General features: G+C 67.1%; 113 protein-coding genes, 2 tRNA genes, 1 pseudogene and 1 riboswitch (2 of these 117 running past the window's edge). Of the genes and pseudogenes, 56 read left to right on the plus strand and 60 right to left on the minus strand.

Going from position 1 to position 108,799, the window contains the following annotated elements:
- Together ACSFA0_RS21480 and ACSFA0_RS21485 are read right to left on the minus strand one after the other, a co-directional pair.
- Nucleotides 1–466: the 5' portion of an SDR family NAD(P)-dependent oxidoreductase gene (locus ACSFA0_RS21480; protein ID WP_435452319.1), read on the minus strand. Its footprint begins 311 nt before the window's first position; 466 of the gene's 777 nt are visible here — the first part of the coding sequence; its start codon is at nt 464–466; the stop codon falls past the left edge of the window.
- Nucleotides 463–1,236, minus strand: a complete 774-nt coding sequence (locus ACSFA0_RS21485) for a Crp/Fnr family transcriptional regulator (RefSeq protein ID WP_435452320.1) — start codon at nt 1,234–1,236, stop codon at nt 463–465. Before ACSFA0_RS21485 ends, ACSFA0_RS21480 begins: the two co-directional genes overlap by 4 nt.
- Nucleotides 1,237–1,321: 85 nt before the next feature.
- On the opposite strand from ACSFA0_RS21485, the gene ACSFA0_RS21490 reads away from it, so the two are divergent.
- From ACSFA0_RS21490 to ACSFA0_RS21520, 7 genes are all read left to right on the plus strand, one after another.
- Complete coding sequence (locus ACSFA0_RS21490; RefSeq protein WP_435452321.1) at nt 1,322–3,301, plus strand: AMP-dependent synthetase/ligase; 1,980 nt, start codon at nt 1,322–1,324, stop codon at nt 3,299–3,301.
- Nucleotides 3,298–4,167 carry an ABC transporter ATP-binding protein gene (locus tag ACSFA0_RS21495; protein WP_435452322.1) on the plus strand — a complete coding sequence of 290 codons (870 nt, stop codon included), beginning with the start codon at nt 3,298–3,300 and terminating at the stop codon, nt 4,165–4,167. The genes ACSFA0_RS21490 and ACSFA0_RS21495 overlap by 4 nt, the downstream gene beginning before the upstream one ends.
- Nucleotides 4,167–5,096: a branched-chain amino acid ABC transporter permease gene (locus ACSFA0_RS21500; RefSeq protein ID WP_435452323.1), complete on the plus strand. Its 930-nt coding sequence runs from the start codon at nt 4,167–4,169 to the stop codon at nt 5,094–5,096. Before ACSFA0_RS21495 ends, ACSFA0_RS21500 begins: the two co-directional genes overlap by 1 nt.
- A 12-nt stretch (nt 5,097–5,108) precedes the next feature.
- On the plus strand, nt 5,109–6,173 hold the full coding sequence (locus ACSFA0_RS21505; RefSeq protein WP_286646943.1) for a branched-chain amino acid ABC transporter permease: 1,065 nt from the start codon (nt 5,109–5,111) through the stop codon (nt 6,171–6,173).
- A gap of 43 nt (nt 6,174–6,216) precedes the next feature.
- A complete protein-coding gene (locus tag ACSFA0_RS21510) occupies nt 6,217–7,533 on the plus strand; it encodes an ABC transporter substrate-binding protein (protein WP_435452324.1) in 1,317 nt (438 codons plus the stop codon).
- Between the two features lie 84 nt (nt 7,534–7,617).
- Nucleotides 7,618–8,430 (plus strand): ABC transporter ATP-binding protein, encoded by an 813-nt coding sequence (locus ACSFA0_RS21515; protein ID WP_435452325.1) that lies wholly within the window; start codon nt 7,618–7,620, stop codon nt 8,428–8,430.
- Nucleotides 8,427–9,671, plus strand: a complete 1,245-nt coding sequence (locus ACSFA0_RS21520) for a phenylacetate--CoA ligase family protein (RefSeq protein ID WP_435452326.1) — start codon at nt 8,427–8,429, stop codon at nt 9,669–9,671. Before ACSFA0_RS21515 ends, ACSFA0_RS21520 begins: the two co-directional genes overlap by 4 nt.
- 42 nt (nt 9,672–9,713) lie before the next feature.
- Here the strand turns inward: ACSFA0_RS21520 and ACSFA0_RS21525 are convergent.
- A pseudogene (locus ACSFA0_RS21525) lies at nt 9,714–10,739 on the minus strand (integron integrase).
- A 282-nt stretch (nt 10,740–11,021) separates the two neighbouring features.
- Here ACSFA0_RS21525 and ACSFA0_RS21530 point away from each other — a divergent pair.
- The 4 genes from ACSFA0_RS21530 to ACSFA0_RS21545 all read left to right on the plus strand — a co-directional run bounded on the left by ACSFA0_RS21530 (nt 11,022) and on the right by ACSFA0_RS21545 (nt 13,217).
- On the plus strand, nt 11,022–11,459 hold the full coding sequence (locus tag ACSFA0_RS21530; RefSeq protein WP_435452327.1) for a hypothetical protein: 438 nt from the start codon (nt 11,022–11,024) through the stop codon (nt 11,457–11,459).
- An 18-nt stretch (nt 11,460–11,477) separates the two neighbouring features.
- Nucleotides 11,478–11,825, plus strand: coding sequence for a hypothetical protein (locus ACSFA0_RS21535; protein ID WP_435452328.1), 348 nt, complete (start codon nt 11,478–11,480; stop codon nt 11,823–11,825).
- A 96-nt stretch (nt 11,826–11,921) separates the two neighbouring features.
- Nucleotides 11,922–12,371, plus strand: a complete 450-nt coding sequence (locus ACSFA0_RS21540; RefSeq protein WP_435452329.1) for a hypothetical protein — start codon at nt 11,922–11,924, stop codon at nt 12,369–12,371.
- Nucleotides 12,372–12,503: 132 nt separating this feature from the next.
- Complete coding sequence (locus tag ACSFA0_RS21545) at nt 12,504–13,217, plus strand: hypothetical protein (protein ID WP_435452330.1); 714 nt, start codon at nt 12,504–12,506, stop codon at nt 13,215–13,217.
- Between the two features lie 131 nt (nt 13,218–13,348).
- Here the strand turns inward: ACSFA0_RS21545 and ACSFA0_RS21550 are convergent, their stop codons facing one another.
- Nucleotides 13,349–13,546, minus strand: a complete 198-nt coding sequence (locus tag ACSFA0_RS21550) for a hypothetical protein (RefSeq protein WP_435452331.1) — start codon at nt 13,544–13,546, stop codon at nt 13,349–13,351.
- Nucleotides 13,547–13,813: 267 nt separating this feature from the next.
- Complete coding sequence (locus ACSFA0_RS21555) at nt 13,814–14,425, minus strand: pyridoxamine 5'-phosphate oxidase family protein (RefSeq protein WP_435452332.1); 612 nt, start codon at nt 14,423–14,425, stop codon at nt 13,814–13,816.
- Between the two features lie 102 nt (nt 14,426–14,527).
- On the opposite strand from ACSFA0_RS21555, the gene ACSFA0_RS21560 reads away from it, so the two are divergent.
- Nucleotides 14,528–15,448: a LysR family transcriptional regulator gene (locus ACSFA0_RS21560; protein WP_435452333.1), complete on the plus strand. Its 921-nt coding sequence runs from the start codon at nt 14,528–14,530 to the stop codon at nt 15,446–15,448.
- Here ACSFA0_RS21560 and ACSFA0_RS21565 read toward each other — a convergent pair.
- Nucleotides 15,440–16,651 carry a glycosyltransferase gene (locus ACSFA0_RS21565; RefSeq protein ID WP_435452334.1) on the minus strand — a complete coding sequence of 404 codons (1,212 nt, stop codon included), beginning with the start codon at nt 16,649–16,651 and terminating at the stop codon, nt 15,440–15,442. The genes ACSFA0_RS21560 and ACSFA0_RS21565 overlap by 9 nt on opposite strands.
- Before the next feature lie 10 nt (nt 16,652–16,661).
- On the minus strand, nt 16,662–17,093 hold the full coding sequence (locus ACSFA0_RS21570) for a MarR family winged helix-turn-helix transcriptional regulator (protein ID WP_435452335.1): 432 nt from the start codon (nt 17,091–17,093) through the stop codon (nt 16,662–16,664).
- Between the two features lie 130 nt (nt 17,094–17,223).
- Here ACSFA0_RS21570 and ACSFA0_RS21575 point away from each other — a divergent pair, with 130 nt between their 5' ends.
- The 3 genes from ACSFA0_RS21575 to ACSFA0_RS21585 are packed head-to-tail and all read left to right on the plus strand — an operon-like array spanning nt 17,224 to nt 21,056.
- A complete protein-coding gene (locus ACSFA0_RS21575) occupies nt 17,224–18,651 on the plus strand; it encodes an FAD-binding oxidoreductase (RefSeq protein ID WP_435452336.1) in 1,428 nt (475 codons plus the stop codon).
- Nucleotides 18,652–18,668: 17 nt separating this feature from the next.
- The gene (locus ACSFA0_RS21580) at nt 18,669–19,688 is read left to right on the plus strand and encodes an ABC transporter substrate-binding protein (protein WP_435452337.1); all 1,020 of its coding nucleotides are present in this window, start codon (nt 18,669–18,671) and stop codon (nt 19,686–19,688) included.
- A 24-nt stretch (nt 19,689–19,712) separates the two neighbouring features.
- On the plus strand, nt 19,713–21,056 hold the full coding sequence (locus ACSFA0_RS21585; protein WP_435452338.1) for a cytosine deaminase: 1,344 nt from the start codon (nt 19,713–19,715) through the stop codon (nt 21,054–21,056).
- Here the strand turns inward: ACSFA0_RS21585 and ACSFA0_RS21590 are convergent.
- On the minus strand, nt 21,053–22,048 hold the full coding sequence (locus ACSFA0_RS21590; RefSeq protein WP_435452339.1) for an SDR family oxidoreductase: 996 nt from the start codon (nt 22,046–22,048) through the stop codon (nt 21,053–21,055). The two genes, ACSFA0_RS21585 and ACSFA0_RS21590, sit on opposite strands and share 4 nt — an antisense overlap.
- A 188-nt stretch (nt 22,049–22,236) precedes the next feature.
- Between ACSFA0_RS21590 and ACSFA0_RS21595 the strand changes: the two genes are divergently transcribed.
- From ACSFA0_RS21595 to ACSFA0_RS21610, 4 genes are all read left to right on the plus strand, one after another.
- Nucleotides 22,237–23,220, plus strand: coding sequence for a tripartite tricarboxylate transporter substrate-binding protein (locus ACSFA0_RS21595; RefSeq protein WP_435452340.1), 984 nt, complete (start codon nt 22,237–22,239; stop codon nt 23,218–23,220).
- 150 nt (nt 23,221–23,370) lie between these two features.
- The gene (locus ACSFA0_RS21600) at nt 23,371–24,393 is read left to right on the plus strand and encodes a thiamine pyrophosphate-dependent dehydrogenase E1 component subunit alpha (protein ID WP_435452341.1); all 1,023 of its coding nucleotides are present in this window, start codon (nt 23,371–23,373) and stop codon (nt 24,391–24,393) included.
- Complete coding sequence (locus ACSFA0_RS21605) at nt 24,384–25,367, plus strand: alpha-ketoacid dehydrogenase subunit beta (RefSeq protein ID WP_435452342.1); 984 nt, start codon at nt 24,384–24,386, stop codon at nt 25,365–25,367. The genes ACSFA0_RS21600 and ACSFA0_RS21605 overlap by 10 nt, the downstream gene beginning before the upstream one ends.
- 75 nt (nt 25,368–25,442) lie before the next feature.
- Nucleotides 25,443–26,459, plus strand: a complete 1,017-nt coding sequence (locus ACSFA0_RS21610; protein WP_435452343.1) for a Bug family tripartite tricarboxylate transporter substrate binding protein — start codon at nt 25,443–25,445, stop codon at nt 26,457–26,459.
- Nucleotides 26,460–26,533: 74 nt separating this feature from the next.
- On the opposite strand, the gene ACSFA0_RS21615 is transcribed toward ACSFA0_RS21610, so the two are convergent.
- Nucleotides 26,534–26,860: a DUF1840 domain-containing protein gene (locus tag ACSFA0_RS21615; RefSeq protein ID WP_435452344.1), complete on the minus strand. Its 327-nt coding sequence runs from the start codon at nt 26,858–26,860 to the stop codon at nt 26,534–26,536.
- A gap of 5 nt (nt 26,861–26,865) precedes the next feature.
- Entirely contained in the window at nt 26,866–28,131 is a 1,266-nt protein-coding gene (locus ACSFA0_RS21620; protein ID WP_435452345.1) for a class I SAM-dependent methyltransferase, read from the minus strand.
- A gap of 99 nt (nt 28,132–28,230) precedes the next feature.
- On the opposite strand from ACSFA0_RS21620, the gene ACSFA0_RS21625 reads away from it, so the two are divergent.
- The 6 genes from ACSFA0_RS21625 (at nt 28,231) to ACSFA0_RS21650 (ending at nt 35,294) form a co-directional block, all read left to right on the plus strand.
- The gene (locus ACSFA0_RS21625) at nt 28,231–30,582 is read left to right on the plus strand and encodes a bifunctional salicylyl-CoA 5-hydroxylase/oxidoreductase (RefSeq protein ID WP_435452346.1); all 2,352 of its coding nucleotides are present in this window, start codon (nt 28,231–28,233) and stop codon (nt 30,580–30,582) included.
- The gene (locus ACSFA0_RS21630; RefSeq protein ID WP_435452347.1) at nt 30,583–31,065 is read left to right on the plus strand and encodes a MarR family winged helix-turn-helix transcriptional regulator; all 483 of its coding nucleotides are present in this window, start codon (nt 30,583–30,585) and stop codon (nt 31,063–31,065) included.
- Nucleotides 31,062–31,916 carry an enoyl-CoA hydratase family protein gene (locus ACSFA0_RS21635; RefSeq protein WP_435452348.1) on the plus strand — a complete coding sequence of 285 codons (855 nt, stop codon included), beginning with the start codon at nt 31,062–31,064 and terminating at the stop codon, nt 31,914–31,916. The genes ACSFA0_RS21630 and ACSFA0_RS21635 overlap by 4 nt, the downstream gene beginning before the upstream one ends.
- Before the next feature lie 90 nt (nt 31,917–32,006).
- The gene (locus ACSFA0_RS21640; protein WP_435452349.1) at nt 32,007–33,194 is read left to right on the plus strand and encodes an acyl-CoA dehydrogenase family protein; all 1,188 of its coding nucleotides are present in this window, start codon (nt 32,007–32,009) and stop codon (nt 33,192–33,194) included.
- A 94-nt stretch (nt 33,195–33,288) separates the two neighbouring features.
- Entirely contained in the window at nt 33,289–34,899 is a 1,611-nt protein-coding gene (locus ACSFA0_RS21645) for an AMP-binding protein (RefSeq protein WP_435452350.1), read from the plus strand.
- Entirely contained in the window at nt 34,896–35,294 is a 399-nt protein-coding gene (locus tag ACSFA0_RS21650; RefSeq protein ID WP_140840873.1) for a RidA family protein, read from the plus strand. The genes ACSFA0_RS21645 and ACSFA0_RS21650 overlap by 4 nt, the downstream gene beginning before the upstream one ends.
- Nucleotides 35,295–35,422: 128 nt before the next feature.
- On the opposite strand, the gene ACSFA0_RS21655 is transcribed toward ACSFA0_RS21650, so the two are convergent.
- The 18 genes from ACSFA0_RS21655 to rplN form a co-directional block, all read right to left on the minus strand.
- A tRNA-Met gene (locus ACSFA0_RS21655) sits at nt 35,423–35,499 on the minus strand.
- 18 nt (nt 35,500–35,517) lie between these two features.
- Nucleotides 35,518–35,919: a 50S ribosomal protein L17 gene (gene rplQ, locus ACSFA0_RS21660; RefSeq protein WP_286646968.1), complete on the minus strand. Its 402-nt coding sequence runs from the start codon at nt 35,917–35,919 to the stop codon at nt 35,518–35,520.
- Nucleotides 35,920–35,989: 70 nt separating this feature from the next.
- Nucleotides 35,990–36,979 carry a DNA-directed RNA polymerase subunit alpha gene (locus ACSFA0_RS21665; RefSeq protein WP_262073266.1) on the minus strand — a complete coding sequence of 330 codons (990 nt, stop codon included), beginning with the start codon at nt 36,977–36,979 and terminating at the stop codon, nt 35,990–35,992.
- 128 nt (nt 36,980–37,107) lie between these two features.
- A complete protein-coding gene (gene rpsD, locus ACSFA0_RS21670; RefSeq protein ID WP_219211260.1) occupies nt 37,108–37,731 on the minus strand; it encodes a 30S ribosomal protein S4 in 624 nt (207 codons plus the stop codon).
- Nucleotides 37,732–37,893: 162 nt separating this feature from the next.
- A complete protein-coding gene (gene rpsK, locus ACSFA0_RS21675) occupies nt 37,894–38,298 on the minus strand; it encodes a 30S ribosomal protein S11 (protein WP_162565645.1) in 405 nt (134 codons plus the stop codon).
- 13 nt (nt 38,299–38,311) lie between these two features.
- Entirely contained in the window at nt 38,312–38,677 is a 366-nt protein-coding gene (gene rpsM / locus ACSFA0_RS21680; protein WP_013544105.1) for a 30S ribosomal protein S13, read from the minus strand.
- A 23-nt stretch (nt 38,678–38,700) separates the two neighbouring features.
- Nucleotides 38,701–38,814, minus strand: coding sequence for a 50S ribosomal protein L36 (rpmJ, locus tag ACSFA0_RS21685; protein ID WP_038201958.1), 114 nt, complete (start codon nt 38,812–38,814; stop codon nt 38,701–38,703).
- A gap of 37 nt (nt 38,815–38,851) precedes the next feature.
- The gene (gene secY, locus ACSFA0_RS21690; RefSeq protein ID WP_435452351.1) at nt 38,852–40,174 is read right to left on the minus strand and encodes a preprotein translocase subunit SecY; all 1,323 of its coding nucleotides are present in this window, start codon (nt 40,172–40,174) and stop codon (nt 38,852–38,854) included.
- A 22-nt stretch (nt 40,175–40,196) separates the two neighbouring features.
- Nucleotides 40,197–40,628: a 50S ribosomal protein L15 gene (gene rplO, locus ACSFA0_RS21695; protein WP_286646970.1), complete on the minus strand. Its 432-nt coding sequence runs from the start codon at nt 40,626–40,628 to the stop codon at nt 40,197–40,199.
- An 11-nt stretch (nt 40,629–40,639) separates the two neighbouring features.
- Complete coding sequence (gene rpmD / locus ACSFA0_RS21700) at nt 40,640–40,828, minus strand: 50S ribosomal protein L30 (RefSeq protein WP_435452352.1); 189 nt, start codon at nt 40,826–40,828, stop codon at nt 40,640–40,642.
- A gap of 14 nt (nt 40,829–40,842) precedes the next feature.
- Nucleotides 40,843–41,361, minus strand: coding sequence for a 30S ribosomal protein S5 (gene rpsE / locus ACSFA0_RS21705; RefSeq protein WP_183028316.1), 519 nt, complete (start codon nt 41,359–41,361; stop codon nt 40,843–40,845).
- 18 nt (nt 41,362–41,379) lie between these two features.
- Nucleotides 41,380–41,745, minus strand: coding sequence for a 50S ribosomal protein L18 (gene rplR / locus ACSFA0_RS21710; RefSeq protein WP_435452472.1), 366 nt, complete (start codon nt 41,743–41,745; stop codon nt 41,380–41,382).
- Between the two features lie 14 nt (nt 41,746–41,759).
- Nucleotides 41,760–42,293 carry a 50S ribosomal protein L6 gene (rplF, locus tag ACSFA0_RS21715; protein WP_262073259.1) on the minus strand — a complete coding sequence of 178 codons (534 nt, stop codon included), beginning with the start codon at nt 42,291–42,293 and terminating at the stop codon, nt 41,760–41,762.
- A 24-nt stretch (nt 42,294–42,317) separates the two neighbouring features.
- Nucleotides 42,318–42,713: a 30S ribosomal protein S8 gene (gene rpsH / locus ACSFA0_RS21720; RefSeq protein WP_192194037.1), complete on the minus strand. Its 396-nt coding sequence runs from the start codon at nt 42,711–42,713 to the stop codon at nt 42,318–42,320.
- Nucleotides 42,714–42,733: 20 nt separating this feature from the next.
- Complete coding sequence (gene rpsN, locus ACSFA0_RS21725; protein WP_093436359.1) at nt 42,734–43,039, minus strand: 30S ribosomal protein S14; 306 nt, start codon at nt 43,037–43,039, stop codon at nt 42,734–42,736.
- Between the two features lie 8 nt (nt 43,040–43,047).
- The gene (gene rplE / locus ACSFA0_RS21730) at nt 43,048–43,587 is read right to left on the minus strand and encodes a 50S ribosomal protein L5 (protein ID WP_262073258.1); all 540 of its coding nucleotides are present in this window, start codon (nt 43,585–43,587) and stop codon (nt 43,048–43,050) included.
- 11 nt (nt 43,588–43,598) lie between these two features.
- The gene (gene rplX, locus ACSFA0_RS21735; RefSeq protein WP_435452353.1) at nt 43,599–43,916 is read right to left on the minus strand and encodes a 50S ribosomal protein L24; all 318 of its coding nucleotides are present in this window, start codon (nt 43,914–43,916) and stop codon (nt 43,599–43,601) included.
- A gap of 13 nt (nt 43,917–43,929) precedes the next feature.
- Nucleotides 43,930–44,298, minus strand: coding sequence for a 50S ribosomal protein L14 (gene rplN / locus ACSFA0_RS21740; RefSeq protein ID WP_068674584.1), 369 nt, complete (start codon nt 44,296–44,298; stop codon nt 43,930–43,932).
- A 275-nt stretch (nt 44,299–44,573) separates the two neighbouring features.
- On the opposite strand from rplN, the gene proC reads away from it, so the two are divergent.
- Nucleotides 44,574–45,410, plus strand: coding sequence for a pyrroline-5-carboxylate reductase (gene proC, locus ACSFA0_RS21745; RefSeq protein ID WP_435452354.1), 837 nt, complete (start codon nt 44,574–44,576; stop codon nt 45,408–45,410).
- Between the two features lie 10 nt (nt 45,411–45,420).
- On the opposite strand, the gene ubiA is transcribed toward proC, so the two are convergent.
- The 5 genes from ubiA to ACSFA0_RS21770 form a co-directional block, all read right to left on the minus strand.
- Entirely contained in the window at nt 45,421–46,314 is an 894-nt protein-coding gene (ubiA, locus tag ACSFA0_RS21750) for a 4-hydroxybenzoate octaprenyltransferase (protein WP_435452355.1), read from the minus strand.
- 70 nt (nt 46,315–46,384) lie between these two features.
- Nucleotides 46,385–46,990, minus strand: a complete 606-nt coding sequence (locus tag ACSFA0_RS21755; RefSeq protein WP_435452356.1) for a Dps family protein — start codon at nt 46,988–46,990, stop codon at nt 46,385–46,387.
- A gap of 135 nt (nt 46,991–47,125) precedes the next feature.
- Nucleotides 47,126–48,091, minus strand: a complete 966-nt coding sequence (locus ACSFA0_RS21760; RefSeq protein WP_435452357.1) for a LysR substrate-binding domain-containing protein — start codon at nt 48,089–48,091, stop codon at nt 47,126–47,128.
- A 45-nt stretch (nt 48,092–48,136) separates the two neighbouring features.
- Nucleotides 48,137–50,251, minus strand: coding sequence for an ATP-dependent DNA helicase RecG (gene recG, locus ACSFA0_RS21765; protein WP_435452358.1), 2,115 nt, complete (start codon nt 50,249–50,251; stop codon nt 48,137–48,139).
- Between the two features lie 2 nt (nt 50,252–50,253).
- Nucleotides 50,254–51,240: a TIGR01777 family oxidoreductase gene (locus ACSFA0_RS21770; RefSeq protein WP_435452359.1), complete on the minus strand. Its 987-nt coding sequence runs from the start codon at nt 51,238–51,240 to the stop codon at nt 50,254–50,256.
- A gap of 121 nt (nt 51,241–51,361) precedes the next feature.
- On the opposite strand from ACSFA0_RS21770, the gene queA reads away from it, so the two are divergent.
- Together queA and tgt are read left to right on the plus strand one after the other, a co-directional pair.
- Nucleotides 51,362–52,402, plus strand: coding sequence for a tRNA preQ1(34) S-adenosylmethionine ribosyltransferase-isomerase QueA (gene queA / locus ACSFA0_RS21775; protein ID WP_435452360.1), 1,041 nt, complete (start codon nt 51,362–51,364; stop codon nt 52,400–52,402).
- Nucleotides 52,403–52,406: 4 nt separating this feature from the next.
- The gene (gene tgt / locus ACSFA0_RS21780) at nt 52,407–53,579 is read left to right on the plus strand and encodes a tRNA guanosine(34) transglycosylase Tgt (RefSeq protein ID WP_435452361.1); all 1,173 of its coding nucleotides are present in this window, start codon (nt 52,407–52,409) and stop codon (nt 53,577–53,579) included.
- Nucleotides 53,580–53,716: 137 nt separating this feature from the next.
- On the opposite strand, the gene ACSFA0_RS21785 is transcribed toward tgt, so the two are convergent.
- From ACSFA0_RS21785 to ACSFA0_RS21820, 8 genes are all read right to left on the minus strand, one after another.
- Nucleotides 53,717–54,097, minus strand: coding sequence for a DUF3597 domain-containing protein (locus ACSFA0_RS21785; RefSeq protein WP_435452362.1), 381 nt, complete (start codon nt 54,095–54,097; stop codon nt 53,717–53,719).
- A gap of 64 nt (nt 54,098–54,161) precedes the next feature.
- On the minus strand, nt 54,162–55,244 hold the full coding sequence (locus ACSFA0_RS21790; protein WP_435452363.1) for a serine endopeptidase: 1,083 nt from the start codon (nt 55,242–55,244) through the stop codon (nt 54,162–54,164).
- A 17-nt stretch (nt 55,245–55,261) separates the two neighbouring features.
- Nucleotides 55,262–56,050: a DUF2145 domain-containing protein gene (locus ACSFA0_RS21795; protein WP_435452473.1), complete on the minus strand. Its 789-nt coding sequence runs from the start codon at nt 56,048–56,050 to the stop codon at nt 55,262–55,264.
- Between the two features lie 101 nt (nt 56,051–56,151).
- Nucleotides 56,152–56,589, minus strand: a complete 438-nt coding sequence (locus tag ACSFA0_RS21800; protein ID WP_435452364.1) for a hypothetical protein — start codon at nt 56,587–56,589, stop codon at nt 56,152–56,154.
- 34 nt (nt 56,590–56,623) lie between these two features.
- On the minus strand, nt 56,624–57,109 hold the full coding sequence (locus ACSFA0_RS21805) for a YiaA/YiaB family inner membrane protein (RefSeq protein ID WP_435452365.1): 486 nt from the start codon (nt 57,107–57,109) through the stop codon (nt 56,624–56,626).
- Between the two features lie 104 nt (nt 57,110–57,213).
- Nucleotides 57,214–57,903 (minus strand): phosphatase PAP2 family protein, encoded by a 690-nt coding sequence (locus tag ACSFA0_RS21810; protein WP_435452366.1) that lies wholly within the window; start codon nt 57,901–57,903, stop codon nt 57,214–57,216.
- A complete protein-coding gene (locus ACSFA0_RS21815; protein WP_435452367.1) occupies nt 57,903–59,840 on the minus strand; it encodes an MFS transporter in 1,938 nt (645 codons plus the stop codon). The genes ACSFA0_RS21810 and ACSFA0_RS21815 overlap by 1 nt, the downstream gene beginning before the upstream one ends.
- Nucleotides 59,837–60,724, minus strand: a complete 888-nt coding sequence (locus tag ACSFA0_RS21820; protein WP_435452368.1) for a hypothetical protein — start codon at nt 60,722–60,724, stop codon at nt 59,837–59,839. Before ACSFA0_RS21820 ends, ACSFA0_RS21815 begins: the two co-directional genes overlap by 4 nt.
- A 128-nt stretch (nt 60,725–60,852) precedes the next feature.
- Between ACSFA0_RS21820 and ACSFA0_RS21825 the strand changes: the two genes are divergently transcribed.
- Nucleotides 60,853–61,620: a helix-turn-helix domain-containing protein gene (locus tag ACSFA0_RS21825; protein WP_435452369.1), complete on the plus strand. Its 768-nt coding sequence runs from the start codon at nt 60,853–60,855 to the stop codon at nt 61,618–61,620.
- 159 nt (nt 61,621–61,779) lie between these two features.
- Nucleotides 61,780–61,886, plus strand: a riboswitch (glycine riboswitch).
- Nucleotides 61,887–61,966: 80 nt separating this feature from the next.
- Nucleotides 61,967–63,193 carry an FAD-dependent oxidoreductase gene (locus ACSFA0_RS21830; protein ID WP_435452370.1) on the plus strand — a complete coding sequence of 409 codons (1,227 nt, stop codon included), beginning with the start codon at nt 61,967–61,969 and terminating at the stop codon, nt 63,191–63,193.
- Here ACSFA0_RS21830 and ACSFA0_RS21835 read toward each other — a convergent pair.
- From ACSFA0_RS21835 to ACSFA0_RS21845, 3 genes are read right to left on the minus strand one after another with little or no spacing between them, the layout of a single operon-like run.
- The gene (locus ACSFA0_RS21835; protein WP_435452371.1) at nt 63,190–64,452 is read right to left on the minus strand and encodes an FIST signal transduction protein; all 1,263 of its coding nucleotides are present in this window, start codon (nt 64,450–64,452) and stop codon (nt 63,190–63,192) included. The genes ACSFA0_RS21830 and ACSFA0_RS21835 overlap by 4 nt on opposite strands.
- Before the next feature lie 40 nt (nt 64,453–64,492).
- Nucleotides 64,493–65,197 carry a PhaM family polyhydroxyalkanoate granule multifunctional regulatory protein gene (locus ACSFA0_RS21840; RefSeq protein ID WP_435452372.1) on the minus strand — a complete coding sequence of 235 codons (705 nt, stop codon included), beginning with the start codon at nt 65,195–65,197 and terminating at the stop codon, nt 64,493–64,495.
- Nucleotides 65,198–65,257: 60 nt separating this feature from the next.
- Entirely contained in the window at nt 65,258–65,749 is a 492-nt protein-coding gene (locus tag ACSFA0_RS21845) for a copper chaperone PCu(A)C (RefSeq protein ID WP_435452373.1), read from the minus strand.
- Nucleotides 65,750–65,886: 137 nt separating this feature from the next.
- Here ACSFA0_RS21845 and ACSFA0_RS21850 point away from each other — a divergent pair, with 137 nt between their 5' ends.
- Together ACSFA0_RS21850 and ACSFA0_RS21855 are read left to right on the plus strand one after the other, a co-directional pair.
- Nucleotides 65,887–66,486, plus strand: a complete 600-nt coding sequence (locus tag ACSFA0_RS21850) for a MarC family protein (protein WP_286646995.1) — start codon at nt 65,887–65,889, stop codon at nt 66,484–66,486.
- Nucleotides 66,483–67,643, plus strand: a complete 1,161-nt coding sequence (locus ACSFA0_RS21855) for a toxin-antitoxin system YwqK family antitoxin (RefSeq protein ID WP_435452374.1) — start codon at nt 66,483–66,485, stop codon at nt 67,641–67,643. Before ACSFA0_RS21850 ends, ACSFA0_RS21855 begins: the two co-directional genes overlap by 4 nt.
- A 30-nt stretch (nt 67,644–67,673) precedes the next feature.
- On the opposite strand, the gene ACSFA0_RS21860 is transcribed toward ACSFA0_RS21855, so the two are convergent.
- Nucleotides 67,674–68,762, minus strand: a complete 1,089-nt coding sequence (locus ACSFA0_RS21860; RefSeq protein ID WP_435452375.1) for a fumarylacetoacetate hydrolase family protein — start codon at nt 68,760–68,762, stop codon at nt 67,674–67,676.
- A 101-nt stretch (nt 68,763–68,863) separates the two neighbouring features.
- Between ACSFA0_RS21860 and ACSFA0_RS21865 the strand changes: the two genes are divergently transcribed.
- The 3 genes from ACSFA0_RS21865 (at nt 68,864) to ACSFA0_RS21875 (ending at nt 71,226) form a co-directional block, all read left to right on the plus strand.
- Nucleotides 68,864–70,000 carry a DUF3108 domain-containing protein gene (locus ACSFA0_RS21865; RefSeq protein ID WP_435452376.1) on the plus strand — a complete coding sequence of 379 codons (1,137 nt, stop codon included), beginning with the start codon at nt 68,864–68,866 and terminating at the stop codon, nt 69,998–70,000.
- A 75-nt stretch (nt 70,001–70,075) separates the two neighbouring features.
- Nucleotides 70,076–70,387: a BTH_I0359 family protein gene (locus tag ACSFA0_RS21870; protein WP_435452377.1), complete on the plus strand. Its 312-nt coding sequence runs from the start codon at nt 70,076–70,078 to the stop codon at nt 70,385–70,387.
- 14 nt (nt 70,388–70,401) lie between these two features.
- Complete coding sequence (locus ACSFA0_RS21875; protein ID WP_435452378.1) at nt 70,402–71,226, plus strand: ChaN family lipoprotein; 825 nt, start codon at nt 70,402–70,404, stop codon at nt 71,224–71,226.
- Here ACSFA0_RS21875 and aptA read toward each other — a convergent pair.
- Nucleotides 71,223–72,557, minus strand: a complete 1,335-nt coding sequence (gene aptA, locus ACSFA0_RS21880; RefSeq protein ID WP_435452379.1) for an omega-aminotransferase AptA — start codon at nt 72,555–72,557, stop codon at nt 71,223–71,225. The two genes, ACSFA0_RS21875 and aptA, sit on opposite strands and share 4 nt — an antisense overlap.
- Before the next feature lie 96 nt (nt 72,558–72,653).
- Between aptA and purU the strand changes: the two genes are divergently transcribed.
- Genes purU through ACSFA0_RS21900 form a run of 4 tightly spaced genes read left to right on the plus strand, consistent with a single transcriptional unit; the run spans nt 72,654 to nt 76,135 of the window.
- On the plus strand, nt 72,654–73,499 hold the full coding sequence (purU, locus tag ACSFA0_RS21885; protein WP_435452380.1) for a formyltetrahydrofolate deformylase: 846 nt from the start codon (nt 72,654–72,656) through the stop codon (nt 73,497–73,499).
- A gap of 44 nt (nt 73,500–73,543) precedes the next feature.
- Nucleotides 73,544–75,046 (plus strand): FAD-linked oxidase C-terminal domain-containing protein, encoded by a 1,503-nt coding sequence (locus ACSFA0_RS21890; RefSeq protein ID WP_435452381.1) that lies wholly within the window; start codon nt 73,544–73,546, stop codon nt 75,044–75,046.
- A 12-nt stretch (nt 75,047–75,058) separates the two neighbouring features.
- The gene (locus ACSFA0_RS21895; protein ID WP_435452382.1) at nt 75,059–75,403 is read left to right on the plus strand and encodes a CidA/LrgA family protein; all 345 of its coding nucleotides are present in this window, start codon (nt 75,059–75,061) and stop codon (nt 75,401–75,403) included.
- A gap of 6 nt (nt 75,404–75,409) precedes the next feature.
- A complete protein-coding gene (locus tag ACSFA0_RS21900; protein WP_435452383.1) occupies nt 75,410–76,135 on the plus strand; it encodes an LrgB family protein in 726 nt (241 codons plus the stop codon).
- A 106-nt stretch (nt 76,136–76,241) separates the two neighbouring features.
- Here the strand turns inward: ACSFA0_RS21900 and ACSFA0_RS21905 are convergent, their stop codons facing one another.
- Nucleotides 76,242–76,616, minus strand: a complete 375-nt coding sequence (locus ACSFA0_RS21905) for a YXWGXW repeat-containing protein (protein WP_435452384.1) — start codon at nt 76,614–76,616, stop codon at nt 76,242–76,244.
- A 195-nt stretch (nt 76,617–76,811) separates the two neighbouring features.
- On the opposite strand from ACSFA0_RS21905, the gene ACSFA0_RS21910 reads away from it, so the two are divergent.
- The 3 genes from ACSFA0_RS21910 (at nt 76,812) to ACSFA0_RS21920 (ending at nt 79,086) form a co-directional block, all read left to right on the plus strand.
- Complete coding sequence (locus tag ACSFA0_RS21910; protein ID WP_435452385.1) at nt 76,812–77,447, plus strand: TetR/AcrR family transcriptional regulator; 636 nt, start codon at nt 76,812–76,814, stop codon at nt 77,445–77,447.
- A gap of 222 nt (nt 77,448–77,669) precedes the next feature.
- Complete coding sequence (gene rocF / locus ACSFA0_RS21915; protein WP_435452386.1) at nt 77,670–78,581, plus strand: arginase; 912 nt, start codon at nt 77,670–77,672, stop codon at nt 78,579–78,581.
- A gap of 103 nt (nt 78,582–78,684) precedes the next feature.
- Nucleotides 78,685–79,086 (plus strand): response regulator, encoded by a 402-nt coding sequence (locus tag ACSFA0_RS21920; RefSeq protein WP_435452387.1) that lies wholly within the window; start codon nt 78,685–78,687, stop codon nt 79,084–79,086.
- Nucleotides 79,087–79,089: 3 nt separating this feature from the next.
- Here the strand turns inward: ACSFA0_RS21920 and ACSFA0_RS21925 are convergent, their stop codons facing one another.
- The 3 genes from ACSFA0_RS21925 to ACSFA0_RS21935 all read right to left on the minus strand — a co-directional run bounded on the left by ACSFA0_RS21925 (nt 79,090) and on the right by ACSFA0_RS21935 (nt 84,280).
- Nucleotides 79,090–79,794, minus strand: coding sequence for a DUF2242 domain-containing protein (locus ACSFA0_RS21925; RefSeq protein WP_435452388.1), 705 nt, complete (start codon nt 79,792–79,794; stop codon nt 79,090–79,092).
- An 88-nt stretch (nt 79,795–79,882) separates the two neighbouring features.
- On the minus strand, nt 79,883–81,157 hold the full coding sequence (locus ACSFA0_RS21930; protein WP_435452389.1) for a Glu/Leu/Phe/Val family dehydrogenase: 1,275 nt from the start codon (nt 81,155–81,157) through the stop codon (nt 79,883–79,885).
- 84 nt (nt 81,158–81,241) lie between these two features.
- On the minus strand, nt 81,242–84,280 hold the full coding sequence (locus tag ACSFA0_RS21935) for an L-glutamate gamma-semialdehyde dehydrogenase (RefSeq protein ID WP_435452390.1): 3,039 nt from the start codon (nt 84,278–84,280) through the stop codon (nt 81,242–81,244).
- 95 nt (nt 84,281–84,375) lie between these two features.
- Between ACSFA0_RS21935 and ACSFA0_RS21940 the strand changes: the two genes are divergently transcribed.
- From ACSFA0_RS21940 to ACSFA0_RS21950, 3 genes are all read left to right on the plus strand, one after another.
- Nucleotides 84,376–84,855, plus strand: a complete 480-nt coding sequence (locus ACSFA0_RS21940) for an Lrp/AsnC ligand binding domain-containing protein (RefSeq protein ID WP_435452391.1) — start codon at nt 84,376–84,378, stop codon at nt 84,853–84,855.
- A 491-nt stretch (nt 84,856–85,346) separates the two neighbouring features.
- Nucleotides 85,347–87,038 carry a methyl-accepting chemotaxis protein gene (locus ACSFA0_RS21945; RefSeq protein ID WP_435452392.1) on the plus strand — a complete coding sequence of 564 codons (1,692 nt, stop codon included), beginning with the start codon at nt 85,347–85,349 and terminating at the stop codon, nt 87,036–87,038.
- A gap of 83 nt (nt 87,039–87,121) precedes the next feature.
- A complete protein-coding gene (locus ACSFA0_RS21950) occupies nt 87,122–88,087 on the plus strand; it encodes a chemotaxis protein (RefSeq protein ID WP_435452393.1) in 966 nt (321 codons plus the stop codon).
- Between the two features lie 146 nt (nt 88,088–88,233).
- Here ACSFA0_RS21950 and ACSFA0_RS21955 read toward each other — a convergent pair whose 3' ends face one another.
- A complete protein-coding gene (locus tag ACSFA0_RS21955) occupies nt 88,234–88,926 on the minus strand; it encodes a YggS family pyridoxal phosphate-dependent enzyme (RefSeq protein ID WP_435452394.1) in 693 nt (230 codons plus the stop codon).
- Nucleotides 88,927–88,965: 39 nt separating this feature from the next.
- On the opposite strand from ACSFA0_RS21955, the gene ACSFA0_RS21960 reads away from it, so the two are divergent.
- Genes ACSFA0_RS21960 through ACSFA0_RS21975 form a run of 4 tightly spaced genes read left to right on the plus strand, consistent with a single transcriptional unit; the run spans nt 88,966 to nt 92,597 of the window.
- Complete coding sequence (locus ACSFA0_RS21960; protein ID WP_286647022.1) at nt 88,966–90,009, plus strand: type IV pilus twitching motility protein PilT; 1,044 nt, start codon at nt 88,966–88,968, stop codon at nt 90,007–90,009.
- A 32-nt stretch (nt 90,010–90,041) separates the two neighbouring features.
- Entirely contained in the window at nt 90,042–91,178 is a 1,137-nt protein-coding gene (locus ACSFA0_RS21965; protein WP_435452395.1) for a PilT/PilU family type 4a pilus ATPase, read from the plus strand.
- Nucleotides 91,179–91,218: 40 nt separating this feature from the next.
- Nucleotides 91,219–91,917: a ligase-associated DNA damage response endonuclease PdeM gene (pdeM, locus tag ACSFA0_RS21970; protein ID WP_435452396.1), complete on the plus strand. Its 699-nt coding sequence runs from the start codon at nt 91,219–91,221 to the stop codon at nt 91,915–91,917.
- Entirely contained in the window at nt 91,914–92,597 is a 684-nt protein-coding gene (locus ACSFA0_RS21975; RefSeq protein ID WP_435452397.1) for a cyclic nucleotide-binding domain-containing protein, read from the plus strand. Before pdeM ends, ACSFA0_RS21975 begins: the two co-directional genes overlap by 4 nt.
- On the opposite strand, the gene ACSFA0_RS21980 is transcribed toward ACSFA0_RS21975, so the two are convergent.
- From ACSFA0_RS21980 to ACSFA0_RS21990, 3 genes are read right to left on the minus strand one after another with little or no spacing between them, the layout of a single operon-like run.
- Nucleotides 92,594–93,112, minus strand: a complete 519-nt coding sequence (locus ACSFA0_RS21980; protein ID WP_435452398.1) for a TPM domain-containing protein — start codon at nt 93,110–93,112, stop codon at nt 92,594–92,596. The genes ACSFA0_RS21975 and ACSFA0_RS21980 overlap by 4 nt on opposite strands.
- 2 nt (nt 93,113–93,114) lie before the next feature.
- A complete protein-coding gene (locus ACSFA0_RS21985; RefSeq protein ID WP_435452399.1) occupies nt 93,115–94,035 on the minus strand; it encodes a TPM domain-containing protein in 921 nt (306 codons plus the stop codon).
- 10 nt (nt 94,036–94,045) lie between these two features.
- Complete coding sequence (locus tag ACSFA0_RS21990; protein WP_435452400.1) at nt 94,046–94,648, minus strand: LemA family protein; 603 nt, start codon at nt 94,646–94,648, stop codon at nt 94,046–94,048.
- Nucleotides 94,649–94,776: 128 nt separating this feature from the next.
- Between ACSFA0_RS21990 and ACSFA0_RS21995 the strand changes: the two genes are divergently transcribed.
- Genes ACSFA0_RS21995 through ACSFA0_RS22005 form a run of 3 tightly spaced genes read left to right on the plus strand, consistent with a single transcriptional unit; the run spans nt 94,777 to nt 96,764 of the window.
- On the plus strand, nt 94,777–95,229 hold the full coding sequence (locus ACSFA0_RS21995) for a YybH family protein (RefSeq protein ID WP_435452401.1): 453 nt from the start codon (nt 94,777–94,779) through the stop codon (nt 95,227–95,229).
- 17 nt (nt 95,230–95,246) lie between these two features.
- The gene (locus ACSFA0_RS22000; protein ID WP_435452402.1) at nt 95,247–96,212 is read left to right on the plus strand and encodes a YheT family hydrolase; all 966 of its coding nucleotides are present in this window, start codon (nt 95,247–95,249) and stop codon (nt 96,210–96,212) included.
- A 21-nt stretch (nt 96,213–96,233) separates the two neighbouring features.
- Complete coding sequence (locus tag ACSFA0_RS22005; RefSeq protein WP_435452403.1) at nt 96,234–96,764, plus strand: DUF2946 family protein; 531 nt, start codon at nt 96,234–96,236, stop codon at nt 96,762–96,764.
- A gap of 62 nt (nt 96,765–96,826) precedes the next feature.
- Here the strand turns inward: ACSFA0_RS22005 and ACSFA0_RS22010 are convergent, their stop codons facing one another.
- From ACSFA0_RS22010 to ACSFA0_RS22025, 4 genes are all read right to left on the minus strand, one after another.
- Nucleotides 96,827–97,462, minus strand: a complete 636-nt coding sequence (locus ACSFA0_RS22010; protein ID WP_435452404.1) for a c-type cytochrome — start codon at nt 97,460–97,462, stop codon at nt 96,827–96,829.
- Nucleotides 97,463–97,572: 110 nt separating this feature from the next.
- Complete coding sequence (locus ACSFA0_RS22015; RefSeq protein WP_435452405.1) at nt 97,573–98,994, minus strand: efflux transporter outer membrane subunit; 1,422 nt, start codon at nt 98,992–98,994, stop codon at nt 97,573–97,575.
- Nucleotides 98,987–102,145 (minus strand): efflux RND transporter permease subunit, encoded by a 3,159-nt coding sequence (locus ACSFA0_RS22020; protein WP_435452406.1) that lies wholly within the window; start codon nt 102,143–102,145, stop codon nt 98,987–98,989. Before ACSFA0_RS22020 ends, ACSFA0_RS22015 begins: the two co-directional genes overlap by 8 nt.
- A gap of 13 nt (nt 102,146–102,158) precedes the next feature.
- Nucleotides 102,159–103,430 carry an efflux RND transporter periplasmic adaptor subunit gene (locus ACSFA0_RS22025; RefSeq protein ID WP_435452407.1) on the minus strand — a complete coding sequence of 424 codons (1,272 nt, stop codon included), beginning with the start codon at nt 103,428–103,430 and terminating at the stop codon, nt 102,159–102,161.
- Nucleotides 103,431–103,589: 159 nt separating this feature from the next.
- Here ACSFA0_RS22025 and ACSFA0_RS22030 point away from each other — a divergent pair, with 159 nt between their 5' ends.
- A complete protein-coding gene (locus ACSFA0_RS22030; protein WP_435452408.1) occupies nt 103,590–104,255 on the plus strand; it encodes a TetR family transcriptional regulator in 666 nt (221 codons plus the stop codon).
- 42 nt (nt 104,256–104,297) lie between these two features.
- A tRNA-Arg gene (locus ACSFA0_RS22035) sits at nt 104,298–104,372 on the plus strand.
- A gap of 64 nt (nt 104,373–104,436) precedes the next feature.
- Here the strand turns inward: ACSFA0_RS22035 and ACSFA0_RS22040 are convergent.
- Together ACSFA0_RS22040 and rsmI are read right to left on the minus strand one after the other, a co-directional pair.
- Nucleotides 104,437–106,611 (minus strand): di-heme oxidoreductase family protein, encoded by a 2,175-nt coding sequence (locus ACSFA0_RS22040; RefSeq protein WP_435452409.1) that lies wholly within the window; start codon nt 106,609–106,611, stop codon nt 104,437–104,439.
- A gap of 196 nt (nt 106,612–106,807) precedes the next feature.
- The gene (gene rsmI / locus ACSFA0_RS22045) at nt 106,808–107,743 is read right to left on the minus strand and encodes a 16S rRNA (cytidine(1402)-2'-O)-methyltransferase (RefSeq protein ID WP_435452410.1); all 936 of its coding nucleotides are present in this window, start codon (nt 107,741–107,743) and stop codon (nt 106,808–106,810) included.
- Between rsmI and ACSFA0_RS22050 the strand changes: the two genes are divergently transcribed.
- Together ACSFA0_RS22050 and ACSFA0_RS22055 are read left to right on the plus strand one after the other, a co-directional pair.
- Complete coding sequence (locus tag ACSFA0_RS22050) at nt 107,743–108,147, plus strand: YraN family protein (protein ID WP_435452411.1); 405 nt, start codon at nt 107,743–107,745, stop codon at nt 108,145–108,147. The two genes, rsmI and ACSFA0_RS22050, sit on opposite strands and share 1 nt — an antisense overlap.
- Nucleotides 108,148–108,209: 62 nt before the next feature.
- Nucleotides 108,210–108,799, plus strand: the 5' portion of a protein-coding gene (locus ACSFA0_RS22055; RefSeq protein WP_435452412.1) for an SIS domain-containing protein. 10 nt of this gene lie beyond the right edge of the window; 590 of the gene's 600 nt are visible here — the first part of the coding sequence; the start codon lies at nt 108,210–108,212; its stop codon lies beyond the right edge, outside the window.

The following is a 108,799-nucleotide window of genomic DNA, read 5'->3' on the forward strand; positions in this document are numbered from 1 at the left end:
CCATCGCGTTGCGGCCCAGGCCCGACGAAATGTTGAGCACCTTGCGCACGCCGCGCCATTGCGCCGTGGCGCGCAGGAAGGCGGCCGTGAGCAGCAGCGGCGCCTCGAGGCCGATGCGCAGCGACTGCACGAGGTCGGCGGCCTCGGCCTTCTCCAGCGGGCCGAGTCGCCCCACGGTGCCCGCGTTGTTGATCAGCGTGACACTGTCGAAGGCTTGGGCGTCCTGCTCGGCGAGCCAACCCGCGATGCGCTCGGCGGCGGCCTCGGGTGCGGCCAGGTCGAAGGACCATTGCAGCAGCGTGGCGCCGCTGGCCTTCGCCTTCGCGGCCAGCGCGTCGTCGGTCTTGCGCGAGATGCACACGAGCGTGTGGCCGGCGTCGAGCAGTTGCTCTGCCATGGCGCGGCCCATGCCACGGGAGGCGCCGGTGAGGAGGGTAAGGTGCGTGGTGCGTTGCTGGATGCTCATGGTGTTGATTTCCGGTGCAGGGAAGACAGGGGAATGGACGTCGAATTCGGTGCGATGGCGCTGCATCGCAGCGCCGCGAGGTCGAGTACACGGAGACCGCCGTACTCGACCTGGATCATGCCCTGTGCCTCGAGCGTGCGCAGCGCCTCGTTCACGCGCTGGCGCGACAGGCCGATCAGGTAGGCCAGCTCCTGTTGCGTGATGCGCAGCAGCTCGCCCACGCCCGGGAACAGCACCGGGTTGAACAAGGCGGCCAGATTGCGCGCCACGCGCACGTCGGGGTTGTTCTGCCGGTCGGCTTCGCGTGCCGCAATGAACTGGCCGAGCCGCTCGTTGAGCTGGTTCATCACGAAGCGGTTGAAGCCGATGGAATGGTCGAGCAGCCAGTGGAAGTCGTCGATCGGCAGGCCGGCCACTACGCTGCGGCGCAGCGCCTGGATGTTGTAGCGGTAGGGCTCGCGCTTCATCGCCGTGCCCTCGCCGAACCAGCCGCCGGGCGGCAGGCCGCTGTAGGTCATCGAGGTGCCGTCGGCGTTGTCGTTGCTCATCTTGAGCAGGCCTTCGACCACGCCGAACCAGTAGGTCGGCGAACCGCCGATGCGGCAGACCAGGTCGCCCGGCTCCGCCTCGCCGACCACCAGCGCGGCCTCGGTACGGCGGCGCTCGGTGGCACTCAGGGCGTCGAGCCAGGGGATGTTGCGCAGTTCGTCCGGCCGCGCGGCACGCGCGCGGTCACGGATGGCATTGCGCCCGCGGTCGGCATGAACCATCGGGAAAGTCCGGGGGAGTGGTGACCCTAGGATTGTCGTTGGAACGACAACTTGGCGTCAAAGCGAGGCCTACAGTCCGCCCATCGTGAACACTCGCACACCGGTCCCCCCTGCCGCCGACACCTTCCCTCGCCTGCTGCTCGCCCACGCGACGCAGCAGCCCGACGCGCCGGCGGTGCGCGAAAAAGACCTCGGCATCTGGCAGACCTGGACCTGGGCCGACACGGCACAGGCCGTGCGCGAGATGGCCTGTGGCCTGGCGAGCCTGGGCTTCAAGCCCTTCGACAACCTGGCCATCGTCGGTGCCAACCGGCCGCACCTGTACATGGCGGTGATCGCGGCGCAGAGCCTGCGCGGCGTGCCGGTGCCGCTGTATCAGGACGCGGTCGCGGCCGAGATGGTCTTCATGCTGAATGACGCATCGATCGAATTCGTGATCGCCGAAGACCAGGAACAGGTCGACAAGCTGCTCGAATGCCGCGAGTTGCAGCAGGCACAGGGCGAGGCGCACGCCATCCGCCACATCATCTACGACGACCCGCGCGGCCTGCGCCACTACACGCAGCCGGGGCTGATGAGCTTCGAGCAACTGCGCGAACGCGGTCGCGCCTTCGAGGTCGAGAACCGTGGCTTTTACGACGCCGCCGTGGCCAGCGGCGTGAGCACCGATGTCGGCGTGATCCTCTACACCTCGGGCACCACCGGCCGGCCCAAGGGCGTGTGCCAGACGCATGCGAGCTTCATCGCGGCAGGCCATGGCGGCGTGGTCACCGACAAGCTCGGGCCGGGCGACAACATCATGAGCTACCTGCCGATGGCGTGGGTGGGCGACCATCTGTTCTCGGTGGCGCAGTGGCTGGTCGGCGGCTTCACGCTCAACTGCCCCGAGTCGGCCGCGACGGTGATGAACGACATGCGCGAGATCGGCCCGAGCTACTACTTCGGCCCGCCCCGCACCTTCGAAGGCTTGCTGACGGCCGTGTCGATCCGCATGGAAGACGCCGCTGCGCCCAAGCGCTGGCTGTATGCGAAGTGCATGGCGCTGGCCCAACGCGTCGGTGCCGACATCCTCAACGGCGCGCCGGTGAGCGCCCTCGACCGCTTCAAGTACGCGCTGGGCAACCTGTTCATCTACGGGCCGCTGCGCAACGTGCTGGGCATGAGCCGCATCCGCGTGGCCTACACGGCGGGCGCGGCCATCGGGCCGGACCTGTTCCGCTTCTACCGCTCGATCGGCGTCAACCTCAAGCAGTTCTATGGCCAGACCGAGACCTGCGCCTATGTCTGCCTGCAGCAGGACGGCAAGGTCAAGCTGCAGACCGTCGGCACCGCGGCGCCGGGCATGGAACTGCGCATCGCCGACAACGGCGAGGTGCTGGTGCGCGGCGTGTCGGTGCTCAAGGAGTACTACAAGCGCCCCGACGCCACGGCCGAGGTGCTCGATGCCGACGGCTACTTCCACACCGGCGACGCCGGCGTGCTCGACAGCGAAGGGCACCTGCGCATCATCGACCGCGCGAAGGACGTGGGCCGCCTGCACGGCGGCGCGATGTTCGCGCCCAACTACATCGAGAACAAGCTGAAGTTCTTCCCGCAGATCAAGGAAGCCGTGTGCTTCGGCGATGCGCGCGACCAGGTCTGCGCCTTCATCAACATCGACTACGAAGCGGTCGGCAACTGGGCCGAGCGGCGCGGGCTGGCCTACGGCGGCTACGTCGACCTGGCCAGCAAGCCCGAAGTGCTGACGCTGATCGCCGACTGCGTGCAGAAAGTGAACGCCGACCTGGCCGCCGAAGTCGGCATGGCCGACACGCAGATCGCGCGCTTCCTGGTGCTGCACAAGGAGCTCGACCCCGACGACGACGAGATGACCCGCACGCGCAAGGTGCGGCGTGGCTTCGTCGCCCAGAAGTACGCAGTGCTGGTCGATGCGCTGTACGACGGCCGTGCCGAGCAGTTCATCGAGACGCAGGTGAAGTTCGAGGACGGCCGCACCGGCTCGGTCAGCGCGACGCTGCCGATCGTCGATGCGAAGCGCTACCCGGCAGTGAAGGCGGCGGCATGAGCGCAGAAAAAATCAGGGCGATGACGGATGGCCAGAGGCCATCCTTCGACAGGCCGTCCAAGCCTGCACAAGCAGGCTCGGAGCCGCGGCCTATCGTCCTCGACATCCAGAACATCAGCTTGAGCTTCGGCGGCGTGAAGGCACTGACGGACATCAGCTTCGACGTGCGCGAGCACGAGGTGCGCGCCATCATCGGCCCCAACGGCGCGGGCAAGAGCTCGATGCTCAACTGCATCAACGGCGTGTACCAGCCGCAGCAGGGCTCCATCACCTTCCGCGGCCAGGTCTTCAAGCACATGAACTCGCGGCAGGTCGCGCAGATGGGCGTGGCGCGCACCTTCCAGAACCTGGCGCTCTTCAAGGGCATGAGCGCGCTCGACAACATCATGACGGGCCGCAACCTGCAGATGAAGAGCGGCCTGCTCGCGCAGGCTTTCCGTAACCCCTTCGGCTGGGGCTCGGCCGAGCGCGAGGAGCTGCAGCAGCGCGAGTTCGTCGAACGCATCATCGACTTCCTCGAGATCCAGGCCTTTCGCAAGACGCCGGTCGGCCAGTTGCCCTACGGCCTGCAGAAGCGCGTCGACCTCGGCCGCGCACTGGCGATGGAGCCGCAGGTGCTGCTGCTCGACGAGCCGATGGCCGGCATGAACGTCGAAGAGAAGCAGGACATGAGCCGCTTCATCCTCGATGTGAACGACGAGTTCGGCACGACCATCGTGCTGATCGAGCACGACATGGGCGTGGTGATGGACATCTCCGACCGCGTGGTGGTGCTCGACTACGGCAAGAAGATCGGCGACGGCACGCCCGACGAAGTGCGCAACAACGAAGACGTGATCAAGGCCTATCTGGGCGTGGAGCATTGATGGGCTTTTTCCTTGAAACCCTCTTCGGCGGCCTGATGGTTGGCATGCTGTACGCGCTGGTCGCGCTCGGCTTCGTGCTGATCTTCAAGGCCTCCGGCGTCTTCAACTTCGCGCAGGGCGCGATGGTGCTGTTCGCGGCGCTGGCGATGGCGCGCTTCTCGGAATGGTTCCCGCAGTGGTTCCATTTCGACAACAAGCTGTTGGCGAACGTGCTCGGCTTCGTCGCCGCCGCGCTGTGCATGGTGGCGGTGGCCTGGGCGGTCGAGCGCTTCGCGCTGCGGCGGCTGGTCAACCAGGAAGGCATCACGCTGCTGATGGCGACGCTGGGCATTGCCAACGTGCTCGACGGCGGCGGCCAGCTGATCTTCGGCAGTGCCACCTACAAGATCGACATCGGCATGCCGAAGGACCCGATGCTGGTGCTGGAGAACGTCTTCGAGGGCGGCCTGCTGCTCAACAAGGAAGACCTCTACGCGGCGGTGGCGGCGGCGGCACTGGTCGCGTTGCTCACCCTCTTCTTCCAGAAGACGCGCACCGGCCGGGCACTGCGGGCGGTGGCCGACGATCACCAAGCGGCGCAATCGATCGGCATTCCGCTTGGGCGCATCTGGGTCATCGTGTGGTCGGTGGGCGGGCTCGTCGCACTGGTCGCCGGGATCATCTGGGGCAGCAAGCTGGGTGTGCAGTACTCGATCTCGCTGGTGGCGCTCAAAGCCTTTCCAGTCGTGATCCTCGGCGGGCTCACCTCGGTGCCGGGCGCGATCCTGGGCGGTTTGATCATCGGCGTGGGCGAGAAGCTGTCGGAGATCTACCTCGGCCCGTACGTGGGCGGCGGCATCGAGAACTGGTTCGCCTATGTGCTCGCCCTCGCCGTGCTGCTGATTCGGCCCCAGGGCCTGTTCGGCGACAAGATCATCGACCGCGTCTGAAGAAGCGACACCATGTTCTACAGAGAAAACGGTCAATTCAAGAGCAGCTACCGCGCGGACCTGGCGCTGTTCCCGATCGCGCAGGATCGCTGGGCGATGCTCGCGCTGATGGCGATCTGCTTCGTCGCGGTACCGATGCTGGTGAGCGACTACGCCTTCCGCGCGGTGCTCATCCCCTTCCTCATCCTGTCGCTGGCGGCCATCGGCCTGAACATCCTGGTGGGCTACTGCGGGCAGATCTCGCTGGGCACCGGCGCCTTCATGGCGGTGGGCGCCTACGCGGCCTACAACCTGCAGGTGCGCATCGACGGCATGCCGCTGGTGCTGTCGATCCTCGGCGGCGGGGTGGCGGCGATGGCGCTGGGCGTGGTCTTCGGCATCCCGAGCCTGCGCATCCGCGGGCTGTACCTGGCGGTGGCGACGCTGGCCGCGCAGTTCTTCATCGACTGGTTCACCAACCGCGTGAAGTGGGTGACCAACGATTCGCCCTCGGGCTCGGTGGGCGTGCGTTCGCTGGAGATGCTCGGCTACGAGTTCAGCACGCCGGTGCAAAAATACCTGCTGTGCCTGTGCTTCGTGGTGGTGTTCGGCATGCTGGCGAAGAACCTGGTGCGCGGCGCCATCGGCCGCGAGTGGATGGCGATGCGTGACATGGACGTGGCGGCCGCCGTGATCGGCATCCGCCCGGTGTACGCCAAGCTCACGGCCTTCGCGGTCAGCAGCTTCATCGTCGGCGTGGCCGGCGCGCTGTGGGGCTTCGTGCACCTGGGTGCGTGGGAGCCGGCGGCCTTCGGCATCGAGAAGTCGTTCCAGCTGCTGTTCATGATCATCATCGGCGGGCTGGGCTCCATCGCTGGCTGTTTCTTCGGCGCGGCCTTCATCGTGCTGCTGCCGCTCTTGCTGAACTACGTGCCGCACTGGCTGGGCCTGCCAATCTCGACGGCCACCGCATCGCACCTGGAACACATGATCTTCGGCGCACTGATCGTGTTCTTCCTCATCGTCGAGCCGCACGGCCTGGCACGGCTGTGGTCGACGGCGCGGCAGAAGCTGCGGCTGTGGCCCTTCCCTCACTGATTTAGTTCCCGCACACACCGTGCTCATTACAAGGAGACAAGCCATGCAATTCAGGAAACTCGCACGCACCGCGGCACTCGCCGCCGCGGGGCTTTCGATCGTCGTCGCGGGCACGCTCGCGCAGGCCCAGCCGGCCGAGCAGTTCGTGCCGCTGCTGGTCTATCGCACCGGCCAGTTCGCCCCGCTGGGCATCCCATGGGCCGACGGCAAGCAGGACTACCTGAAGCTGGTGAACGCACGCGACGGCGGCGTCAACGGCGTCAAGCTGACCTTCGAGGAATGCGAATTCGCCTACGACGCAGCCAAGGGCGTGGAGTGCTATGAGCGGCTGAAAGCCAAGGGCACGGGCGCTTCGGGCTTCGACACGCAATCGACCGGCGTTACCTTCGCGGTGAGCGACAAGGCCATCGTCGACAAGATCCCGGTGGAGACGCCCGGCTACGGCCTGTCGCAGTCGGCCGACGGCACGGTATTCGAGTGGAACTTCCCGCTGCTGGGCACTTACTGGACCGCCGCCGACGTGATGATGCAGGACATCGCCAAGAAGGAAAAAGGCAACCTCAAGGGCAAGAAGATCGCGCTGGTCTACCACGACTCGCCGTACGGCAAGGAGCCCATCGCGCTGCTGCAGAAGCGTGCCGCCGCGCAGGGCTTCGAGCTGTCGATGTTCCCGGTCACGCCGCCCGGCGTGGAACAGAAGTCGGTGTGGCTGCAGATCCGCCAGCAGAAGCCCGACTACGTGCTGTTCTGGTCAGCCGGCGTGATGACGCCCGCCGGCATCCGCGAGGCGCAGGCCAGCGGCTATCCGCGCGAGAAGATCTACGCGATCTGGTGGGCCGGCTCGGACCACGACGTGAAAGACATCGGCGCCGGCGCCAAGGGCTACAACGCCATCACCATCCACAACAGCGCGGCCAAGGACAAGGTCCACGACGAGCTCAAGAAGGCGGTGTACGACAAGGGCCAGGGGACAGGGCCGGCGGACAGCATCGGCTCGCTGGCCCACACCCGCGGGATGATGATCTCGATGCTGCAGGTGGAAGCGATCCGCGCTGCGCAGGAGAAGTACGGCAAGGGCAAGGCGCTCACGCCCGAGCAGGTGCGCTGGGGCTTCGAGAACCTGAACCTCACGGTCGACAAGCTCAAGGCGCTGGGCTTCGGCGAAATCATGCGGCCGGTGAAGACCTCGTGCGCCAACCACATGGGTGACGACTGGGCGCGCATCGTCCAGTGGGACGGCGGCAAGTGGGAGATCAAGTCCGACTGGTACCAGTCTGACAAGAGCTTCATCGACCCGCTGGTGAAGGAGTACGCCGCGAAGTACGCGAAGGACAAGAACATCAAGCCGCGCACCTGCTGATCGGCCTCTTCCGTGCCGGCTCGCGAGAGCCGGCATGCGAAAGGCTCGCCGCATCGGCGCCTTTCGCATGCTTCGGACACCACCATGAGCGAACCCAACATCCTCCTCAACGTCAACGGCATCGAGGTCATCTACAACCACGTGATCCTGGTGCTCAAGGGCGTGTCGCTCACGGTGCCCGAAGGCGGCATCGTGGCGCTGCTCGGCGGCAACGGCGCGGGCAAGACGACCACGCTGCGCGCCGTGAGCAACCTGCTCGCGGGCGAGCGCGGCGCGGTGACCAAGGGCACGATCGAGCTGCGCGGCGAACGCATCGAGGCACTCACGCCCTCGGCGCTGGTGCAGCGCGGCCTGGTGCAGGTGATGGAGGGCCGCCACTGCTTCGCGCACCTGAGCATCGAGGACAACCTGATGACCGGCGCCTACACGCGCAAGGACGGGAAGGCGGCCATCGCCGAGACGCTGGAGAAGGTGTATGCCTATTTCCCGCGCCTCAAGACGCGTCGCACCTCGCAGGCGGCGTACACCTCGGGCGGCGAGCAGCAGATGTGCGCCATCGGTCGCGCGCTGATGGCCAACCCGACGATGGTGCTGCTCGACGAGCCATCGATGGGCCTGGCGCCGCAGATCGTCGAGGAGGTCTTCGCCATCGTGAAGGACCTGAACGAGAAGGAGCGCGTGACCTTTCTGCTCGCCGAACAGAACACCAACATGGCGCTGCGCTTCGCCGACTACGGCTACATCCTCGAGAACGGCCGCGTCGTGATGGACGGCGAGGCGAAGGGCCTGCGCGAGAACGAGGACGTCAAGGAGTTCTACCTCGGCGTCGGCGGTGCCGACCGCAAGAGCTTCCGCGACGTGAAGAGCTACAAGCGCAGGAAGCGGTGGCTGGCATGAACGACTTCTACGACAAGCTCGAAGTGCGCGACCCGGCCGAGCGCGAGGCCGATCTGTTCGCGGCGCTGCCCAAGCAGTTGGTGCATGCGCAGACGGCGGCACCGGCCTTCGCGGAGATCCTCTCGGGCATCGACTGCGCCGCCGTCACCAGCCGCGAAGCGCTGGCCCGCCTGCCGGTCACGCGCAAATCCGAACTGCTGGAGCGCCAGAAGCAGCAGCGCGCGAGCGACCCCTTCGGCGGCTTCAGCGCCACGGTGCGCGGCCCGGCCATGCTGCGCGTGTTCGCCAGCCCCGGCACCATCTACGAGCCCGAGGGCGCGTCGCGTGACTACTGGCGCACCGCGCGCGCATTGCATGCCGCGGGCTTTCGCGCCGGCGACCTGCTGCACAACAGCTTCAGCTACCACCTGACCCCCGCAGGCTCGATCCTGGAGAGCGGCGCGCATGCCCTGGGCTGCACCGTCTTCCCCGGCGGCACCGGGCAGACCGAGCAGCAGCTCGAGGCCATGGTCGAACTCAAGCCGGACGGCTACGTCGGCACGCCGAGCTTCCTGCGCATCCTGCTGGAGAAGGCCGCGGCCACGAACGTGGCGCTGCCCAGCCTGACCCGCGCGCTGCTCTCGGGCGAGGCCTTTCCGCCGAGCCTGCGCGACTGGTTGGCCGAGCGCGGCATCGACGGCAAACAGTGCTATGCGACGGCCGACCTGGGCCTGATCGCCTACGAAACCAGCGCGCGCGAAGGTCTGGTGCTCGACGAAGGCATGCTGCTGGAGATCGTGCGCCCCGGCACCGGCGACCCTGTGCCCGACGGCGAGGTCGGCGAGGTCGTCGTGACCACCTTCAACCGCGACTACCCGCTGGTGCGCTTCGGCACCGGCGACCTCTCCGCCGTGCTGCCGGGCCCCTGCCCGACCGGCCGCACCAACACCCGCATCAAGGGCTGGCTGGGCCGTGCCGACCAGACGACGAAGGTGCGCGGCATGTTCGTGCACCCGGGCCAGGTCGCCGCAGTGATCAAGCGCTTCCCGGCCGTGCTGCGCGCTCGCCTGGTGGTCGAAGGCGAGATGGCCGACGACCGCATGACGTTGCACGTCGAGACGCCGGCCGACGAGACCCTCGAACCCCGCATCGCCGAAGCCATGCGCGAGGCCACCAAGCTGCGCTGCCACGTGGTGCGCGTGGCCCCCGGCGCGCTGCCGAACGATGGCAAGGTGATCGAGGACGCGCGCAGCTACAAGTAGGTTCGATGCGCACGCGCGGACGGCTGCGGCGCGCGTGCAGCCTCAACGCCCGACAACCATCGCATCCAGCGGGCTGCGCACCGCGCCCCCGCCCATCTTGAGCACATGGTCGTCGACACATCCGCATGTCCGAGCAGATCCTGCACCGTGCGGATGTCGTAGCCGGCCTGCAGCAGATGCGTGGCGAAGGCATGGCGCAGCGTGTGCGGCGTCGCTGGCTTGGCGATGCCGGCGGCGGCCACGGCACGCTTGAAGGCGCGCTGGAAGGTCTGGTCTTACAGGTGGTGCCGCCGCACCACGCCGCTGCGGGGATCGACCGAGTGCACCGATTGCGGAAACACCCAGAACCACGCCCAGGCACTGCCGGCGCGCGGGTACTTGCGCTCGAGCGCGTGTGGCAGTTCCACGCCGCCCCGGTGCGCGCGCTGGTCCGCCGACCACAGTGCATGCGACCTGGCCAATTGCTCATGCAACTGGGGTTCCAGGCTTTGCGGCAACATCAGCACGCGGTCCTTGCCACCCTTTGCCCTCTCGGACGATCACCGCGCGGTGGGCGAAGTCGATGTCCTTGACCCGTAACTGCAAGCCTTCGGAAATGCGCATCCCGGTGCCGTAAAGGAGCTGTGCGAACAACCGGTGCTCGCCATCGAGCGCACGAAACACCGGTGCCAGCTCTTCCTTCGTCAGCACCACGGGCAACCGGCGTTGCACCCGCGGCTTGCCGATCTCCTGAAGCCAGGGCAGGCGATGCTGCAGCACCTTCGCATAGAGAAACACCAGCGCCGACAGCGCCTGCCGGTGCGTCGAGGCAGACACCTTGCGCTCCGTAGCAAGCCAACCGAGGAAGGCCTCTACCTCAGCGCCACCCATTTCCGCCGGGTGCCGGATGCCATGAAAGCGGACGAAGGCACGCACCCAGTGGACGTAGGCCTCCTCGGTGCGGCGGCTGTAGTGCAAGAGCCGGATACGTTCGCGCACCTGATCGAGCAGCCGCGGCGATTGCAGCGGTGGCAGCGCCTGCACCGCATGTCGCTCCGGCCGCAACGCTGCAAGGCTTGGGGAATCCATCACGTTTATCACACACCCTCCCTGCAACGCCCTCGTTCCCGGCTTGCCATGCGGCCATTCGCAAGGCAAATTTGAACCAACAAGGAGGCGCCGCTTTTGCCGGCAGATTAGTACTGTATGAATGAACAGTCAAGACGGCGTGACGCCAGATTCCATGCGGGTTCCGATCGGTCGACGGGCTCGGTGTTACGGAGACACCCTGCGGGGTTATGCAGCAATTCTGTCTCCCTATAACCAAGTTAGGCAGACCCTGCGGGCGCGGACAAATATGGAAGAAAAAATATGAATGAAACAGTGGAAACCGAAATAATGATGCCTTTTGTTGAAGGCACGGAAGTCTACATACCTGTCAAGTGTCATATGATTGGCGAGGGAGTGATTCGGGTTCTGGAGAACGACGAATTTGACTATGAAGATCAATCAGTAATATTTGAATTTGGTCCGCATGATACGGTTAGAACCGCGAGCAGGGAATTTTCCGATGGAACTGTCAAGGAAACCGCGTTTGAACTTGTCTCGTCTGGCGACAATAGAAATGATGAAAAGAGGATGCTTCTGGCAATCTTGCGAGAAAACGTCGGTTTGTCGGTACTGATCGAAAGGTTTGGAAAGGAAAAGGTTTGGGCGTTCGTTGAAAACCACCGTACTCTGAAAAGTCCATACCCCGGAATCCAAAACTGGTTTCTTAGGAACACAAACGCAATTGGTCGAATTGACTGAAAGATAGGATGTGAGTTTGTGAAGGACACCTTTGAGTTCTTTAAAACCTCAATGCCGCCAACTCGCCCAGCTGACTTCTATTTGGGATGTCTCGATGGATCAGTGTTCCTCGACTTCAACCATTCGGCCACTGGAGTGAGTCTAGTACGAATCTCCTTTGACGGATATGGCTGTTGCGACGTAGGCGACAAAGCAATTTCGATGAACAAGTCCGACTCAAACGATTTTTTGAAAGTCATCGCTTTAGAGCAAATTGATCAGAAAAAAATGGCAGACATTGTTTGCCGTTCGCTTCAGATTAACCAACACTTGCTATGGGTTGATGCGTTGCAGGAGTACGGATTTCTGGAAGGAAAAAATGCCTAACAAAGTTTTCAACCTGACTTATTTGGGCGTCACGACCCTTGCAAAGCAAGGCTCGCGCCACCCAAAACGCAGGTTAAAACAGCGTTAGGCTCCTCCATGGAAAAACCGCAAATCAAGTGGCGCCCGTCTACGCTCGTGTCCTCTAATGCGCTCATTGATGCCATGCTGTTCTATGCCAGCAGTAGAGGCAATTTCCGCATCTATGAGAACGGCACCGTATTGTTCATCAAGACGGAGAATGACAACGAAGCCAATGCGCATCGCTGCCTCGATGAACTTGCCTTCATTCCAGACTTTCGCGTCGTTCCGATGAAAAACGGAAACTACATGGTTAGCCCGCATTCAATCGGTGCAGCGCTGATCTTGGCAGATGAACTTAGCCAACAACTGAACGACCTCACACAAAATCAAACGGAAGCGCTTTACCCAGGCGAATCATTTCTCCAAGCAGACGGAAATCTGGCTATAGGCTTGGTCGGGCGCGCAAAAATCTATCGCGACGCGCTCGAAAAGAAGCTGGTGTACCACCATCAAGTTGATGCATAGCGCGAGACGCACAGTAATCACATCGTTCCTACGTTCACCAGCCTAACTGTTTGGTCAAGCCGACACCAACAAGCTTCGCTTGCCTTGGTGCTTCGCGCTCCGGTGCGGCTTACCGCGGGCGTTAGGCCTCAAGTGGACGACTCTGAACGACTTGCAGATCAATACCTGCGATCCATTAGGATCGGCGATGTCGTATACGAACCCGACGGCAATATCCCGCCCGACTTTGCTATCGATGGAAGGATCGCTGTTGAGGTGCGCCGGCTGAACCAGAACTTTGAGTTTGCGGACGGATCTTCTCAGGGGCTTGAACAACTCGCCATACCTCTGTGGAAGAGGTTCAAGACCTATCTGCCTTCCCTGGGGCCATCACTCAGCGGTGAGTGCTGGTACGTTGGACTCGACTTCCGGCGGCCGCTCGAAGAGTGGAAGAAGCTGCGCCCACTGGTGGAAACGCACCTTCGAAGATTCCAGGCTCAGCCCGTGCGTGAACGAACAAGCATCCGCGTGACACCGAATCTGAGCCTTGATCTTCTTCGATCCGGTAAAGACCATGGCTCGTTCTTCCTGCTTGGTGCTAGCAGCGATGATGACTCGGGCGGTTGGGTCATGGGCGAGATTGAAAGAAACCTTCGCCTCTGCATCGCGGAGAAGGAAAGAAAGATTGAGCCCTATCGCTCGAAGTATCTTGAGTGGTGGCTCGTCTTGGCCGATCACATTGACTACTCAATGGATCCAGAGGATCGACCCACGTTCAGGGCCGAAGTCATGCCCAGACTTCCCAACCGGTTCAGCAAGATCTTGCTGATTGATCCAAGGGACTATCGCCGTGCATTTGAGGCCTAACCTTTCGCTCGAGCCGACTCGCGTCGGCAGGCCGCCGCTCGCGGCTCAGCTTCAACGTTAGGCATCATGAAAACCAGCATCAACTTGTACTGTGGTACCTACTAGCATGCTTTGCGACGATGCTTCTCTCGCTAATGTTTGATCCCCCACATGCGCACGTTCCAGTTCTCGTTCTGCTGGCGTTGTCTCCGCTGCTTCCGATTCTCCTCACGCAATCGATGATCGAGCATGGAGTGAAGTTTGGAGATCTGTCGCGGCTTGTCGTTCTCTTCGCCTTGTTCGGCGGCCTCGCATATCGAACTTTTTGTCAGCTGCGGGAGGTCAAGCATGAAGCAAGTGCCTATTAGGTTGCCCCATCGGACCGCCTGCGGCGTCCGCTGACCACGGCGCTTCCCCCCTTGGATTTGCGGGGTCGGTACGTGTAGCTCGGCCGCCTCGATTCGGCGACCTTGAATTTCTTCTTGAGTGCTGAGGTTGCGCCCGGTTCATCGAAGCGTCGGCCTTCGCCGGTTGGGTCCGTCGACCGCGCGTCGAGGGCCCGCGCGGGACCATCGATGCGGCGAGCCAGCCTGAACTCGATCTGGCCGGATTTCTCCTCACGGCCGCGCACGCAGCGCATCAACCTCCGCCTGCAGCGCCTCCACCCTGTCGCGAAGGGGGCGAACCGCCTCGGTCACCTCGTCCTCCGTAAAGCGCGGCGTGATGTGCTGCGGGCAGTTCCAGTCAAAGGCCTCCAGCCGCACGCGGAAGATGCGCTCGAGCTTGGCCTTGTAGCCGGGCACCGTGACCAACGCGGTGAGGGCCGGGTCGGCATCCAGCGCGACGGTGTCGATGTGCGCGTAGATCTTCAGGCGCGCGCGGTGCGCGTAGTCCATCAGGAACAGGCTCGCACGCTGGTTCACCGCGAGGTTGCCCGTGCTGATGTACTGGCGATTGCCGCGGTAGTCGGCGAAGGCCAGCGTCCGGTCGTCGACCACCTTGAGAAAGCCGCGTGGGCCACCGCGGTGTTGAACGTAGGGCCATCCCGTTTCCGACACCGTGGCCAGGTAGAAGCTGTCGCGCTCGGCGATGAAGGCGGCCTCGTTGTCGGTGAAGCGGTCGAAGTCGCGGTGCCCCTTGAAGTCCTGCCACAGGTGATCGGCGCCCATCGACGCCTGCGCCGCCCGCACGCTGGGTGTCGATGCGATGTCCATGAAACCGTAAGCCATGTGAGCCTCCAATCGGTGATGGACCGATCTTGGACTGTTCCATTCGATTCGATAATCCGTCGATTCAGGGAATCTCTCTACCGAAATACGGAAGGATGATCGATGGACCGCCTGGAAGCCATGTCGATGCTGGTGTCGGTCACCGATACGGGCAGCCTGTCGGGCGCCGCGCGTGCGCGGAAGGTCCCGCTGGCCACGCTCAGCCGCAAGCTCTCGGAGTTGGAGAAGCAGTTGGGCGCGCGGCCGCTGATCCGCACCACGCGCAAGCTCACGCTGACCGACGCCGGTGTGGCCTACGTGGCTGCGGCCCGCCGCATCCTCGAACAGGTCGAGGAGGCCGAGCACGCCGCCGCGGGCGAATTCACCGAGCCCAAGGGCGAACTGGTCGTGACTGCGCCGATCATGTTCGGTCGCCTGCACGTGCTGCCCGTCGTGGCCGATTTCCTGGCGGCCTTTCCCGCGATCGACGTCCGGCTCGTGCTGTCGGACCGCCATGTGAATCTGGTCGACGACCATGTCGACATGGCCGTGCGCATCGGCCAGCTTCCGGACAGTTCGATGGTGGCGACCGCCGTCGGCACGATGCGGATGGTGACCTGCGCCAGCCCGGCGCTGCTCGCGGCGCAGGGCATGCCGCAGGCGCCGGCAGATCTGCTGCGCTTCGCGTGCGTGGCGGTCGACACGCCCCTGCCCTCGCCGACTTGGCGCTTCCGGAACCCACGCTCGGGTGCGGCCATCGACGTGCCCATCCGGCCGCGCCTGTCCGTGACGACAACGGAGGCAGCGGCCGACGCAGCGAGCCTGTCCGTCGGCGTGACACGCCTGCTGCATTACCAGGCCGTCGACGCCATCAAAAAAAACGCGCTTCGGATCATCCTGGAGGCCTACGAACCAGAACCGGCCCCCGTCCATCGCGTGCATGTCTCGCGCGGGCACATGCCGCTCAAAATGCGCCGGTTTCTCGATGTCGCGGCGCCTCGGTTGCGGCAGACGATCGAGGCGGGTCAGTCGCCTTCAGCGTGAGGCGTCGGCCACCGCGCGCAGCAGCCGCGCCGCGTGGTCGGTGTCGGCATCGGCCCAGGAGAAATTGGCGTCGGGGTAGTGACCCATCCAGTCGCGGTAGCGCACCAGGCCGGCGCGCACGCCGCGGTAGTGCGCGAAATCGGGGCCGTACTCGGTGTTGGCCGACCAGTGCGTCGCGACCACGGGTATGCCCATCTCCAGAAACTCGCGGATGTTCAGGCCATAGGCCTCGGCGCGGTGCAGCGACAGGTAGACGTCGGCCATGCGCTGGAACGCGACCTGCTCGGCATCGGAGAAATCCTGCCGCACCAACCGGATGTTGCCGGCCGCGCCGATCATCTCGCGCAACTCGCACTCGACCACGCGGGTCGCCGACGAACAGCGTATCTTGATGAGCAGTACATGCGCAGGGCTGTCGCCGAACGCCTTCTGCCAGGCTTCGACATGCGCCCAGGGGTTCTTGCGCTCCGGGCACATCTTGATGTCCATGATCGCGATGCCGAGGAAGGCGTCGGCGGGCACCTCGAAGGACGCGCGGTCTGCTGGCGGGATCGTGGGGTCGACGGTGACGTGATGCGGCACCACGGCCACCGGCAACGTCGAGGCGCTGCGGATCGCGGCCTGCGAAAAGGCGGAGGGAGTCCAGATCTCGTCGACGATGCGCAGCGCAAAGCGCCAGGCGCGCGGGAAGACATCGTTCTCCCAGGCCCAGAGACCGGTGCGGTGGGCCGCGGCAAGCTGCTCGGGACGGAACAGTCGCAACGCGCGCCGGTAGCGGTTCGGCTGGCACAGCAAATAAAGGCGCGACACCGCGCCCAAATCACGGCCGCTGACAGCCGGCGCGCCCGCATGCTGGGCCGACAGGCTGAGTAGCACTAGGCCGGGATGGTGAAGGCGCAACCGGGTTGCCTCGTAGTGCGCGGCCCGGCACAGCCCCGTCTTGCCGTCGAAGTCCCCGACGGCCACCACGCAGCCCTGCGCCTCGGCCAACAAGGGCACCGCCGGATCGCGTCGGTAGGGCTTCGATGCGCGCCAGTTGGCCAGCGCCAGACGCCAGCGCTTCAACGGCTGGCCGAGCCGGTGCAGTAGCACAGCGCCATTCCAGCGGCGCAGCACGCGCGGCAGTCGATGGAACTGTCTAGGGGAGATCGGGACCGGACACAGCGGCGCTTGCTCTTGGTCGCGGTCTTGGTGAGTCGGCACGACCATCCTCTCAGTACGCCATGGCGATCAGCTTGCGTCGCATCGCCTGCAGCGAGTGCCGCACCCGCTCGATGTCCGCGTCCGAGCACACCCCCATGATCTCGGAGGTCAGCGGGTCCACTGCACGTTCGGCACGGCGGTAGAGCTTCTCCCCTTTTGGGGTGATGCGCACCACGACCGAGCGACCGTCATGCGCCGAGTCGACGCGTTCGACCAGTTCGCGCGCCTCCAGGCCATGGAGGATGCGCGTGAGCCGGGTGCGCTCGTAAGCGGTCCACTGGGCCAGCTCCAGCATCGGGAGCGGGCCGCGCTGCAGCAACGTGCCGATGGTGCGCCACTCGGTGGGCAGCAGGCCGAAGGGCTTGAGCGCGTCGCCGAGTGCCCGGTCGCGTCGATAGACGACCTGTGTGCAGAGAAAAAAGAGGTGGTCTTCGAGTTCCATGGCGGCCCTGTGGATGCGCACGAAAGCGCGGCACGAATGTACTGCAGCGCTTCCGGGATTTATGTGCAAATTCACATAGGCACACTCCTTGCGTTGCTCCGCCAGCGAAGCTTCACGCCACGGAACCATGATGAAAGACACCGCCTCCTTCCTCGCCGCACTCGGCGACGTCCCCGTCATTGCCGACCCCGACATCGTGCGCCGGCGCAGCCGCGACATGACGGCCGCGTTCAGTCCTCTGATGAAGGAGGATGCGATGGCTCACGTGGCCGACGTGATCGTTCGCCCGCGCAACAAGGCCGATGTGCTGCGCGTGGCGTCCGCCGCGGCGCGCAGCCGCATGCCGCTGGTGATGCGCGGGGGCGCTTCCGCCAACTTCGGCCAGGGCATTCCGCTGCAGGGCGGCGCGATGGTCGACATGACCGCGCTCGACCAGGTGCTATGGACACACGACCAGCGCGTGCGTGCCGAGGCCGGTGCGCGGCTGATGGCCATCGACGACGCCACCCGCCCCACCGGCTGGGAGCTGCGCATTCATTCGTCCACCAAGAAAGTCGCCACCATCGGCGGCTTCGTGGGCGGCGGGCATGCGGGCGTGGGCAGCTGCACCTACGGCATCCTCCGCGACCGCGGCAACATCCTCGGCATGGAGGTGGTGAGCGTGGAGGAAGCGCCCCGCGTGGTGCAGCTCACGGGCGACGACGTGAACCTGGTGCATCACGCCTACGGCAGCAACGGCATCATCACCGAGGTCGAGATGCCGCTGGCCCCCGCCTGGCCGTGGCGCGAGCAGATCGTGCTGTTCCCGGCGTTCATGACGGCGGTGAAATGTGCGCACGCACTGGCCACGTCCGACGGCATCGTGAAGAAGCTGATCTCGGTGATCGGCGAGCCGATCTGGCAGAAGATGAAGGCGCTGCGGCCCTACGGGGTGGGCGGCCAGCACATGGTGATCGCGATGATCGCCGCGCCTTTCGTCGAGAGCTTCCAGGCGCTGGTGAAGGACTTCGGCGGCACCATCACCTCCGACGCGGCGGAGGGCCAGGGGCCCTACCGGATTCCGGTCTACGAGTTCGCCTGGGGCCACACGCGCATGCACGTGAACCGCGAGCATCCGGACATCGTGAGCAATGTCGGCCTCTACCTCGACCCCGACCTGGTGGGCGCGATCGAGCGCAGCTACCACCGCTTCAAGGATCTGTGCGGCATGCACTTCGAGGTGAAGCGATTCGACGGCCAACTGAGCTTCCAGGGCTCGCCCTTCTTCCACTTCACCGACGACCAACAACTGGCCAACGTGATGCGCGGCATGGCCGACGACGGCGCGATGGTCGCGAACAACCACACCTTCCTGGTGAAGGAAGGTGGCATGAAGTCGGTCGGCCAGGACGACGCGGCCTTCAAGCATGCGATGGACCCGTACGACCTGATGAACCCCGGCAAGCTGCGCTTCGACGCCAAGGCACGCGAAGAGAGCGCCGGCGGCGAGCTGCCCAGCGCCGGCTGGCGCTATGCCGATGCCACGCAAGCCGCCGCCCCCGAAACCACCCCCATCTGACCCTTCCGGAGAAGCCGATGACCGACACGAACGCCAAGCATCCGACCCGCCGCCGCGTACTGGCCGCCCTCAGCGGGGCAACCGCCATCGCGGCGGCCCCCGCCTTCCTTCGCACCGTGAACGCGCAGGGGCTGGTCAAGCTCAGCTACCAATGCGGCTGGCTGGCACAGGCCGAGCAAGGCGGCCTCTACCAGGCCCTGGCCACCGGCATCTACCGCGAGCACGGGCTCGACGTCGAGATCCGCCCGGGCGGCCCGCAGGTCAACGTGATGCAGTTGTTCCTGGCCGGGCAATCCGACTTCGCGGAGGCGGACAGTTTCCGCGGCTTCGCCTTCGCGCAGGAAAAGCTGCCCGCGGTTGCGGTGGCGGCCTTCTTCCAGAAAGACCCGCGGGTGTTGATGTCGCATCCCGGCGTGGGCAACGATTCGCTCGAAGCGCTCAAGGGCAAGCCGCTGCTGGTGGCGACCGCCGGCCGCCAGACCTACTGGCTGTGGCTGAAGACCCGCTTCGGCTTCACCGACGAACAGCTGCGCGCCTACACCTTCAGCCTCGCGCCTTTCCTGGTCGACAAGCAGGTGTCGACGCAGGGCTTTCTCACGAGCGAGCCTTTCGCGGCGCGCAAGGCCGGCGTCGACCCGGTGATCCACGTGCTGGCCGACAAGGGCTTCGACAACTACCAGAACGTGGTCGTGACCTCGCCGAAGATGGTGCGCGAGAAGCCGGAGATCGTGCAGAAGTTCGTCACCGCGACGGCCAAAGGCTGGGCCAGCTACCTGCACGCCGACCCGGCGCCGGCCAATGCGCTGATCCGCGCGGCCAACCCCGCGATGGGCGAGGACCTGATCGCCTATGCCATCGGCGCCATGAACAAGTACGGCGTGGTCGAGACCGCAGACACCCAGGCCACCATGATCGGCGCCATGACGCACCAGCGCTGGAAGGGCTTCTACGACACGATGGTCGCAGCCGGCGCGCAGCCCGCGGGCACCGAGATCCGCAATGGCTATACGCTCCAGTTCGTCGGCAAACCCGCCTGAACACCACTGCGCCCTTCTTCCTTCATGAGCCCTTCCTTCCTCCAGCCACCCGCGCAAGACACCTACGTGCTGCGCAACCTGCGCGCCCCGCGCTGCCTGCTCAAGGCCGAGCTGCCGCCGACCGAGCCGCGCAGCGATGGCGATCTGGTCGCGGTCGACCTTCGCATCGCCCATGGCCGCATCGACGCCATCGCGCCGGCCGGCAGCTTCGACGCCGCGAGCGGCCCCGACCTCGACGCATCGATGGTGCTGCCGGGCATGGTCGACCTGCACACCCACCTCGACAAGGGCCACATCTGGCCGCGCCAGCCCAACCCGACCGGCGACGGGGCCGGCGCGAGCGCGGCGACCGGTCGCGACCGCACCGCCAACTGGCACGCCGACGACGTGCGCCAGCGCATGGATTTCGGCCTGCGCACCGCCTATGCCAAGGGCGTGGTCGCGATCCGCACGCACCTGGATTCGCTGGCACCCCAGGCGTCCATCTCGTTCCCGGTGTTTCGCGAAATGCGCGAGCGCTGGGCCGGCCGCATCGAGCTGCAGGCCTCGTCGATCGCGCCGCTCAACATCTTCCTGACCGACGAAGGCCGCCAGCTCGCGGACATCGTGGCAGAGAGCGGTGGTCAGCTGGGTTGCGTCACCAAGTCGATGACCTACCCGTCGGAGACGATGCCGCCGGACCTCGACGAAGCCTTGGTGCGTGTGTTCCAGCTGGCGACCGAGCGCGGGCTGAACCTCGACCTGCATGTCGACGAGTCGACCGACCCCGCGGCACGCTCGCTGATCCGCGTGGCGCACACGGCGCTTGCGCAGAAGTTCAAGGGCCGCATCCTGTGCGGCCACGTGACCTCGCTGGCGCTGCAGACCGACGACTTCATCGACGAGACGATCGCCGCCTGCCAGGAAGCCGGCGTCGACATCGTGAGCCTGCCGACCGTCAACATGTACCTGCAGGACCGCAGCCCCGAAGCGCGCACCCCGCGCTGGCGCGGCGTGACGGTGCTGCACGAGATGAAGGCGCGCGGCCTGCGCGTGGCGGTGGCCGGCGACAACTGCCGCGACCCCTTCTACGCCTACGGCGACCACGACATGCTCGACACGTTCACGCAGGCCGTGAAGATCCTGCACCTGGACCATCCGCTGGGCGACTGGATCCGCGCCGCCACCGAGACGCCGGCGGCCATCATGGGCATCGACCGCGGCACCATCCAGGTCGGCGGGCCAGCCGACCTGCTGGTGCTCAAGGCGCGCAGCTATTCGGAGATGCTGGCCCGCTCGCAGTTCGATCGCACCGTGATCCGCGCAGGCCGCGCCATCGACACCACCCTGCCCGACTACCGTGAGCTCGACGCGTTGATGAAGGTCTAGATCGCCGCCACGCTGCCGGTCACCGGCAGCACGATGCCGGTGATGTAGCCCGCGCACACCGGCGACGCGAGAAACACATAGGCCGGCGACAGCTCTTCCGGTTGCGCCACGCGCTTGAAGTCGGTTTCCTTGCCGAACTTGCGCACGTCGGCGGCCTTCTTGTCGGCGGGGTTGAGCGGCGTCCACACCGGCCCCGGCGCCACCGCGTTGACGCGGATGCCGCGGTCGATCACGTTGAGCGCCAGCGCCTTGGTGAAGGCGTGGATCGCGCCCTTGGTCGCCGAATAGTCGATCAGGTTCCTGCTGCCCTGCAGCCCCGTGCGCGAGCCGGTGTTGATGATCGACGCACCGTTCTTCATGTGCGGCAGCGCCGCGCGCGCCATGCGCATGTAGCCGCCGATGTTGGTCTGCAGCGTGAGGTCCATGCGCTCGTCGCTGATGTCCTCCAGCGCATCGGCATGCATCTGGAAGGCCGCGTTGTTCACCAGCACGTCGAGCCGGCCGAAGGCCTTGACGGTGCGCTCGACGGCGCGCTGGCAGAAGGCGGACTTGCGCACGTCGCCGGCGATCAGCAGGCATCGCCGGCCCTCGGCCTCGACGGCCGCCTGGGTCTCTTCGGCGTCGGCCTGCTCGGCGCTCAGGTAGACGATCGCCACATCGGCGCCTTCGCGCGCGAACAGCACTGCCACAGCGCGGCCGATGCCCGAATCGCCGCCGGTCACGAGGGCGCTCATGCCGGCCAGCTTGCCGCTGCCTTCGTAGCCGGGGGCGGTGTAGCGCGGACGCAGCGCCATGTCCTTCTCGCGGCCCGGCTTGGCCAGCTTCTGGCCGGTGAGCGTCTCGGGCTGCACGCGGGCGCCGGCCTGCACGGCCTTCGTCTTCTTGCGCGACGCGGGCGCGGCGCGGTCCTTGGCGTCCTGGCTGCGCTGGATGGCGCGATGGGTGTCGACCAGCGAGCGAGTGGAGGTCTTGGAGGCGGGGGTGCGGGCCATGTGGCAACTCCTTGAATGCGGGAAACCATGGATCCTTGCCCCGCCTCGTGCGCCGGGTTGTCGTCCAATGCCGCGCGCGGCTGGAGAAATGCGCACAAATAGCCGTCGACCGAGGGCTTCTCGGGATTCGTCAGGTGCCATTCAGCCGATAAGATCGCGCCCTTTCGACCCTCCGGAGTGTTCGCACCATGAAGAAACTGCTCGCCTTGACCGCATTCGCGGCGGCCATGACGGCCACGGGCGCCCTGGCCCAGGACTTTCCTGCCGGCAAGCCCATCACCATCGTGGTGCCCTTCGCCGCCGGCGGCCCGACCGACCGCGTGGCGCGCGACCTGGCCGAAGCGCTGCGCAAGCCGCTCGACGGCGTCAGCGTCGTGATCGACAACACCGCCGGCGCCGGCAGCACCATCGGCAACGCCAAGGTGGCGCGCGCCAAGAACGACGGCTACACCCTGCTGCTGACGCACGTGGGCATGGCCACCACGCCGGTGCTCTACCGCAAGCTGCCCTACAACTACGAGACCGATTTCGAATACCTGGGCATGATCAACGACGTGCCCATGACCATCATCGGCAAGCCGCAACTCGAAGCGAACAACTTCAAGGAAATGCGCGAGTGGATCAGCAAGAACCCGGGCAAGGTCAACCTGGGCAACGCCGGCATCGGCTCCGCCTCGCACCTGTGCGGCCTGCTCTTCATGAGCGAGCTCAAGACCGAGATGACCACCGTTCCGTACAAGGGCACGGCCCCGGCCATCGCCGACCTGCTGGGTGGCCAGATCGACCTGCTGTGCGACCAGACCACCAACACCACGAGCCAGATCGAGGCCAAGAAGGTCAAGCCCTACGCGGTGACCACGCTCAAGCGCCTGACCACGCCGGCGCTCAAGGACATCCCGACGGCCGACGAGTCCGGCCTCAAGGGCTTCCAGGTCACGATCTGGCACGGCCTGTACGCGCCCAAGGGCACGCCGGCGCCGGTGCTCAAGAAGTTGAACGACGCCCTGAAGGTCGCGCTGAAGGACCCGGATTTCATCAAGAAGGAAGAAGGCCTGGGCGCGGTCGTGGTGACCGACAAGCGCGTCGAGCCCGCCGAGCACAAGAAGTTCGTGATGTCCGAAGTCGCGCGCTTCGGCCCGGTCATCAAGGCGGCGGGCGTGTACGCCGACTGACAGCCCGCGCGCTCGCGTCGAGCCGCCGCGCCTTCGGGCCCGGCGGCTTTTTTTCGCTCGCGTTCCGGGTTACTCCGCGCAGACCGTTCGGGGCGCGCGGCCTACGATTCCGGCCAAGAAAAGCATGCGCCTCGTGCGCGCCGGAGATTCATGGATTCGCACTTCCCCGACCCCGCACGGGCGCTCGCGCTCTACCGCACCATGGCGCGCATCCGCGCCTTCGAGAACGCCGCCGAGATCGCCAGCCAGGGCGGCGTCAGCGCTTATGGCCAGCAGGCCACCGGCAGCGTGCGGGTCCGCGGGCCGCTGCACCTGTCGACCGGACAGGAGGCCGTGCCCGCCGGCGTGTGCGTCCACCTGAAGCCGGCCGACTACCTCACCTCCACCCACCGCGGCCACGGCCACACGCTGGCAAAAGGCGCCGACCTGGGCCGCATGATGGCCGAGCTGTTCGGCAAGGCGACGGGCTTCAACGGTGGCAAGGGCGGCTCGATGCACATCGCCGATTTCTCGGTCGGCATGCTCGGCGCCAACGGCGTGGTGGCGGCCGGTTTGCCGATCGCCGTGGGTGCGGCGCATGCGCAAAAGCTTCAGAAGAGAGATGCGATCACCGTCTGCTTCTTCGGCGACGGGGCCATCAACCGCGGGCCGTTCCTCGAATCGCTGAACTGGGCCCAGGTGTATGGCCTGCCGGTGCTCTTCGTCTGCGAGGACAACCGCTGGAGCGCCACCACGGCGAGCGGCCCGATGACGGCCGGCGATGGCGCGTCGGCCCGCGCCGAAGCGCTCGGCATCGCCGCGACGCAGGTCGACGGCAACGACGTGTTTGCGGTGCATGCCGCCGCGGCGCGGCTGGTGGACACGGTGCGCAGCGGCAGCGGGCCGCGCCTGTTGCACGCGCTGACCTACCGGGTGAAGGGCCACGTGTCGGTCGACGTCGCGGCCTACCGCGACCCCGCCGAACTGGCCGCGGCGCTGGAGACCGACCCGATCGCCCGGGCGCATGCCGCCTGCCTGCGTGCGGGCATCGCAGCGGCGGCACTCGATGCCACCGACGGCGACGCGCACGCGGAAGTCGCAGCCGCACTGGCTGCCGCTGCCGAGGCGCCGTGGCCCGACGTCGAAGCCGCCTTCACCGATGTGCAGACCACCGGAGCCGGCCAATGGCGCTGAACGACAACCCCGTCACGGCGATGAGCTACGCAGAAGCCGCCGTGCTCGCGGTGCAGCGCGAGATGGACGCCGACCCGACCGTGGTGGTGATCGGCGAGGACGTCGGCCGCGGCGGCATCTTCGGTCAGTACAAGGGCCTGCAGCAACGCTTCAGCGACCAGCGCGTGATTGACACGCCGATCAGCGAGGCCGCGATCATGGGCGCCGGCGTCGGCATGGCGCTGGCGGGCCTGCGGCCGGTGGTCGAGATGCGCGTGGTCGACTTCGCGCTGTGCGGCATGGACGAGCTGGTCAACCAGGCCGCCAAGAACCGCTTCATGTTCGGCGGCCAGGGCCGGGTGCCACTGGTCGCGCGCATGCCCGGTGGCATCTGGGACGCCTCGGCGGCACAGCATTCGCAGTCGCTCGAAGCCTGGTTCGCGCACATGCCGGGCCTGGTGGTGGTGAGCCCGTCGACGCCGCAGGACAACTACAGCCTGCTGCGTGCGGCGATGCAGTGCGGCGACCCGGTGGTGTACATCGAACACAAGGCGCTGTGGGGGCTGCGTGGGCCGGTGGACGAAAGCGTCGCGGTGCCGCTCGGCCAGGCTGCACGGCTGCGCGACGGCAACGCGCTCACGCTGGTGAGTTGGGGCAAGCAGGTGCACGCCTGCGCCGAAGCCTGCGACACGCTCGCCGACGAGGGCATCGCCGTCGACCTGATCGACCTGCGCACGCTGTGGCCGTGGGACCGCGAAACGGTGCTCGCATCCTGCGGCCGGACGCAGCGCCTGCTGGTGGTGCACGAGGCGGTGCAGGCGGCCGGCTTCGGCGCGGAGATTGCCGCGACGGCAGCAGAAGCCACCGGCTGCCGTATCGCGCGTCTCGGGGCGCCGCGGATTCCGGTCGGGTACGCGGCGGTGCTCGAGGCGCAGTCGCGCGTCGGAACAGAAGCCATCGCAGCCACAGCGCGCCGATGGGTCAACAGCCCCTGATCGGCATCAAAAGCCGGTTCTGAACGGGGGTTTTACCTGCGACACCGCGCGGGGGTTCCCCTGTACAACCCGCGGATGAACTTTTCAAGCCACTTCTCTCGTCGCGCCGCCCTGTCTGCCACTGCTGCTGGCGCGCTTCTCTTGCTGTCTGCCCCGACGTGGGCCCAGGGCACCTGGCCCACCAAGCCTGTCAAAATCGTCGTCCCTTTCGCGGCCGGCGGCACCACCGACATCTTGGCGCGCGCGATGGCGCCCGAACTCTCCAAGGCCTTCGGCCAGCAGTTCATCGTCGACAACCGTGCAGGCGCTGGCGGCAACGTCGGCAGCGACATCGTGGCCAAGTCGCCGAACGACGGCTACACGCTGCTGATGGGCACGGTGGGCACGCACGGCATCAACCGGGCGCTGTATCCCAAGCTGCAATTCGATCCGATCAAGGATTTCGTGCCGATCACGCTGGTCGCCGCTGTGCCCAACGTGATGGAGATGAATGCCGACAAGGCGAAGGAGCTGAACATCCGCAATGTGCAGGACTTCATCAAGTACGCGAAGGCCAACCCGGGCAAGCTCAACATGGCGTCGAGCGGCAGCGGCACCTCGATCCACCTGGCGGGCGAACTGTTCAAGAGCATGACGGGCAGCTTCATGACGCACATCCCGTACAAGGGGTCGGGCCCCGCACTGCTCGACATGGTTGGCGGCAATGCCGACGTGATGTTCGACAACCTGCCCTCGTCGATGCAACAGATCAAGGGTGGCAAACTGGTGGCGCTGGCCGTGACCAGTTCGAAGCGCTCGCCCGCTCTGCCCGACGTGCCGACCGTGGAAGAAGCCGGTGGTCCTCAGCTCAAGGGCTTCGAGGCGAGTTCGTGGTTCGGCCTGCTGGCACCCGCCGGCACCCCGGCCGACATCGTCGCCCGCATCCAGCAGGAAGTGGCCAAGTCGCTCGCGACGCCGGGGATGCAGGAGAAGCTGCTGGCGCAGGGCGCCATTCCGAGTGGAAACTCACCCGCCGAGTTCGCCAAGCACATCGAGCGCGAACACGCGAAGTGGGCAAAGGTGGTGAAAGACTCCGGCGCGAAGGTCGACTGAGAACGCGTGAATGAACCTGCTGCGCACCCCGAGCTCGCGATGGTTCCTTCACACGTTCTGAGTGCCGTTTGGAGCTAGACGCCCCAGACGACGTCCTTGCCCTCGGCGGCGGAGCGCTTGAGCATGTCGATCAGCGGGGCCGCCCGCTGGTGCAGCGCGATGTGCTCGCGCTCGGCGGTCTCTTCATGGTTCTCGGCAGCGAACGGATCGCCATTGCGGGGGTGGCGGTCGTGCTCCAGGCGGACGGCAGCTTCGAGCGCCGAGATGGCCGCGGGGATCTGCTCCGCAGTGACGATGCCTTGTGGACCGGGCGCCTTGCCGATGATGTCGAGCAACTGGCGCGCATTCGGTTCGAGCATCACGACATCGGCGGTGGCCTGGGATTTGAAGCGGTAGAGCATGTTGTTTACGTGTAGATGAAGTCTCGGTTGAAAGGGTACACCGATTGCGCGCCGCGCATCGGGCCCTTGGCCATGTCGCCGTCCGGTTTGGTGGCCAGCATCTGGTGCAGCGAAATCCATCCCCGTTCGAAACTCATCGCCGAGCCGGCCAGGTACAGCCGGTAGGCGCGCAGGATGCGCTCGGCGCGCGCGTCGTCTCCGCTGGTGCGGCGGAGCACGGCACGGGCTTCGCCGAGCTGTGCCTCGAGGGAATCGGACCAGGCCCAGAGCGTGCGCGCATAGTGCGGCCGAAGGTTTTCGGTGTCGACCATCTCCAGCCCGGCGCCGGCCATGTCACGCAGCACCTGCGTCACGTGCAGCAGTTCGCCGCCGGGGAAGATGTACTTCTCGATGAAGTCGCCCATGCCCGCGCCCAGTTGCTGCTGGTCGAGCCGGCCGGACGTGATGCCGTGGTTGATCACCAGGCCGCCGGGTGCCAGCAGATCGTGGATCTGCTGAAAGTAGGTCGGCATGTTGGCGCGGCCGACGTGCTCGAACATCCCGACCGACGAGATCTTGTCGAAGGGCTGGGCCGTGTCCAGCGCGCGGTAGTCGCGCAGCTCGACACGTACCCGCCCCTGCAGCCCCTTCTCCTCGATCAGCCGCGTGACGTGTGCATGCTGGTTCTTCGACAGCGTGATGCCGGTGGCGTCCACCCCGTAGTGTTCGGCTGCCCAGAGCAGCAGGCCGCCCCAGCCCGCGCCGATGTCGAGGAAGCGTTCGCCGGGCTGCAGCATCAACTTGCGGCAGAGGTGGTCGAGCTTGGCTTCCTGCGCCTGCGCGAGTGAGAGTTCAGGCGCGCGGTAGTAGGCGCACGAGTAGACCCGCCGTGTGTCGAGCCACAAGGCATAGAAGTCGTCGGACACGTCGTAGTGGAACTCGATCTGCGCCGCGTCCTTGCCCAGTGTGTGGGCGCCGCGAGACTTGGCCCGGCGCATCATGCGCGACCACCAGCCCGTGTCCGTTTCTGCGGGGCTGCCCGGCAGCAGGCCGGCCGCCGCGTCGGTCAGGTCGCGCATCGCGCCCTCGATCTGCACCCGCCCCTCGACATAGGCTTCGCCGATCGCCCCGACCTGTCGCGCGGCCAGCTTGGCCAGCGAGGTCCAGTCGGTGAACGCCAGCGTCACCCGCGAGCCCGGCTGCGACACCGTTCGGCCGTCGGGCAACTGAAGGGCGATGGGCACCGGCAGCGCGGCCAGCTGGGATTCGATCGTGGAGATCAGGCGTGCCATGGCAAGGATTCTTGCCCCCGCCCCGGCGCCCGTCAACCGCCCCCGCCGAAGACTCTGTGCCCATTGACACACGAATGTTTATGTCTAAACTATTTATTCATGAACATCCTCGCACCCGGACTTCAGCGCATCCTTTGTATCGGTGGCGGCCCCGCGGGGCTGTACTTCGCTCTGCTGATGAAGGCGCGGCATCCGCAGCTCGAGATCACCGTGGTCGAGCGCAACCGCCCCTTCGACACCTTCGGCTGGGGCGTGGTGCTGAGTGACCAGACGCTCGCCAATCTCCAGGTGGCCGAGGCCGGCACGGCCCGGATGATCGGTGAATCGTTCCACCATTGGGATGACATCCAGGTCTTCTTCAAGGGCGGGCAGGTGCGCTCCGGCGGCCACGGCTTCTGCGGCATCGGCCGCAAGCGCCTGCTGAACATCCTGCAGGAGCGCTGCCTCCAATTGGGCGTGAACCTGGTCTTCGAGACCGACGCGGCCGACGACCAGGCGCTGGCCGCGCAGTACCAGGCTGACTTGGTGATCGCCAGCGATGGTCTCAACAGCCGCATCCGCACGCGCTACGCCGACGTGTACGAGCCCGACATCGACCTGCGCAAATGCCGCTTCGTCTGGCTCGGCACGCACCAGACCTTCGACGCCTTCACCTTCGCGTTCGAACAGACCGAGCACGGCTGGTTTCAGGCGCATGCCTACCAGTTCGACGACGAGACCTCGACCTTCATCATCGAGACGCCGGAAGAAGTCTGGAAGGCGCACGGCCTGGACCAGATGGAGCAACCCGAAGCCATCGCCTTCTGCGAGAAGCTGTTCGCCAAGTATCTGGGTGGGCATTCGCTGATCAGCAATGCGTCGCACCTGCGCGGCTCGGCCAATTGGATTCGCTTCCCGCGCGTGATCTGCAAGCACTGGACGCACCGCGTCGACATTGGCGGCAAGACCGTGCCGATCGTGCTGATGGGCGACGCCGCCCACACGGCGCACTTCTCGATCGGCTCCGGCACCAAGCTGGCTCTGGAAGATGCGATCGACCTGGCCGACGAGTTCGGTCACGGCGGCAGCATCGACGAGGTGCTGACCGGCTACGAAGCACGCCGCAGTGTCGAGGTACTGAAGATCCAGAACGCCGCGCGCAACTCGACCGAGTGGTTTGAGAACGTCTCGCGCTACACCGGCATGCAGATCGAGCAGTTTGCCTATTCGATGCTCACGCGCAGCCAGCGCATCAGCCACGAGAACCTGCGCCTGCGCGACGCGCAATGGCTGGGCGGCTACGAGAAGTGGCTGGCCGGCGGCAAGCAGATTCCGCCGATGCTCACGCCTTTCAAGGTGCGCGGGCTCGAACTGAAGAACCGCATCCTCGTCTCGCCGATGGCGACCTACAGCGCGGTCGACGGCGTGCCGCAGGACTTCCATCTGGTGCACCTGGGCGCCCGCGCCCTGGGCGGCGCAGCCCTGGTCTTCGTCGAGATGACCAGCCCGACGCCCGAAGGCCGCATCACGCCCGGCTGCCCCGGCCTCTACACCGACGCGCAAGGCACGGCCTTCAAGCGCATCGTCGACTTCGTGCACGCGCAGAGCAGCGCGAAGATCGGCATCCAGCTGGGCCACAGCGGCCCCAAAGGCTCGACGCAGGTCGGCTGGGAAGGCACCGACGAGCCGCTGCCGGCGGGCAACTGGCCGCTGATGGCCGCGAGCGCGCTGCCCTATGGCGAACAGAACCAGACGCCGACCGCGATGACGCGCGCCGACATGGATGTGCTGCGCGACCAGTTCGTCGCGTCGACGCGCCGCGCGGCCGACGCCGGCTTCGATTGGCTCGAACTGCATTGTGCGCACGGCTACGCGCTGGCGTCGTTCCTCAGCGCGCTCACCAACCAGCGCACCGACGAATACGGTGGTGACATCGCGGCGCGGGCGCGCTACCCGCTCGAAGTCTTCACTGCGATGCGCGCGGCCTGGCCGCAGGAGCGGCCGATGAGCGTGCGCATCTCCGCGCACGACTGGGCGCCCGGCGGCAACACCGACGACGACGCGGTTGCGATCGCGCGCCTGTTCAAGGACGCGGGTTGCGACTTCATCGACGTGTCGTCCGGCCAGACCACGCGCGCCGCCAAGCCCATCTACGGCCGCATGTACCAGACGCCTTTTGCCGACCGCATCCGCAACGAGGTCGGCATCGCGACCATCGCGGTCGGCGCCATCACCGACGCCGACCAGGCCAACAGCATCATCGCGGCCGGCCGCGCCGATCTGTGCGCCGTGGCCCGCCCGCACCTGGCTGACCCGGCCTGGACGCTGCACGAAGCGGCCAAGCTGCAGAGCCGCTACGTCGACTGGCCGAAGCCTTACACGGCAGGCCGCGACCAGATGTACCGCGAGATCGCCAAGCAGCAGGCGATGGCAGCAGTACCGGTGAACGTCGCCGCCGAAGAGGAGCGCTGAATGGACCTCGAAGCGCGCGCCCACAGCGAACACCCCGATGAGCTGCGGCTCTGGCTGCGCCTGCTCACCTGCACCCAACTCATCGAGAAGGAAGTGCGCAACGGCCTGCGCGAACAGTTCGCGACCACGCTGCCGCGCTTCGACTTGATGTCGCAGCTCGAGCGCTCGCCCGATGGGCTGAAGATGAACGAACTGTCGCGCCGCATGATGGTGACCGGCGGCAACGTGACCGGCATCACCGATCAGCTGGTGGCCGAAGAGCTGGTCGAGCGCGTCAACGTCGAGGGCGACCGGCGCGCCTGGCGCGTGCGTCTCACCGTGCGTGGCCGCAAGCTCTTCCACGAGATGGCGCAGCAGCACGAGGCCTGGATCGTCGAGGCCTTCGCCGGCCTCAACGCCAAGGAGATCTCGCAACTCCACAAGCTGCTCGGCAAGGTCAAGCAGCACACCACCCCCTTCACGACAACGACGGAGACGGCATGAAGCACTACATCGGCGCGGGCAACCCCATGCACGCGCAATTCGAGGCAAAGGCCGGCTACACGGCCACGCACTTCCAGTGGTCCTATGAAGACGGCGTGGGCACCGTCACGCTCAATCGGCCCGAACGCAAGAACCCCCTGACCTTCCAGAGTTACGCCGAACTGCGCGACCTGTTCCGCGCGCTGCACTTCGCCAACGACGTGAAGGCGGTGGTGATCACCGGCGCCGGGGGCAACTTCTGCTCGGGCGGCGACGTGCACGAGATCATCGGCCCGCTCACGAAGATGAGCATGCCGGAGATGCTGGAGTTCACGCGCATGACGGGCGACCTGGTGAAGGCGATTCGCCAATGCCCGCAACCGATCATCGGCGCCATCGACGGCATCTGCGCCGGTGCCGGCGCGATGATCGCGCTGGCCTGCGACATCCGCTACGGCACACCGGCCGCGCGCACGGCCTTCCTGTTCACGCGTGTCGGGCTCGCCGGTGCAGACATGGGCGCCTGTGCCCTGCTGCCGCGCATGATCGGCCAAGGGCGCGCATCGGAGCTGCTGTTCAGCGGCCGTTCGATGACGGCGGACGAAGGGTTCGCGTGGGGCTTCTTCAATGCCTTGCACGACAGCGACGCGGTGCTCGAAGCGGCGACGAAGATGGCCCGCGACCTCGCCGCTGGTCCCACCTTCGCGCACGGCATGACCAAAACGATGCTGTCGCAGGAATGGTCGATGACCATCGAGCAGGCGATCGAAGCCGAGGCCCAGGCCCAGGCCATCTGCATGCAGACCGCCGACTTCACGCGCGCCTACGAGGCCTTCGCGTCGAAGCAGAAGCCGGTCTTCGGCGGAGACTGACGATGAAACACCCCCCACGCTCATCGCTTCGCGTATCGCTGCCCCTCGAGGGGGCGCGTCAGTGCCTTCGGGCGGCCGGGCGCCACTGACATGTCCGCCTCCAAGCTCGACCCTTCGACGGCGCATCTCGCGCTGCCCTTCTTCGACGACGCGCACCGCGAACTCGCCCACGGCCTGCTGCCTTGGGCCGCGGCGCAAGACGTGGACGAGCGCGACGACCGCACCGCCTGCCGCGACTGGGTCAAGCGCCTCGGCGACGGCGGCTGGCTGCGTTACTGCGTGCCCGCCGCGTTCGGCGATGCGCTCGACAAGCTCGACTCGCGCGCGCTCGTGCTGCTGCGCGAGACGCTCGCCTTCCATTCACCGCTCGCCGACTTCGCCTTTGCGATGCAGGGCCTGGGCAGCGGTGCGATCACGCTGGCCGGCAGTGCGTCGCAGCAGGCCGAGTACCTGCGTGCCGTCGCGCGCGGCGACAAGATCGCGGCCTTCGCACTGAGCGAGCCCGAGGCCGGCTCCGATGTCGGCGCCATGGCGATGCAGGCCGTCGACACCGGCACGGCGTGGCGCCTGGACGGCGCAAAGACGTGGATCAGCAACGGCGGCATCGCCGACTTCTACTGCGTGTTCGCAAAGACCGACCCGATCGGTGGCACGCGCGGCATCACGGCCTTCATCGTCGATGCGGACGCCCGCGGTCTCGACACCAGCGAGCACATCCAGGTGATGGCACCGCATCCGCTCGCAACGCTGCGCTTTGGTGCCTGCGAGGTGCCGCACGGTGCACAGCTGGGCGAACTGAATGGTGGCTTCAAGCTGGCGATGCGCACGCTCGACATCTTTCGCGCGTCGGTGGCCGCGGCCGCGCTCGGCATGGCTCGGCGGGCATTGAGCGAAGCCATCGCGCATGCAAAGTCGCGACGCATGTTCGGGCAGACGCTCGCCGACTTCCAGCTCACGCAGGCCAAGCTCGGCGACATGGCCGCGCTCATCGACAGCGCCGCCCTGCTCACCTACCGCGCGGCATGGATGCGCGACGAAGGCGAACGCACCGGCCGCCCTTTCAGCGACTACACCGCGGCCGCCGCGATGGCCAAGATGTGCGCCACTGAAAACGCGCAGCGCGTGATCGACATGGCCGTGCAGATGCATGGCGGCAGCGGCGTGCAAGTGGGCATGAAAGTTGAGAGTCTTTACCGCGACATCCGTGCGCTTCGCATCTACGAAGGCGCGACGGAAGTCCAGCAACTCATCATTGGCAGATCCGTTCTTAAAGGTTGACTATGAGCGCAGCGCCGGGCCGCCCCAAGCAAGCGAACGTCCCCTCGGGGGGCAGCGACGACACGAAGTGCGGAGCGTGGGGGCACACATGTCGTTGAGCGCACAAATCGACCGTTTCGTCCACGACGGGCTTCCTCCCCCGGAGCTGCTTCCGGTCTTCCGGTACGACCTGCCTGAATTGCAGCTGCCCGACCAGTTGAACCTGGTCGAGGAGCTGCTCGACAAGGCCGCGGCGAAGGGTTTTGCGGACAAGCCGATGCTGCGCTCGCCCACGCGCACACTCACCTACGCGCAGGCCGCGGTGGAAGTGAATCGCATGGCGCAGGTGCTGACCGAAGACCTCGGGCTGGTGCCGGGCAACCGTGTGCTGCTGCGCGGTGGCAACTCGATCCCGATGGCGCTGGCATGGCTGGCTGTGGTGAAGGCCGGGCTGATCGCTGTGGCGACGATGCCCTTGCTGCGTGCGCGCGAACTGAATGACATCGTCGAGAAGTCCAAGCCCGTGGTTGCGCTGTGCGAAGCGAAGCTCATCGACGAGATGTTGATCTCCCAACAGGCGAACCCCGTGCTGCGGCGTGTGCTGGCCTTCAGGTCGGATGCGCCCGATGCGCTCGAGGCGATGGCCGCGGTGAAGAGCGGTGTCTTTGCCGCCTGCCCCACCGCCGCGGACGACATCGCGCTGCTCGCCTTCACCTCGGGCACCACCGGCAAGCCCAAGGCACCGGCCACCACGCACCGCGACGTGCTGGCGATGTGCGAGACCTGGCCGCGCCACATCCTGAAGGCCACGAGCGACGACATCGTGATGGGCTCGCCGCCGCTGGCTTTCACCTTCGGGCTCGGCGGCCTGCTGATCTACCCGATGTGGGCGGGCTCATCGATCTACTACCCCGACATGCCGTACACACCGGAAGGCATGGTCAAACTCATCAACGACACCGGCGCGACCATCGTCTATACCGCGCCGACCTTCTACCGGCAGATGGCACCGTTCGCCAAGCAGCACGGCGCGCCCACCCTGCGCATCACCGTGAGCGCCGGCGAGGCGCTGCCGGATGCGACGCGACAGTTGTGGAAGGACGCGACCGGCATCGAGATGCTCGACGGCATCGGCGGCACCGAAGTGTTCCACATCTACATCTCGGCCGCGGGCCACGAGGTCAAGCGCGGCGCCATCGGCAAGGCCGTACCGGGCTTCGTCGCGAAGGTGGTCGACGACGACGGCAACGAGGTGCCGCGCGGCACCGTCGGCAAGCTGGCGATCCAGGGCCCGGTGGGCTGCCGCTACTTCGACGACGCGCGCCAGATGGCCTATGTGAAGGATGGCTGGAACTATCCCGGCGACGCCTTCATGCAGGACGACGACGGCTATTTCTTCTACCAGGCGCGCGCCGACGACATGATCATCACGGCCGGCTACAACGTCGGCGGCCCGGAGGTCGAAGATGCGCTGCTGCAGCATGCGGCCGTGGCCGAGTGCGGCGTCATCGGCAAGCCCGACGACGACCGCGGCATGATCGTCAAGGCCTACTGCGTGCTCAAGCCCGGCCATATTGGCGATGCGGCTCTGTGCAAGGCGCTGCAGGACCACGTCAAGGCCACCATCGCACCGTACAAATACCCGCGCGAGATCGAGTTCGTCGAGGTGCTGCCCCGCACCGAAACCGGCAAGCTCCAGCGCTTCAAACTGAGACAGACACCATGATGAACAAGCTTCTTCAACCCGCCGGCTGGCTGCCGCCCAAGGGCTATGCCAACGGCATCGCTGCGCGCGGCACCCAGATCTTCGTCGGTGGTCAGATCGGCTGGAACGGACAGCAGCAGTTCGAGACCGACGATTTCATCGCGCAATGCGGCCAGGCGTTGCGCAACATCGCCGAGGTGTTGCGCGAGGCTGGTGCCGGCCCGGAGCACATGGTGCGCATGACCTGGTACATCACCGACCGCGACGAGTACAACGCGCGCTTGAGCGAACTGGGGCCGGTCTACCGCGACGCGATGGGCCGCAATTTCCCGGCGATGACCTGCGTGCAGGTGGCAGCGTTGGTGGAGGCGCGTGCCAAGGTCGAGATCGAAGTTACCGCCGTTCTGCCAGATTGAGCTGAACAAGCAGACAAGAAAAAAGGGGCCTCGGCCCCTTTTCTTTGGCCTCCTGCGGGCCCGATGCTCTTGCCCAATATCGATCACCAAAAGAAAAAGGCCCTGTTCGAAAACAGGGCCTTTTAAATTGGTTGCGCGAGCAAGATTTGAACTTGCGACCTTTGGGTTATGAGCCCAACGAGCTACCAGGCTGCTCCATCGCGCGGCAAGATGGAATTATAGCTTATTCTGAAGCGGTCTGCTCGTCGGCAGCCACTTCTTTTACTTCAGGACGGTCGACCAGTTCGACAAGCGCCATCGGGGCGTTGTCGCCCACGCGGAAGCCCATCTTCAGGATGCGGGTGTAGCCGCCCGGACGCGTGTTGTAACGCGGGCCGAGTTCAGCGAAGAGCTTCACGACGCTGTCGCGGCTGCGCAGGCGGTCGAAGGCCAGGCGCTTGTTGGCGAGCGTGGGCTTCTTGGCCAGCGTGATCATCGGCTCGATGACGCGACGCAGTTCCTTGGCCTTGGGGACCGTGGTCTTGATGACTTCGTGCTCGATGAGCGAGTTCATCATGTTCTGCAGCATCGCGAGGCGGTGCGAGCTGGTGCGGTTGAGTTTGCGGAGGCCGTGACCGTGACGCATGGTGATGTCCTTTGGAAGGTTTTAATGAAGGCAGCCGTGTCAGGTACTGCCCGGTTTTTGCGTTGTCGGATTAACGCTTGTCGAGGCCGGCCGGCGGCCAGCTTTCGAGCTTCATGCCCAAGGTGAGGCCACGCGACGCGAGGACTTCCTTGATTTCGTTGAGCGACTTGCGACCCAGGTTGGGGGTCTTGAGCAGCTCGTTCTCGGTGCGCTGGATCAGGTCACCGATGTAGTAGATGTTCTCGGCCTTCAGGCAGTTCGCCGAACGCACCGTGAGTTCCAGTTCGTCGACCGGGCGCAGCAGGATCGGGTCGAACTGCTGGGCGCTGCGCGGTGCGGGTGCATCGAATGCAGCGAGTTCGCCACCTTCGAGCTGCGCAAACACAGCCAGTTGTTCCACCAGGATCTTGGCAGAGGCACGGACCGCGTCTTCAGCGGTGATCGCGCCGTTGGTCTCGATCTCGATGAGCAGCTTGTCCAGGTCCGTACGCTGTTCGACGCGAGCGCTTTCGACGGTGTAGCTCACGCGCTTGACGGGCGAGAACGACGCGTCGAGGACGATGCGGCCGATCGACTTGGTCGGCTCGTCCGCGTAACGGCGCATCGTGCCGGGCACGTAGCCGCGGCCCTTTTCGACCTTGATCTGCATGTCCAGCTTGCCGCCTTGCGACAGATGCGCAATCACGTGGTCGGGATTGATGATCTCGACGTCGTGCGGCGTCTGGATGTCCGACGCGAGCACCGGGCCTTCGCCGTCCTTGCGCAGGCTCAGCGTGACTTCGTCGCGGTTGTGGAGCTTGAACACCACACCCTTGAGGTTCAGCAGGATGTTGACGACGTCTTCCTGAACGCCGTCGATCGACGAGTACTCGTGAAGCACGCCGGCGATCGTCACTTCGGTGGCCGAATAACCGACCATCGACGACAGCAGCACGCGACGCAGCGCGTTGCCGAGCGTGTGGCCGTAGCCGCGCTCGAAGGGCTCGAGCGTGACCTTTGCCTTGTTGGCAGCCAGTTGCTCGACCTGAATGGTCTTGGGTTTCAGCAGGGTGGTTTGCATGCAGACTTCCTCTCAATACCCCCGGTTCGTTACACCGGTAAGGCTGGTGAAGTGCCCTGTCGCGGTGCAGCGCGGAGGGAACAAAAAATCACAAGGACGAGGCTGCGCCGCAGCCTCGTCGTGTCCGCTTAACGCGAATAAAGTTCGACGATCAACGATTCGTTGATGTCGGCAGCGAATTCGTCGCGATCCGGTACCTTCTTGAAGACGCCCTCGGCCTTGTCGGCGTTCACGTCCACCCAGGCCGGCATGCCGACCTGTGCAGCGAGCTGCAGCGCTTCGGCGATGCGGGTCTGCTTCTTCGACTTGTCGCGCACAGCGATCACGTCACCGGTCTTGACCAGGTACGACGCGATGTTGACCGACTGGCCGTTCACCGTAATGGCACGGTGCGACACGAGCTGGCGTGCCTCGGCGCGGGTCGAGCCGAAGCCCATGCGGTAGACGACGTTGTCCAGACGCGACTCGAGGATGAACAGCAGGTTGGCGCCGGTGTTGCCACGGCGACGATCGGCTTCCTCGAAGTAGCGGCGGAACTGCTTCTCGAGCACGCCGTACATCCGCTTGACCTTCTGCTTTTCGCGCAGCTGCAGGCCGAAGTCGGAGGTGCGCTGACCCGAGGTGCGACCGTGTTGGCCGGGCTTGGAGTCGAACTTGGACTTGTCTTGAATCGAGCGGCGGGCGCTCTTCAGGAACAGGTCGGTGCCTTCGCGGCGGGAGAGTTTGGCCTTGGGGCCGAGGTAGCGTGCCACTTGATCTTCCTTTGTGTCATCTGCTGCAGCGGTGAGCTGCAGGAGCCATCAGCGGCGTGCCGATGGCGGTGGGCTTGTTAAAACAAAATGCGCAGCCGCTGTGAAGCAGACTGCGCGGTCGGCGTCGACGCTCGAAAGCGGCAGCACCTGATCGCCAGACGATCAGATCCGGCGACGCTTCTGCGGACGGCAGCCGTTGTGCGGCACAGGCGTCACGTCGGCAATGGAATTGATCCGAATGCCGAGCGCAGCCAGAGCGCGCACCGACGATTCGCGACCCGGGCCAGGGCCCTTGATCTCGACGTCGAGGTTCTTGATGCCTTGGTCAACAGCAGCACGGCCGGCGACTTCCGACGCCACCTGGGCAGCGAACGGGGTCGACTTCCGCGAGCCCTTGAAGCCCTGACCACCCGACGACGCCCACGACAGTGCATTGCCCTGACGGTCCGTGATCGTGATGATCGTGTTGTTGAACGAGGCGTGCACGTGGGCGATGCCGTCCGCAACGTTCTTGCGAACCTTCTTGCGGACGCGCTGTGCGGCGTTATTGGCAGGAGCTTTAGCCATGCTGTTTCAATCCTTATTTCTTCAGGGACTGCGCGGCCTTGCGCGGACCCTTGCGGGTACGGGCATTGGTGCGCGTGCGCTGGCCGCGCATCGGCAGGCCACGGCGATGGCGGAAGCCGCGATAGCAGCCGATGTCCATCAATCGCTTGATGTTCATCGTCGTCTCGCGACGCAGGTCGCCTTCGATGGTGAAGAGAGCGATCTGGTCGCGGATCTTTTCGAGATCGGCGTCGGTCAGATCCTTGATCTTCTTCGAATACTCGATGCCGCTCGCTTCGCAGATTTGACGGGCGCGGGTGCGACCGATGCCGAAGATGGCGGTCAGGCCGATCTCAGCGTGCTTGTGCGGCGGAATGTTAATGCCAGCAATACGTGCCATGTGCGTCCTCTAATACTCTTTGATCAACCCTGGCGCTGCTTATGGCGCGGGTCGGTACAGATCACACGCACCACACCCTTGCGGCGGATGATCTTGCAATTGCGGCAGATGGTCTTGACCGAAGCCGAAACTCTCATATGACTCTCCTAAAACGTGTTCTGTGTTGCAGCAGGCTCAAGATGTCTTGAAGTTGGCCTTCTTGAGCAGCGATTCGTATTGCTGCGACATCATGTAATTCTGTACTTGGGCCATGAAGTCCATCGTGACGACCACGATGATCAACAGGGACGTGCCGCCGAAATAGAACGGCACGTTGTACTTGAGGATCAGGAACTCCGGCAGCAGGCAGACGAAGGTGATATACACCGCGCCGGCCAACGTCAGGCGAACCAGGATCTTGTCGATGTAGCGGGCCGTCTGGTCACCTGGACGAATGCCCGGGATGAACGCACCGCTCTTCTTCAGGTTGTCGGCCGTTTCCTTGCTGTTGAACACGAGCGCCGTGTAGAAGAAGCAGAAGAAAATGATCGCAGCGGCATAGAGCATCACATAGATCGGCTGACCCGGTGTGAGCGCGCCGGCAATGTCCTTGATCCAGCGCATGCTGTCACCCGTGCTGAACCAGCCCACCACGGTGGCCGGAAGCAGGATGATCGACGATGCGAAGATCGGCGGAATCACGCCAGCCATGTTCAGCTTCAGCGGCAGGTGCGACGACTGGCCACCATAGACCTTGTTGCCCACTTGGCGCCGCGCATAGTTCACGAGGATCTTGCGCTGGCCGCGCTCGACGAACACCACGAAGTAGGTCACCAGCACGACGACGATCACGATGAACAGGGCGACGATCACATTCATCGCACCGGTACGCACCAGTTCCAGCAGGCCACCGATGGCGCTGGGCAACCCCGCCGCGATGCCCGAGAAGATCAGGATCGAAATGCCGTTGCCAAGGCCGCGTTCGGTGATCTGCTCGCCGAGCCACATCAGGAACATCGAGCCGGCCGTCAGGCTGATCATGGCCGTGAGGCGGAAGCCGAAGCCGGGCGTGATCACCAGGCCGGCCGACGACTCGAGCGCCACCGCGATGCTGAAGGACTGGAACAAGGCCAGACCCAGCGTGCCGTAGCGCGTGTACTGCGTGATCTTGCGACGTCCTGCCTCGCCTTCCTTCTTCAACTGCTCGAAGGTCGGCACCACGTAGGTCATCAACTGCATGATGATCGACGCGGAGATGTACGGCATGATGCCCAGCGCGAAAACGGTGAAGCGCGACAGCGCGCCGCCCGAGAACATGTTGAACAGGCTCAGGATGCCGCCCTGCTGGCCCTGGAAGAGCTGCGCCAGCTGGTCCGGGTTGATGCCCGGCACAGGGATGTGCGCGCCGATCCGGTAGACCACGAGCGCGAGCAGCAAGAAGACCAGCCGGCGACGGAGGTCACCGAACTTGCCTGTCTTGGCGAGCCCTTGCTTGCTGGTCAGCGCGTTAGTTGCCACGAAGAGCTTTCAGTCCGGTCGTTTAGGCGACGCTGCCGCCGGCAGCTTCGATCGCGGCCTTGGCACCGGCGGTTGCGCCGATGCCCGTCAGCTTGACGGCCTTGGTCAGCTCGCCGGTCTTGATGACCTTGACGACCTTGATCATGTGACCGACCAGGCCAGCCTGCTTGAGCGTCAGCATGTCGACTTCGGCAGCGCCGAGGACTTCGAGCGACGTCAGCGTGACTTCAGCGTTGTACTTGAGCGATTGCGACTTGAAGCCGCGCTTCGGCAGACGGCGCTGCAGAGGCATCTGACCGCCTTCGAAGCCCACCTTGTGGAAGCCGCCCGCACGGGACTTCTGACCCTTGTGACCGCGACCTGCGGTCTTGCCGATGCCGGAGCCGATACCGCGGCCGACGCGACGCTTCGCGTGCTTGGCGCCGGCTGCCGGCTTGATGCCATTGAGTTCCATATCAGTCTCTCTTACAGAACTTTGACCAGATAACTGATCTTGTTGATCATGCCGCGCACGGCGGGCGTGTCCTGCAGCTCGCTCACGCTGTTGAGCTTGCGCAGGCCCAGGCCGCGGACGGTCGCGCGATGCGATTCCTTGGTGCCGATCGGGCTCTTCACGAGCTGCACCTTGACGGTGGTTTGTTCTTGCGTCGTCATGTCGATGCTCCTGTTCAGGCGAACAGCTCTTCGACCGTCAGACCGCGCTTGGCAGCAACGGCAGACGCGGTCGTCGAGTTCTTCAGGCCGTCCAGCGTGGCACGGACCATGTTGTAGGGGTTCGACGAACCATGGCTCTTGGCCACGATGTCGGTGATGCCAAGGACTTCGAACACGGCGCGCATCGGGCCGCCGGCGATGATGCCGGTACCCTTCGGCGCGGGGATCATGACGACCGAAGCGGCGCCATGGTGACCCGTCACGCGGTGATGCAGCGTGCCGTTCTTGATCGAGATCTGGAACAGGTTGCGGCGGGCTTCTTCCATGGCTTTCTGCACGGCTGCCGGCACTTCCTTCGACTTGCCCTTGCCCATGCCGACCTTGCCATCGCCGTCGCCGACCACGGTGAGTGCTGCGAAACCGAGGATACGACCGCCCTTCACCACCTTGGTGACGCGGTTGATCGCGATCATCTTCTCGCGCAGACCGTCTTCAGGGCCTTCGTTCTGCGTTCTTGCTTGAATCTTTGCCATTTTGAATCTCGTGTCCGTTTAGAACTGCAGGCCGGCTTCGCGGGCGGCCTCGGCCAGCGCCTTGACGCGGCCGTGGTAGGCGAAACCAGCGCGGTCGAAAGCGACCTTCTCGACGCCAGCGGCCTTCGCCTTTTCAGCGATGCGCTTGCCGATCGCGGTGGCTGCAGCGGCGTTGCCGCCCTTGCCCGAACTGCCCAGCGCCGCGCGCATTTCGGCTTCGGCCGTCGACGCGGTAGCGATCACCTTGGTGCCGTCGTCGGAAATGACGGTGGCATAGATGTGCAGGTTGGTACGGTTCACCGTCAGGCGCGCAACGCCTTGCGTCGCGATCCGGATGCGGGTCTGACGCGAGCGGCGCAGACGTTGTGCTTTTTTGGTCAACATCATTTTGCTGCCCCTTACTTCTTCTTGGTCTCTTTGATCACGATCTTCTCGTCCGAATAACGGATGCCCTTGCCCTTGTAAGGCTCAGGCGGACGAACAGCGCGGATCTCAGCGGCGATTTGACCAACGCGCTGACGGTCAGCACCCTTGATCACGATTTCGGTCGGGGTCGCAGTGGCCACCGTGATGCCCTGGGGCATCTCGATGTTGACCGGGTGCGAGTAACCGACTTGCAGGTTCAACTTGTTGTTCGAGGCCGCGGCCTTGAAACCGACGCCGACGAGGTTGAGCTTCTTCTCGAAGCCCTTCGTCACGCCGACGACCATGTTGTTGACGAGCTGACGGAACGTGCCGCTCATCGCGTTGGCTTCACGCGATTCGTTAGCGGGCTCGAAGCTCAGCTTGCCGTCCTTGTTGACGACGTTGACCAGGGCATTGCGCGTCAGCGCGAGCGTGCCGCCCGTGCCCTTCACGTTGATCTGGTCGTCCTTGATCGACACATCCACACCTGCGGGGATGGCGACTGGCATTTTTCCGACTCGGGACATTTCAGTGACTCCTCAATGTCTCGGTTAGGCGACGTAGCACAGGACTTCGCCACCGACACCGGTAGCGCGTGCCTTGCGGTCGGTCATCACGCCCTGGGGGGTCGTGACGATAGCGACGCCGAGGCCGTTCTGGACTTGCGGGATGGCTGCGCTGGCCTTGTAGACGCGCAGGCCGGGGCGGCTCACGCGTTCGATGCGCTCGATGACCGGACGGCCAGCGTAGTACTTCAGCGTGATGACGAGTTCGGACTTGCCGGCTTCGGTCTTGACTTCGAAACCGTCGATGTAGCCTTCGTCCTTGAGGACTTGTGCGATCGCTGCCTTCACCTTGGAAGACGGGATCGACACGGTGGGCTTCGCCACCATCTGCGCGTTACGGATACGCGTCAGCAGGTCGGCAATGGGATCACTCATGCTCATGTTGTTTGCTCCTGCCTGGCTTACCAGCTGGCCTTGGTGACACCGGGGATGTCGCCAGCGAAAGCCAGTTCACGGATCTTGGCGCGAGCCAGACCGAATTGACGGAAAGTGCCGCGGGGGCGACCGGTGATCGCGCAACGGTTGCGCTGACGCGTGGGGTTCGCGTTGCGCGGGAGCTTCTGCAGGCCCAGGCGGGCAGCAGCGCGCTCTTCGTCGCTCTTCTTCAGGTCGTTCGAGGCGGCCTTCAGTTCGGCGTGCTTTGCAGCGAACTTGGCGACCAGCTTGTCGCGCTTGAGTTCGCGTTGGATCAGGGATTGTTTAGCCACGGTTCGCCTCAGTTCTTGAACGGGAAACGGAAACCAGCGAGAAGCGCCTTGGCTTCTTCGTCGGTCTTGGCCGTCGTCGTGATGCTGATGTTGAGACCGCGCAGGGCATCGACCTTGTCGTATTCGATCTCGGGGAAAATGATCTGCTCTTTCACGCCGATGTTGTAGTTGCCACGGCCGTCGAAGGCCCGGCCGGAGATACCACGGAAGTCACGAACGCGCGGCAGGGCCACGGTCACGAAACGGTCCAGGAACTCATACATCTGCACGCCGCGCAGCGTGACCATGCAGCCGATAGGCTGCATTTCGCGGATCTTGAAACCCGCGATGGCCTTCTTCGACTTGGTGACGACCGGCTTCTGGCCGGCGATCTTGGTGAGGTCACCGACGGCATTGTCGAGAACCTTCTTGTCGGCGACTGCTTCACCCACGCCCATGTTGAGCGTGATCTTGGTCAGACGCGGAACCTGCATCGGCGACTTGTAGCCGAACTTCTCGGTCAGGTCCTTCGCGATCTTGTCGCGGTAGATTTCTTGGAGACGTGCCATGTGAGTTCCCCTTAGGCGATCTTGATTTCGTCGCCGCTGGACTTGAAGACGCGAACGCGCTTGCCGTCCGCGACCTTGATGCCCACGCGATCGGCCTTGCCGGTCGCGGCATTGAAGATCGCCACGTTCGATTGGTGGATGGGCATGGTCTTCTCGACGATGCCACCGGTCGTGCCCTTGAGCGGGTTCGGCTTGGTGTGCTTCTTGACGATGTTGACACCGTCGACGATCAGGTACGAGTCGTCGGTACGCAGCGAGACCGTGCCGCGCTTGCCCTTGTCGCGCCCGGCCAACACGATGACCTGGTCGCCTTTGCGAATCTTGTTCATGGCGTTGTTCTCCTTACAGAACTTCGGGAGCCAGCGAGACGATCTTCATGAACTTCTCGGTACGCAGTTCGCGCGTCACGGGTCCGAAGATGCGGGTGCCGATCGGCTCCAGCTTGGCGTTGAGCAGCACGGCGGCATTGCCGTCGAACTTGACGAGCGAACCGTCGGCGCGACGGATGCCCTTGGCGGTACGCACCACGACGGCGCTGTAAATCTCGCCCTTCTTGACACGCCCACGCGGAGCGGCTTCCTTGATGCTGACCTTGATGACGTCGCCCACGCTGGCATAGCGCCGCTTGGAGCCACCGAGCACCTTGATACACAGGACGGATTTCGCGCCCGTGTTGTCGGCCACGTCGAGCCGGGATTCAGTTTGGATCATTGCTAGTAGTTCCCAACTTGTACCGAGCAGAACCTCGTGGCGCTGCGCAGTCAGTCTTGGGCCCGTCGTCCGCACCCCAAACCACTTGGGATGCATCCGTCTGGGCGGAATGCTTCGCCTTTTTGAAGCGAAGCCCGCGATTTTGGCAGCCCGTTGCGGGCTTGTCAACTGCCGCCGTGCAAATGATTGCGCGGGGGCCGGCGGAGCGACAATTCTGCCTCGCCCGGTCACGACCTCGCCGACCGCCTCCACCACCCACCTGCCCGCCTTGCCCCATGCCCGATCTCACGCCCGTCTCCCTGCCCGCCATCGCTTTCATCGGGGGCGGCAACATGGCCAGTGCCATCCTGGGCGGCCTGCTCCGGCAGGGCCTGCCGAGCGGCTCGGTGGAGGTGGTCGAGCCGTTCGAAGAAGCGCGCACGCGGCTCGCGCGCGATTTTGGGATTTCGGCGCAGGCCACGGCCAGCGACGCGCTGGGCCGCTGCCAGGTCGTGGTGTGGGCCGTCAAGCCGCAGACTTTCGCCGACGCCGCACGGCCCGTGCGCGACCTCACCCCGGGCGCGCTGCACCTGAGCGTGGCGGCCGGCATCCCCTCGGACAGCATTGCGGGCTGGCTGGGCACCGACAACGTCGTGCGTGCCATGCCCAACACCCCTGCGCTCGTCGGCCAGGGGATGAGCGGCCTGTTCGCCCGGCCCGCCGTGAGCGCTGCCGGCCGGCGAATGGTCGAACAGGTGCTGGCGCCGACCGGCCAATTGCTCTGGGTCGACACCGAAAGCGCGCTCGACGCCGTCACGGCCGTCTCGGGCTCCGGTCCGGCCTATGTCTTCTATTTCATCGAGGCGATGACCGAGGCCGGCATCGAGATGGGCCTGCCGCCGGCGCAAGCCCAGCAACTGGCCATCGGCACGTTCACCGGTGCATCGGCACTGGCGCAGGCGTCCAGCGAGCCGCCGTCGGTGCTGCGCGAGCGGGTGACGTCCAAGGGCGGCACCACCTACGCGGCGCTGAGCGCGATGGAAGCGGCGGGCGTCAAGGCGCAGTTCAAGACCGCGATCCGCGCCGCGGAGCGGCGTGCACGGGAACTGGCGGTGGAGTTCGGCCGCGCCTGAGGCTGGACCTTCAGCGAATCGCGTAATCCACCACGACGCCGGCGAAGACGGCGAACCCGACCCAGTGGTTCAGCCGAAAGGCCCGGAAGCAACCTTCGCGCGTGCGATGACGGATCAGGCGCCAGTGCCAGGCGACCTGCACCGCGGCCGCGGCCAGCCCGAGCGCAAAGGCAATACCCAACCCGGCGCGGAAGCCGACCACGCCCCACAGCACCAGAAACAGCGCATAGCAAAGCATCACGGCCGCCACATCGAAGCGCCCGAAGGTGATCGCCGAAGTCTTCATCCCGATCTTCAGGTCGTCGTCGCGGTCGACCATGGCGTACTCGGTGTCGTAGGCCAGCACCCAGCCCAGGTTCCCCAGCAGCAGCAGCCAGCCGATGCCCGGCACCCGCGTGAACGCCTCCGACGCCGGCACCGCCGCGCCACCGGCGGCGCAAAAGGCCATCGGGATGCCGATCGAAAACGCGATGCCCAGCACCGCCTGCGGCAGCGAGACGAAGCGTTTGGCGAACGGGTAGGCCAGCGTCACCACCAGGCCGACGAAGGCCCAGACGATCACCGCCGCATTGGTCGTCAGCGCCAGCCCGAAGGCGACCAGCGCCAGCACGGCGCCCAGCCCGAGCGCTTCTTTCACCGGGATGGCGCCGCTGGTCACCGGCCGCTGGGCCGTGCGCTTGACGTGCCGGTCGAAGTCGCGGTCGGCCACGTCGTTGACGCAGCAGCCGGCGCTGCGCATGAGCACGGTGCCGAGCACGAAGACGGTCAGCAGATGCCAGCCGGGCCAGCCGCCCGCGGCGAACCACAGCGCCCCCAACGTCGGCCACAGCAGCAGCAGCCACCCGGCGGGCCGGTTCCAACGGATGAGATCGAGGTACAGCGCGAGGCGCCCGCCAGCCTTCACGGAAGCTCCAGAAACGAAAAGAGCGGCATTGTGCCGCTCCTGGTCACGACAGGGCCTGCGCCCCGCCCCCTCACTCTTCCAGCAGCGAACGCAGCATCCATGCCGTCTGGTCATGCACCGTGCAGCGCGCGGTCAGCATGTCGGCGGTCGGGTCGTCGCCGGCCTCTTCCGCCACCGGGATGAACTCGCGGGCGATGCGGGACACGGTCTCGTGGCCCTTCACCAGGATGCGCACCATTTCCATGGCCTTGGGCGGCACCGGCGGCACGTCGGGCACCGTCGCGATCTTGCTGAACTCGGCGTACGAGCCCGGCGCGTAGTGGCCCAGGGCGCGGATGCGCTCAGCGATCACGTCGGTCGAATTCCACAGCTCGGTGTATTGGCCCATGAACATGGCGTGCAGCGAGTTGAAGTGCGGGCCCGTCACGTTCCAGTGGAAGTTGTGCGTGGTCAGGTACAGCGTGTACGTGTCGGCCAGCACGCGGCTCAGGCCTTCGGCGATGGCCGCGCGGTCCTGGCGGTCGATGCCGATGTTGATGATCGGCGCATTGCGGCTGCCCGACTCCTGCGCCACGCTGGTACCGCCCTTCGCGGGCACCTTGCCGGCACCGGCCGCCGGTGCGGACGTGATCGGAGACTTGGCCTTCTTCTGGGACTTGCTGGGTGCTTTTGCCATGACGACGATTCCTTCGCTGGATTGAATGGGAGGTTGGCGACTTTAGGAGCCTGCTGGCGCCGTCGCAACAGCGGGACTCTATCGCAGCCATTGCGACTGCAGCGCCACGCCACGTAGGCGGAGGCCGCGCCAGGCTCAGGACAGCCGCTTCACACCAGGTAATTCGCACGCGTAGATCGCGTTGCGCAGCGCGGCGATCGCTTCGTACCGCGTGAAGCTGCGGCGCCAGGCGAGCACCACGCGCCGCGTCGGCGGCTCGCGCCCTTCGCCATCGTGGATGGGCAGGTAGCGCACCATCGGCTCGGGTTCCTTGCGGCCGCGGGCCTTCGGCTTGAGCGCCTCGGCCGGGACCGACAGCCGCGGCACCAGCGTCACGCCCATGCCCGAAGCCACCATGTGCTTGATGGTCTCGAGCGACGAGCCCTCGAAGCTCTTGCGGATGCCTTCGGCGTTGCTCGAGAAACGCGCGAACTCGGGGCACACCTCGAGCACATGGTCGCGGAAGCAATGGCCGGTACCCAGCAGCAGCATCGTCTCGTTCTTCAGCTCGTCGGAAGTGATGGACTCGCGCACCGCCAGCGGATGGCTGGTGGGCAACACGGCGACGAAGGGCTCGTCGTAGAGCGGCGCCACCGCCAGCCCCGTGTCCGGAAAAGGCTCGGCCATGATCGCGCAGTCGATCTCACCGGCCCGCAGCATCTCGAGCAGCTTGACGGTGAAGTTCTCCTGCAGCATCAGCGGCATCTGCGGCGTGCGCGCGATGTTCTGGCGCACGAGGTCGGGCAACAGATACGGCCCGATGGTGTAGATGATGCCCAGGTTCAGCGCGCCGGCCAGCGGGTCCTTGCCGCGCTTGGCGATCTCCTTGATGCTGGCGGCCTGGTCGAGCACGCTCTGCGCCTGCTGCACGATCTGCTCGCCCAGCGGCGTGACCGTCACTTCGCCGGCGCTGCGCTCGAAGAGCTTGACTTCGAGCTCGTCCTCGAGCTTCTTGATCGCCACCGACAGGGTCGGCTGCGACACGTAGCAGGCATCTGCCGCCTTGCCGAAATGCCGCTCCCGGGCGACCGCGACGATGTATTTGAGTTCGGTGAGGGTCACCGGGTCGATTATGCGCAAGCCCCATCGTCCGCATTGGGCCAGGGCCTAAGCCTTCAGGTACTCCGCCTTGCTCCCGAGCCAGCGGTCGACGTGCTTTTGCGCGAGCTCGGGATGCTGGTCGAGCATCTTCGGCGCCAGCTCGCGCGCCCAGTCGAGCAGCAGCGCGTCGTCGGTGAGGTCCGCGAAGCGCAGCAACGGGGCGCCGGATTGCTTGGCGCCCAAAAATTCACCCGGGCCGCGGATCTCGAGATCGCGCCGCGCGATCTCGAAGCCGTCGCCGGTCTCCGCCATCGCCTTCAGCCGCGCCCGCGCCGTCTCGCCCACGCGCCCGCCTTCGTTCGGCGCGTACAGCAGCACGCAGGCCGACGCCGCAGCACCGCGCCCCACACGCCCGCGCAGCTGGTGCAGCTGTGACAGCCCGAAGCGCTCCGCATGCTCGATCACCATCAGCGAGGCATTGGGCACGTCGACGCCGACTTCGATCACCGTCGTGCTCACCAGCACGTGCACATCGTTGGCCGTGAAGCGCGCCATCACGTCCTGCTTCTCGGCCGTCGGCATGCGCGAATGCAGCAGACCGACCTGCACCGCATCGCCCAGCATGCCGGCGAGTTCGTCGCGGGTCTCGGTGGCGTTGCGCAGATCCACGGCTTCACTCTCTTCGATCAACGGGCAGACCCAGTACACCTGCCGGCCCTGCGCCAACTGGTGGCGGATGCGGTCGATGACCTCGTCGCGCCGGTGCTCGGCTACCAGCTTGGTGACGATGGGGGTGCGGCCGGGCGGCAGCTCGTCGAGCGTGGAGACATCGAGGTCGGCGTAGTAGCTCATCGCGAGCGTGCGCGGGATGGGCGTGGCGCTCATCATCAGCAGGTGGGGTTCCAGATCGCCCCCCGCCTTTTCGCGCAACGCCAGCCGCTGCGCGACGCCGAAACGGTGCTGCTCGTCGATGACGGCCAGCGCCAGGCGATTGAAGTGCACCTTCTCCGAGATCACCGCATGCGTGCCGATCACCAGCGCCGCCTCGCCACTTTCGACGGCTGCGCTCATCTCGTCGCGTTCCTTCTTCTTCTGGCTGCCGGTGAGCCAGGCCACGCGCAGGCCGCGCTCGGCCAGCAGCGGGTCGAGCCAGCCGATGAGCTTGCCGAAGTGCTGCGCCGCGAGGATCTCGGTCGGCGCCATCAGCGCGCACTGGAAGCCGGCGTCGATGCAGCGCGCCGCCGCGAGCGCGGCGACCACCGTCTTGCCCGAGCCGACATCGCCCTGCAGCAGGCGGTGCATCGGCGCCGTGCGCGCCAGGTCGTGCGTGATCTCCTCGCCCACGCGTTGCTGTGCGCCGGTGAGCGCGAAGGGCAACACCGCAAGCAGGCGTGCGTGCAACGACCCCGCGTCCGACGACGGTGCCAGCACCGGCGCGCGCTGCGCCGCCCGCTCGCGCCGCGCCTGCAGTTGAGACAGCTGCTGCGCCAGCAGCTCTTCGGCCTTCAAGCGCTGCCAGGCCGGGTGGCTGTGGTCTTCCAGCGCGGCGATCGACACGTCGGGCGTCGGGTAGTGCAGAAAGTTCAGCGCATCCCGCAACGGCCATGCACCGCGCAGGCCGATCTGCGCGGGCACCGTTTCGTCGAGCACCGCACGCGCCAGGCCGGCGCGCACCTCGCGCCGCAACACCGGTTGCGCCAGGCCGGCGATGGTCGAGTAGACCGGCGTCAGCGCGTCGGGCAGCACGGTGCCGGCCGCCTTCACGGTCGGGTGCATCATCTGCCGCCCGAGGAAGCCGCCGCGCACTTCGCCGCGCACACGCACCCGCGCGCCGACGGCCAGCTGCTTTTGCTGGGACGGATAGAAATTGAAGAAGCGCAGCTGGCAGGTGTCGCTGCCGTCGTCGACCGTCACGACGAGTTGGCGGCGCGGGCGGAAGCTCACTTCGCTCTCGGTCACCACCGCCTCGATCTGGCCCAGGTCGCCCTCGTGCAGGTCGGCCAGGCGGACGATCCGGGTCTCGTCCTCGTAGCGCATCGGCAGGTAGAGCGCGAAGTCGATGTCGCGCAGCAGGCCGAGCTTGCGCAGCGCGCGCTGCACCAGGCTCGGGCCGGTGCCCGGTGACACGGGCGCCGTCGGCTTCAACGGATCGGGCGCGGACGATGACGGCTTGCGCGGCACGTTCAGCAGAGGTCCTGCAGCGCGCTGCGCGCATCGGGGAAACGAAAGCTGAAGCCCGTGTCCGTCAGCCGTTTCGGCGCCACGCGCTGGCCCTCGAGCAGCACGTCGGCCTGCTCGCCGAGCGCAAGGCGCACCGGTGCGGCAGGCATGGGCAGCCAGAGCGGGCGGTGCAGCACCTGGGCGGCGGTGCGCATGAAGTCTTCCTGCGGCAAGGCCTCCGGCGCGGTGAAGTTCCAGGCCTGCGCCTCGGTGGGCGCAGCCGGTGTCGCCGCGACGCGCCACACATGGGCCATCGCCGCCAGCAAATCCTGCAGATGGATCCATGACACCCACTGCTGCCCGGTGCCGAGTCGCCCGCCCATGCCCATCTTCACCGGCAGCAGCAGCCCCGGCAGCGCGCCGCCGTGCCCCAGCACCAGGCCGAAGCGCATGCAGGCGACCCGCACGCCGTGCGCGGCGGCGGTCGACGCGGACGCCTCCCACGCCTGGCAGAGGCGCGACATGAAGATCGTCTGCGGCGGACTCGACTCGGTGAGTTCCGATGCATCGCCCTGCCGCTGCACGCCGTAGTAGCCGATGGCCGAGCCGGACAGCATCAGCCACGGCTTGACCGGACGGCGGGCGATCCACGCAACCAGCGCATCGGTCAGCCCGGCGCGGCTCTTGAGCAGCAGGGCCTGGCGCGCAGCCGTCCAGCGCGGGCCGACGATGCGCGCGCCAGCCAGGTTGACCACCACGTCGACCGCCGACGTTGCAGGAATCTCGTCGAGTCGCGCGACACAGCGCACGGTCGGGTCGAAGCGCCGAGTGGCGGCCGCCACATCGCGCGTCCACACGGTGACGGTGTGGCCGTCGGCCCGCAGCGCCGCGACCAGGTGGCTGCCGACAAAGCCCGTGCCGCCGGTGACCAGCACATGCTGCGGCGTGTCGCCAAAATGCGGCGCCGACACGCCCGCGGTGTCTGGCTTGGAAACGGGTGGCGTGGTCATGCACCGATTCTGCCGCGCCGCCCTGCCACGCGCCCGGCCATTTCCGCCATGGGACAATCCGGCCCGCACTTCTGTCCTTCCCATGCCTCCTTGGCACGGGCCCGTCCGGCCCTCAAGCACCATGCGCGCCTTCACGCTGTCCGATTTCGATTTCGCCCTGCCGCCCGATCTGGTCGCGCAACACCCCGCCACCGAACGCACCGCGTCACGCCTGCTCGACGGCACCGGCGACGCCCCCGCCGACCGCATCTTCCGCGACCTGCCGAGCCTGTTGCGCAGCGGGGACCTGCTGGTCTTCAACGACACCCGCGTGGTCAAGGCCCGGCTCTTCGGCGAGAAGCCGACGGGCGGCAAGCTGGAGCTGCTGGTCGAGCGCGTGCTGCAAGGCCAGGAAGTGGTCGCGCACATGAAGGTCAGCAAGAAGCCGCCCGTCGGCACCACGCTGCAGATGGTCGGCGGCTTCACCGCCACGCTGCTGGGCCGCTGGCCCGAGGAAGACGGCGCCCTCTTCCGCTTCGCCTTCCAGAGCCCGGCCGGCGAAGACCCCTACGCATTGATGGCGCGCTGCGGCCACGTGCCGCTGCCACCGTACATCGAACACATCGATTCGGCCGAAGACGAGAGCCGCTACCAAACCGTGTTCGCACGCGTCCCCGGCGCCGTGGCCGCCCCCACCGCCGCGCTGCACTTCGACGAAGGCCTGCTCGCGCAACTCGAAGCGCGTGGCGTGCAGCGCGCCAATGTCACGCTGCATGTCGGCGCCGGCACCTTCCAGCCGGTGAAGACCGAGAACATCGCCGAGCACACGATGCACGCCGAGCGCTACGAGGTGCCCGAAGCCACGCAACGCGCAATCGCCGACTGCAAGGCCCGCGGCGGCCGCGTGGTCGCAGTCGGCACGACGACCGTGCGCACGCTCGAGTCGTGGGCGAAAAGCGGCGAAGCCTCCGGCGACACGCGCATCTTCATCACGCCGGGCTTCGCCTTCGCGCACGTCGACCTGCTCGTCACCAATTTCCACCTGCCCAAGAGCACGCTGATGATGCTCGTGAGCGCACTGGCCGGCTACGAGCGCGTGATGGCGCTGTACGCCCATGCCATCGCCGAGCGCTACCGCTTCTTCAGCTACGGCGATGCCATGCTGCTGGCAAGACAGGACTGAACCCATGCTGAACTTCGAACTGCTCACCACCGACCCGACCAGCCACGCCCGCCGCGGCACGCTCACGCTCAACCACGGCCCGGTGCAGACGCCGATCTTCATGCCCGTGGGCACCTATGGCACCGTCAAGGGCGTGATGCCGCGCAGCCTCGAAGAGATGGGCGCGCAGATCATCCTGGGCAACACCTTCCACCTGTGGATGCGCCCGGGTCTCGACGTGATGGCCAGCTTCGGCGGGCTGCACCAGTTCGAGAAGTGGAACAAGCCCATCCTCACCGACTCGGGCGGCTTCCAGGTGTGGTCGCTGGGCGCGATGCGCAAGATCAGCGAAGAAGGCGTGAAGTTCGCGTCACCGGTCAACGGCGACAAGCTCTTCCTCACGCCCGAGGTCTCGATGCAGATCCAGACCGTCCTCAACAGCGACATCGTCATGCAGTTCGACGAGTGCACGCCCTACGACACCAACGGCCACATCACGACCGAGGCCGAGGCGCGCACGTCGATGGAACTGAGCCTGCGCTGGGCCGCGCGCTGCAAGACCGAGTTCGCGCGGCTCGAGAACCCCAACGCGCTGTTCGGCATCGTGCAGGGCGGCATGTTCGAGAACCTGCGCGAAGAATCGCTGGCCGCGCTGGTCGAGATGGACTTCCCCGGCTACGCCATCGGCGGCGTGAGCGTGGGCGAGCCCAAGGACCAGATGCTGCACATCATGGGCCACACGCCGCACAAGCTGCCTGCGAACAAGCCGCGCTACCTGATGGGCGTGGGCACGCCCGAAGACCTGGTGCAGGGCGTGGCCGACGGCGTCGACATGTTCGACTGCGTGATGCCCACGCGCAATGCGCGCAACGGCACGATGTTCACCCGATTCGGCGACCTGAAGATGCGCAACGCGCGCCACAAGAGCGACCCGCAGCCGGTCGACCCGAGCTGCACCTGCCACGCCTGCGCAGGCACCTCGGGCGTCAGTTGGAACGACGGCGGGCGCGAGGGCTTCAGCCGCGCCTATCTGCATCACCTGGACCGCTGCGGCGAAATGCTGGGCCCGATGCTCTGCACCATCCACAACCTGCACTACTACCTGAACCTGATGCGCGAGATCCGCGAGGCGCTCGACGTCGGCGCCTTCGCTGCGTTCCGCGCTCGGTTCAAGTCAGAGCGCGCTCGGGGCGTGTGACGACAGCCAGCAAAAGGCCCGTCATCGACGGGCCTTTTGCTGTTCGTGAAACACCGCGGAACCGGCTTCGCCGGGCCGCTGGTGTTGCCCCCTCGAGGGGAGGCGGCGACACGAAGTGCGCCACATCGGGGGTGGGCTCAGTCCCGCAGGTCGGCCGGCAAGGTGCCGCCGTTTGCGGCGATGCGGGTCATCACCTGCTTGTGCAGACCGATGTTCCACTCGGCCGAACCCGGCTCGCCATCGCTGTAGAGGATTTCGCTGGCCAGTTCCTTGCGCGCGGCCAGGCTGCTGTCCAGGCCCAGCAACTTGAGCAGGTCGACGATCGACGTGCGCCAGTTCAGACCGGCAGCCCCCGGCATCGCATCCAGGATGGCCGGGACGTCGCCCAGCGGGATCGACGGTGGCGGTGCCGACGCCGCGGGTGCGCTGGCCGTGGGTGCGGGCGCCGGGGCGGCCTGGACTTCAGCCGCGTTGGCCGACGGGAAAATCTTGGAAAAAATCTTGCCGAAAATGCTCATGAGGACTCCTTGAATATCGGACTGGTTCTGTGAAACGCGGCGCTAGGCGCCGCACAAGCTTCTATCACGCAGGCAAGACGCCAGCCACCGTGGGCCGGTCCGAAAGTGTTGGCGTTTGTGCCGACGTGCCGCAGGCGTGGCAGAACTTCGAGAAGGCGCTCTTGCGCGCATCGCAGGCGCGGCAATGGTCGAACAGGCCGATGCCGCAATGCGGGCAGAAGTCGATCGCCGGGTTCTTCAGGTCGACGGGCCGTTCGCAACCGGGGCACACGCTCTTGCTCAGGCGCGTCAGCGCGGTGTCGTAACTCAGCTCCTCGCGCCGCACGATGTCGGGCTGCGCTTCGGCCAGCTTCTGGCGCGCGAGATAGCGGTTGAGCGCGACGATCGCGTAGCGCCCGACCACCACCGTGAGCACGATGCCCACCACGTAGCGCACATAGCCGCCATAGCTCGGCAGGTAGGGCACCAGCTCGACGAAGAAGGCGAACAGCGCGAAGAAGATGAAGCCCCAGACGAAGGGCCAGTAGGTGCTCTTGCGCTTCTTCACGAAGAGCCAGCCGGCGATGAGCAGCAGCGGCAGCGTGAGCGCCAGCCGGTAGCCGAACACGCGCAGTTCGACGCGGCGGTATTCGGCGTCGAGCTTCAGCTGCGCGTCGGCTTCGAGCCCCGCGAGCTTTTGCTGGGCCGCCGCCTGGGCCTGTCGGGCGTCGAGTGCGACCTGCTCCTGCGCATCGACCTTCTGCTGGGCTTCGTCTTCCTTGGCCTTCAGGACATCGAGCGCACGGGTTCGCGCGATGAGTTCGGCATCCTGGTCGGGCTGCGCCGTGGCACGGCGCGTCGCGACCCAGTTGTCGAAGGTCTCACGCGCATTGCGGCTGGCCTGCTGGGCGACGGAGAGCTTCAGTTCGGCCTGCTCCAACGCGCGGCCCGCCTGCTGCTCGGTGCGTTCGGCCTCGCGCACGCCAGCGCGCAAGGGCTCGGCCGCCGCGCGGTCGATGAAGTCGTCGAGCTGCAGCGCCCGCTCGACCTGCGGCAGGTCGCCGACCAGCGTGCCGCCGAGCCCGATCAGGAAGCTGGCGAACACCACCGCCACCAGCCACAGCCCGCGGCGAAACCACTTCTCCGAAAGTCGCAAAGATTTGCTCATGCATTCCTCCTGTTTTTCTAAAGCCCGAGTGTGACCGGTGCAGCACCCAGCCCGCTGCGTTGCAGCCAGGCGAAAACCGAATCGGCCGTGACGGTTTCAATGCGGTCGGCAAAGCGTTTGTCGTTGGGGTGGTCGTCGAAGGCGACGTTGGCCTTGCTCATGCGCCCGCCCAGCCGCGTGAGCGGGCCGAGCGTGAGCGTGGTCGGCACATAGCCCTTGAAGCGCAGCCACGCCTGGGCCTGGCCGCGGTTGGTGATGGTCGCTGGCTCCATCGCCAGCGCCAGCGTCTCGATCACCCACTGGTTCGACTGCTGGTACCTGTCGGCCCAGGCATAGCTCACCAGGCTGTAGGCCGGCGTGTGCAGGCGCCCGATGCCGTCCGCGGGCACCTCGGCCAGCAGATCCGCCAATTGCGACTGCACCGCAGGCGACGGCACCGACCACGCCGCTTCGTAGCGCCAGGGGTCGTCGAGGAAGAACTCGCCCAGCCCCTGCCGGTAGAGGCCGGCCACGGCCGTGCCGCACTGGTTGAGCTTGTGCGCCACACGCCATGGGCCGGCATCGGTCTTGTAGGCGATGCCCACGTGCGACCAGCGCAGTCCGTACTTGCCCAGATCCTGGCCAGCGCGTGCCAGCAGCACCACGCGTGCACCCGTGGCGTCCAGCGCCTGCGCGGTGCGTTCGGCCAGCGTCATGCCTTGCTGCACCTGCCGGGCTGTCGGTCGGGCCAGCTCGCACGATCGGCCCGCATGCGCCTCGGCCGGGAAGAGGAACAGGCCGGCCAGCACGACGGCCGCCGCGAGCAACGCGATGCGCAGCGCCACACGCAGGCGCCACCGCCAGCTCGACGTGGCCGTCTGGCGCCCGAAGTCGTCGTAGTCGCCAAAGTTCGTGGGGCCGCGCGGGTTCACATCAGCCTCTCGTTGTGGAGCAGCGCGCGGCCGATGGCGGTGGGGATGAAGGCGATCATCTCGCCCGCGGCCGACAGCACCACACCGCTGCCGATCACACCGACCGTGATGACGGTGCCCACCGCGATCGCGCTGCCCTGCGCTGCATGGCCGGCGAGGCGGACGCTGGCGCGGGCGCCGTCCGACGCGCGCTCCAGCAGGTAGACCGTGCTCTCGGCCGAAGCCTCGACCGCCACCACCGTGAGCGCGGCACCGCCCACCGACAGGGCGACCGGCACGGCCACCACGGCACTGGCGGCGGCGCCCGCCACCGAGGCAGTGCCGACCACCGACGCGACCGGCAGCAGCGACAGGTCGGCGGAGGCTTCGCTCTGGGCCTGCGCCGAGAACGCGGCCGAGGCCGCCAGCAGAGAGACGACAAACATCTTTTTCATGAAGGTGCTCCTGAAAGGTTCGCGGTACCGCGCATCACTCCGCAGCGCTGTCGGCAGCGCGCGCTTCGCGGCGGCCCTGCAGACGGGCTTCGGCCAGATCGGCCTCGTGGCGGTCGCGCAGGGTCTTGGCCAGGGTGAAGGCCGCGCTGATGAGGAACAGCCAGCTCACGCCGAGGAAGGCCTTGTAGGTCTCGTTGATCTCCATGCGCAGCAGGCCCCAGCCGGTCAGCGCCATGGCGGTGAGGAAGCCGCCCCAGACCACCAGCTTCCACATCGGCGTGTCGCCGGCGGCGCGTGCTGCGCCGTGCTGGTTGTCGCGCACGAACTTCGCCAGCACGAACGCCGCCGATAGGCAGAACACGTAGCCCATCACCATGAAGGCGCGGTCGAGCGCTTCGCCGGGCAGCCAGCCCAGGCCGATGGCGCAGAGCGACACGGCAATGCCGAAGGAGGTCCAGACCTGGAGCTGCCAGGCGCGCGTGTCGCGTTGGACGGTCAGTGAGAGGGGAAGGGGTTGCATGCGGGCCTCGCGGCGTAGTGAAGGTGCGCGAATGATCGATCGCACGCCGCCACTCGGCATCGAATTAATGCACCAGTCCCCGCAACCGGTGCTTCGAGTATCGGCTAAGGATACTTTTTGACGGGCAGGCGCCCTTGCAGCATGTCTTGGCGGGTATACGGCCGCTCCAGGCCGGCGAGCCGCACCGCGATGCGCTCCAGCAGGCTCTGCGTGGGCGCCGCCTCGCCGGGGGCGTGAAAGGCCAGCGGCAGCAGCAGGCAGGCCAGCATCAGGTACCAGGGCAGCCGCGGCGGTGCGTGCAGCCGTCCGAAAACCAGGAAGCCCGCAATGATCGCCACGCCGAGGAAGAAGCCCGAGACCACCTCGGACACCGAATGGACATAGATCGCCAGTCGCGACAGACCGATGAGCGCGCCCAGGGCGCAGCCGGCCACGACTGCCCACAGGCGTGCCCGCGGCGACCGGCCCGCTGCCATCACCCAGAAGACCATCGACCACACGCTGGTTGCGATGGCCGTGTGCCCGCTGAAGCCGGTGAAGTTCCAGCGCGCACTGCCAATGCCCCAGCCGATGAACGCGAGCTTGGAGATGCCGATCAGTGCGCCGCCGATGCCGAAGGCGACACACCACTCCAGCGCGGTGCGGCGGCCCGTCGGCGAGCGCAACAACAGCACCGGCAGCATCGCCGCGATGGGCAGCATCAGGCCGCTGTCGCCCAGCCAGGTGAGCGCGCGCCACGCATCGCGTGGGAGCAGCCCGAGCGTGGCCCAGAAGGCCTCCCGCAGCGCCCCCATCAGACGGCGAGCAGTCCGCTGACGCGCGACTGGAGCGATTCGGGCTGCACCTGTGCGCCGGGCACGGCCGGCCCGACGTTGAGCCCCACGCGGCTGAACAGCCCGCGGCGGAACGGCCGCACCATGGCGACGTTCTGCCCGTCGCGCTGTTCGATGCGGCTGAAGAAGGAGCCCCAGAGATTGGTCAGCGCCATCGGGATCACAGGCGGGTCGATGCCCTCTTCACGCGCGGCCGCGAGGATCTTCATCACCCCGCCCTTGAAGGGCTGGAGCGTGCCGTCGCGGGTGATGGCGCCCTCGGGGAAGATGGCGAGCAGGTCGCCCTCGCGCAGCACGTCGACCGCCTGCGCGAAGGCGCGCTCGTAGGCGACGGGGTCGTCCTTCTGCGGCGCGATGGGGATCGCCTTGGCCAGCTTGAAGAGCCAGCCCAGCACCGGCACGCGGAAGATGCGGTGGTCCATGATGAAGCGGATCGGCCGCGGGCTGGCCGCCATCAGCAGCACCGCATCGATGAAGCTCACGTGGTTGCAAACCAGCACCGCCGCGCCCTCGGTCGGGATGTGCTCGTCGCCGCGGATGCGGAAGCGGTAGATGAAGTGCGACAGCAGCCACGACACGAAGCGCAGCAGGTATTCCGGCACCAGCATGAAGATGTAGAAGGCCACCACCGCGTTGGCGATGCCGGTGAACAGGAAGATCTGCGGGATCGTAAAGCCGGCCTTGAGCAACGCGCCGGCGATGACCGAGCTGGCGATCATGAACAGCGCGTTGAGGATGTTGTTCGCCGCGATGATGCGCGCGCGGTGCGTCGGCTGGCTGCGCAGCTGGATCAGCGCGTACATCGGCACGCTGTAGAGGCCGGCGAAGAGCGATAGCAGGCCGAGATCGGCCATCACGCGCCAATGCGCGACCTGGCCGACGAACGCGCCCAGGCCCATCTCCGGCACTGCGGGCAGGCCGCGGGACGCGAAGTACAGGTCGATGGCGAACACGCTCATGCCGATCGCGCCCAGCGGCACGAGGCCGATCTCGACCTGGCGGCGGCTGAGCGTTTCGCACAGCAGCGAGCCGATGCCGATGCCGACCGAGAACACCACCAGCAGCAACGAGGCGACCTGCTCGTTGCCGTGCAGCACCGCCTTGGCGAAGCTCGGGAACTGGCTCAGGAAGACCGCGCCGAAGAACCACATCCACGAGATGCCCAGCAGCGAACGGAAGACGACGATGTTGCCGTGCGCCAGCTTGAGGTTGCGCCAGGTTTCGCTGACGGGGTTCCAGTTGACCACCAAGCCCGGGTCGGTGGCGGGTGCCGGGGGAATCGCCTGCGCCACGCCGCGCCCCACCAGCGCCAGGCCCACGCAGGCCACCGCCACCGTCGTGTGGCCGACGCCCGGCAGCGCGACCAGCAACCCACCGGCCACCTGCCCGAGCAGGATGGCGACGAAGGTGCCCATCTCGACCATGCCGTTGCCCCCGGTGAGCTCGCGTGCGTCGAGCACCTGCGGCAGGTAGGCGAACTTGACCGGGCCGAAGAGCGTGGAATGCAGCCCCATCAGGAACACGCAGCCCAGCAGCACCACCGCATCGGCCCGTACGAAGCCCCAGGCGGCGATCGCCATGATGACGATCTCGAGGGTCTTGACGACCCGGATCATCTTCGTCTTGTCGTACTTGTCGGTCAGCTGGCCTGCTGTGGCCGAGAACAACAGGAAGGGCAGGATGAAGAGCGCGCCGATCGCCAGGCCCGCCATGGCCGGCGGCATCCAGCTCAGCTGCAGCTGGTAGGTCACCATCACGGTGAAGGCGAACTTGAAGAGGTTGTCGTTGGCCGCGCCGGCGAACTGCGTCCAGAAGAAGGGGGCGAAGCGCCGCTGGCCCAGCAGGGCGAACTGGTTGGCGTGGACCTCGGTCGAAGCAGCAGCGGCGGGTGTCGTCATTCGAATATCCCTGTCGGGGCTCCTCGGACCGTCATGGCGGTGGCGCGTGGATTGTGCCGCAGGGCCCGGCAGGTCAGCCCGTCGACCGCCTGCAGCACCGGCCAGGCGGCGCACGCTGCGACCAGGTGCTTGAACGTGTGGCCCGAGACGACTTCGCCGGTCGCCTCGAAGACCGCCTGGTCGCCCAGTTCGAACAGCTTGGCCACGCCATAGAAGAGGATGACCGCGCCGAGCTTCAGGCCCATCGCGCCCGGCACCGGCCGCAGCAGGGTGAGCACCAGCACCAGCGCCATGCCGCCGAACTGGACCACCGCCCAGGGCAGCACGTCACCCCGCTCGTGGTACACGGCCACTGCCGCCAGCCCGCCCACGAACGCCACGCAGGCGGCCGGCCAGCCGGCGCGCAGGCTGACCCGCTCGCACACCGCCAGGCCCAGCATGCCGGCGAAGGCGATCGCCATGCCGGCGCGGTCGGCCGCGAGCCGCAGCGCGTCGGGCTGCAGGTGATAGAAGACCGAGCCCGCCGCAGTAAAGATCAAGCCCGCGAAGAACAGCCAGGCGCAGTCCAGCGCGGCGGCCGAGCGCAAGCGCTCGTGCAGGGTGTCGAAGCGCCGCAGCCGCATCAGGCCCCAGATACCGAAGGCCGCGAACGGCAGGTTGCTCAGCACGTCCATCGCGAAGGGCAGGTCGCGCCAGGCGCGCGCATCCGCGAAGCCGGAACCGGCCCCCGCCGTGGGGTCGGGCATGGCCGGGCCGAAGCAGGCGATGAGCACGAAGGCCGCGACGAGCCAGAGCAGCGCGCGCTCGCGGGGCGCAAGCGGCGCGACTTGCGGCGCCAGGCGTTGGAACAGCGGCGAGGTCGGGAAGCGCTTGGATCGGTTCATGGTGGACTCCGGTGGTGCGGTGGGAGCGGAATCTAGTTGCCACCGGCACAAATTGGCATCGAAAATCGATACGGTCTGCCAATCCAAGCCGACCGGTATCGAAAATCAGTACCAAGGACCTGTTTTCCATGAGCACCACCGTCGACCTCGTCCAGGCCGTGAAGAACGAACTCAAGAGCGCCCGCATGACCTACGCCGACCTGGCGCGCGCGCTGGGCATGGCCGAATCGAGCGTCAAGCGCATGCTGGCCAAGGGCGACATGCCCCTCAGCCGGGTCGACGCGATCTGCCGGGCGCTCAAGATCGACTTCGCCGAGCTGGCCCGTCGCGTGGCCGACGCCCAGCCGCTGCTGCGCGAGCTGACGCAGGAGCAGGAGAAGGCGGTGGTGCGCGACAAGAAGCTGCTGCTGGTGGCCATCAACGTGCTGAGCCAATGGACGCTGGAGCAGATCGTGGCGGCCTACCGCATCACCGAAGCCGAATGCATCGCCTGCCTGGTGCAGCTCGACCGCATCGGCATCATCGAGCTGCGCCCGCTCAACCGCTACCGGCTCAAGCTGGCCAAGACTTTCCGCTGGCGGCCGCACGGGCCGGTGATGGACTTCTTCCGGGAGAACGTGGTGCTCGACTACTACCGTGGCGGCTTCGACGGCCCGGCCGAGGGTCTGCTGCTGGTGCACGGCTCGATCAGCCGGGCGCTGGCGCCGTCCTTCCTCGAACGGCTGCAGCGGGTGGCGCAGGATTTCGCGCAGCAGCACCAGACCGACCAGAAGCTCTCGCCCAACGACCGCGAGGGCTACACCCTGCTGCTGGGCATGCGCAACTGGGAATTCGAGGCCTTCACCCGACTGCGCCGCAGCGACGCCAAACCGAGCAAGACCAGCCGAGAGCCCTGACAGCGACCCGCCTAGGCCGAATGGCCAGTCGCGCCAAATTGTCAACAAGGGTAAACTCTAGGTCTGCAGGAGAGCGGGTGTCCCCCACCCCACCGTAAGCGCAAACTCCCATGAACGCCGAGGTGAACCGCATGCCGGTTCGATGACTGCCGTCTATTGATCTAGCCGTCTGGAGAGCCATCGCCCCGCGCGATGCACCGAAGGAGCAACCCCGCCGCACGCCGCTGCGGGCGAATCTCTCAGGTACCAAGGACAGAGGGAGCGGCAACCCGAACCCGGATGCGACCCGCCACCACCTGGCTTGTCATGCATCCGCCGTTTGTGCCATCCCACAAGGATCTGGACCATGCGCGTGATCGTTTTGGGCGGCGGCCTGCTCGGCGTCGCTTCGGCTTACTACCTCCAGCAACTCGGCCACGAGGTGACGGTAATCGACCGTCATGGCACACCCGCCGCCAAGGCCCGCGGGCTGGTCGCAAAAGCGGCTCCCGCCCAGCCCGCCGCCGCCCGTGGCGCTGGCTTTTCGTGGCGCGCGGCCTTCGATCGGATGCGCCACCGCATGCACGGCTGGGCCGGCTACCTGACCGGTGCCGCCCATCGCCCGACCGAACGCATGGAACACCTGGTGCGACTGGGCGCCTACAGCCGCGAGAGCGTGCGTGCGCTGGGTCGCGAGACCGGTGTGACGCAGACCCCCCGCGGGCCGGGCTGGATGCGCATCTACACCGACGCCGAGGCCTTCGCGCAGTTCGAGCGCAACGTGCCGCGCCTGCATGCGCTGGGCTGCGTGATGCACCTGCTCTCGGCCGAAGAGGCCGTGCGCCTCGAGCCGGCCCTTGCATCGCTGCGCGGCCGACTCGCCGGCGCCGCCTTCACGCGCGAGGGCACCTCGTCCGACGCCGCCGGTTTCGCCGACAGCACCATCTTCCTGTGCCGTGCCGCCGGCGTGCGCTTTCTCATGAACCACACGGTGACGAAGCTGCATGCGCAAGAGGGCCGGGTCGACCACGTCGAGCTGCGCAATGCCGACGGCGAACGCAGCACCTTGCGCGCCGACGCCTACGTGATGGCCCTGGGCTGCGGCAGCGCGGCCGTGGCGCAGGACCTGGGCATGCCGCTGCGACTGCGGCTGATGCACGAGCATTCGGTGGTGCTGCCGCTCAAGGATGCAGAACGCGCGCCGACGGCACTGCTCCATGACTGGGACAGCCGGCTGCGGATGCAGCGCATCGCGACGCCGGAGGGCGAGCGCCTGCGGGTGTGGACGACGGTCAGCGCCGACAGTGCCGCCGCCGCGCTGCCCGACGACCTTCGGCTGGCCCGCCTGCTCGCGGATGTCGAGCGGCTGCTGCCCGGCGTGGTCGACGCCCGCGGCGCCGTGCTCAGCACACGGCCCTACGCGCGCGGCGCCAGCGGCCTGCCGCTGATCGGCCGCACCCGCATGCGCAACCTCTTCCTGAACGTCGCCCCGGGCGCCGCCGGATGGATCCACGCCTGCGGTGCCGGCAAGTCGATCGCACGCATCGTCAGCGGGCTGTCGCCCGAGGTCGAGTTCGCCTTTGAGAAAGGCTAGGCGACGAAGACGGTCAGCACGCCGGTGTAGCCGTAGACGCGGTGGCGGGCGATTTCCCCGGCCGCGAAGAAGCCGACGAGCGGCACGTCGCCCAGCGCATGCCGCACGATCTGCATCTCGGCGCCTGGCGCACCGAAGTGCGGCCCGCCGCGGCCCGAACAGCTGACATAGACCGCACCGGCCACGCGACGCGCCGGATGCGGCGCCGCCTCGGCTTCGCCCGCGGCCACCGCGCGTGCGGTCGCCAGTGTCTGCTCCTCGGGCTCGAGCTCTTCGCGGATCTCCGCGCAGATGCGCATCAGGTCGGCACGTGCGGCCTGCGCGTTGCGCCGGCAGAAGCTCATGCGCATGCCGGCTTCGACCTCATCGGCGATCGCGATGCCGCGGCGCGTCGGGTCGAGCCCAATGATGTGGCGCACCAGCACGTCGTCCCCCAGGTCGCCGGTCCGGCGGATGCCGTCGCGGCCCGCGTCGACCAGGCCCACCAGCGTGGCACGTACCGCCTCGATCGCCGCCTGCGGCTGGTCGAGTGACACGTTCAGGTCGGCCAGCAGCACATCGAGCGCTGGCTCGCCGTCGAGCGTGAGCAGCAGGTTGCCGTCGGCCTCGGTGATCTCGCGTTCGCGCGACACCGGCTGGCAACCCTGCGTGACGCGCGACACCAGCCGCACGCCTTCGCCGAACAGCACGCCCGTCAGGCCGCCCGAGAAGACGCCGCCCGCTGCGCCGTGGCCGCGGATGTTGCCGTTGCCGCCGATCGCGAACTGCAGCGACTCGTCGCGCCCGGACGAAAGGCCGCCGAAGAGGTAGCCGGTGTCGGTACGCCCTGCCATCTCGCCCACCAGTTCGGCGAGCTCGTGCGTGCGCGGGTCCGCATGGACCAGCGCCGTGTACGCCTCGAAACCGGTCATCTCGGAATTGCCCAGCGGCGCCACGCCGGAGAACACGCGGTACTGGTCGCTCGGCAACGCACAGAGCATCAGGCTCATGCCGGGCTCGTCGAAATACTCGGCGTTGTTGGCCGCCACGCCGACGGCGACGGTGCCCGACCAGTCGGTCACTTCCGGCAGTTCGGCGCTCAGGTGGTCGAGGATCTCCTGCGCGTCGTCGGCGTAGTGGTCGGTGATGTAGAGCAGGCCCAGCGTCGGTGCGGAGGCGTAGTCGGCCAGTGCCATCTGGGCGCGCACCTGCGCCAGAACGAGGCCGGCCGCCATGATCCATTGCGGATGGGTGGCGTGGCCGGTGGGAAAGAGTTTCATGCGCGGAGTCCGGAAGGTTCGGGGTGGGCGCAAGACGGCGTCATCGGCTGCGTGTGCGCGATGCGGTCGGCGTCTTGCGCGCGGTGGTCGTCTTTGCTGTCTTCGTCGATGTCTTCTTGGCGGCGGCCTTCTTCGGCGCCGTCCGCTTCACCGCGGCCGCGCGGGCGGGCGTTGTACCGACCGCGCCGGGCATCTTGAGCTGCCCGGCGTCTTCCACGGCGGTCTGCGCGATCTGCTGGAACTGCTGCGTGAGCGCGTTCCACCATTGCAGTGGGTCGACCACACCGGGCGTGGCGCCCTTGTCGACCTTCTGCGCAGGCTCGGGCGGCGACGGTTCGGCCTCGGCCGATTCGGGGGCTGCCGCCTCGGGGGTCGCGCTCGGCGGTGCGGGCGGGGGCGCCATCGGCTCGACCACGGCAGCGGCGCGCGTGAAGGCCTTCGCCAGGTCTTCCATCTGCACGTTCATGCCGCGCAGGGTCGACAGCGTCATCTTCTGCACCTCGAGCGCCTGGATGGTCGCCTTGAGCGCGTGGCCGTTCTGCTCGAGCCAGTACTGCACCGTCTTGAGTTCCTGGATGCGCTTGTCGACCTCTTCGACCGAGAGCGTCGGCGCCACCCAGTTCGACAGGCTCGGCAGGCCGGGAACGGCGCCGCCGCCCGGGTTCGCGCCGCCGGCGAGGTTCTTCAAAAAGTCGAAGCCCGGGACGAACTGGCTGAAGGCGAAAGGGGATGTCGCATCGCTCATGGGTGTCTCCGGCTGTGGGTTCGCCAGCTTACTCCAGCGTGCCCGCAGCAGCGTCGGCGATCAGTGCTTATGCATGTGCGCCGGGGCCGCGCCGGCGGGCGCCATCGAACGCACCGGCGCGTTCAGCGAGAGCGTGCTCTTCGCGCCCTGCGCGTCCTGGAACTGCAGCGTCAGCGGGATCGTCGTGTCTTTGGCGACCGGCTGCTTCAGGTCCATCAGCATCAGGTGATAGCCGCCAGGCTTGAGCTCGACGGTCTGGTGCGCCGGCAGGTCGAGGCCGGCGATGGCGCGCATGCGCATCGTGTCGCCCTCCATCTTCATCTCGTGCACCTCGGCCACGCCGGCGACCGGCGTGCTCACGCCGACCAGGCGCACGCCGGCCTGCGCGGTGAGCTTCATGAAGGCGCCGGTGCCGCTCTGGCCAGGCACGGCGGCACGGACCCAGGCGCCCTGCACTTCCACCGGCGCGGCCGGCTGGGCAAGTACCGAAGTGCCCGTCGCGGCCAGCGCCAAGCAGAAGGCGGCGCGCCGCAGCGAGGGAAGGAAAGTCATGCAGGTCTCCAGGAATTCAGATGGCCACCGATGGAGCGAAAGGCGGTGCGCGAGTTCAACGGCACCGCGTCGCGAGGGCTGCGGCGAACGATTATCGACGGCCGCTCTGGACACGTCTTGCAACAGATAATCGGCCCGTGACCTACACCTTCGCCTCCGCCACGGTCCTGCTGCTGCTCATCTGCGACCCGCTGGGCAACATCCCCATCTTCGCCAATGCGCTGCGCCACGTCGCGCCCGAGCGGCGCGCCGGCGTGATCCTGCGCGAAGTGCTGATCGCGTTCGTGCTGCTGCTGGCCTTCATGTTCGTCGGCGACAGCTTCCTGCGGGTGATGGGTCTGTCGGGCCTGTCGCTGCAGATCGCGGGCGCGGTGGTGCTCTTCCTCATCGCGCTGCGCATGATCTTCCCGAACCACACGGCCTACGAGAGCACCGACACGCGCGAGCCGCTGATCGTGCCGCTGGCCATTCCCGCCCTGGCCGGCCCGTCGGCGCTGGCCACCGTGATGCTGCTGGTGTCGCAGGCGCCGCAACGCCGGCTCGAATGGATCGCCGCGCTCAGCGTGACCATGGCGGTCTGCGCGCTGGTGCTGGTGCTGTCCGACCGCATCCAGCGCCTGATCGGCGACCGCGTGGTGCTGGCGCTCGAACGGCTGATGGGGCTGATCCTCGTGGCGGTCGCGGTCGAGATGATGATCCGCGGCCTCAAGTCGCTGGCCCTGGAGATGGGCCGATGAGCGCGCGCGCCGTGGTGGCGGCCGGACTCCTGGCGTTGTCCGGTACGGCGGTGCACGCGGTGCAGAACTGCGAGCTCAACGGCGAGCGCGTCAACCCGGCCAACGGCCATACGACGCAGGGCAAGACCGGCGTGATGCGCTGCAAGGACCGCGACAGCGGCGAACTGCAGCGCGAGCAGGAGCTGCGCAACGGCGTCTTCATGGGCGCGGTGCGCTACTACGACCGCGGCAAGCTGGCCAAGGAACAGAGCGTGAACGCCAAGGGCAACCTGCAAGGCCGCGCCCGCGAGTTCTACCCCGACGGCCAGGTGCTGCGCGAGGCCACCTACGACGACGGCCGCGAGCTCGGCCTGGTGCGCAGCTTCCACCCCAGTGGCCAGCTGCGGCGGGTCGCGTTCTACACCGATCCGGGCGGCGAGCGCGCATCGGCCGAGTTCACGCCCACGGGCCAGTTGTCGGCGCTGCGCTGCGCCGACAAGCCGGTGCTCGCGCCGGCAGCGGACGACGCGCGGCTGTGCGGCTTCAGCGGCAGCACGCCGTCGCAGGTCGAGCTGTTCGACGCCAAAGGCGGCCTGCGCGCGCGCCAAGCCTTCGTGGCCGGCAAGCGGGTGCGCAGCGAGCGCCTCTACGACAACGGCAAACCCGAATCGATCGAAGAACTGGCAGGCAACCAACGCATCGAGCAGCGCTTCTCGTCCGAAGGCGTCAAGCGCTACGAACTGGCGGCGCTCGTGGGCGAGCGCGGCAGCGTGAAGCAGCGCGAGGCGGAGTATTCGGAGCGCGGTTCGCTGCTGCGCGAGCAGCGCTGGAGCCCGGCCGGTGCGACGCTCAGCGACGACAGCTTCTACCTCAACGGCCAGCCGCGCAGCACGACGGTCTACAGCGGCGAGGGCCTGGCGCGCGTGGCCGACATCACCGAGTTCCACGACAACGGCCAGCGCGCCGCCCAAGGCCGCTTCAGCGCCCCCGCCCCGCGCGGCCGCCTGCTGCCGATCGGCCTGCACCGCCGCTTCGACGACGCGGGCCGCCTCCAGAGCGAGTCGGCCTACGACGACACGGGCCGCGTCATGCGCGAGCGCACCTGGGACGCCAACGGCCAGCCGGATCGCGACGACGAGGTGTTCCCGGACGGGTCGCGGCGGGCGTACGCGAAGTAGGCGTCGCGAAGGGGCCGCGCCCGTCGCGGCTCAGTGCTCGCCAGCCGCGTCGGCCTGCACCTTCAGCGCACTCGCAGCGGCTGCCGCCGCTGCAGCCGCCGCCCGCTCCCTCCCACCCGGCGCCACGATCTCCTGGTCGATCGCGCCGAACAGCGAGCGGCCGTCCAGGCCCTTCATCTCGATGCGGATGGTGTCGCCGTAGCGCATGAACTCGGTGCTCGGCTGGCCGTCCTGGATGGTTTCGATGCAGCGCTTTTCGGCGATGCACGAGTAGCCCTTGGGCCATTCCATGCGGCCGTTCTTTTCCACGCCCTTGTTGCTCACGGTACCGCTGCCGACGATGCTGCCGGCGCGCACGTTGCGCGTCTTGGCGACGTGGGCGATGAGTTGGCCGAAGTGGAAGGTCATCTCCTCACCCGCATCGCACAGGCCGACCTTGCGGCCGTTCCAGCTGCTCTGCAGCGGCAGGTGGACGCGGCCTTCGCGCCAGGCCTCGCCCAGTTCGTCGAGCGTGACGGCCACGGGGCTGAAAGCGGTGGCAGGCTTGCTCTGGAAGAAGCCGAAGCCCTTGGCCAGTTCGGCGGGAATGAGGTTACGCAGGCTGATGTCGTTGACCAGCATCACCAGCCGGATGCCGTCGAGCGCCTGCTCGGGCGTGACGCCCATGCGCACGTCGCCGGTGACGACCGCGATCTCGGCCTCGAAGTCGATGCCCATCGATTCGCTCGGCACCACCACGTCGTCCATCGGGCCGATGAAGTCATCGCTGCCGCCCTGGTACATCAGCGGGTCGGTGTAGAAGCTCTCGGGCACCTCCGCATTGCGGGCCTTGCGCACCAGCTCGACGTGGTTGAGGTACGCCGATCCGTCGGCCCACTGGTAGGCGCGCGGCAGCGGGGCCATGCACTGGACGGGGTCGAAGGGGAAGGCGTGACGCGCGCGGCCGCTGTTGAGCTCGTCGTACAGGTCCTGCAGTTGCGGGCTCATGAAGCCCCAGTCGTCGAGCACCTGCTGCAGCCGGCTGGCGATGCCGGTGGCGTAGTGGGCGAGCGTCAGGTCGCGCGAGACGACGACCAGTTGGCCGTCGCGCGAGCCGTCCTTGAGGGTGGCGAGTTTCATGGGAACGGCGGTGCCGGTGGCGGCATCGCAACTAAACTGGTTGAACGGGCGGCAGTGTACCGAGGTGAACCTCCGGCGCGCGGCCCGATCCACCCCTGACCATGACCGCCGCCCTCCTCCCGCCCCACGGTGCCGCGCCGCCGGAGCGCCCGCCCTGGCGCACGTTGGCCGCGGTGGCGGCGGTCGTCATTGCGGCGCATCTGGCGCTGCTGGGCTGGGTCTCGGGTGCGATGCGGCGGCCGAGCGAGTCGCCGGCCCAGCGCTTCATCACGCGGACGATCGTGGTCGCGCCGCCGGCCCCGCCGGTGGTCGAGGCGCCGAAGCCGCCGCCGAAACCCGTGGTGGCCGCGCCCAAGCCCAAACCGCCGCCCAAACCCCGCCCGGCGCCGGCTGCGCCCCCACCTGCCGCGACGCCTGCTGCGGCCCCGCTTCCCGCCACGACGGTCGAAGCCCCTCTCGAATCGCCCGCGGTCGACGGAACGGCGACGGCTTCGGGAGCGAGCGACGTCGGAGAGGCTCTGGTGCCGGCACCCGAACCGGAGGCGAGCGCACCCGCGGCGCCCATGGCCACGGCGGAGCCGCCGCCCACCAGGCTGCCCGGCTCGGTCCGGCTGAAGTTCTCCGCCACCGGCCAGGTCGGATCGGCGCCAGTGAACCTCTTCGGCGAGCTCGAATGGAAGCAGGACGGGCAGGCCTACGACGCGCGCCTGTCGATGGGCGCGCTCTTCGTCACGCTGCGCTCGCAGCACAGCCAGGGCACGATCGGCGCGAGCGGCATCGAGCCGACGCGCTTTTCTGACACCCGCAAGCGCGAGGTGGCCTCGCACTTCGTGCGCGACCAGGGCCAGGTCGTGTTCAGCAACAACGCGCCGCCGGTCGCGCTGATGCCCGGCGCGCAGGACCGCCTGAGCGTGATGCTGCAGCTGGGCGCGCTGATGGCGGGCGACCCGGCGCGCTACCAGACCGACGGGGCGATCGCGATCCAGACCGTGGGCACGCGCGACGCCGACCTGTGGATCTTCAAGATCGGCGAAGAGGAGCAGTTGCGCCTGCCGGCCGGCGACTTCGTCGCCCGCAAGCTGACCCGCAACGCGCGCAAGCCCTACGACGACACCGTCGAGCTGTGGCTGGCGCCGGCCCTGGGTTATCTGCCGGTACGGTTCAAATTGACACAGGCGAACGGCGACTTCGCCGACATGCGTTTGCGGGAACAACTGCCGGCCGGCGGACCGAATTGAGCCATTAATGACTCATCACGACGCGTAATTCCCGATGCTTCTTGAAACTGGCGCGTTGATTGCTATCTAACATCCATGAACGCCATCGACATCCTCACCGGCCCCGCCATGAACATGCTGTACGACTCCGAATCGTTCGTCGTCGTGCATGTGCAGCCCACCGAGGGTGACGCCCCCGTCGAGCCGCACCTGCCGGTGCTGGCCCGCCACGGCTTCGAGATCGTCGACAAGCGCTCGGGCAAAGAGGTGTACCTCGACGGCTCCTGGGCCGAGCTGTTCCAGCAGCAGATCTCGGCCTGGCAACTGAACACGCCCACGCAGGAAGAGGTCGAGGACACGCTCGAGGGCTACGCCGAGCTGGCGCACACCCCGGTGCTGGTGCACTGATCCGACGCGCGGCCATGCTTCTTTCACGCCGGGCCGCACCGCATCTCGCCTTCGCTCTCGGTGTGGCTCTGCTCGCCGGCTGCGCGGCTTTGCCGCCTGTGGCCGATTCACCGACCGCTCGCCGCATCGCCACGCTGTTGCCAGCCGACGCCGTGCTGATCGGCGAACAGCACGATGCGCCCGAACACCATGTCATCGAACGCGAAGCCGTCGAGGCCCTGGTCGCACGCGGTCGGCTGGCCGCATTGACGCTGGAGATGGTCGAGGAAGGCAATGGCACCGGCCACCTGCCGGCCGACGCCACGGAAGAGCAGGTCCGCACCGCGCTGAGCTGGGACGACAAGGCGTGGCGCTGGGGCCACTACGGCCCGGCGGTGATGGCCGCGGTGCGCGCCGGCGTGCCGGTGACGGGCGCCAATCTGCCGCGCGAACGCATGAAGGATGCGATGGCCGACGTCTCCCTCGATGCGCAATTGAGCGATAGCGCACGCCTGGCGCAACAGAAAGCCGTGCGCGAAGGCCACTGCAACCTGCTGCCCGAATCGCAGATCGGGCCGATGACGCGCATCCAGATCGCGCGGGACCGCGCCATGGCGCAGGCGGTGGCCAAGGCGCGCCAGCCCGGCAAGACGGTGTTGCTGATCGCTGGCGCCGGCCATGTGCTGCGGTCGCTGGGTGTGCCCCAGCATCTGCCGAGCGACATGAAGTTGGCGAGCGTGCAGTTGCTGGCCACGGCGTCAGCGACGCCCGCAGGCCCGACCCCTGACTACGACAGCATCTGGAAGACAGCGCCGCTGCCGCCACAGGACTATTGCGCGAGCCTGCGGCGACCTTCTTAAGCGGCCCTCTTGATCGCGTCCGCCAGCGTGTTGACCAGCGTGTCGATGTGCGACTTTTCCACGATGTACGGCGGCGCGATCACGATCACGTCGCCGGCCGGTCGCACCAGCGCGCCCTTGTGGAAGCAGTCCACGAAGATGTCGTAGGCCCGCTTGCCCGGCGCGCCAGCCATCGGCGCCAGTTCCACCGCCGCGGCCAAGCCGAGGCTGCGGATGCCGATCACATTCGGCAGCCCCTTGAACGCGCTGTGGAAGGCGTTGCCCAGCACCGGACCCATCTCACCGGCGCGCGAGAACAGCTGCTCTTTCTGGAACAACTCGAGCGTCGCAATAGCCGCGGCCGCCGCCACCGGGTGGCCCGAGTAGGTGTAGCCGTGGAAGAACTCGACGACATGCTCCGGCGCATCGGTCTTCATCATCGCGTCGTAGAGCTTGTCGCGGCAGATCACGCCGCCCATCGGGATCACGCCGTTGGTGACCGCCTTGGCGAAGTTCAGCATGTCGGGCACCACGCCGTAGTAGTCCGCGCCGAAGTTCGTGCCCAGTCGGCCGAAGCCGGTGATGACCTCGTCGAAGATCAGCAGGATGCCGTGCTTGTCGCAGATCTCGCGCAGGCGCTTCAGGTAGCCCTGCGGCGGCACGTACCAGCCGGCCGACCCGGCGATGGGCTCGACGATGATGGCCGCGACATTGCTCGGGTCATGCAGCGGCAGGATGCGCTGTTCGAGTTCCAGCAGCGGGTCTTCGGCCCACACTGGCTCCTGGTTGTGGATGTAGGCATGGTTCACCGGGTCATGGATGAAGCGCATGTGGTCCACGCGCGGCAAAAACGCCGTGCCGAAGGTCTTGCGGTTGCCCGGAATGCCGCCGACCGACATGCCGCCGAAGCCCACGCCGTGGTAGCCCTTCTCGCGGCCGATGAACACGTTGCGGTGGCCTTCGCCGCGGGCGCGGTGGTAGGCCAGTGCCACCTTCAGCGAGGTGTCGGCGGCTTCCGAGCCCGAGTTGCAGAACAGCACCTTGTTCAGGTCGCCCGGCGCCATCGCCGCGATCATCTCGGCGGCCTTGAAGGCCTTGTCGTTGCTGACCTGGAAGGCGGTCGCATAGTCGAGCGTGTCGAGCTGCTTCTTGATCGCCTCGTTGATCGGTTGGCGATTGTGGCCCGCGCCCACGCACCACAGCGACGAGATGCCGTCGACGACCTTCCGGCCGTCGTGCGTGGTGAACTCCATGCCATCGGCCGCCACGAAAACGCGAGGGTCTTTCTTGAAGGCACGGTTGGGGGTGAAGGGCAACCACTGGTTGTCCATGTTGAAGTCGGGGGTGGCCATGGGTCGCTCCTCTGCTGAACGGACACGAAGAAAAGGAAGAGGCCATTCTGGCACCGCGACCGCCCCACCGCAGGGGCTGCGACAATCTGCGCCCTTATGAGCGCGTACATCCTGACCCTTTCCTGCCCGGACCGCACCGGCATCGTCCACGCCGTCTCGGGCTTCCTGCTCGAGCGCGGCGGCAACATCGAAGAAGCGGCGCAGTACAACGACCACGGCACCGGCCTGTTCTTCATGCGAGTGCGCTTCGCCTGCACCGCGCATGGCCGCGACGCCCTCGCCAAGGAGCTCGGCGAACTGGCCCAGGGCTTCGGCATGGACTGGAAGCTGCACGACGCCAGCCAGCCGGTGAAGACAGTCATTCTGGTCAGCAAGGAAGGCCACTGCCTGAACGACCTGCTGTTCCGCTGGAAGAGCGGTCTGCTGGCCATCGACGTGCGCGCCATCGTCTCGAACCACCGCGACTTCTACCAGCTGGCCGCCAGCTACAACGTGCCCTTCCACCACATCCCGGTGACGGCGGCGACCAAACCGCAGGCCGAGGCGAAGCAGTTGGAGATCATCGAAGCCGAAGGCTCCGAACTGGTGGTGCTGGCGCGCTACATGCAGGTGCTGAGCAACGACCTGTGCGCCAAGCTGGCCGGCCGCGCCATCAACATCCACCACTCGTTCCTGCCCAGCTTCAAGGGTGCCAAGCCCTACTACCAGGCGCACGACCGCGGCGTGAAGCTGATCGGCGCCACGGCGCACTACGTGACGGCCGACCTCGACGAGGGCCCGATCATCGAGCAGGACGTGGCCCGCGCCGACCACACCGACACGGTCGAAGACCTGACGGCTCGCGGCCGCGACACCGAAAGCCAGGTGCTGGCCCGCGCCGTCAAGTGGCACAGCGAACGCCGCGTGCTCATGAACGGCCACAAGACGGTCATCTTCAAGTAGCCGCCGGCCGCCCGTCAGGTGTGGATTCGGACTAGAGTGACGCCATGAATGCGCCCACCACGCCCACCCAGCACGACCTGATGCAGCGCAGCGAGCGCCAGTCGCAGATCGTCCGCGCGCTGCAGGCCCACCTGCCCGCCCATGCGCTCATCTGGCAGCCCGAAGACACCACCCCCTACGAATGCGACGGGCTCACCGCCTATCGGCAACGGCCGCTCGTGGTGGCCCTGCCCGAGACCGAGGCGCAGGTGGCCGCCGTGCTCAAGACCTGCCACGGCCTCGGCGTGCCGGTGGTGGCGCGCGGCGCGGGCACCGGTCTGTCGGGCGGCGCGATGCCGCATGCGATGGGCGTGACGCTGTCGCTGGCCAAGTTCAACCGCATCCTGAAGATCGATCCGTACGCCCGCACCGCCGTCGTGCAGTGCGGCGTGCGCAACCTCGCCATCAGCGAAGCGGCCGCGCCCTTCAACCTCTACTACGCGCCCGACCCGTCGAGCCAGATCGCCTGCACCATCGGTGGCAACGTGGCCGAGAACTCGGGCGGCGTGCACTGCCTGAAATACGGCCTGACGCTGCACAACGTGATGCGCGTGCGCGGCTTCACGGCCGAGGGCGAGCCGATCGATTTCGGCGGCGAGGCGCTCGACTGCCCTGGCCTCGACCTGCTCGCGCTGGTCATCGGCAGCGAAGGCATGCTGGCCGTGACCACCGAGGTCACCGTCAAGCTGGTGCCCAAGCCGCAACTCGCGCGCTGCATCATGGCCAGCTTCGACGATGTGCGCAAAGCCGGCGACGCGGTTGCGGCAGTCATCGCCGCCGGCATCATCCCGGCCGGGCTCGAGATGATGGACAAGCCCATGACGGCTGCCGTCGAGGACTTCGTCAAGGCCGGCTACGACCTCGACGCCGCCGCCATCCTGCTGTGCGAATCCGACGGCACGATCGAGGAAGTCGAGGAAGAGATCGGCCGCATGACCGCCGTGCTGCGCGGCTGCGGCGCCACCGCCATCGCGGTGAGCGAGAACGAGGACGAGCGCTTGAAGTTCTGGAGCGGCCGCAAGAACGCCTTCCCCGCGTCCGGCCGCATCAGCCCCGATTACATGTGCCTCGACTCGACCATCCCGCGCAAGCGGCTGGCCGATATCCTGCTGGCCATCCAGCAGATGGAGGTCAAGTACAACCTGCGCTGCTGCAACGTGTTCCACGCGGGCGACGGCAACCTGCATCCGCTGGTGCTGTTCGATGCCAACGACCCCGACGAACTGCACCGCTGCGAGCTCTTTGGCGCCGACATCCTGGAGACCAGCGTCGCCATGGGCGGCACGGTGTCGGGCGAGCACGGCGTGGGCGTGGAGAAGCTCAACAGCATGTGCGTGCAGTTCACCGCGGCCGAGAACGAGCAGATGTTCGGCGTGAAGCGCGCCTTCGACCCCGAAGGCATGCTCAACCCCGGCAAGGTGATCCCCACGCTGCAGCGCTGCGCCGAGTACGGCAAGCAGGTGGTGCGCGGCGGGCGCCTGCCGCACCCGGACCTGCCGCGCTTCTAGCGCCTCTGCCGCATGAAGGGCTTGCGCGGTCTGGCGTGGTTGCTGGTGTTCCAGTCGATCGGCGAGGTGCTCTCGCGCGGCTTCTCGCTGCCGCTGCCCGGGCCGGTGCTGGGCCTGATCCTGCTGGTGCCGGCGCTGCGCTTCGCGCTGGTGCGCGGGCCGGTGGCCGAGTGCGCGGACTTCCTGCTGGCGCACCTCTCGTTGCTCTTCATTCCCGTGGGCGTCGGCGTGATGACGCACCTGGCGCTGCTGTCTCAGTACGGCGGACGCATGCTGGTGGTGATCGCGCTGTCGACCTGGATCGGCCTGGCCGTCACCGCGCTGGTGCTCTACTGGCCGGATCGGAAAGAGACCTGAAGAAACATGCCGCACTTCGTCGAACTCTGGGTCTATCTTTCCGCGTCGCCGCTGTTCGGACTGACGGCAACGCTGGTCGTGTACCTGCTCGCGCAGGCGGCCTATGTTCGCCTGGGCCATGCACCCTGGGCCAACCCGGTGCTGTGGTCGATCGTGACGATCGCGGGCGGCCTCACGCTGACGAAGGTCGACTACCCGACCTACTTCGCCGGCGCGCAGTTCATCCACTTCCTGCTGGGGCCGGCGGTCGTCGCGCTGGGTTGGCCGCTATGGCAGCGCCGGGTCGAGTTGCGGGCGCGCTTCGGTCGTGTGCTGCTGGCAGCGCTGCTGGGCGGCGCCGCGGCGGGTGGGTCGGCGGTGGCGCTGGGGTGGGCGGTCGGGCTGCCGCACGACGTGGTGATGTCGCTGGCGCCCAAGTCGGTGACGGCGCCGGTGGCCATGGGCATCGCCGAGAAGATCGGCGGCATCCCCGCGCTGTCGGCGGTCTTCGCGGTGCTCACCGGGCTGATCGGCGCGCTGTCGGGCAAGTACCTGTTCGACGCGCTGCGCATCCGGACCACGCACGCCGGCTGGCGGGCCCGCGGCTTCGCGCTGGGCACCGCGGCGCACGGCATCGGCGCGGCGCGCGCCCTGCAGGTGAACGCCGATGCCGGCGCCTACGCCGGCCTGGCGCTGGGGCTGCAGGTGGTGCTCGCCGCCCTGCTGCTGCCGCTCGTCTTCCGACTCTTCTGACTCGAGTCCATGATTGCCAGGGCACCCGCGGAACTGGCTTTGCCAGGCCGCTGGGTGCGCCCCCTCAAGGGGGAGGCGTCGCAGGCGCATCGGGGGTGGGTCTATTTCAGTTGCGGTACGGATTGTTCGGGCGGCGGTCGTCGCGGTTGCGCACGCCGTCGCCGTCGCGGTCCCAACCACCTCGGCGGTACTCCCAGCGGCCACCGCGGTCTTGCCATTGCGGCGCGCGATAGGCATAGCCCGGGCGCGCCCGCACATATTCGCCGCGCACCCACACGTAGCGACCGCCCCGTGCTTCGTAGTGGCCCGGCGCCCAGACATAGCCACGGCGCGGCGGCGGCACGCGCTCGGCGCGCGGCGGCGGTGGCGCGGTCTGGATGAAGATGGAAGCCTGCGCCTGGGCAGCGGTGGGCAGGGTGAGGGCGCCGAGCGGCATCAACACGGCGGCACAGGTCGCGAGGGAGAGCGTGAGTTTTTTCATGATGGAATCTCCTGGTCTCTGAAATGAAGGAAATTCCATGCTGCCCCGGCCGTGTGAAGACGATGTAAGCGACACGCGAAATCTTGTGTAGCGCTGTATCGCCGCGCCGGCCCGGCGATCAGGGTTTGCGATAGCGTGCGCTGCTTGTCAGCACAGAAGGCGCCCACAACAATCCTACCCATAGGTAGAAAAACAATGACCGCACAGCCTTCCCGCTCCGCATCCGAAGCCACCGGCCGACAGCGTGCCGCCACCGAAGCGACCGACCTGCAGCGCGAGCGCATCCTTCAAGCGGCCACCACCCTGTTCGCCGAGCAGGGCTACGCCGCCACCACGATGGCGCAGATCGTCCGAAAGCTCGGCGTCACCAAGCCTTTCGTCTACTACTATTTCCGCGACAAGCAGGAGATCTTCGAGCGGCTGTCGTGGCGCCCCGCCGTTGACTGCTTCACGTCGATGGACTTTCCGCCCGACGACACACGCCCCGCACGCGCCAAGGTGACCGAAGGCATCGAGCGCCTCATCCGCGCCACCATTGCGCACCACCCCTGCGCCGTGTTCCCGTACCGCGAGCCACAGGCCTACCGCCCGGCCTACCGCGCGGCGCAGAAGAAGCTGGCGCGCCATTTCTACGACAAGCTGTGCGCCTTGCTCGAAGAAGGCCGGCGCGACGGCGACTTCGACTTCGACGACCCGATGATCACCGCGCTGGCGGCCTGCAGCCTGCCAGGATTTCTCTACACCTGGTACCGGCCCGGCGGGCGGTTCACGGCCGAAGAGACGGTGGCGGCGCTCTCCAAGCTGGCGTGGCGCGTGCTCGGCCTGCGCTGAAAATGAAACCCACCCCCGATGCGGCGCACTGCGTGTCGCCGCCTCCCCCTCAAGGGGGCGCACCCTGCGGCCTGGCGAAGCCAGTTCCGCGGGTGCCCTGGCCTCGGCCGTGCCGGGGTTCATTGGCTGCGGGTGATGCGCAGCGCGATGGCATGACGAACAACTGGCGCTGACGTCCTTTTCCCACACACGGCAGCACGCCTTGTGGGCATCATGGCGCCCATGATCCAGACCGTCGAACTCATCGGTGCACCGACCGACATCGGTGCCAGCGTGCGCGGCGCCGGCATGGGGCCGGACGCGCTGCGCGTGGCCGACCTGCCCGGCACCCTGGCGCGCCTGGGCTTCGAGGTGGTCGATGCGGGCAACCTGGCCGGTCCGGCGACACCGTGGACCGCGCCGTCCGACGGCCTGCGCCACCTCGACGAAGCCGTCGCCTGGAACCGCGCGGTGTATGACGCAGTCGACGCCGCGCTCGGCGCCGGCCGGCTGCCGCTCATGATGGGCGGCGACCACAGCCTGGCCATCGGCTCCATCAGCGCGGTCGCCTGGCATGCACGGCAGCGCGGGAAGAAGCTGCGCGTGCTGTGGCTCGACGCGCACACCGACGTCAACACCCACGGCACCAGCCCGAGCGGCAACATCCACGGCATGCCGGTGTCCTGCCTGCTCGGGCACGGGCCGGCGGCGCTGACCGGCTGGAGCGGCGAGCGTGCCGCGCTCGGCCCCGAGGCCATCCGCTTCATCGGCATTCGCAGCGTCGATACCGAGGAGAAGCAGGCGATCCGTGCGCTGGGCCTCACGGTGTTCGACATGCGACACCTCGACGAGCACGGCATGCGCAACACGATGACCGAGGCGCTGCAGGACGTGGACGAAGACACGCACCTGCATGTGAGTTTCGACCTCGACTGCCTGGACCCGGCCGACGCGCCGGGCGTGGGCACCGCGGTGCGCGGCGGCCCCACCTACCGCGAGATGCAGCTGTGCATGGAGATGGCCGCCGACACCGGCCGGCTCGGCTCGCTCGACGTGGTCGAACTCAACCCGGCGCTCGATGTGCGCAACCGCACGGCGGAGGTGGCGGTCGAACTCATCGAGAGCCTGCTCGGTAAATCGACGCTCACGCGCTGAACGCGGGGGTGCTCCAGCGGCCTTCCTACGTGCGAAAGCGACGCGCGGGAAGGGGGCCGCGACCGCCTGCGCGTACAGTCGGTCTTTCCCAGACCTTCGTGACATGCAATTTCCTGTGCCCCCCACCTCCGCCCCGGCCGATACCGATGCCGTATCAGGCCTGCGGATCCTGGTGGTCGAGGACGATCCGGCGACCCTGTCCGCCATGGTCGAGATGTTGGAGTTGCTGGGCCATTGGGTGGCCGGCGTGAAAAGCGCCGAAGTCGCACGCGATCGTTTCATCGACGGGGCCTTCGATGTGCTGCTGACCGACATCGGTCTGCCGGCGCTTTCCGGCCTGGACCTGGTCGAGATCCTGCAGGCGCAGCACAAGCTGCGCGTGATCTTCGCCACAGGGCAACCGCGGCCCACCCACCCCATCCCCGGCACCGTCTGGTTGCAGAAACCTTTCGGCGTGGATGAACTGCAGGCCGCGCTGCAGGGCATCGAGCGTCAGACGGGCTGAGGGTCAGCCGCGGTTCGGCGCGAGCTCCACCGGCGTCGCGGCTGGCTCGGGCGGCGTCGCCAACGGCGCGCTGACCGGTGCGCGCTGCGGCATCACCGGTGAAGTCACGGCCGCCGCGGGCGCCGCCGGGATGGGCTCATCCCCCTTCGGCTCAACTGCGCCCGGCACCAGAAAGCGGTCGATCAGCGCATAGAAGCGTTCGTAGAAGCGCTCGTCGGTGAGCGTTTCGCTCGCCACCTTGACCATTGCATCGTCGCTCGAAGAGAACGGCAGCGACAGCGACCCGATGACGCCGACCCCTACGCTGGCGGCGTTGTTCGTCTTCTTGATGCCATAGCGGTCCTGCAGCGCGGTGACGAAGGCAATGCTCTTGCGCTGCCCCTTCGCCGCGGTCTGGTCGTGCGCGCAGACCACGCGAAACTCGACCTCGACGTGCACCTCGCTGGCCGGCTGGAAATTCTTGCGGCCGGTCACCAGGTCGACGTTGGCCGCCGTGATGAGGTAGCCCTGGCTCAGCAGGGCACGCCGCGCGGCCTCGCAGGTCTGCGCCTCGGTGGCGGCATAGCTGCGCGCGTGGGTGGTGGTCGAGTCGAATTCCTCGGGGTCGTACACCACGCGCTTGGACGTGGCGCCGCAGCCTGCGAGGGCCAGCGCGATGAAGGCCAGCGCGAGGCGGCCCGGGGAAAGTTTGGAGATAAGAGGCGACATCGGCGTGGAATGCTACCCGGTGGACACCGGCCGCCATCTGAGCGCGTGCGGCGCGGATCGTTCCCGCGCCGTCTCGATCATGACGGCATCAAGGGTAGAGGCCGCGTTCCTGCCGCGCCATCAGGATCCGTTCGCAGGCCACCGCATAGGTGGCGGTGCGCAGCGAGATCTTGTGCTTGTCGGCCGTGTCCCAGATCTGGTTGAGTGCGTTCATCATGATGCGGTCGAGCCGCACATTGATCTCGTCCTCGTCCCAGAAGAAGGACGAGAAGTCCTGCACCCATTCGAAGTACGACACCGTCACGCCACCGGCGTTGCAGATCACGTCGGGCACCACCAGCACGCCGCGCTCGGCCAGGATGTCGTCGGCTTCCGGCACGGTCGGGCCGTTGGCGCCTTCCAGCACCAGCCGCGCCTTGGTCTTCTTGGCGCGCTCGGCGGTGATCTGGCCTTCGAGCGCGGCGGGAATCAGGATGTCGCAGGCCACGTCCCAGAACTGCTCGTTGGGCACCTTGTCGCCACCCTCGAACCCCGCCGCGCCGGCGGGCGTGCGCGAGATCGGGATCAGCTTCTCGAGGTCGAGCCCGTTCTCGTTGACGACCGTGCCGGTGTGGTCCTGCACCGCGACGATCTTCGCGCCCGCCTCGGCAAACAGTTCTGCCGCGACCGACCCCACGTTGCCGAAGCCCTGCACCGCGACACGCGCGCCGCGCAGGTCCAGCCCGAGCCGGCGCGCCGCCTCCCGGCCCGTGACGAACACGCCGCGGCCCGTGGCCTTCACGCGGCCGAGGGAGCCGCCCAGGTGCAGCGGCTTGCCGGTGACCACGCCGGTGGCCGTGCCGCCGACGTTCATCGAATAGGTGTCCATCATCCAGGCCATGATCTGGCCGTTGGTGTTCACGTCGGGTGCCGGGATGTCCTGCTGCGGGCCGATGATGATGCCGATCTCGCTGGTGTAGCGGCGCGTGACCTTCTCCAGTTCCTTCAGCGACAGCTTCTTGGGGTCGACCCGGATGCCGCCCTTGGCGCCGCCGTAGGGCAGGTTCACCGCGGCGGTCTTGACCGTCATCCAGGCCGACAGCGCCATCACCTCTTCCAGCGTCACGTCCGGGTGGAAGCGCACGCCGCCCTTGCCCGGGCCGCGGCTGAGGTTGTGCTGCACGCGGTAACCCTCGTAGTGCGCGATGCGCCCGTCGTCCATCTCGATCGGCACATCGACGATCAGCGCGCGCTTGGGGCGCTTGAGCGTCTCGGCCCACTTGGCCAGATCGCCCAGGTACGGCACCACGCGGTCGACCTGCTGCAGGTAGGTGCCCCACGGGCTGTTGGGCGTGGGGTGGACAAAGGACAGTTTCTCGCTCATGGGAAGACCCTCGTTGGATGGACTGGGCGGACGATAGCCGCGACCTGGCGCGCGCGCCACTCCCCATGCGGCGGATGCAGGACCTTATGCCGTTGCGGCAAGCAGCGCCGCATTGCCGCCGGCCGCCGCGGTGTTGATCGTGACGGTCTGCTCGGCGCAGAAGCGGTAGAGGTAGTGCGGCCCGCCCGCCTTCGGCCCGGTGCCGCTCAGGCCCTCGCCGCCGAAGGGCTGCACGCCGACCACGGCACCGATGGTGTTGCGGTTGACGTAGACGTTGCCGATGTGCGCCTGCGCGGCCATCGCCAGCGCGCGCGAGTCGATGCGCGTCTGGATGCCGAAGGTCAGGCCGTAGCCCAGCGCGTTGATGCGCTCGACCACCGCGGCCGGGTCGCCCGACCAGCGCACGATCTGCAGCACCGGGCCGAAGATTTCGTTGCGCACGTGTTCGATGGCAGGCACCTCGAAGGCTTGGGGCGCCATGAAATTCGCCATCGGCGCAGCGACCGGCGACGCGACGATCGGGCGACCGTGCGCGGCCAGCGCGTCGACCGCGCGGGCCACGTTGTCGAGGGCTTCGGCATCGATCAGCGGACCGACGTCGGTGGCCAGCAGCGCCGGGTCGCCGCCAATCAGTTCAGCCACGGCTCCGCCGAGCATCTCGATCACGCCGTCGGCGATGCCCTCGTGCACGCACAGCAGGCGTAGCGCCGAACAGCGCTGGCCGGCCGAGCGGAAGGCGCTCTGCACCACGGCATCGACCACCTGCTCGGGCAGCGCGCTCGAATCGACCACCATCGCGTTGATGCCGCCGGTCTCGGCGATGAGCGGGACGATCGGGCCGTCCTTCGCGGCCAGCGCGCGGTGGATGATCTTCGCGACCTGCGTCGAGCCGGTGAAAACGACCCCCGCCACGCCAGGCGCGGCGACCAGCGCGGCGCCGACCGTCTCGCCCGGACCGTGCAGCAACTGCAATGCATCGGCGGGCACGCCGGCCGCGTGCAGCAGCTTGACCGCCTCGAGCGCGACACCCGGCGTCTGCTCGGCCGGCTTGGCCAGCACCGTGTTGCCGGTGGCGAGCGCGGCCGCGACCTGGCCCATGAAGATCGCCAGCGGGAAGTTCCAGGGGCTGATGCAGACCCACGGCCCGCGCGCGACGAGGCGCAGCTCGTTCGACTCGCCCGTCGGCCCCGGCAGCGCTACGGGTTGCATGATCCGCTCGGCCTCGTCGGCGTAGTAGCGCAGGAAGTCGACCGCTTCGCGCACCTCGGCGATGGCGTCGCCCCAGGTCTTGAAAGCCTCTTTCACCAGCAGCGCGCAGAAGCGCGGGAGCTCCGCCTGCAAGGCGTCGGCCGCCTCGCGCAGCATGTCCGCGCGCTGGGCGACGGGCATGCTGCGCCATGTCGGCAACGCACGCATCGACAGGGTCACGGCGGACTCGGCGCGCGATGCATCCGCCAGCGGCACCACGGGCACCGGCGTGCTCGCCAGCGCCGACAGCAAGGGCGCGCGCATCGTGGCCACGGCCAGGTCGAGGCCTTCGCTGTTGCGGCGTGCGGGTGCCGGCCCGTAGAGCAGTGGCGGCAGAGGCAGCGACGACACCGGCGAGGCATGCAATGGCGACGCCAGCAACTGGTCGACCGGCACGCCGTCGTCACCGAGCTGGTTCACGAAGGAAGAGTTGGCGCCGTTCTCGAGCAGCCGGCGCACCAGGTAGGCCAGCAGGTCCTTGTGCTGGCCGACCGGCGCATACACACGCACATGCGCCGTCGTCGCCTTCATGACCTCGCGGTACACGCCCTCGCCCATGCCGTGCAGGCGTTGGAGTTCGAAGGGCTGGTCGAACCCGGCGCCGGGCCGCCCCAAGCCGGGTTGCGCCCCCTCGGGGGGCAGCGACCCGCGCAGCGGCGGAGCGTGGGGGCCAGTGCCACCCGCCATCTGAAGGATCGCGGCAATCGTGCCCGCGTTGTGCGTGGCGAACTGCGGGTAGATCGCATCGGGCGCGGCCAGCATCGCGCGGGCGCAGGCGAGGTAGCTCACGTCGCTGTGGTGCTTGTGCGTGAAGACGGGGTAGTGCGGCAGGCCGAGCTCCTGCGCGCGCTTGATCTCGGCGTCCCAGTAGGCGCCCTTGACCAGGCGGCACATCAGCCGCAGCCCGTGCCGGCGCGCGATAGCCACGACCTCGTCGATGAGTTCGAGCGCGCGCGTCTGGTAGGCCTGCATCGCCAGGCCGAAGCCGCGCCATTGCGGCTTCTCGGCCGCGATGCGTGCCGCCAGGGCCTCGAAGACGTCCAGCGAGAGCTCGAGCCGGTCGACCTCCTCCGCATCGATCGTGAGGTTGAGGTTGGCGTCGGCCGCCAGTGCGCAGAGCTGCCACACGCGCGGCACCAGCTCGCCCATCACACGCTCGTGCTGCGCGTCTTCGTAGCGCGGGTGCAGCGCGCTCAGCTTGATCGAGATGCCGTCGTTGTGCTCGGGCGCGCGCGCGGCGTCCGACTGGGTGCCGATGGCGCGGATCGCGTCGGCGTAGCTCTGCAGGTAGCGCTGCGCGTCGGCCTCGGTTCGCGCGCCCTCGCCCAGCATGTCGTAGCTGAAGCACAGCGCCGGCTGCTTCTTCTGCGCGCTGCGCGCCTCGCCCATGGCTTCGCGGATGGTCTGGCCGAGCACGAACTGGCGGCCTAGCAACTGCACCGCGCGCAGCGTCGCAGCCACCACGGTGCGCGAGCCCAGGCGCGCGAGCAGGCCGGGCGGGTGGTCGCTCTCAGGCAGGAAGCGCTTGGACAGCGCGATGGCCGAGGACGACAGCCGCGCCAGCGTGGAGTCGGCCGCGCCGTCGAAGTCGGCCCGGCCGAGCTGGTCGGCGGTCAGCGCGATGGCCGTCTCGGCGTCGGGCACACGCAGCAGGGCCTCGGCCAGCCGCATCAGCGCCAGGCCTTCGGCGCTGGAGATCGGGTACTCGCGCAGCAGGCTTTCCATGGCCCAGAAAGGCGGCGGATTGCTTCGCACGGCCTGGACCCAGGGTGCCGCATGCACGGCGGCCTGGTGCCAGTCGAGCGCCCCGTCGAGGGCGGCGAGACGGTGGGCGACGACGTCGGCTTCGGGGCGGTAGGGGATCGGCAGGCGCATGACAAGGACTCCAGGAGGGATGCCTGCGATCGTGACGCTGGCGCCGACGAGTTATTCACCAAAATTCGAGCCGCCGACCGGATAATCGGCGCGCCATGAGCATCGAATTACCCGGACTCGACCGCATCGACATGAAAATCCTGAAGGTTCTTCAGGAAGACGGCCGCCTGTCGAACCTCAAGCTGGCCGAGACGGTCGCGCTGTCGCCCACCGCCGTGCTGGCGCGCGTGCAGCGCCTCACGCGCGAGGGCTTCATTCAGGGCTACGAGGCGCGGCTCGACCCGCACAAGCTGGGGCGAGGATTCACCGTCTTCGTCGAGGTGCTGCTCGATCGCACCACCCCCAACGTGTTCGACGCCTTCAAGGCGGCGGTACAGGTGCGCGACGAAATCATGGAATGCCACATGGTGGCCGGCGGCTTCGACTACCTGCTCAAGACCCGCATGGCCGACATGGCGGCCTACCGCGAATTCGCCGGCACGGTGCTGTGGCAGCTGCCCGGCGTGCGCGAGACGCGGACCTATGCGGTGATGGAAGAGGTCAAGAGCAGCGCGCGGCTGCCGTTGGGGAACTGAAAGCGCGCTGGCTCGCGGGCGTGGTGTCGGGATGCACGGATGCTGCGCTGGCATCCCGTCAGAAGTTGACGGCCTGCGCAGCCACGCCGATCGGTGCAGCTGGGTCGCAGTCGCACTCACTGATCTGGCCTCATCGACGGGGCAAGAAAGCTCCGCCTTCCCCAGCGGGAGACCGTCAGCTTTGAGCCCGCGGCCGCGAGGAGCAGGGCTTTGTGGCTCCCAGCGTCGTGGACGGAGCCCCGCTCAGCTCCTCCCAAGACCTTTCGCGTCGTCTCTCCCTGAAAATCGCCAGATTCGGCAATATTCCGCGGTTCCGCCAGCAGCATGTTTCGTTATCTATCATTTTATGCGATATCACTTTTATCATTTGAACACTGCGCGCCTGAGTGCTCTCTGGCGCGTCGAAGTCGACATGAAGTGGCATCGATGGTGCCTGCGAGCTTTCAGCATAGAACTCAACCTGAGATCGGTTGATACATAAGAGAACGAAATTGAAAAATTGGAAAATTGGTACGCGGCTCGGTTTTGGCTTCGCCACAGTACTTTCTTTTTGCGCCATCATTTCCGCCGTGGGCTTCATTAGCCTGAAGCACATTGAGCAAACGACAGAGCGGATGATTGAAGAGGGTTTTCTAAAGGAGCGCCTTACAAGCCAATGGCTCAAAGGCACCAATATCAACAGCGCTCGTACCTATGCGCTGGTGGTGACCCAAAATACCGAGTTGCAGAAGTACCTTCAAGAAGCCATCGATGCCGGCAGCAAAAGGATCTCTGAAGTCCAAAGCAAATTAGACGGGCTACTGACGTCTCCTGAAGAAGTTTCGTTGAGCAATGAAATCCGCACTCATCGATCCGCAATTATTGAATTGCGCAAAGGGCTGCTCAAACTCAAGTCGGACGGCCGCGCCGAAGAAGCAAGCGAAACAGCAAAAACAAAACTTATTCCAATGCTTGCTGCCTACGACGCCAAATTGGAAGAGATGCTCAAGCTACAGCAGGACGTTATAAAAACCACAACAGACGAATTGCGCGCCCTTGAAAAGAATATTCAAACTATTTTAGTTTCACTCACCGTAGTTGTCATTGTGCTTGGCGGCCTTATCGCGTGGCGACTGACAGTGGGTATTACTCGCCCGCTCCAAAGCGCTCTGGGCGTTGCCGAGGCGGTTGCCGCAGGAGATCTTAGAAGCGAGCCCACTGCCAATTCGAATGATGAGACTGGCCGCTTGCTGTCAGCACTGAGCAACATGAATGAACGGCTGGTGTCCATCGTGACCGAGGTCCGCTCAGGCACTGACACGATTTCGACTGCATCGAGCCAAATCGCAGCGGGCAACCAGGATCTATCGGCTCGTACAGAGGAACAAGCAAGCTCGCTTGAACAGACCGCCGCATCCATGGAAGAGCTTACTTCCACCGTAAAACAAAATGCAGATAATGCACGTCAAGCCAATCAGCTTGCCCTGGCAGCCTCCTCGGTAGCAGTCCAAGGTGGTGAAGTTGTCGGGAAAGTGGTTGCGACCATGAGTTCCATCGAAGCGTCTTCACGCAAGATTGTGGACATCATCTCCGTGATCGATGGCATCGCATTCCAGACGAACATCTTGGCTCTTAACGCTGCGGTCGAGGCAGCACGAGCCGGCGAGCAGGGACGCGGCTTCGCAGTGGTTGCAGCAGAGGTCCGAAACCTCGCCCAGCGTTCAGCGTCCGCCGCCAAGGAAATTAAGGGCCTCATCGATACCTCGGTGAACGAGGTGCGAGCGGGAACGGAATTGGTCGGCGAGGCTGGGCGCACGATGGAGGGGGTCGTCGGCAGCGTCCGCCGCGTGACAGACATCATGGGAGAAATTACTGCTGCGAGTCAAGAGCAGTCGATTGGCATCGAGCAGGTCAATCAAGCCGTCGGGCAGATGGACCAAGTTACTCAACAAAATGCCGCCCTTGTGGAGGAGGCGGCAGCAGCGGCAGCCTCACTTCAGGACCAAGCTCGTCACCTCGTAGAGGTGGTGGGAGTATTCAATTTGGGCGATTCCAACAAGCACAAGTTGAATTCTGCGCTTGCGCAACCACGCGCAATTGCTGTGCTGCCGAAAACCGCACCATTCAAACCAAATCCGCCCGTCGCAAAACGAAGCCAAGCCAAGCTTGTTCGCGCTCCATCTGCAGAATTGGCTGAATTCTGACCATTCAAGATCAGCATTGCTTGGCTGGCATAAACGTGCCAATCAGCCGAGTGCGTTCCAGTTAAAAAAATAGGTTGTACAGCATGAGTCTCACAGTTCAAAACGAAGTCGATGAGCGAACCAACCTGACTAGCAGCAACAGATTAGAACTGCTGTTGTTTCGGCTCGGTGTGTCGTCTAGATCGGATCGGCGCGAGTTGTTCGGCATTAATGTTTTCAAGGTGCGCGAGATTCTGGTAACGCCCACCATCACGGCAGTCGCCGGCTCGTCGCCGCACGTGCTGGGCGTGACCAACATCCGTGGTCAGCTGATGCCCGTGATCGACCTGGCGAGTGCCGTGGGATGCGTGCCGAAGAACGGACGCAACATCCTGCTCGTGACCGAATACGCCCGGACGACCCAGGCCTTCGCCGTCGAAGAGGTGGACGAGATAGTGCGACTCGAATGGAGCCAGGTGCTGTCGGCCGAAGGAAGCACATCGGCCAGCGGCCTGATCACCAGCATCGCCCGGCTCGATGGCGACATCCACGACACACGGCTGGCGCAGGTGCTGGACGTCGAACAGATCCTGCGCACCGTCTTGCCGCCAGCCGCCGAGGACACGACGGACGAAGTGGTCGACGTGCGCGTTCAGCTGCGCCCCGGCTCGGTGATCCTGGCGGCCGACGATTCGATGTTGGCCCGCTCGCTGATTCAGCATGGCCTCACGGCCATGGGCGCGGCCTACGTGATGACCAAGTCCGGCAAGGAAGCGTGGGAGCAGCTCCTGGCGATCGCCGATGCCGCAGAGGCCGAGGGCAAGACGGCCGCCGACAAGGTGGCGCTGGTCCTGACGGACCTGGAAATGCCCGAGATGGACGGCTTCACCCTGACGCGCAAGATCAAGGCCGACCCGCGCTTCGCCTCGATCCCCGTGGTGATCCACTCGTCGCTCACCGGCACGACGAACGAGGTGCATGCCAAGGGCGTCGGCGCGGATGCCTTCGTGGGCAAATTCGTTGCGCAGGAACTGGCCGAAACCATCGAGGGAATGCTGGCCAGAAACTAACCCGGTTCTCAATTACGCTCTGGTTGCCTGAAACCTCGCGCTGCAATGGCTGCTTTCATTTGCCGACCTCCGGGTGCAGAGGTATCTCGAACACCCGGGGCGATTCAAGGCGAAGCAATTCAGACGCCTCACACGCCAGACCGTCGTCAGCTTTGGCGCCCGCCGAAGATCGCGGTGCCCACCCGCACCATCGTGCTGCCGGCCGCAATCGCCGCCTCGAGGTCGGCACTCATGCCCAGCGACAGCGTGTCGAGCGCGATGCCGCTGTCGCGGATGCGGTCGTACACGGCCCGCGCGCGCAGGAACAGCGCTCGCTGCGCGTCGAAATCCGCGGCCGGTTCGGGGATCGCCATCAGCCCGCGCAGCCGCAAACGTGGCAACGACGCCACGGCCTGCGCCAGCGCCAATGCCTCATCGGCCGACGCGCCCGACTTGTTGGCGCCGCCGTCCACATTGATCTGCAGGCAGACCTGCAGCGGCGGCATTGCATCCGGCCGCTGCTCCGACAGTCGCTCGGCGATCTTCAGCCGGTCGATGCTGTGCACCCAGTCGAAGTGCTCGGCCACCACGCGCGTCTTGTTGCTCTGCAGAGGGCCGATGCAGTGCCACACGAGCTGCGCACGCACGTCGGCCAGGGCCTCGATCTTGGCCACGCCTTCCTGCACGTAGTTCTCGCCGAAGGCGGTCTGGCCCGCGGCCAGCGCCTCGCGCACCGCCTCGGCGGGGAAGGTTTTGGAGACAGCGAGCAGTTGCACGCCGGCCGGGTCGCGGTCGGCCGCCGTGCATGCCGTCACGATCCGTGTTCGAACTTGGTGGAGGTTGGCAGCAATCATCGTCATAATCGTCCAAAGCGTATCAAAACGTCACCGAGGATCTTCGTGGACATCACCCAACTGCTGGCCTTCAGCGTCAAGAACAAAGCCTCCGACCTGCACCTCTCGTCGGGGCTGCCACCCATGATCCGGGTGCACGGCGACGTGCGGCGCATCAATGTCGATGCGCTCGACCACAAGGCGGTGCACGCCATGGTGTACGACATCATGAGCGACACGCACCGCAAGCACTACGAAGAATTCCTGGAGGTCGACTTCTCCTTCGAGATCGACGGCCTGGCGCGCTTCCGCGTGAATGCCTTCAACCAGGCGCGCGGCGCGGCCGCGGTGTTCCGGACGATTCCGTCGAAGATCCTCACGCTCGAGCAGCTCAACGCGCCCAAGATCTTCGGCGACCTGGCGCTCAAGCCGCGCGGCCTGGTGCTGGTGACCGGCCCGACCGGCTCGGGCAAGTCGACCACGCTGGCGGCGATGGTGAACTACCTCAACGAGACCGAGTACGGCCACATCCTGACGGTCGAAGACCCGATCGAGTTCGTGCACGAGTCCAAGAAGTGCCTGATCAACCAGCGCGAGGTCGGTCCGATGACGCTGAGCTTCGCCAACGCGCTGCGCTCCGCCCTGCGCGAAGACCCGGACGCCATCCTCGTGGGCGAAATGCGCGACCTGGAAACCATCCGCCTGGCGATGACCGCCGCCGAGACCGGGCACCTGGTGTTCGGCACGCTGCACACTTCGTCGGCCGCCAAGACCATCGACCGGATCATCGACGTGTTCCCGGGCGAGGAAAAGGAAATGATCCGCGCGATGCTGTCGGAGTCGCTGCAGGCCGTGATCTCGCAGACGCTGTGCAAGACCAAGGACGGCCAGGGCCGCGTGGCGGCGCACGAGATCATGCTGGGCACCTCAGCCATCCGCAACCTGATCCGCGAGGGCAAGGTGGCGCAGATGTATTCGTCGATCCAGACCGGCAGCGGCCAGGGCATGCAGACGCTCGACCAGAACCTGACAGACCTGGTGCGCCGCGGCGTCATCAGCGCCGCCGAAGCGCGCGGCAAGGCCAAGACCCCCGAAAACTTCCCAGGCTGACGCACAGCGCCACCTGCAGCCCGAGAAACATCATGGAACGCGATCAGGCCAGTCAGTTCATCAACGATCTGCTCAAGCTCATGGTGAGCCGCAACGGCAGCGACCTGTTCATCACCGCGGACTTCCCGCCGGCGATCAAGGTCGACGGCAAGATCACCAAGGTCTCGGGCCAGTCGCTGGGCATGCAGCACACGGTGGCGCTGACGCGCTCGATCATGAACGACCGCCAGGTGGCGGAGTTCGAGCGCACGAAGGAATGCAACTTCGCGATCTCGCCCACCGGCATCGGCCGCTTCCGCGTCAACGCCTTCGTGCAGCAGGGCAAGATCGGCATGGTGCTGCGGACCATCCCCGCGACGCTGCCGACCATCGACGGCCTCAACATGCCGCAGGTGCTCAAGGACGTGTCGATGACCAAGCGAGGCCTGACCATCCTGGTGGGCGCGACGGGCTCGGGCAAGTCGACCACGCTGGCGGCGATGGTCGATTGGCGCAACGAGAATTCCTATGGCCACATCGTCACGGTGGAAGACCCGATCGAGTTCGTGCACCCGCACAAGAACTGCGTGGTGACCCAGCGCGAAGTGGGCATCGACACCGACAGCTGGGAAGCCGCGCTGAAGAACACGCTGCGCCAGGCGCCCGACGTGATCCTGATGGGCGAAATCCGCGACCGCGAGACGATGGAACACGCGGTCGCCTTCGCCGAGACCGGTCACCTGTGCATGGCCACGCTGCATGCCAACAGCGCCAACCAGGCGCTCGACCGCATCATCAACTTCTTCCCCGAAGAACGCCGCACGCAGTTGCTGATGGACCTGTCGCTCAACCTGCGCGCGCTGGTGTCGCAACGGCTGATTCCCACGCAGGACGGCCTGGGCCGCGTCGCCGCGGTCGAGATCCTGCTGAACACGCCGCTGATCTCCGACATGATCTTCAAGGGCGAGGTCGGCGAGATCAAGGAGATCATGAAGAAGAGCCGCAACCTCGGCATGCAGACCTTCGACCAGGCGTTGTTCGACCTGTTCGAGTGCAACCAGATCAGCTTCGAGGACGCGATCCGCAACGCCGACTCCGCCAACGACCTGCGCCTGCAGATCAAGCTCAACAGCCAGCGCGCCCGCTCGACCGACCTCTCGGCCGGCACCGAGCACTTCGCGATCGTCTGAGGGCTTCGCGGTGTTCCGGGACTTCTGGGACACTCTCCCGGTGCCTTCCGTCGTTTCCACCGCCTGCCCCGTCGACTGGACGGGCGAATCCCTCGAACTGCTGCCCGAACGCGCCCTGTGGTGGCCCGCGCGGCGAACGCTCTTCGTCGCCGATCTGCACATCGGCAAGGCCGCGACCTACCGCGCACTGGGCCAGCCCGTGCCCGGCGGCACGACGCAGGAGAACCTCGACCGGCTCGACGCGCTGATCGCGCGACACGTGCCGGCCGCTGTGGTCTTCCTCGGCGACTTCCTGCATGCGGCCCAGGCCCGCACGCCGCAGGTGCTGGCCGCGCTGCAGGCCTGGCGCGACACGCACGCGACGCTCGAGATGACGCTGGTGCGCGGCAACCATGACAGCCGCGCCGGCGACCCGCCCGCCGCGCTGGCCATCGCGGTGGTCGACGAGCCGCACCTGCTCGGCCCCTTCGCCTGCTGCCACCACCCGCAAACGCATCCCACGCACTTCGTGCTGGCCGGCCACCTGCACCCTGTCTGCAGCCTGCACGGGCGGGGCCGCGACCGGCTGCGGCTGCCCTGCTTCGTGCAGGAAGACGGCCAGGCGATCCTGCCGGCCTTCGGCGAATTCACCGGCGGCTGGCGCATGGAAGCCGCCCCCGGCCGGCGCTTCTACGGCGTCGGGGGTGACGCTGTCTGGGCGCTGCCCGAGGCGGCGTGCAGCGGAGGCGTCGGTCGATGAGCGACCGCCGGTATCCCGCCACCCCCCTGCGCGATCAGGCCGCGTTGATGTTGATGCGCGCGTCGCCGGTTGCCGAGTTGGACCTCCACGACGCGGGCGTCGTGATCGACGCCATGCAGCCGGTCTTCGTCGAGGCCGGTTCCGTTTTCATCGCAGAGGGCCAGACCGACGGTAGCGAGTTCATGGCGCTGCTGATCGAAGGCCAGGTGCGCGCCGAGGCCACCACGGGCGCGCCGGGCGAAGACGTGGTGATCTCGCTGATCGATGCCGGCAGCCTGATCGGCGAGATGGGCCTGCTCGACGGCGCGCCGCGCTCGGCCACCTGCACGGCGCTGACCGACCTGAAAATGGCCATCCTCTCACGCGAGGCGCTGCGTGGGCTGGTCGAGGTGCAGCCGGCCGTCGCGGCGCGGTTGCTGCTGGCGGTCGCCGGGCTGTTGGGCGACCGGGTGCGCGAGAGCAACCGCCGTCTGCGCACCCTGTCGCAGGTGACCAAGGCGATGCAGCGCGAGCTCGACGCCACGCACGCCATCAACCGCCGGCTGCTGCGCAAGCACGACGGCATGGATGCGCCCATCAGCGTTCATGCTGCCCTGAGAGGGGCCGGCATGCCGACGCTGGACTCGGGCTTCGACACCGACCTGGCGCCGTCGAACTTCGGCCCGCTCGACGGGCGTTAGAGAACCACCGGCGCGTCCGGCAGTTCGTTGCGATCGGCCTCGCCCTCGGCGCGCGGGAAGTGCGCCATCTGCAGGGCCGACACCTCTTCCAGCGCCTGCGTCAGTCCGTCCTCGAAGCGGCCTTCGCGGAAGGCCGCGCCCATGCGCTTCGCCATCGCGCGCCAGGCCTCGGCGTCGACATGGCGGTCGATGCCGCGGTCGGCCACGATCTCGATCGCGTGCTCTGCCAGCAGCAGGTAGATGAGCACGCCATTGTTCTGCTCGGTGTCCCAGACGCGCAGCTTGCCGAACAGCATGATCGCCCGTTCGCGCGCCGGCGCACCGCGCCAGAGGTAGCTGGTGGGCAGACCCGCCTCGATGCACAGGCGGATCTCGCCGGTGTGGCGGCGTTCACTGGCGGCCACGCGGGCCTGCAGCCGGGCCAGCACCTCCGGCGGCAGCACGCGCCGCACGGCGGCCTCGTCGGCCGAGCGATGGCGCCAGAGCCGGCCCAGTTTGGCAAGAAATGACGCCATGGCTACCAGTCCCCCGAGGCGCCGCCGCCTCCGAAATCGCCGCCGCCACCGGAACTGAAACCGCCGCCCGAGGACGAGCCGCCGCCCCACCCGCCACCGCCGGTGGTCCAGCCGCCGCCGAAGCCACCGCCGCGGCGGCCGCTGCTGACCAACGGGCCGACGCCTGCCATCAGCGTGACGACCAGCGCCGCGATGCCGGCGATCGCGGCCACCAGCACCGTCGCGGTGATCGCCATGGCGACCCCGCCGACGCCCAGCGCCATCACGAAGGGCGCGAGCTTGGCGCCGAAGATGCGGCGCGCGATCGGCGCACCGACAACGACTGCGAAGAACAGGAAGATCGCGAGGCTCTCCCAGTCGAAGCCGAAACCGCCGGAGCGCGCGTCGTCGCGGCGCTCGACCTGGGGCAGCGCCTCGCCGGAGATGCGCGCGATCAACTGGTCGGCGGCGGCATTCAAGCCACCGGCGAAATCGTTGTCGCGAAAACGCGGCTTCATCGCGTCGTCGATGATCTGCGCCGCAGCGATGTCGGGCACCGCGCCCTCGAGCGTCTTCGCGACCTCGATGCGCATCTTGCGGTCGTCCTTGGCGACGATCAGCAGCACGCCGTCGCCGACCGCGCGGCGGCCGATCTTCCAGTCGTTCGCCACGCGATTGGCGTAGGCGGCGATGTCCTCGGGCTGCGTGGTCGGCACCATCAGCACCACGATCTGGCTGCCCTTCTGCTGCTCGAAGGCGGCCAGCTTGGCGTCGAGCGACTGGCGCTGGGCCGCGTCGAGCGTGCCGGTCTGGTCGATCACGCGCGCGTCGAGCGCCGGCACGGGCAGCAGCGCCTGTGCGTGTGCGCCGCCGAAGAAGCACAGCACCAGCGCGAACAGGCCGGCAACATGCCGCAGAGGCTGCAGCAGCCGCGCCGCGTTCATGGCGCGCAGCTCACTTCTTCGGCGTACCGAAGTCGACGGTCGGCGGCGTGGAGATCTGCGCCTCGTTCTGCACGCTGAAGTTCGGCTTGGGGTCGTAGCTGAAGATCTTCGCCGTGATGTTGGTCGGGAAGCTGCGCGCGAGCACGTTGTATTCCTGCACCGTCTGGATGTAGCGGTTGCGCGCCACGGTGATGCGGTTCTCGGTGCCTTCGAGCGTCACCCGCAGGTCGCGGAAGCCCTGGTTGGCCTTAAGGTTCGGGTACTGCTCCGACACCACCAGCAGGCGCGACAGCGCCGACGACAGCTCGCCCTGCGCCTGCTGGAACCTGGCGAAAGCCGCCGGGTCGTTGAGCGTCTCGGGCGTCACCTGAACCGATGTGGCCTTCGAACGCGCCTCGATCACGCGGGTCAGCGTCTCCTGCTCGAAGTTGGCTTCGCCCTTGACGGTCGCGACGATGTTCGGCACCAGGTCGGCGCGACGCTGGTACTGGTTGAGCACCTCGCTCCAGGCCGACTTGCTGGCCTCGTCGAGCGACTGGAACTGGTTGAAGCCGCAGCCGGTGAGCAGGCTGAGCGACAGCGCCGCGAGGAGGGTCAGGAGCCAGCGTTTCATGGTGATTTTTCCCTTGGTCGGTCGGTGCCTGCCTGCGACGCGAAGCGGCCGCTGGCAGGTGGGCGGCAAGCATAGCCCAGCGGACATGCGGCACAGGCAAAATCCCATCTCCTCCTACATCCGCCACCATGTCCACCAAGACCAAGCTCCGCGCCGCAGCCGTCGGCGGCACCGCCGACGATGTCGAGACCGCGTTCTACGAGGCGCTGCAACGCGGCGACATCGACGCCCTCATGGCCTGCTGGGCCGACGACGACGAAGTGTTCTGCGTGCACCCCGGCGGCCCGCGCCTGGTGGGCGCCACCGCCATCCGGGCAGCTTTCGAGCAGATGTTCGCCAATGGCGCCATCCACGCCCGGCCGGCCCGGGTGCGCAAGGTCGAGTCGCTGGCCAGCGCCGTGCACAACGTGCTCGAACGCGTCGAGGTGCTCACCGCCGAAGGCCCGCACCACGCCTTCGTGCTGGCGACCAACGTCTACCACAAGACCGCGCAGGGCTGGCACCTGGTGGCGCACCACGCCAGCCCCGGCAGCGCGCACGCGCCCGACGACGACAACGACGCGCGCCAGACGCTCCACTGAACGACGCGCCCGCACCCATGCGCTACGTCGCCCCGCGCTGGCTGCCCGGCGGCAACCTGCAGACGATCTGGCCGGCGCTGTACGCGCGCCGCGCCGACGGGCCGCCACCCGCCTACCGGCGCGAGCGCTGGCCCACGCCCGACGGGGACTTCATCGATGTCGATGTCGTCGATGCCGCGGTGCCGTCGGCCCCGCTGCTGGTGCTCTTCCATGGCCTCGAAGGCTCCTCGCGCAGCCACTACGCGGAAGCCTTCGCCGCCTTCGCCGCCGCCCGCGGCTGGGCCTTCGCGGTGCCGCACTTCCGCGGCTGCAGCGGCGAGATCAACCTCGCGCCGCGGGCCTACCACTCCGGTGATTTCGAGGAGGTCGACTGGATCCTCACGCGCTTCGCCGCGCAGCATGCCGGCCCGATGCTGGCGGCTGGCGTTTCGCTCGGCGGCAATGCGCTGCTGCGCTGGGCCGAAGAGGCCGGCGCCGAGGCCGCGCACCGGGTGCGTGCGGTGGCGTCGATCTCGGCACCGCTCGACCTGGCGGCCGGCGGCGCAGCCATCGGGCGCGGCTTCAACCGGCTGGTCTACACCCGCATGTTCCTGGCGAGCATGAAGCCCAAGGCGCTGGCCAAGCTGGCGCAGCACCCCGGCCTCTTCGACCGCGACGCGCTGCTGGCGGCCCGCGACCTGTACGCCTTCGACAACGTGTTCACCGCCCCGCTGCATGGCTTCCGGGACGTGGACGACTACTGGTCGCGCGGATCGTCCAAGCCGCACCTGGCCGACATCCGCGTGCCGGCGCTGGTGGTGAACGCGCTGAACGACCCTTTCGTGCCCGGCGCCAGCCTGCCGCGGCAGGCCGAGGTCGGTACCCACGTCACGCTGTGGCAACCGGCACACGGCGGGCATGTCGGCTTTCCGATGGGCCTGCCGCCCGGCCATGTGCGCGGGCTGCCGACGCACGTGGGCGATTGGCTGACGCGGCACGTCTAGGCCAACACGCAGAATCGGCACATGGACGACATCGTCAAACAAGCCCTGGCCAAATGGCCCAACGTGCCGCATTGCCACGGCTGGCTCGGCCTCGACGCGCGCGGCAACTGGTACATGCGGGACGACCGCACGCAGGCCGCCGGGCCCTTCCCCGCGTCGAAGGGCTCGCTGCTGCAGCACGACAAGCTGATCGATTTCATCCAACGCAACTACGAACACGACGAAGCCGGCCAGTGGTTCTTTCAGAACGGGCCGCAGCGCGTGTATGTGGAACTCGAGGCCGCGCCTTGGGTATGGCGCGTGGCGGAGGACTTCTCGGTCGCCTCGCATGCCGGCACACCGACGACCATCGACGCCTGTCTGCTGGACGAGGCCGGCCGCGTCTACCTCGCCACGCCTCTGGGGCTGGGCCTGGTGCACACGCAGGACGTGGGCCTGGCCGCCGACGCGATCGAGCAAGGCCTTTGGCCGCAGCCGGAGGAGGTCCAGGCCATCAACCTGCCGCTGCGCTTCGGCCATGTGCTGAGCCCGGCGGCGCACCAGGCGCGCTGACCTGGCCGCACCATGAGAAAAGCCGGCATGCAGCCGGCTTCGAGGGGGGCGTCGAGCGCCGTTTACTTGCTGGCTGCCGGTGCAGGCGCTGATGCGGCTGCAGACGCCGCGCCTCCGGCCGGCGCGGTGCCATCGGCCGGTGCCGCCGCTGCAGGGCGATCGGGCACCTCGAACTTGGCACCGCCCGAATTGGCCAGGTAGACCACTGCACGGCCGATCTCGACGTCTTCGAAGTCGCCCCCGCCTTGCGGCGGCATCGCGCCCTTGCCCTTGAGGGCGTGCTCGAGCAGCGTGGCGTAGCCCTGGCCGAGGCGCGGGGCCCAGGCGGCGGCGTCGTTGAGGTGCGGCGCGCCCGGGATGCCCGGCGCGCCGTGGCAGGCGATGCACTGCGCCTTGAAGACCGCTTCGCCGGCGGCGAGCGGGCGGTTGGCGTCGCGGATCTCGATCATGCCGACCTTCTTCAGGCGGTCGGCCAGTTCGCGATCACGCGCGTCCTGCGACACCCCGTAGAGCGCCATGCTGTCGCCCTGGGCGTTGCCGGACGGCCGGGTGCCCGACACCACGAAGGCGACGAGGCCCACGATGATGGCAATGGGCGCGACGAACGAAAAGAAAACCGCCAGCAGGAGCTGCTTGGGGCTTTTGATCGGACCGGTGTGGGCTTCTTCTGTGGCCTGGTAATGCGGGTCTGCGCTCATGGCGTCCTCAAATTCGGGGGGCTTCGCGGGGGGCTTCCAACCAACCGGCGATTATAGGGAGCAGCCCCGGCCCGCAGGCCGAGGCATTCCGCGATGCAGTCCCGCCGGTGTCAGCGGTCGGTCCAGCCACCGCCCAGGGCCTTGTAGAACAGCACCTGGTTCTGCAGCTGCTGCAGGCGCGTCTGCACCGCCGCCTGCTGTGCGGCGAACAGCGACCGCTGCGAATCCAGCAGGTCGAGCGCGCTGGCGATGCCGTTGCGGTAGCGCAGGTCCGACAGCCTGAAGCGCACGCCCTCGGCATCGGCCTGCGCACGCAGCGCACGCACCTGCTCGCCCAGCGTGGCGCGACCGGCCAGCGCATCGGCGACCTCGCGGAACGCCGTCTGGATCGACTTCTCGTACTGCGCCACGGCGATCTGCTGACCGGCGCGTGCCGCGTCGAGCGTGGCCTGGTTCGCACCCGCGTTGAAGATCGGCAAGGTGATCGACGGCGCAAAGGACCAGGCCTTGGTGCCCTTGTCGAACAGATTGGAGAACTCCGTGCTGGCCGTCCCCGCGCTGGTGGTGAGCGACACCCGCGGGAAGAAATTGGCACGCGCCGCGCCGATGCTGGCGTTGGCGGCGATCAGCTGCTGTTCGGCCGCGCGGATGTCCGGACGCTCGACGAGCAGGTCCGACGGCAGGCCGGCGGGCAGGTCGCGCATCGGCGCCGCGGCGTCGAGGCGCAGAGCGCCGCCCGACAGCGCCTCGGTCGGCACCGGTGCGCCGATCAGCAGCGCCAAGGCGTTCTCGTCCAGGGCCCGCTGCTGCTGCTGCTGCGCGTAGGTGGCGCGCGCAGCCTCGGCCTGCGAGTTGGCGAGCTGGAAATCGATCTCGGACACCACGCCGTTGTCGAAGCGCAGCTTGGTGAGCCGCACCGACTCCTCGCGCGTGTCGAGCGTCTGGCGCGTGATCGCGAGCAGTTCGTCGTCGGCGATGAGCGTGAGCCAGCCGTTGGCCACCGCGGCAATCAGGCTGATCTGCGCCGACTTGCGCGACTCCTCGGTCGACAGGTATTGCGCCAGGGCCTGTTCCTTCAGGCTGCCGATGCGGCCGAAGAAATCGAGCTCCCAGGCCGTGATGCCCAGGTTGACGGAATAGTTGGAGCTCACGCTGCCGCCCACGCCAAAGGCCTGGAGCGCATTCGGGCTGGAACGCGACCCGCTGGCCGACACGCCGACCGCCGGGAACAGGGCCGAGCGCTGGATCTGGAACTGCGCGCGCGCCTGCTCGATGTTGAGCACCGACACCCGCAGGTCGCGGTTGTTGGCGAGCGCCGTCCGGATCAGGCCCTGCAGGCGCGGGTCGGCGAAGTAGTCCTGCCACGGCACCGTCGCCGCGGCCGCACCGGCCGGCTGCGCGGGGTCGTTCGGGAAGGTGGTCGGCACCGGCGCGGCCGGTCGCTCGTAGGTCGGAATAAGCGAGCAGCCGGCCAGCAGTGCAGCGGCAGCCACCGCACTCAGGGCGCCGCGAAAGTTCAAACGCTTAGTCATGGGTAGGCTCGATTCCTGCAGCCGCGGCGTGGCGCCGGTCGGCCTCTTGCTGGCGCTTGCTGCCCTTGAACAAGGTGCGCACGACAACGAAAAACACGGGCACGAAGAACACCGCAAGGACGGTGCCGGTCACCATGCCGCCCAGCACGCCGGTACCGATGGCGCGCTGGCTGGCAGAGCCGGCACCGGAGGCGATCACCAGCGGGATCACGCCGAGGCCGAAGGCCAGCGAGGTCATCACGATCGGGCGGAAGCGCAGATGGGCCGCCTCGAGCGCGGCCTGCACCACGCCCTTGCCCTGGGCCTGCAGGTCCTTGGCGAACTCGATGATCAGAATCGCGTTCTTCGCCGACAAGCCGATGATGGTGATCAGGCCCACCTGGAAATACACGTCGTTCGAGTACGACCGCAGCATCGTCGCTAGCAGCACCCCCAGCACGCCGAGCGGCACCACCAAGATCACCGACAGCGGGATCGACCAGCTTTCGTACAGCGCCGCGAGACACAGGAACACCGCCAGGATCGCGAAGCCGTAGAGGATCATGGCCTGCGACCCTGCGAGCTTCTCCTCGCGCGACTGGCCGGTCCATTCGAAGCCGAAGCCCGTGGGCAACTGCGCGGCCAGCTTTTCCATCTCGGCCATCGCATCGCCCGAGCTCAGGCCCGGTGCGGCCGAGCCGGTGATGCGCACCGCCGGGTAGCCGTTGTAGCGCACCGTCTGCTGCGCGCCGGTGACCCAGCGCGTCGACGCGAAGGTCGACAGCGGCACCGGCTGGCCCTTCGTGTTGCTTGCATTGAGCTTGAGCAGGTCGTCGGGCTGCATCCGCGCCGGCGCATCGGCCTGCACCACCACGCGCTGCAGACGGCCCTGGTTCGGGAAGTCGTTGATGTAGCGCGACCCGAGCGCCGTCGACAGGGTCGTGTTGATCGCGTCGAAGGTCACGCCCAGCGCGTTGGCCTTGTCGCGGTCGATGTCGATCTGCAGCTGCGGCGCGTCTTCCAGGCCATCGGGCCGCACCTGCGCGAGCAGCTTGCTCTTGCCCGCCATGCCCAGCAGCTGGTTGCGCGCGTTGATGAGCGCATCGTGCCCGGCACCGCTGCGGTCCTGCAGACGGAAGGTGAAGCCGCTGGCGTTGCCCAGTTCAGGAATGGGCGGCGGGCTCAGCGGGTAGATGAACGCATCGCGGATGCCCGACAGTGCGCCGAAGGCGCGGCCGGCCAGGCCGTCGGCCGACTGGCCGGCGCCCTTGCGTTCTTCCCAGTCCTTGAGCGTCACGAACGCCAGGCCGGCGTTCTGGCCCTGGCCAGAGAAGCTGAAGCCCAGCACGCCCACCATGCTCTGCACTTCGGGCTGCTTGAGCATGAAGCCTTCGACCTGCTGCATCACCGACAGCGTGCGCTCCTGCGTCGCGCCCGGCGGCAATTGCACGTTCACGATGATGTTGCCCTGGTCTTCCTGCGGCAGGAAGGACGTCGGCAGGCCGCGGAACAGCAGCACCACCGCGCCGATGATGGCCACGTAGATGATCAGGTAGCGCGCCGCGCGCTTGAGCAGCCGGGCGACCACGCCCTCATAGCCCTTGGCCGTGCGCGAGAAGCCACGGTTGAACCAGCCGAAGAAACCCTTCTTCTCGTGATGGCTGCCCTGCTCGACCGGCTTGAGCAGCGTCGCGCACAAGGCCGGCGTAAGCGACAGTGCCATGAAGGCCGAGAAGGCGATGGACGTCACCATCACCGCCGAGAACTGGCGGTAGATGTTGCCGGTCGACCCCGCGAAGAAGGCCAGCGGCACGAACACCGAGATCAGCACCACGGTCACGCCGATGATGGCGCCCGAGATCTGCTGCATCGCCTTGCGCGTGGCCTCGAGCGGGCCGAGGCCCTCCTCGGTCATGATGCGCTCGACGTTCTCGACCACCACGATGGCATCGTCCACCACGATGCCGATCACCAGCACCATGCCGAACATGGTGAGCACGTTGATCGAGAAGCCCAGCGCGGAGAGCACCGCGAAGGTGCCCAGCAGCGCGATCGGCACGACGATGGTCGGGATGACCGTGTAGCGCCAGTTCTGCAGGAACAGGAACATCACGACGAACACCAGCGCCACGGCCTCGAACAGCGTCTTGACCACTTCGGTGATGGAGATGCTCACGAAGCGCGAGCTGTCGTACGGGATGCTCCACTTCACGCCCTTGGGGAAGTACCTGGCGAGCTCTTCCATCTTGGCGCGGATCGCCTTGGCGGACTGCAGCGCATTGCCGCTGGGCGCCAGCTGGACGCCGATGCCGACTGCCGGCTGCCCGTTCAGGCGCGCCGAGGTCGAATAGGCCTGGCCACCGAGCTCGATGCGCGCCACGTCCTTCAGTCGCACCGCCGACCCGTCGGTGTTGGCCCGCAGGATGATGTTGCCGAACTGCTCGACCGTGCTGAGCTGACCCCGCACGACCACGGTGGCGGCGATCGACTGGCCGGTGATGTTGGGCAGGTCGCCGATGGTGCCGGACGACACCTGGGCGTTTTGCGCCGTGATGGCGGCGTTGACGTCGCCCGACGACAGGTTGAAGCCCTGCAGCTTGGCCGGATCGATCCACACGCGCATGGCGCGCTCGGTGCCGAAGAGCTGCGCCTGGCCGATACCGGCCACGCGCTGCAGTTCGGGCAGCACGTTGCGCGAGGCGTAGTCGCCCAGCGCGATCGGGTCGATCGACGGGTCCTCGGACGACAACATCGTGAACAGCAGGAAGTTGTTGCGCGACTTGTCGACGCGCACGCCCTGCTGCGTGACGGTGGCCGGCAGACGCGGCGTCGCACGCGACAGCCGGTTCTGCACGTCGACCTGGGCGAGGTCGGCGTTGGTGCCGGTCTCGAAGGTCACGGTGATCGTGCCGCTGCCGTCGGCCTGCGCGACCGATTCCATGTAGATGAGACCGGGCGAGCCGTTCATCTCGCGCTCGATCACGGACAGCACGCTGTCCTCGAGCGTCTGGGCCGACGCGCCGGGGTAGGCGACGTTGATGACGATCGCCGGTGGTGCCACCGGCGGGTACTGCGAGATCGGCAGCTGCGTGATCGACACGGCGCCCATCACGATGACGAACAGCGCGATCACCCACGCGAAGATGGGGCGATCGATGAAGAACTTGGCCATGCGGGCGCGCTCCTTACTGCTTGGCGGCCGAGGCCGGTGCGGCAGGCGCCGACGCGGCGGCAGCCGCCGGTGCGGCGGCGTTCGGCGCCGTCCAAGGCACCGCCTTCACGGGCGTGCCGGGCGGCAGCATCTGCAGCTTCTGGAAGCCGTCGACCATCACCTGCTCGCCGGCCTTGAGGCCTTCCATCACGACCCACTGGTTGTTCTTGGCCGCGCCGACCTTCACGGTGCGCTTGCTCAGCTTGCCGTCGGCACCGACCACGGTGACCGTGTCGCCCTGCTGCGTGCGCGTCACCGCCTGCTGCGGCAGCGTGATGGCATTGCTCACCTGGGCCTGCTCGATGCGCACGCGCACATACAGGCCGGGCAGCAGTTCGCCCTTGGGGTTGGGCAGTTCGGCGCGCAACGTGATCTGGCCGGTCGTCGCGTCGACGGTGAGGTCGGAGAACAGCAGCTTGCCCGGCGTCGGGTATTCGCCGCCGCCTTCGAGCACCACGCGCACGCTGGCCGCGTCGGCGCCGTCGGCGCGCTTGAACTGGCCGTCGGCCATGGCCCGGCGCAGCTTCATCACGTCGTTGGCCGACTGGGTGAAGTTCACGTACAGCGGGTTGATCTGCTGGATCACGGCCAGCGCGGTGGCGTCGCCCTGCCCCACCAGCGCACCTTCGGTGACCAGCGCGCGGCCGATGCGGCCCGAGATCGGGGCGGTCACGGCCGCATAGCCGAGGTTGATGTTCGCGGTGGTCACCGACGCACGGGCCACGCCCACATCGGCCTCGGCGGACTTCTGCGCCGCCACGGCGTTCGCGTATTCCTGCTTGCTCACCGCATTGGCTTCGACCAGCGGCTTGTAGCGCTCGGCCAGCGCCTTGGCCTGCACGGCATTGGCTTCGGCACGCGCCAGGCTGGCCTGCGCGCTGCGCGACGCCGCGGCGTACGGTGCCGAGTCGATGCGGAACAGCGGCTGGCCGGCCTTCACATCGCTGCCTTCGCGGAACAGGCGCTCCTGCAGGATGCCGGCCGCACGGGCGCGGACCTCGGCGACGCGCGAGGCTTCGAGGCGGCCGGGCAGCTCGGTGATCAGGCCCACATCCGTCGGCGTGGCGACCACGACGCCCACTTCGGGCGGCGGAGGCGCCGCGCCGCCAGGCGCGCCGCCCGCAGCTGCGGGCTCCTTGCCCTTGCCGCACGCCGTCAGCGCCAGCACAGCCATCACCACCGTACCGGCGGCCATCAGACGCCACGAAGACAACGAACGACGTGAAGAGACATGCGATTGCGGCATGTGATTCCTTTGAAGCAAAAGAGGGGATGACGTGCGGCGACCTTGATCGCCATCAAGGCCAAGTGTTCGGCGAGGTCATCGGAAGTCGGCGAGTTTACATACATTCGTGCATGTATAGTTCGCCGACTCGGTGATCCGAGCGTTTTTTCAGGAGACACATTGGCCCGCCACACGAAGGAAGAGGCTCTCGCCACACGCCACCGGCTGCTCGACGCGGCCGAGGTGCTGTTCCAGGCGCAGGGCGTTTCGCAGACCTCGCTGCAGCAGATCGCCCAGCAGGCGGGTGCGACGCGGGGCGCCATCTATTGGCACTTCAAGGACAAGGCCGACCTCTTCAACGCGATGATGGAACGCGTCACGCTGCCGCTGGAGGCCGCGGTGCAGGCCACCGGACTGTCCGAGGACGACCCGTTGCGCGAGGTCGAGCGGGTGCTGGTGGCGGCGCTCAAGCTGATGACCACCGACCCGCAGGTGCGCCGCGTCTTCGAGGTCGCGACGCACAAGGTGGAATACACGCAGGAAATGCAATCGGTGCAGCAGCGCCACCTCGACGCGCGCAACGGCTGCGTGGCCGACTTCGAGCGCGCACTGCGCCTCGCCGCGCGCCGCCAGCGCCTCCGGCTCGCCATTCCGGCGGCGGTCGCGGCCCAGGGGCTGCACGCGCTGGTGAGCGGACTGATCCAGAACTGGCTGCTTGATCCCGCCGGCTTCGATCTCGTGCAGACCGGCCGGCGTGCGTTCGGCGTGTACGTGGCCGGCCTCGGCTTCGGTCAACAGCCCTTGTCCGCCGCGCTTCAAACAGCGCCCTGCCCACTGGCCGCGTGATGGGCGATAATCGGCTGCTCGCGGCATGATCCGCGAGGCTCTCTCGCTGTATTTCAACGGATAGAATTCGGCCCTCCGAAGGCTGAGATCCAGGTTCGATTCCTGGCGGCGGGACCAGACACGAAGGCCGGAAGCTTGTAAAAGCTTCCGGCCTTTTTCATGCGCTTTCGCGGCCGATTTCCTACAGCGAACCCAGGAAGCCCATCAGCGCATCACGGTCGGTCTTCGGCAGGTTCTCGAATCGCGTGCGGCTGTCGTCGGCCTCGCCCGCATGCCAGAGGATCGCTTCCGTCAGCGTGCGCGCCCGCCCGTCGTGCAGGTAGCGCACGTTGGCCGCAGCGCCCTGCACATAGGGCAGCGAGCCGATGCCCCACAGCGGCGGCGTGCGCCACATGTTGCCCGCGGCCTTGCCCTCGACCACGCCGTCGGCCAGGCCCGGCCCCATCGCGTGCAGCAGCAGGTCGCTGTAGGGGCGGATGGTCTGGTTGCGCAGTTCGGCGAAGGGGTGCGTGTTGCCGGTCTTCATCTCGGCGGTGTGGCATGCCACGCAGCGCGCCTGGGTGAAGAGCACGCGGCCGCGCTCGATCTGCGTCGGGTTCACGTCGTGCTCAGGCGAGACGCGCGCATCCGGCGGGAAGCCGCTGCGTAGGCTGCGCTGCGCCGGCACGCCGACCAGCGACAGGTAGTGCGACAGGCGCAGCAACTCGGTCTCTGTGATCGACGCGCTGGCCGGGTCGGCACCGCGGCAATCGGTTGCACCGCGCTGGCAACTGCGCGACGGGTAGACCGACGAGGTCACGCCCATGTCGTTGACCAGCGCCTCCGCCGCCTGGTGGCGCAGGCTGGCCTTGGCGGCCTTCCAGCCGAAGCGGCCCACCCGGTTCACGCCGGTCTCGGGGTCGCGCACGATGTTCGCGACGCCGCGGATGCCGTCGCCGTCGCGGTCGCCCGGGTCGGCCAGCGAGAGCAACGTGTCTTCGGCGACCGCCTCGAGCAGGCCCATGCCGATCACCTGCGGGGCCTGACGAGCCGACAAGTCGACCGGTGCCGGCCCCTTGAAGGCGTAGACCGGCTTGACCAGCTCGACCTTCTCGCCATCGGGCAGCGTGCGCACCGTGACGTCCTGGCGCTGCAGCGTGACGCTGAAGTCGCTGGCCGACGCGTCCGTCGCGCGCTGCAGCACGGTGAGGCCGTAGTTGGGGTCGGCCGCGCGGCGCCCGTCGTTCGCCGCACCGCCGGTGAGGAAGGACATCGTGTCGAGCCGTGCGCCGATCGTGGGCGCGGCGCTGCGCCCGTTCGCGATGTGGCAACCGATGCAATGCACCTGGTTGAAGCGCGGCCCGAGCTGGTTCACGTGCTGCGCGAAGATCGGGTTGTCGTTCGGGTGCTCCGAATGCCTGCCGTCCGCGAAGGAGGTGTGGAACAGCCGGCGCCCCTGCACGAAGCGCATGGTGTTATGGATGCCGATGTTGTTGACCATCTGCTGGAAGCCGCGCATCGGCTCCTCGGAGTAGTTGTACGACACGCTGGCGTCACCGCCGAGCAGCGTGGCGTCGGGCAGCACGTCGGAGTCGAGGTTCGGCGCCACGCCGTACCAGGGCTTCATGCCGACGCCGACCACGTAGAGCTGCTCGAAGGAGTAATACCGGCTGCCGCCGCCGTCGATGACCGGATCACGCTTGAGCCGCGGTGCTGGGGCGAGCTCGATGCGGTCGCCGACCTTCAGCGGGCTGTGCGGGTCGGTGCGCCAGTTCGAGTCGACGACCAGCTTGCAGTCTTCCTTGGGCTGGCCCGCGTGGCAGATCGGCAGGTTGCCTTCCTTGGCGTTGTCGAAGCCGCCGTTGAGCGACCAGCCGTAGTCCCGCACAGCCTGATTGAGGATGTTGCGGAACAGGCTGAAGGTGGTGCCGTCGAAGGTGCCTTCGTTCACGCGCAGGAAGAACTCGATTTTCTTGCCGCCCGCCGGGATGGTGTCGCGGATCTCCAGGCCCATCGTGCGGTTCTGGAAATAGAAGGTCGGGAAGGTGAAGTAGCGACCCGGCGACACGTCGGGCAGGTTCCAGTCCTCGCCGCGCTCGCGTGCATGCCGCTCGGTGGTGCGCGCGCCCATCAGCGTGACGAGCGTGCCGTCGGGCTCGCGGTACTGGGTCTGTTCCAGCATCTGCGTGCCGGCCGGGAACAACGGGACGTAGGCGTCCTTGGTCTGATCGGGCACGGTCTGCACGGGCGACGTGGGACCGGTGCCGCTGGCGGCACTGCCACCGCCGCCACTTCCTCCGCCGCATGCGACCAGCGTGAAGGCACCCACCAGCATCGTGCAGGCGAGACGCCCCGTGCCGCGAAAAGAACGCTTCATTGTGTTTTCCAGTTGTTGTTCTGACTCACTCGTCCACTCCGGCGAGGAAGGCCCGGCGCATCGCCGGGCCTCGCGTCAGTTTTGCAAGCGGCATGCCCGCCAGCCCGGAAGGATGTTGGCTTCCGAAAGTGACAATACTGCGCACTTCTCCGACAAATCGTGCCGGGAGCTCTCGCAGGTGTGACCCGGAAAAGACTCAGTCGCCGCCGTCGCGCAGCCGCAGCGCCGTGTCGTACAACGCGTTCTTCGGCGCGCCGGTGATCTCGGCAGCGAGCTTCACCGCGCCCTTGAGCGGCAGTTCGGCCAGCAGCAGGCGCAGCACGCGCTCAGCCTCGGCCCCATCGTCGGCGGCCACCGCCACCGGGTGCAGCACCAGCGCGAATTCGCCGCGCGTGCGGTCGCGGCCGGCGGCGAACCAGTCGGGCAGCGCGCTGGCGGCGACGGTGGCGATCTCCTCGAACTGCTTGGTGAGTTCGCGGCCGATGGTGACGTGGCGATCGCCCAGCACGGCCAGCGCGCGTGCCAGTGCCTCGATGCGGTGCGGCGCTTCGAGCAGCACGACGCTGCGCGGTTCGCGCGCGAGCGCCTGCACGGCCGCATCGCGCTCGCCCGCCTTGCTCGGCAGGAAGCCGGCGAAGACGAAGGCGCTGCGTTCGTCACCACCCTCGGCCACCAGGCCGGCCGCGGCGATCAGCGTGATGACGCTGCTGGCGCCGGGCAGCGGCAGCACGCGGTGGCCGGCGGCGCGCACGGCGGCGGCAAGGCGTGCGCCAGGGTCGCTCACGCCCGGCGTGCCGGCGTCGCTGACGTACGCGATGCGTTCACCCTTCGCGAGGCGCGCGACGACCGTCTGCGCGGCTTCGGCTTCGTTGTGCTGGTGCACGGCGAGCAGTTGCGCACCGGGCCGGTCGATGCCGTAGGCGCGCAGCATGCCCTGTGTGTGGCGCGTGTCTTCGCAGGCGACGACGTCGACGATGGCGAGCACATGCAAGGCGCGCAGCGTGATGTCGGCGAGGTTGCCGATGGGCGTGGCGACGACGTAGAGCGTGCCCTGCGGATAATGCTGGGCACCCGCGGCATCGCGCGCGGCCGACAGGGCGGCGCCGAAAGAGGCGGGGGCGAGAGCATTCAATGGGACTTCTCCAGAACAACGACAAGACGACAGGGAGCACGACGACCAAGCAGCGCGGCGACGCGGCGGAAGACGCCGCGCTGGCGCATCTGCAGCGGGCCGGCCTTCGCCTGGTCGCGCGCAATTATCGAACCCCCGGCCGAGGCGGCGGCGAGATCGACCTGATCGTGCGCGACCCGCGCGACGGCACGCTGGTGTTCGTGGAGGTGCGCCAGCGCACGAGTCGCAGCCATGGCGGCGCGGCGGGCAGTATCACCGGCGTGAAGCAGCGCCGCATCGTGTTCGCCGCACGACACTACCTGCTGACGCTGCGCACGCCGCCGCCCTGCCGCTTCGACGTGGTGCTGGTCGAGCCCGAGGGCATCGAATGGCTGGTCGCAGCCTTCGATGCGGGAACGGGTTGAACCTCGGCGCGCGCCACGCATCACACCTTTTGTTTCACGACCCCCAGTTATCATCGCCGCCCATGCTCGAGCAACGGATCCAGCAGCACTTCATCGACAGCGCCGACCTCAAATACCAGGCAGGCCCGGTGCTCAGCAAACCCATCGGTCAGGCCATGCAGGCGCTGCTGGTCTGCGTGACCAGCGGCGGCAAGGTGCTGGCCTGCGGTGCCGGCGTGTCCGGCCTGCTGGCGGCGCAGTTCGCCGCCCAGTTCGTCGGCCGCTTCGAGCGTGACCGGCCCGAGCTCGCCGCCATCGCGCTGCCCGGCGACCCCACCGACCCGGCCGCCGACAGTGCCAACGCCAGTGACGTCGACCGCTTAGCGCGCCAGGTGCGCGCGCTCGGCCAGGCGGGCGATGTGCTGCTGGTATTGAGCGCGAGCGGGCAGTCCGCTGCAGTGCTCGCCGCCGTCGAGGCTGCCCATGCGCGCGACATGACGGTGGTGGCCCTGCTGGGCGCCAGCGGCGGCGCGATCGGACGCGCACTGCGCGAGACCGATGTCCAGGTTTCCGTGCCGCACGAACGTGCGTTGCGCATCCACGAAGTCCACCTGCTCGCCCTGCATTGCCTGTGCGACGGCGTGGACGCCCAGTTACTCGGAGAACAGGAAGC

It is taken from the genome of Variovorax restrictus (assembly GCF_051216715.1).
GTDB lineage: Bacteria > Pseudomonadota > Gammaproteobacteria > Burkholderiales > Burkholderiaceae_C > Variovorax.

What these genes read in the sequence shown, in the direction of transcription:
- rpmJ (WP_038201958.1), bottom strand. Translation starts at nt 38,814, where the DNA reads ATGAGAGTTTCGGCTTCGGTCAAGACCATCTGCCGCAATTGCAAGATC.
- ACSFA0_RS21845 (WP_435452373.1), bottom strand. Translation starts at nt 65,749, where the DNA reads ATGACTTTCCTTCCCTCGCTGCGGCGCGCCGCCTTCTGCTTGGCGCTG.
- ACSFA0_RS21930 (WP_435452389.1), bottom strand. Translation starts at nt 81,157, where the DNA reads ATGAGCGAGAAACTGTCCTTTGTCCACCCCACGCCCAACAGCCCGTGG.
- ACSFA0_RS21755 (WP_435452356.1), bottom strand. Translation starts at nt 46,990, where the DNA reads ATGGCAAAAGCACCCAGCAAGTCCCAGAAGAAGGCCAAGTCTCCGATC.
- ACSFA0_RS21580 (WP_435452337.1), top strand. Translation starts at nt 18,669, where the DNA reads ATGACCGACACGAACGCCAAGCATCCGACCCGCCGCCGCGTACTGGCC.
- ACSFA0_RS21890 (WP_435452381.1), top strand. Translation starts at nt 73,544, where the DNA reads ATGAATGCGCCCACCACGCCCACCCAGCACGACCTGATGCAGCGCAGC.
- ACSFA0_RS21855 (WP_435452374.1), top strand. Translation starts at nt 66,483, where the DNA reads ATGAGCGCGCGCGCCGTGGTGGCGGCCGGACTCCTGGCGTTGTCCGGT.
- ACSFA0_RS21605 (WP_435452342.1), top strand. Translation starts at nt 24,384, where the DNA reads ATGGCGCTGAACGACAACCCCGTCACGGCGATGAGCTACGCAGAAGCC.
- rocF (WP_435452386.1), top strand. Translation starts at nt 77,670, where the DNA reads ATGATCCAGACCGTCGAACTCATCGGTGCACCGACCGACATCGGTGCC.
- ACSFA0_RS21770 (WP_435452359.1), bottom strand. Translation starts at nt 51,240, where the DNA reads ATGACCACGCCACCCGTTTCCAAGCCAGACACCGCGGGCGTGTCGGCG.
- ACSFA0_RS21840 (WP_435452372.1), bottom strand. Translation starts at nt 65,197, where the DNA reads ATGAGCGATGCGACATCCCCTTTCGCCTTCAGCCAGTTCGTCCCGGGC.
- ACSFA0_RS21620 (WP_435452345.1), bottom strand. Translation starts at nt 28,131, where the DNA reads ATGGCACGCCTGATCTCCACGATCGAATCCCAGCTGGCCGCGCTGCCG.
- rpsH (WP_192194037.1), bottom strand. Translation starts at nt 42,713, where the DNA reads ATGAGCATGAGTGATCCCATTGCCGACCTGCTGACGCGTATCCGTAAC.
- ACSFA0_RS21900 (WP_435452383.1), top strand. Translation starts at nt 75,410, where the DNA reads ATGCCGCACTTCGTCGAACTCTGGGTCTATCTTTCCGCGTCGCCGCTG.
- ACSFA0_RS21990 (WP_435452400.1), bottom strand. Translation starts at nt 94,648, where the DNA reads ATGAAACGCTGGCTCCTGACCCTCCTCGCGGCGCTGTCGCTCAGCCTG.
- ACSFA0_RS21950 (WP_435452393.1), top strand. Translation starts at nt 87,122, where the DNA reads ATGAGTCTCACAGTTCAAAACGAAGTCGATGAGCGAACCAACCTGACT.
- ACSFA0_RS21595 (WP_435452340.1), top strand. Translation starts at nt 22,237, where the DNA reads ATGAAGAAACTGCTCGCCTTGACCGCATTCGCGGCGGCCATGACGGCC.
- ACSFA0_RS22040 (WP_435452409.1), bottom strand. Translation starts at nt 106,611, where the DNA reads ATGAAGCGTTCTTTTCGCGGCACGGGGCGTCTCGCCTGCACGATGCTG.
- ACSFA0_RS21955 (WP_435452394.1), bottom strand. Translation starts at nt 88,926, where the DNA reads ATGACGATGATTGCTGCCAACCTCCACCAAGTTCGAACACGGATCGTG.
- ACSFA0_RS21935 (WP_435452390.1), bottom strand. Translation starts at nt 84,280, where the DNA reads ATGCGCCTGCCGATCCCCTACCGCCCCGAAGCCGACGTCGTCGCCCAC.
- ACSFA0_RS21785 (WP_435452362.1), bottom strand. Translation starts at nt 54,097, where the DNA reads ATGAGCATTTTCGGCAAGATTTTTTCCAAGATTTTCCCGTCGGCCAAC.
- tgt (WP_435452361.1), top strand. Translation starts at nt 52,407, where the DNA reads ATGCTGAACTTCGAACTGCTCACCACCGACCCGACCAGCCACGCCCGC.
- ACSFA0_RS21905 (WP_435452384.1), bottom strand. Translation starts at nt 76,616, where the DNA reads ATGAAAAAACTCACGCTCTCCCTCGCGACCTGTGCCGCCGTGTTGATG.
- rplO (WP_286646970.1), bottom strand. Translation starts at nt 40,628, where the DNA reads ATGGAACTCAATGGCATCAAGCCGGCAGCCGGCGCCAAGCACGCGAAG.
- ACSFA0_RS21790 (WP_435452363.1), bottom strand. Translation starts at nt 55,244, where the DNA reads ATGAGCAAATCTTTGCGACTTTCGGAGAAGTGGTTTCGCCGCGGGCTG.
- ACSFA0_RS21860 (WP_435452375.1), bottom strand. Translation starts at nt 68,762, where the DNA reads ATGAAACTCGCCACCCTCAAGGACGGCTCGCGCGACGGCCAACTGGTC.
- rpsE (WP_183028316.1), bottom strand. Translation starts at nt 41,361, where the DNA reads ATGGCAAAGATTCAAGCAAGAACGCAGAACGAAGGCCCTGAAGACGGT.
- ACSFA0_RS21895 (WP_435452382.1), top strand. Translation starts at nt 75,059, where the DNA reads ATGAAGGGCTTGCGCGGTCTGGCGTGGTTGCTGGTGTTCCAGTCGATC.
- ACSFA0_RS21825 (WP_435452369.1), top strand. Translation starts at nt 60,853, where the DNA reads ATGAGCACCACCGTCGACCTCGTCCAGGCCGTGAAGAACGAACTCAAG.
- ACSFA0_RS21805 (WP_435452365.1), bottom strand. Translation starts at nt 57,109, where the DNA reads ATGCAACCCCTTCCCCTCTCACTGACCGTCCAACGCGACACGCGCGCC.
- rplF (WP_262073259.1), bottom strand. Translation starts at nt 42,293, where the DNA reads ATGTCCCGAGTCGGAAAAATGCCAGTCGCCATCCCCGCAGGTGTGGAT.
- rpsK (WP_162565645.1), bottom strand. Translation starts at nt 38,298, where the DNA reads ATGGCTAAAGCTCCTGCCAATAACGCCGCACAGCGCGTCCGCAAGAAG.
- ACSFA0_RS21975 (WP_435452397.1), top strand. Translation starts at nt 91,914, where the DNA reads ATGAGCGACCGCCGGTATCCCGCCACCCCCCTGCGCGATCAGGCCGCG.
- ACSFA0_RS21810 (WP_435452366.1), bottom strand. Translation starts at nt 57,903, where the DNA reads ATGGGGGCGCTGCGGGAGGCCTTCTGGGCCACGCTCGGGCTGCTCCCA.
- ACSFA0_RS22010 (WP_435452404.1), bottom strand. Translation starts at nt 97,462, where the DNA reads ATGAGCGCAGACCCGCATTACCAGGCCACAGAAGAAGCCCACACCGGT.
- ACSFA0_RS22020 (WP_435452406.1), bottom strand. Translation starts at nt 102,145, where the DNA reads ATGGCCAAGTTCTTCATCGATCGCCCCATCTTCGCGTGGGTGATCGCG.
- ACSFA0_RS21560 (WP_435452333.1), top strand. Translation starts at nt 14,528, where the DNA reads ATGGACCGCCTGGAAGCCATGTCGATGCTGGTGTCGGTCACCGATACG.
- ACSFA0_RS21555 (WP_435452332.1), bottom strand. Translation starts at nt 14,425, where the DNA reads ATGGCTTACGGTTTCATGGACATCGCATCGACACCCAGCGTGCGGGCG.
- ACSFA0_RS21875 (WP_435452378.1), top strand. Translation starts at nt 70,402, where the DNA reads ATGCTTCTTTCACGCCGGGCCGCACCGCATCTCGCCTTCGCTCTCGGT.
- ACSFA0_RS21640 (WP_435452349.1), top strand. Translation starts at nt 32,007, where the DNA reads ATGTCCGCCTCCAAGCTCGACCCTTCGACGGCGCATCTCGCGCTGCCC.
- ACSFA0_RS21630 (WP_435452347.1), top strand. Translation starts at nt 30,583, where the DNA reads ATGGACCTCGAAGCGCGCGCCCACAGCGAACACCCCGATGAGCTGCGG.
- ACSFA0_RS21980 (WP_435452398.1), bottom strand. Translation starts at nt 93,112, where the DNA reads ATGGCGTCATTTCTTGCCAAACTGGGCCGGCTCTGGCGCCATCGCTCG.
- rpsM (WP_013544105.1), bottom strand. Translation starts at nt 38,677, where the DNA reads ATGGCACGTATTGCTGGCATTAACATTCCGCCGCACAAGCACGCTGAG.
- ACSFA0_RS21625 (WP_435452346.1), top strand. Translation starts at nt 28,231, where the DNA reads ATGAACATCCTCGCACCCGGACTTCAGCGCATCCTTTGTATCGGTGGC.
- ACSFA0_RS21995 (WP_435452401.1), top strand. Translation starts at nt 94,777, where the DNA reads ATGTCCACCAAGACCAAGCTCCGCGCCGCAGCCGTCGGCGGCACCGCC.
- aptA (WP_435452379.1), bottom strand. Translation starts at nt 72,557, where the DNA reads ATGGCCACCCCCGACTTCAACATGGACAACCAGTGGTTGCCCTTCACC.
- ACSFA0_RS21665 (WP_262073266.1), bottom strand. Translation starts at nt 36,979, where the DNA reads ATGCAAACCACCCTGCTGAAACCCAAGACCATTCAGGTCGAGCAACTG.
- ACSFA0_RS21800 (WP_435452364.1), bottom strand. Translation starts at nt 56,589, where the DNA reads ATGAAAAAGATGTTTGTCGTCTCTCTGCTGGCGGCCTCGGCCGCGTTC.
- rplE (WP_262073258.1), bottom strand. Translation starts at nt 43,587, where the DNA reads ATGGCACGTCTCCAAGAAATCTACCGCGACAAGATCGCGAAGGACCTG.
- queA (WP_435452360.1), top strand. Translation starts at nt 51,362, where the DNA reads ATGCGCGCCTTCACGCTGTCCGATTTCGATTTCGCCCTGCCGCCCGAT.
- ACSFA0_RS21550 (WP_435452331.1), bottom strand. Translation starts at nt 13,546, where the DNA reads ATGCTTGACCTCCCGCAGCTGACAAAAAGTTCGATATGCGAGGCCGCC.
- ACSFA0_RS21835 (WP_435452371.1), bottom strand. Translation starts at nt 64,452, where the DNA reads ATGAAACTCTTTCCCACCGGCCACGCCACCCATCCGCAATGGATCATG.
- ACSFA0_RS21870 (WP_435452377.1), top strand. Translation starts at nt 70,076, where the DNA reads ATGAACGCCATCGACATCCTCACCGGCCCCGCCATGAACATGCTGTAC.
- ACSFA0_RS21510 (WP_435452324.1), top strand. Translation starts at nt 6,217, where the DNA reads ATGCAATTCAGGAAACTCGCACGCACCGCGGCACTCGCCGCCGCGGGG.
- ACSFA0_RS21865 (WP_435452376.1), top strand. Translation starts at nt 68,864, where the DNA reads ATGACCGCCGCCCTCCTCCCGCCCCACGGTGCCGCGCCGCCGGAGCGC.
- ACSFA0_RS21925 (WP_435452388.1), bottom strand. Translation starts at nt 79,794, where the DNA reads ATGTCGCCTCTTATCTCCAAACTTTCCCCGGGCCGCCTCGCGCTGGCC.
- ACSFA0_RS21570 (WP_435452335.1), bottom strand. Translation starts at nt 17,093, where the DNA reads ATGGAACTCGAAGACCACCTCTTTTTTCTCTGCACACAGGTCGTCTAT.
- ACSFA0_RS21965 (WP_435452395.1), top strand. Translation starts at nt 90,042, where the DNA reads ATGGAACGCGATCAGGCCAGTCAGTTCATCAACGATCTGCTCAAGCTC.
- ACSFA0_RS21610 (WP_435452343.1), top strand. Translation starts at nt 25,443, where the DNA reads ATGAACTTTTCAAGCCACTTCTCTCGTCGCGCCGCCCTGTCTGCCACT.
- ACSFA0_RS21985 (WP_435452399.1), bottom strand. Translation starts at nt 94,035, where the DNA reads ATGAACGCGGCGCGGCTGCTGCAGCCTCTGCGGCATGTTGCCGGCCTG.
- ACSFA0_RS21485 (WP_435452320.1), bottom strand. Translation starts at nt 1,236, where the DNA reads ATGGTTCATGCCGACCGCGGGCGCAATGCCATCCGTGACCGCGCGCGT.
- ACSFA0_RS21495 (WP_435452322.1), top strand. Translation starts at nt 3,298, where the DNA reads ATGAGCGCAGAAAAAATCAGGGCGATGACGGATGGCCAGAGGCCATCC.
- ACSFA0_RS21920 (WP_435452387.1), top strand. Translation starts at nt 78,685, where the DNA reads ATGCAATTTCCTGTGCCCCCCACCTCCGCCCCGGCCGATACCGATGCC.
- rplR (WP_435452472.1), bottom strand. Translation starts at nt 41,745, where the DNA reads ATGTTGACCAAAAAAGCACAACGTCTGCGCCGCTCGCGTCAGACCCGC.
- ACSFA0_RS21575 (WP_435452336.1), top strand. Translation starts at nt 17,224, where the DNA reads ATGAAAGACACCGCCTCCTTCCTCGCCGCACTCGGCGACGTCCCCGTC.
- ACSFA0_RS21590 (WP_435452339.1), bottom strand. Translation starts at nt 22,048, where the DNA reads ATGGCCCGCACCCCCGCCTCCAAGACCTCCACTCGCTCGCTGGTCGAC.
- ACSFA0_RS21515 (WP_435452325.1), top strand. Translation starts at nt 7,618, where the DNA reads ATGAGCGAACCCAACATCCTCCTCAACGTCAACGGCATCGAGGTCATC.
- ACSFA0_RS21505 (WP_286646943.1), top strand. Translation starts at nt 5,109, where the DNA reads ATGTTCTACAGAGAAAACGGTCAATTCAAGAGCAGCTACCGCGCGGAC.
- ACSFA0_RS22015 (WP_435452405.1), bottom strand. Translation starts at nt 98,994, where the DNA reads ATGACTAAGCGTTTGAACTTTCGCGGCGCCCTGAGTGCGGTGGCTGCC.
- ACSFA0_RS21910 (WP_435452385.1), top strand. Translation starts at nt 76,812, where the DNA reads ATGACCGCACAGCCTTCCCGCTCCGCATCCGAAGCCACCGGCCGACAG.
- ACSFA0_RS21600 (WP_435452341.1), top strand. Translation starts at nt 23,371, where the DNA reads ATGGATTCGCACTTCCCCGACCCCGCACGGGCGCTCGCGCTCTACCGC.
- ACSFA0_RS21520 (WP_435452326.1), top strand. Translation starts at nt 8,427, where the DNA reads ATGAACGACTTCTACGACAAGCTCGAAGTGCGCGACCCGGCCGAGCGC.
- ACSFA0_RS22005 (WP_435452403.1), top strand. Translation starts at nt 96,234, where the DNA reads ATGGACGACATCGTCAAACAAGCCCTGGCCAAATGGCCCAACGTGCCG.
- rplN (WP_068674584.1), bottom strand. Translation starts at nt 44,298, where the DNA reads ATGATCCAAACTGAATCCCGGCTCGACGTGGCCGACAACACGGGCGCG.
- ACSFA0_RS22050 (WP_435452411.1), top strand. Translation starts at nt 107,743, where the DNA reads ATGGGACTTCTCCAGAACAACGACAAGACGACAGGGAGCACGACGACC.
- ACSFA0_RS21650 (WP_140840873.1), top strand. Translation starts at nt 34,896, where the DNA reads ATGATGAACAAGCTTCTTCAACCCGCCGGCTGGCTGCCGCCCAAGGGC.
- ACSFA0_RS21500 (WP_435452323.1), top strand. Translation starts at nt 4,167, where the DNA reads ATGGGCTTTTTCCTTGAAACCCTCTTCGGCGGCCTGATGGTTGGCATG.
- ACSFA0_RS22025 (WP_435452407.1), bottom strand. Translation starts at nt 103,430, where the DNA reads ATGCCGCAATCGCATGTCTCTTCACGTCGTTCGTTGTCTTCGTGGCGT.
- ACSFA0_RS21830 (WP_435452370.1), top strand. Translation starts at nt 61,967, where the DNA reads ATGCGCGTGATCGTTTTGGGCGGCGGCCTGCTCGGCGTCGCTTCGGCT.
- ACSFA0_RS21585 (WP_435452338.1), top strand. Translation starts at nt 19,713, where the DNA reads ATGAGCCCTTCCTTCCTCCAGCCACCCGCGCAAGACACCTACGTGCTG.
- rplQ (WP_286646968.1), bottom strand. Translation starts at nt 35,919, where the DNA reads ATGCGTCACGGTCACGGCCTCCGCAAACTCAACCGCACCAGCTCGCAC.
- ACSFA0_RS21820 (WP_435452368.1), bottom strand. Translation starts at nt 60,724, where the DNA reads ATGAACCGATCCAAGCGCTTCCCGACCTCGCCGCTGTTCCAACGCCTG.
- ACSFA0_RS21530 (WP_435452327.1), top strand. Translation starts at nt 11,022, where the DNA reads ATGAATGAAACAGTGGAAACCGAAATAATGATGCCTTTTGTTGAAGGC.
- proC (WP_435452354.1), top strand. Translation starts at nt 44,574, where the DNA reads ATGCCCGATCTCACGCCCGTCTCCCTGCCCGCCATCGCTTTCATCGGG.
- ACSFA0_RS21635 (WP_435452348.1), top strand. Translation starts at nt 31,062, where the DNA reads ATGAAGCACTACATCGGCGCGGGCAACCCCATGCACGCGCAATTCGAG.
- ACSFA0_RS21940 (WP_435452391.1), top strand. Translation starts at nt 84,376, where the DNA reads ATGAGCATCGAATTACCCGGACTCGACCGCATCGACATGAAAATCCTG.
- ACSFA0_RS22000 (WP_435452402.1), top strand. Translation starts at nt 95,247, where the DNA reads ATGCGCTACGTCGCCCCGCGCTGGCTGCCCGGCGGCAACCTGCAGACG.
- ACSFA0_RS21615 (WP_435452344.1), bottom strand. Translation starts at nt 26,860, where the DNA reads ATGCTCTACCGCTTCAAATCCCAGGCCACCGCCGATGTCGTGATGCTC.
- rpmD (WP_435452352.1), bottom strand. Translation starts at nt 40,828, where the DNA reads ATGACGACGCAAGAACAAACCACCGTCAAGGTGCAGCTCGTGAAGAGC.
- ACSFA0_RS21815 (WP_435452367.1), bottom strand. Translation starts at nt 59,840, where the DNA reads ATGACGACACCCGCCGCTGCTGCTTCGACCGAGGTCCACGCCAACCAG.
- purU (WP_435452380.1), top strand. Translation starts at nt 72,654, where the DNA reads ATGAGCGCGTACATCCTGACCCTTTCCTGCCCGGACCGCACCGGCATC.
- rplX (WP_435452353.1), bottom strand. Translation starts at nt 43,916, where the DNA reads ATGAACAAGATTCGCAAAGGCGACCAGGTCATCGTGTTGGCCGGGCGC.
- ACSFA0_RS21540 (WP_435452329.1), top strand. Translation starts at nt 11,922, where the DNA reads ATGGAAAAACCGCAAATCAAGTGGCGCCCGTCTACGCTCGTGTCCTCT.